Annotated in this window: 99 protein-coding genes, 6 pseudogenes and 1 riboswitch (2 of these 106 only partly in view); of the genes and pseudogenes, 49 read left to right on the forward strand and 56 right to left on the reverse strand. The window is 72.0% G+C overall.

The window, feature by feature from the left end; translation table 11 throughout:
- The 3 genes in view from ACH4TG_RS20865 to dmpG are tightly spaced (each overlapping or abutting the next) and all read left to right on the forward strand, a layout consistent with a single transcriptional unit that may run on beyond the window.
- Positions 1-660: the 3' portion of a 2-keto-4-pentenoate hydratase gene (locus ACH4TG_RS20865; protein ID WP_398243881.1), read on the forward strand. The gene continues 162 nt to the left of window position 1, outside the view; 660 of the gene's 822 nt are visible here — the last part of the coding sequence; its start codon lies beyond the left edge, outside the window; the stop codon is at positions 658-660.
- Positions 657-1,613, forward strand: a complete 957-nt coding sequence (locus ACH4TG_RS20870) for an acetaldehyde dehydrogenase (acetylating) (protein WP_398243882.1) — start codon at positions 657-659, stop codon at positions 1,611-1,613. The genes ACH4TG_RS20865 and ACH4TG_RS20870 overlap by 4 nt, the downstream gene beginning before the upstream one ends.
- Entirely contained in the window at positions 1,610-2,629 is a 1,020-nt protein-coding gene (dmpG, locus tag ACH4TG_RS20875; RefSeq protein WP_398243883.1) for a 4-hydroxy-2-oxovalerate aldolase, read from the forward strand. The genes ACH4TG_RS20870 and dmpG overlap by 4 nt, the downstream gene beginning before the upstream one ends.
- Positions 2,630-2,671: 42 nt before the next feature.
- Here dmpG and ACH4TG_RS20880 read toward each other — a convergent pair whose 3' ends face one another.
- Complete coding sequence (locus ACH4TG_RS20880; RefSeq protein WP_398243884.1) at positions 2,672-3,211, reverse strand: TetR/AcrR family transcriptional regulator; 540 nt, start codon at positions 3,209-3,211, stop codon at positions 2,672-2,674.
- 158 nt (positions 3,212-3,369) lie between these two features.
- Positions 3,370-4,131 (reverse strand): 3-hydroxybutyrate dehydrogenase, encoded by a 762-nt coding sequence (locus ACH4TG_RS20885; protein ID WP_398243885.1) that lies wholly within the window; start codon positions 4,129-4,131, stop codon positions 3,370-3,372.
- 231 nt (positions 4,132-4,362) lie between these two features.
- Between ACH4TG_RS20885 and ACH4TG_RS20890 the strand changes: the two genes are divergently transcribed.
- On the forward strand, positions 4,363-4,761 hold the full coding sequence (locus ACH4TG_RS20890; RefSeq protein ID WP_398243886.1) for a nuclear transport factor 2 family protein: 399 nt from the start codon (positions 4,363-4,365) through the stop codon (positions 4,759-4,761).
- 117 nt (positions 4,762-4,878) lie between these two features.
- On the opposite strand, the gene ACH4TG_RS20895 is transcribed toward ACH4TG_RS20890, so the two are convergent.
- Together ACH4TG_RS20895 and ACH4TG_RS20900 are read right to left on the reverse strand one after the other, a co-directional pair.
- Positions 4,879-5,307: an organic hydroperoxide resistance protein gene (locus tag ACH4TG_RS20895; RefSeq protein ID WP_398243887.1), complete on the reverse strand. Its 429-nt coding sequence runs from the start codon at positions 5,305-5,307 to the stop codon at positions 4,879-4,881.
- Positions 5,308-5,372: 65 nt separating this feature from the next.
- Positions 5,373-6,173 (reverse strand): alpha/beta fold hydrolase, encoded by an 801-nt coding sequence (locus ACH4TG_RS20900; protein WP_398243888.1) that lies wholly within the window; start codon positions 6,171-6,173, stop codon positions 5,373-5,375.
- A gap of 113 nt (positions 6,174-6,286) precedes the next feature.
- Between ACH4TG_RS20900 and ACH4TG_RS20905 the strand changes: the two genes are divergently transcribed.
- Together ACH4TG_RS20905 and ACH4TG_RS20910 are read left to right on the forward strand one after the other, a co-directional pair.
- The gene (locus ACH4TG_RS20905) at positions 6,287-6,850 is read left to right on the forward strand and encodes a TetR/AcrR family transcriptional regulator (RefSeq protein WP_398243889.1); all 564 of its coding nucleotides are present in this window, start codon (positions 6,287-6,289) and stop codon (positions 6,848-6,850) included.
- Positions 6,851-7,141: 291 nt separating this feature from the next.
- The gene (locus tag ACH4TG_RS20910; RefSeq protein ID WP_398243890.1) at positions 7,142-8,398 is read left to right on the forward strand and encodes a ricin-type beta-trefoil lectin domain protein; all 1,257 of its coding nucleotides are present in this window, start codon (positions 7,142-7,144) and stop codon (positions 8,396-8,398) included.
- 70 nt (positions 8,399-8,468) lie between these two features.
- Here the strand turns inward: ACH4TG_RS20910 and ACH4TG_RS20915 are convergent, their stop codons facing one another.
- Positions 8,469-9,539: an aldo/keto reductase gene (locus ACH4TG_RS20915; protein WP_398243891.1), complete on the reverse strand. Its 1,071-nt coding sequence runs from the start codon at positions 9,537-9,539 to the stop codon at positions 8,469-8,471.
- Positions 9,540-9,655: 116 nt separating this feature from the next.
- Between ACH4TG_RS20915 and ACH4TG_RS20920 the strand changes: the two genes are divergently transcribed.
- Positions 9,656-10,489: a helix-turn-helix domain-containing protein gene (locus ACH4TG_RS20920; RefSeq protein WP_398243892.1), complete on the forward strand. Its 834-nt coding sequence runs from the start codon at positions 9,656-9,658 to the stop codon at positions 10,487-10,489.
- A gap of 25 nt (positions 10,490-10,514) precedes the next feature.
- On the opposite strand, the gene ACH4TG_RS20925 is transcribed toward ACH4TG_RS20920, so the two are convergent.
- Together ACH4TG_RS20925 and ACH4TG_RS20930 are read right to left on the reverse strand one after the other, a co-directional pair.
- Positions 10,515-12,059 carry an SMI1/KNR4 family protein gene (locus tag ACH4TG_RS20925; RefSeq protein WP_398243893.1) on the reverse strand — a complete coding sequence of 515 codons (1,545 nt, stop codon included), beginning with the start codon at positions 12,057-12,059 and terminating at the stop codon, positions 10,515-10,517.
- A gap of 106 nt (positions 12,060-12,165) precedes the next feature.
- Entirely contained in the window at positions 12,166-13,128 is a 963-nt protein-coding gene (locus tag ACH4TG_RS20930; RefSeq protein ID WP_398243894.1) for an NADP-dependent oxidoreductase, read from the reverse strand.
- A 125-nt stretch (positions 13,129-13,253) separates the two neighbouring features.
- Between ACH4TG_RS20930 and ACH4TG_RS20935 the strand changes: the two genes are divergently transcribed.
- Complete coding sequence (locus ACH4TG_RS20935) at positions 13,254-14,234, forward strand: GlxA family transcriptional regulator (RefSeq protein ID WP_398243895.1); 981 nt, start codon at positions 13,254-13,256, stop codon at positions 14,232-14,234.
- Between the two features lie 74 nt (positions 14,235-14,308).
- Here ACH4TG_RS20935 and ACH4TG_RS20940 read toward each other — a convergent pair whose 3' ends face one another.
- Genes ACH4TG_RS20940 through ACH4TG_RS20950 form a run of 3 tightly spaced genes read right to left on the reverse strand, consistent with a single transcriptional unit; the run spans position 14,309 to position 16,145 of the window.
- Positions 14,309-14,443 (reverse strand): hypothetical protein, encoded by a 135-nt coding sequence (locus ACH4TG_RS20940; protein WP_398243896.1) that lies wholly within the window; start codon positions 14,441-14,443, stop codon positions 14,309-14,311.
- Positions 14,444-14,488: 45 nt separating this feature from the next.
- Positions 14,489-15,103, reverse strand: a complete 615-nt coding sequence (locus tag ACH4TG_RS20945; RefSeq protein WP_398243897.1) for an isochorismatase family cysteine hydrolase — start codon at positions 15,101-15,103, stop codon at positions 14,489-14,491.
- 28 nt (positions 15,104-15,131) lie between these two features.
- A complete protein-coding gene (locus ACH4TG_RS20950; protein WP_398243898.1) occupies positions 15,132-16,145 on the reverse strand; it encodes an NAD-dependent epimerase/dehydratase family protein in 1,014 nt (337 codons plus the stop codon).
- Between the two features lie 232 nt (positions 16,146-16,377).
- On the opposite strand from ACH4TG_RS20950, the gene ACH4TG_RS20955 reads away from it, so the two are divergent.
- Entirely contained in the window at positions 16,378-17,058 is a 681-nt protein-coding gene (locus ACH4TG_RS20955) for a nitroreductase family protein (protein ID WP_398243900.1), read from the forward strand.
- A 113-nt stretch (positions 17,059-17,171) separates the two neighbouring features.
- Here ACH4TG_RS20955 and ACH4TG_RS20960 read toward each other — a convergent pair whose 3' ends face one another.
- Positions 17,172-17,306, reverse strand: coding sequence for a hypothetical protein (locus ACH4TG_RS20960; RefSeq protein ID WP_398243901.1), 135 nt, complete (start codon positions 17,304-17,306; stop codon positions 17,172-17,174).
- Here ACH4TG_RS20960 and ACH4TG_RS20965 point away from each other — a divergent pair.
- A complete protein-coding gene (locus ACH4TG_RS20965) occupies positions 17,289-18,101 on the forward strand; it encodes a transcriptional regulator (RefSeq protein WP_398243902.1) in 813 nt (270 codons plus the stop codon). The two genes, ACH4TG_RS20960 and ACH4TG_RS20965, sit on opposite strands and share 18 nt — an antisense overlap.
- 624 nt (positions 18,102-18,725) lie before the next feature.
- Here ACH4TG_RS20965 and ACH4TG_RS20970 read toward each other — a convergent pair.
- A pseudogene (locus tag ACH4TG_RS20970) lies at positions 18,726-18,917 on the reverse strand (helix-turn-helix domain-containing protein); the annotation flags it as partial.
- Positions 18,918-19,201: 284 nt separating this feature from the next.
- Between ACH4TG_RS20970 and ACH4TG_RS20975 the strand changes: the two are divergent.
- The gene (locus ACH4TG_RS20975) at positions 19,202-23,416 is read left to right on the forward strand and encodes a carboxypeptidase regulatory-like domain-containing protein (protein ID WP_398243903.1); all 4,215 of its coding nucleotides are present in this window, start codon (positions 19,202-19,204) and stop codon (positions 23,414-23,416) included.
- A gap of 188 nt (positions 23,417-23,604) precedes the next feature.
- Here the strand turns inward: ACH4TG_RS20975 and ACH4TG_RS20980 are convergent, their stop codons facing one another.
- A complete protein-coding gene (locus ACH4TG_RS20980; protein WP_398243904.1) occupies positions 23,605-24,768 on the reverse strand; it encodes an epoxide hydrolase family protein in 1,164 nt (387 codons plus the stop codon).
- Between the two features lie 101 nt (positions 24,769-24,869).
- On the opposite strand from ACH4TG_RS20980, the gene ACH4TG_RS20985 reads away from it, so the two are divergent.
- Entirely contained in the window at positions 24,870-25,469 is a 600-nt protein-coding gene (locus ACH4TG_RS20985; RefSeq protein ID WP_398243905.1) for a TetR/AcrR family transcriptional regulator, read from the forward strand.
- A 44-nt stretch (positions 25,470-25,513) separates the two neighbouring features.
- On the opposite strand, the gene ACH4TG_RS20990 is transcribed toward ACH4TG_RS20985, so the two are convergent.
- The 6 genes and pseudogenes from ACH4TG_RS20990 to ACH4TG_RS21015 form a co-directional block, all read right to left on the reverse strand.
- Positions 25,514-25,873 carry a hypothetical protein gene (locus ACH4TG_RS20990; protein WP_398243906.1) on the reverse strand — a complete coding sequence of 120 codons (360 nt, stop codon included), beginning with the start codon at positions 25,871-25,873 and terminating at the stop codon, positions 25,514-25,516.
- A 295-nt stretch (positions 25,874-26,168) separates the two neighbouring features.
- The gene (locus ACH4TG_RS20995) at positions 26,169-27,824 is read right to left on the reverse strand and encodes a molybdopterin-dependent oxidoreductase (protein WP_398243907.1); all 1,656 of its coding nucleotides are present in this window, start codon (positions 27,822-27,824) and stop codon (positions 26,169-26,171) included.
- A 498-nt stretch (positions 27,825-28,322) separates the two neighbouring features.
- Positions 28,323-28,544 (reverse strand): annotated as a pseudogene (locus ACH4TG_RS21000) (transposase); the annotation flags it as partial.
- Positions 28,545-28,559: 15 nt separating this feature from the next.
- On the reverse strand, positions 28,560-29,024 hold the full coding sequence (locus tag ACH4TG_RS21005) for a hypothetical protein (protein WP_398243908.1): 465 nt from the start codon (positions 29,022-29,024) through the stop codon (positions 28,560-28,562).
- A gap of 587 nt (positions 29,025-29,611) precedes the next feature.
- Complete coding sequence (locus ACH4TG_RS21010; protein WP_398243909.1) at positions 29,612-30,064, reverse strand: SRPBCC family protein; 453 nt, start codon at positions 30,062-30,064, stop codon at positions 29,612-29,614.
- A gap of 78 nt (positions 30,065-30,142) precedes the next feature.
- The gene (locus ACH4TG_RS21015) at positions 30,143-30,511 is read right to left on the reverse strand and encodes a VOC family protein (protein ID WP_398243910.1); all 369 of its coding nucleotides are present in this window, start codon (positions 30,509-30,511) and stop codon (positions 30,143-30,145) included.
- A gap of 268 nt (positions 30,512-30,779) precedes the next feature.
- On the opposite strand from ACH4TG_RS21015, the gene ACH4TG_RS21020 reads away from it, so the two are divergent.
- Positions 30,780-31,358: a TetR/AcrR family transcriptional regulator gene (locus tag ACH4TG_RS21020; protein WP_398243911.1), complete on the forward strand. Its 579-nt coding sequence runs from the start codon at positions 30,780-30,782 to the stop codon at positions 31,356-31,358.
- Between the two features lie 136 nt (positions 31,359-31,494).
- The gene (locus ACH4TG_RS21025; protein WP_398243912.1) at positions 31,495-32,562 is read left to right on the forward strand and encodes an acyl-CoA dehydrogenase; all 1,068 of its coding nucleotides are present in this window, start codon (positions 31,495-31,497) and stop codon (positions 32,560-32,562) included.
- Between the two features lie 25 nt (positions 32,563-32,587).
- Here the strand turns inward: ACH4TG_RS21025 and ACH4TG_RS21030 are convergent, their stop codons facing one another.
- A complete protein-coding gene (locus ACH4TG_RS21030) occupies positions 32,588-33,628 on the reverse strand; it encodes a LacI family DNA-binding transcriptional regulator (RefSeq protein WP_398244058.1) in 1,041 nt (346 codons plus the stop codon).
- Between the two features lie 510 nt (positions 33,629-34,138).
- On the opposite strand from ACH4TG_RS21030, the gene ACH4TG_RS21035 reads away from it, so the two are divergent.
- The 3 genes from ACH4TG_RS21035 to ACH4TG_RS21045 all read left to right on the forward strand — a co-directional run bounded on the left by ACH4TG_RS21035 (position 34,139) and on the right by ACH4TG_RS21045 (position 39,647).
- A complete protein-coding gene (locus ACH4TG_RS21035; protein WP_398243913.1) occupies positions 34,139-35,137 on the forward strand; it encodes a hypothetical protein in 999 nt (332 codons plus the stop codon).
- Positions 35,138-35,193: 56 nt separating this feature from the next.
- Positions 35,194-37,938: a sugar-binding protein gene (locus ACH4TG_RS21040; RefSeq protein WP_398243914.1), complete on the forward strand. Its 2,745-nt coding sequence runs from the start codon at positions 35,194-35,196 to the stop codon at positions 37,936-37,938.
- 254 nt (positions 37,939-38,192) lie between these two features.
- Positions 38,193-39,647 carry a WGR domain-containing protein gene (locus ACH4TG_RS21045; RefSeq protein WP_398243915.1) on the forward strand — a complete coding sequence of 485 codons (1,455 nt, stop codon included), beginning with the start codon at positions 38,193-38,195 and terminating at the stop codon, positions 39,645-39,647.
- A 63-nt stretch (positions 39,648-39,710) separates the two neighbouring features.
- Here ACH4TG_RS21045 and ACH4TG_RS21050 read toward each other — a convergent pair whose 3' ends face one another.
- Complete coding sequence (locus tag ACH4TG_RS21050; RefSeq protein ID WP_398243916.1) at positions 39,711-40,538, reverse strand: phytanoyl-CoA dioxygenase family protein; 828 nt, start codon at positions 40,536-40,538, stop codon at positions 39,711-39,713.
- Between the two features lie 73 nt (positions 40,539-40,611).
- Between ACH4TG_RS21050 and ACH4TG_RS21055 the strand changes: the two genes are divergently transcribed.
- Entirely contained in the window at positions 40,612-41,457 is an 846-nt protein-coding gene (locus tag ACH4TG_RS21055; protein ID WP_398243917.1) for a helix-turn-helix domain-containing protein, read from the forward strand.
- 183 nt (positions 41,458-41,640) lie between these two features.
- On the opposite strand, the gene ACH4TG_RS21060 is transcribed toward ACH4TG_RS21055, so the two are convergent.
- The 3 genes from ACH4TG_RS21060 to ACH4TG_RS21070 form a co-directional block, all read right to left on the reverse strand.
- Positions 41,641-42,357 carry a G1 family glutamic endopeptidase gene (locus ACH4TG_RS21060; RefSeq protein WP_398243918.1) on the reverse strand — a complete coding sequence of 239 codons (717 nt, stop codon included), beginning with the start codon at positions 42,355-42,357 and terminating at the stop codon, positions 41,641-41,643.
- 153 nt (positions 42,358-42,510) lie between these two features.
- Entirely contained in the window at positions 42,511-42,948 is a 438-nt protein-coding gene (locus ACH4TG_RS21065) for a tetratricopeptide repeat protein (protein WP_398243919.1), read from the reverse strand.
- A gap of 83 nt (positions 42,949-43,031) precedes the next feature.
- Positions 43,032-43,541: a carboxymuconolactone decarboxylase family protein gene (locus ACH4TG_RS21070; protein ID WP_398243920.1), complete on the reverse strand. Its 510-nt coding sequence runs from the start codon at positions 43,539-43,541 to the stop codon at positions 43,032-43,034.
- 118 nt (positions 43,542-43,659) lie between these two features.
- Between ACH4TG_RS21070 and ACH4TG_RS21075 the strand changes: the two are divergent.
- Positions 43,660-44,640 (forward strand): annotated as a pseudogene (locus tag ACH4TG_RS21075) (pirin family protein); the annotation flags it as partial.
- Between the two features lie 27 nt (positions 44,641-44,667).
- Complete coding sequence (locus ACH4TG_RS21080) at positions 44,668-45,003, forward strand: GNAT family N-acetyltransferase (protein ID WP_398244059.1); 336 nt, start codon at positions 44,668-44,670, stop codon at positions 45,001-45,003.
- Between the two features lie 60 nt (positions 45,004-45,063).
- Here ACH4TG_RS21080 and ACH4TG_RS21085 read toward each other — a convergent pair whose 3' ends face one another.
- Entirely contained in the window at positions 45,064-46,677 is a 1,614-nt protein-coding gene (locus ACH4TG_RS21085; RefSeq protein ID WP_398243921.1) for an amidohydrolase, read from the reverse strand.
- Positions 46,674-48,101, reverse strand: a complete 1,428-nt coding sequence (locus ACH4TG_RS21090; RefSeq protein ID WP_398243922.1) for a purine-cytosine permease family protein — start codon at positions 48,099-48,101, stop codon at positions 46,674-46,676. The genes ACH4TG_RS21085 and ACH4TG_RS21090 overlap by 4 nt, the downstream gene beginning before the upstream one ends.
- 157 nt (positions 48,102-48,258) lie before the next feature.
- On the opposite strand from ACH4TG_RS21090, the gene ACH4TG_RS21095 reads away from it, so the two are divergent.
- Complete coding sequence (locus tag ACH4TG_RS21095) at positions 48,259-49,164, forward strand: Lrp/AsnC family transcriptional regulator (protein ID WP_398243923.1); 906 nt, start codon at positions 48,259-48,261, stop codon at positions 49,162-49,164.
- Positions 49,165-49,221: 57 nt separating this feature from the next.
- On the opposite strand, the gene ACH4TG_RS21100 is transcribed toward ACH4TG_RS21095, so the two are convergent.
- From ACH4TG_RS21100 to ACH4TG_RS21115, 4 genes are all read right to left on the reverse strand, one after another.
- A complete protein-coding gene (locus tag ACH4TG_RS21100; RefSeq protein ID WP_398243924.1) occupies positions 49,222-50,037 on the reverse strand; it encodes an ABC transporter permease in 816 nt (271 codons plus the stop codon).
- Positions 50,038-50,141: 104 nt separating this feature from the next.
- Positions 50,142-50,987, reverse strand: a complete 846-nt coding sequence (locus ACH4TG_RS21105) for an ABC transporter permease (RefSeq protein WP_398244060.1) — start codon at positions 50,985-50,987, stop codon at positions 50,142-50,144.
- Between the two features lie 92 nt (positions 50,988-51,079).
- A complete protein-coding gene (locus ACH4TG_RS21110) occupies positions 51,080-52,288 on the reverse strand; it encodes an ABC transporter substrate-binding protein (protein ID WP_398243925.1) in 1,209 nt (402 codons plus the stop codon).
- 23 nt (positions 52,289-52,311) lie between these two features.
- Positions 52,312-53,475 (reverse strand): ABC transporter ATP-binding protein, encoded by a 1,164-nt coding sequence (locus tag ACH4TG_RS21115; protein WP_398243926.1) that lies wholly within the window; start codon positions 53,473-53,475, stop codon positions 52,312-52,314.
- Between the two features lie 231 nt (positions 53,476-53,706).
- On the opposite strand from ACH4TG_RS21115, the gene ACH4TG_RS21120 reads away from it, so the two are divergent.
- Complete coding sequence (locus ACH4TG_RS21120; protein WP_398243927.1) at positions 53,707-54,096, forward strand: peptidoglycan-binding protein; 390 nt, start codon at positions 53,707-53,709, stop codon at positions 54,094-54,096.
- A gap of 100 nt (positions 54,097-54,196) precedes the next feature.
- On the opposite strand, the gene ACH4TG_RS21125 is transcribed toward ACH4TG_RS21120, so the two are convergent.
- On the reverse strand, positions 54,197-54,685 hold the full coding sequence (locus ACH4TG_RS21125) for a MarR family winged helix-turn-helix transcriptional regulator (protein WP_398243928.1): 489 nt from the start codon (positions 54,683-54,685) through the stop codon (positions 54,197-54,199).
- Positions 54,686-54,761: 76 nt separating this feature from the next.
- Between ACH4TG_RS21125 and ACH4TG_RS21130 the strand changes: the two genes are divergently transcribed.
- Entirely contained in the window at positions 54,762-55,142 is a 381-nt protein-coding gene (locus tag ACH4TG_RS21130) for a tautomerase family protein (RefSeq protein ID WP_398243929.1), read from the forward strand.
- Here ACH4TG_RS21130 and ACH4TG_RS21135 read toward each other — a convergent pair.
- The 4 genes from ACH4TG_RS21135 to ACH4TG_RS21150 all read right to left on the reverse strand — a co-directional run bounded on the left by ACH4TG_RS21135 (position 55,098) and on the right by ACH4TG_RS21150 (position 58,577).
- Positions 55,098-55,667, reverse strand: a complete 570-nt coding sequence (locus ACH4TG_RS21135) for an NUDIX hydrolase (protein ID WP_398243930.1) — start codon at positions 55,665-55,667, stop codon at positions 55,098-55,100. The genes ACH4TG_RS21130 and ACH4TG_RS21135 overlap by 45 nt on opposite strands.
- Positions 55,657-56,508 (reverse strand): endonuclease/exonuclease/phosphatase family protein, encoded by an 852-nt coding sequence (locus ACH4TG_RS21140; RefSeq protein ID WP_398243931.1) that lies wholly within the window; start codon positions 56,506-56,508, stop codon positions 55,657-55,659. Before ACH4TG_RS21140 ends, ACH4TG_RS21135 begins: the two co-directional genes overlap by 11 nt.
- A 128-nt stretch (positions 56,509-56,636) precedes the next feature.
- On the reverse strand, positions 56,637-57,656 hold the full coding sequence (locus tag ACH4TG_RS21145) for an aldo/keto reductase (protein WP_398243932.1): 1,020 nt from the start codon (positions 57,654-57,656) through the stop codon (positions 56,637-56,639).
- Positions 57,657-57,680: 24 nt separating this feature from the next.
- Entirely contained in the window at positions 57,681-58,577 is an 897-nt protein-coding gene (locus ACH4TG_RS21150) for a helix-turn-helix transcriptional regulator (protein ID WP_398243933.1), read from the reverse strand.
- A gap of 638 nt (positions 58,578-59,215) precedes the next feature.
- On the opposite strand from ACH4TG_RS21150, the gene ACH4TG_RS21155 reads away from it, so the two are divergent.
- Positions 59,216-60,100: an aldo/keto reductase gene (locus ACH4TG_RS21155; RefSeq protein ID WP_398243934.1), complete on the forward strand. Its 885-nt coding sequence runs from the start codon at positions 59,216-59,218 to the stop codon at positions 60,098-60,100.
- A 65-nt stretch (positions 60,101-60,165) separates the two neighbouring features.
- On the opposite strand, the gene ACH4TG_RS21160 is transcribed toward ACH4TG_RS21155, so the two are convergent.
- Positions 60,166-61,557 carry a glycoside hydrolase family 43 protein gene (locus ACH4TG_RS21160; RefSeq protein WP_398244061.1) on the reverse strand — a complete coding sequence of 464 codons (1,392 nt, stop codon included), beginning with the start codon at positions 61,555-61,557 and terminating at the stop codon, positions 60,166-60,168.
- Positions 61,558-61,944: 387 nt separating this feature from the next.
- On the opposite strand from ACH4TG_RS21160, the gene ACH4TG_RS21165 reads away from it, so the two are divergent.
- From ACH4TG_RS21165 to ACH4TG_RS21195, 7 genes and pseudogenes are all read left to right on the forward strand, one after another.
- A complete protein-coding gene (locus ACH4TG_RS21165; RefSeq protein ID WP_398243935.1) occupies positions 61,945-62,067 on the forward strand; it encodes a hypothetical protein in 123 nt (40 codons plus the stop codon).
- Positions 62,068-62,717: 650 nt separating this feature from the next.
- Positions 62,718-63,986 carry an MFS transporter gene (locus tag ACH4TG_RS21170; protein WP_398243936.1) on the forward strand — a complete coding sequence of 423 codons (1,269 nt, stop codon included), beginning with the start codon at positions 62,718-62,720 and terminating at the stop codon, positions 63,984-63,986.
- 141 nt (positions 63,987-64,127) lie between these two features.
- A pseudogene (gene sigK, locus ACH4TG_RS21175) lies at positions 64,128-64,718 on the forward strand (ECF RNA polymerase sigma factor SigK).
- Positions 64,715-64,891, forward strand: a pseudogene (locus tag ACH4TG_RS21180) (zf-HC2 domain-containing protein); the annotation flags it as partial. The pseudogenes sigK and ACH4TG_RS21180, both read left to right, overlap by 4 nt.
- A 428-nt stretch (positions 64,892-65,319) precedes the next feature.
- Positions 65,320-65,835, forward strand: a complete 516-nt coding sequence (locus ACH4TG_RS21185; protein WP_398243937.1) for a putative immunity protein — start codon at positions 65,320-65,322, stop codon at positions 65,833-65,835.
- Positions 65,836-65,953: 118 nt separating this feature from the next.
- Positions 65,954-66,271: a deoxyxylulose-5-phosphate synthase gene (locus tag ACH4TG_RS21190; protein ID WP_398243938.1), complete on the forward strand. Its 318-nt coding sequence runs from the start codon at positions 65,954-65,956 to the stop codon at positions 66,269-66,271.
- Between the two features lie 344 nt (positions 66,272-66,615).
- On the forward strand, positions 66,616-67,773 hold the full coding sequence (locus tag ACH4TG_RS21195) for a PP2C family protein-serine/threonine phosphatase (protein ID WP_398243939.1): 1,158 nt from the start codon (positions 66,616-66,618) through the stop codon (positions 67,771-67,773).
- A gap of 24 nt (positions 67,774-67,797) precedes the next feature.
- Here the strand turns inward: ACH4TG_RS21195 and ACH4TG_RS21200 are convergent.
- A pseudogene (locus ACH4TG_RS21200) lies at positions 67,798-68,036 on the reverse strand (SUMF1/EgtB/PvdO family nonheme iron enzyme); the annotation flags it as partial.
- A 53-nt stretch (positions 68,037-68,089) separates the two neighbouring features.
- Here ACH4TG_RS21200 and ACH4TG_RS21205 point away from each other — a divergent pair.
- The 5 genes from ACH4TG_RS21205 to ACH4TG_RS21225 all read left to right on the forward strand — a co-directional run bounded on the left by ACH4TG_RS21205 (position 68,090) and on the right by ACH4TG_RS21225 (position 74,205).
- The gene (locus ACH4TG_RS21205; protein WP_398243940.1) at positions 68,090-68,263 is read left to right on the forward strand and encodes a hypothetical protein; all 174 of its coding nucleotides are present in this window, start codon (positions 68,090-68,092) and stop codon (positions 68,261-68,263) included.
- Between the two features lie 412 nt (positions 68,264-68,675).
- Positions 68,676-69,518 carry a heparin lyase I family protein gene (locus ACH4TG_RS21210; RefSeq protein ID WP_398243941.1) on the forward strand — a complete coding sequence of 281 codons (843 nt, stop codon included), beginning with the start codon at positions 68,676-68,678 and terminating at the stop codon, positions 69,516-69,518.
- Positions 69,519-69,555: 37 nt separating this feature from the next.
- The gene (locus ACH4TG_RS21215; protein ID WP_398243943.1) at positions 69,556-71,577 is read left to right on the forward strand and encodes a PQQ-binding-like beta-propeller repeat protein; all 2,022 of its coding nucleotides are present in this window, start codon (positions 69,556-69,558) and stop codon (positions 71,575-71,577) included.
- A 110-nt stretch (positions 71,578-71,687) separates the two neighbouring features.
- Positions 71,688-72,785 carry a substrate-binding domain-containing protein gene (locus ACH4TG_RS21220; protein WP_398243945.1) on the forward strand — a complete coding sequence of 366 codons (1,098 nt, stop codon included), beginning with the start codon at positions 71,688-71,690 and terminating at the stop codon, positions 72,783-72,785.
- Positions 72,786-72,936: 151 nt separating this feature from the next.
- On the forward strand, positions 72,937-74,205 hold the full coding sequence (locus ACH4TG_RS21225) for an ABC transporter substrate-binding protein (RefSeq protein ID WP_398243946.1): 1,269 nt from the start codon (positions 72,937-72,939) through the stop codon (positions 74,203-74,205).
- Between the two features lie 135 nt (positions 74,206-74,340).
- Here the strand turns inward: ACH4TG_RS21225 and ACH4TG_RS21230 are convergent, their stop codons facing one another.
- The 5 genes from ACH4TG_RS21230 to ACH4TG_RS21250 form a co-directional block, all read right to left on the reverse strand.
- Entirely contained in the window at positions 74,341-74,754 is a 414-nt protein-coding gene (locus tag ACH4TG_RS21230) for an SH3 domain-containing protein (protein WP_398243947.1), read from the reverse strand.
- Between the two features lie 191 nt (positions 74,755-74,945).
- Positions 74,946-75,596 (reverse strand): thymidine kinase, encoded by a 651-nt coding sequence (locus ACH4TG_RS21235; protein ID WP_398243948.1) that lies wholly within the window; start codon positions 75,594-75,596, stop codon positions 74,946-74,948.
- Positions 75,597-75,690: 94 nt separating this feature from the next.
- Entirely contained in the window at positions 75,691-76,884 is a 1,194-nt protein-coding gene (locus ACH4TG_RS21240; RefSeq protein WP_398243949.1) for an alkaline phosphatase family protein, read from the reverse strand.
- 10 nt (positions 76,885-76,894) lie between these two features.
- A complete protein-coding gene (locus ACH4TG_RS21245) occupies positions 76,895-77,479 on the reverse strand; it encodes a DUF5998 family protein (RefSeq protein ID WP_398243950.1) in 585 nt (194 codons plus the stop codon).
- 129 nt (positions 77,480-77,608) lie between these two features.
- Positions 77,609-80,386: a GNAT family N-acetyltransferase gene (locus ACH4TG_RS21250; protein ID WP_398243951.1), complete on the reverse strand. Its 2,778-nt coding sequence runs from the start codon at positions 80,384-80,386 to the stop codon at positions 77,609-77,611.
- 153 nt (positions 80,387-80,539) lie between these two features.
- Here ACH4TG_RS21250 and ACH4TG_RS21255 point away from each other — a divergent pair, with 153 nt between their 5' ends.
- Positions 80,540-80,824 (forward strand): HPr family phosphocarrier protein, encoded by a 285-nt coding sequence (locus tag ACH4TG_RS21255; RefSeq protein ID WP_398243952.1) that lies wholly within the window; start codon positions 80,540-80,542, stop codon positions 80,822-80,824.
- 211 nt (positions 80,825-81,035) lie between these two features.
- On the opposite strand, the gene ACH4TG_RS21260 is transcribed toward ACH4TG_RS21255, so the two are convergent.
- From ACH4TG_RS21260 to ACH4TG_RS21275, 4 genes are all read right to left on the reverse strand, one after another.
- Complete coding sequence (locus ACH4TG_RS21260) at positions 81,036-81,710, reverse strand: GntR family transcriptional regulator (protein ID WP_398243953.1); 675 nt, start codon at positions 81,708-81,710, stop codon at positions 81,036-81,038.
- Between the two features lie 282 nt (positions 81,711-81,992).
- Positions 81,993-82,946, reverse strand: coding sequence for a M23 family metallopeptidase (locus ACH4TG_RS21265; protein ID WP_398243954.1), 954 nt, complete (start codon positions 82,944-82,946; stop codon positions 81,993-81,995).
- A 13-nt stretch (positions 82,947-82,959) separates the two neighbouring features.
- Positions 82,960-83,149, reverse strand: a riboswitch (cyclic di-AMP (ydaO/yuaA leader).
- Between the two features lie 274 nt (positions 83,150-83,423).
- Positions 83,424-84,788: a M16 family metallopeptidase gene (locus ACH4TG_RS21270; RefSeq protein WP_398244062.1), complete on the reverse strand. Its 1,365-nt coding sequence runs from the start codon at positions 84,786-84,788 to the stop codon at positions 83,424-83,426.
- Positions 84,789-84,808: 20 nt separating this feature from the next.
- The gene (locus tag ACH4TG_RS21275; protein ID WP_398243955.1) at positions 84,809-86,212 is read right to left on the reverse strand and encodes a M16 family metallopeptidase; all 1,404 of its coding nucleotides are present in this window, start codon (positions 86,210-86,212) and stop codon (positions 84,809-84,811) included.
- 259 nt (positions 86,213-86,471) lie between these two features.
- Here ACH4TG_RS21275 and ACH4TG_RS21280 point away from each other — a divergent pair, with 259 nt between their 5' ends.
- Entirely contained in the window at positions 86,472-88,916 is a 2,445-nt protein-coding gene (locus ACH4TG_RS21280) for a DNA topoisomerase (ATP-hydrolyzing) subunit A (protein WP_398243956.1), read from the forward strand.
- Between the two features lie 417 nt (positions 88,917-89,333).
- Positions 89,334-90,254, forward strand: coding sequence for a sucrase ferredoxin (locus tag ACH4TG_RS21285; RefSeq protein ID WP_398244063.1), 921 nt, complete (start codon positions 89,334-89,336; stop codon positions 90,252-90,254).
- Positions 90,255-90,274: 20 nt separating this feature from the next.
- Here ACH4TG_RS21285 and ACH4TG_RS21290 read toward each other — a convergent pair whose 3' ends face one another.
- The 3 genes from ACH4TG_RS21290 to ACH4TG_RS21300 form a co-directional block, all read right to left on the reverse strand.
- Positions 90,275-91,351, reverse strand: coding sequence for an ABC transporter substrate-binding protein (locus ACH4TG_RS21290; RefSeq protein WP_398243957.1), 1,077 nt, complete (start codon positions 91,349-91,351; stop codon positions 90,275-90,277).
- An 82-nt stretch (positions 91,352-91,433) separates the two neighbouring features.
- Positions 91,434-92,312, reverse strand: a complete 879-nt coding sequence (locus tag ACH4TG_RS21295) for an ABC transporter permease (protein ID WP_398243958.1) — start codon at positions 92,310-92,312, stop codon at positions 91,434-91,436.
- A complete protein-coding gene (locus tag ACH4TG_RS21300) occupies positions 92,302-93,117 on the reverse strand; it encodes an ABC transporter ATP-binding protein (RefSeq protein ID WP_398243959.1) in 816 nt (271 codons plus the stop codon). Before ACH4TG_RS21300 ends, ACH4TG_RS21295 begins: the two co-directional genes overlap by 11 nt.
- 403 nt (positions 93,118-93,520) lie before the next feature.
- Between ACH4TG_RS21300 and ACH4TG_RS21305 the strand changes: the two genes are divergently transcribed.
- Together ACH4TG_RS21305 and ACH4TG_RS21310 are read left to right on the forward strand one after the other, a co-directional pair.
- Positions 93,521-95,140: an ATP-binding protein gene (locus tag ACH4TG_RS21305; protein WP_398243960.1), complete on the forward strand. Its 1,620-nt coding sequence runs from the start codon at positions 93,521-93,523 to the stop codon at positions 95,138-95,140.
- Positions 95,137-95,835 (forward strand): response regulator, encoded by a 699-nt coding sequence (locus tag ACH4TG_RS21310; RefSeq protein ID WP_398243961.1) that lies wholly within the window; start codon positions 95,137-95,139, stop codon positions 95,833-95,835. Before ACH4TG_RS21305 ends, ACH4TG_RS21310 begins: the two co-directional genes overlap by 4 nt.
- 8 nt (positions 95,836-95,843) lie before the next feature.
- Here ACH4TG_RS21310 and ACH4TG_RS21315 read toward each other — a convergent pair whose 3' ends face one another.
- The 5 genes from ACH4TG_RS21315 to ACH4TG_RS21335 all read right to left on the reverse strand — a co-directional run bounded on the left by ACH4TG_RS21315 (position 95,844) and on the right by ACH4TG_RS21335 (position 100,357).
- Positions 95,844-97,502 (reverse strand): cation acetate symporter, encoded by a 1,659-nt coding sequence (locus tag ACH4TG_RS21315; RefSeq protein ID WP_398243962.1) that lies wholly within the window; start codon positions 97,500-97,502, stop codon positions 95,844-95,846.
- Positions 97,499-97,930 (reverse strand): DUF485 domain-containing protein, encoded by a 432-nt coding sequence (locus ACH4TG_RS21320; protein WP_398244064.1) that lies wholly within the window; start codon positions 97,928-97,930, stop codon positions 97,499-97,501. Before ACH4TG_RS21320 ends, ACH4TG_RS21315 begins: the two co-directional genes overlap by 4 nt.
- A 140-nt stretch (positions 97,931-98,070) precedes the next feature.
- Positions 98,071-98,730: a response regulator gene (locus ACH4TG_RS21325; protein ID WP_398243963.1), complete on the reverse strand. Its 660-nt coding sequence runs from the start codon at positions 98,728-98,730 to the stop codon at positions 98,071-98,073.
- Positions 98,727-99,881 carry a sensor histidine kinase gene (locus ACH4TG_RS21330; protein WP_398243964.1) on the reverse strand — a complete coding sequence of 385 codons (1,155 nt, stop codon included), beginning with the start codon at positions 99,879-99,881 and terminating at the stop codon, positions 98,727-98,729. The genes ACH4TG_RS21325 and ACH4TG_RS21330 overlap by 4 nt, the downstream gene beginning before the upstream one ends.
- A complete protein-coding gene (locus ACH4TG_RS21335) occupies positions 99,878-100,357 on the reverse strand; it encodes a DUF1453 domain-containing protein (protein ID WP_398243965.1) in 480 nt (159 codons plus the stop codon). Before ACH4TG_RS21335 ends, ACH4TG_RS21330 begins: the two co-directional genes overlap by 4 nt.
- Before the next feature lie 526 nt (positions 100,358-100,883).
- Between ACH4TG_RS21335 and ACH4TG_RS21340 the strand changes: the two genes are divergently transcribed.
- From ACH4TG_RS21340 to ACH4TG_RS21355, 4 genes are all read left to right on the forward strand, one after another.
- Positions 100,884-101,357, forward strand: coding sequence for a signal peptidase II (locus ACH4TG_RS21340; RefSeq protein WP_398243966.1), 474 nt, complete (start codon positions 100,884-100,886; stop codon positions 101,355-101,357).
- A 78-nt stretch (positions 101,358-101,435) separates the two neighbouring features.
- Positions 101,436-102,392, forward strand: coding sequence for a GlxA family transcriptional regulator (locus ACH4TG_RS21345; RefSeq protein WP_398243967.1), 957 nt, complete (start codon positions 101,436-101,438; stop codon positions 102,390-102,392).
- Positions 102,393-102,555: 163 nt separating this feature from the next.
- Complete coding sequence (gene gap, locus ACH4TG_RS21350; protein WP_398243968.1) at positions 102,556-103,554, forward strand: type I glyceraldehyde-3-phosphate dehydrogenase; 999 nt, start codon at positions 102,556-102,558, stop codon at positions 103,552-103,554.
- A 150-nt stretch (positions 103,555-103,704) separates the two neighbouring features.
- Entirely contained in the window at positions 103,705-104,361 is a 657-nt protein-coding gene (locus ACH4TG_RS21355) for a maleylpyruvate isomerase N-terminal domain-containing protein (RefSeq protein WP_398243969.1), read from the forward strand.
- A gap of 102 nt (positions 104,362-104,463) precedes the next feature.
- On the opposite strand, the gene ACH4TG_RS21360 is transcribed toward ACH4TG_RS21355, so the two are convergent.
- Positions 104,464-105,576: a hypothetical protein gene (locus tag ACH4TG_RS21360; protein ID WP_398243970.1), complete on the reverse strand. Its 1,113-nt coding sequence runs from the start codon at positions 105,574-105,576 to the stop codon at positions 104,464-104,466.
- Positions 105,577-105,772: 196 nt separating this feature from the next.
- Here ACH4TG_RS21360 and ACH4TG_RS21365 point away from each other — a divergent pair, with 196 nt between their 5' ends.
- The gene (locus ACH4TG_RS21365) at positions 105,773-106,282 is read left to right on the forward strand and encodes a hypothetical protein (protein WP_398243971.1); all 510 of its coding nucleotides are present in this window, start codon (positions 105,773-105,775) and stop codon (positions 106,280-106,282) included.
- Between the two features lie 68 nt (positions 106,283-106,350).
- Here the strand turns inward: ACH4TG_RS21365 and ACH4TG_RS21370 are convergent, their stop codons facing one another.
- Positions 106,351-106,692, reverse strand: coding sequence for a hypothetical protein (locus ACH4TG_RS21370; RefSeq protein ID WP_398243972.1), 342 nt, complete (start codon positions 106,690-106,692; stop codon positions 106,351-106,353).
- Positions 106,693-106,734: 42 nt separating this feature from the next.
- Between ACH4TG_RS21370 and ACH4TG_RS21375 the strand changes: the two genes are divergently transcribed.
- The 3 genes in view from ACH4TG_RS21375 to ACH4TG_RS21385 are tightly spaced (at most 17 nt apart) and all read left to right on the forward strand, a layout consistent with a single transcriptional unit that may run on beyond the window.
- Positions 106,735-110,082 (forward strand): DUF4132 domain-containing protein, encoded by a 3,348-nt coding sequence (locus ACH4TG_RS21375; RefSeq protein WP_398243973.1) that lies wholly within the window; start codon positions 106,735-106,737, stop codon positions 110,080-110,082.
- A 17-nt stretch (positions 110,083-110,099) separates the two neighbouring features.
- On the forward strand, positions 110,100-111,224 hold the full coding sequence (locus ACH4TG_RS21380; protein ID WP_398244065.1) for an AAA family ATPase: 1,125 nt from the start codon (positions 110,100-110,102) through the stop codon (positions 111,222-111,224).
- On the forward strand, positions 111,224-112,810 hold the 5' portion of the coding sequence (locus ACH4TG_RS21385; RefSeq protein WP_398243974.1) for a DUF5682 family protein. The gene runs 735 nt beyond the window's last position; only the first 1,587 of its 2,322 coding nucleotides appear in the window; its start codon is at positions 111,224-111,226; the stop codon falls past the right edge of the window. The genes ACH4TG_RS21380 and ACH4TG_RS21385 overlap by 1 nt, the downstream gene beginning before the upstream one ends.

Here is a 112,810-nt window from a genome sequence, read left to right on the forward strand (position 1 = left end):
GCCGAGGGCCGACGTCCGGTGGGCCGCAAGATCGGTCTGACCTCGCCCGCCGTGCAGCGTCAACTCGGGGTCGGCCAGCCCGACTTCGGCGTCCTGTTCGCCGACATGGCGGTTCCCGAGGGCCGGCCGATCGCCCCCGGACGGCTGCTGCAGCCCAAGGTGGAGGCGGAGGTCGCCCTGGTGCTGGGCGCTGATCTTCCGCACCGGGAACCGACCGCGGCCGATCTGCTGCGGGCCACCGCGTTCGCCCTGCCCGCGCTGGAGATCGTCGACAGCCGCGTCGCCGGCTGGGACATCTCCATCGTCGACACCGTGGCCGACAACGCCTCCAGCGGGCTGTTCGTCCTGGGCGGCACGCCGGTGCCGCTGGACCGGGTGGACCTGCGCGCCGTCCAGATGACCCTGACGAAGAACGGCGAGACGGCCTCGCGGGGAACGGGCGCCGACTGTCTGGGCAGCCCGCTGACCGCCGCCCTCTGGCTGGCCTCCACCCTCAGCGGCCTGGGCGACCCGTTGCGGGCCGGGGACGTCGTCCTGACCGGCGCGCTCGGCCCGATGGCGGTCGCGGCCGAGGGCGACGAGTTCACCGCCCGCATCGACGGCCTCGGCATGGTCACCACCGCGTTCGCGCCCTCCACCACGGAAGGAACCGGAGCATGACCACGAAGGTCGCCGTCATCGGATCCGGCAACATCGGCACCGACCTGATGATCAAGATCCTGCGGCTGTCGGAGTCGCTGGAGATCGCCGCCATGGCCGGCATCGACCCGGAGTCGGACGGCCTGGCCCGCGCCCGCAGGCTGAAGGTCGCCACCACCCACGAGGGCGTCGAAGGGCTGGTGGGAATGGACGAGTTCGCGGACGTGTCCCTCGTCTTCGACGCCACCTCCGCCGGCGCCCACCGGCACCACGACGAGGTCCTGCGCGCGCTGGGACGCACGGTCGTCGACCTGACCCCCGCCGCACTCGGTCCGTACGTGGTGCCGCCGGTCAACGGCGAGGCACACCTGGACGCCGGGAACGTCAACATGGTCACCTGCGGAGGCCAGGCCACCATCCCGGTCGTCGCCGCGGTCGCCGCCGTGACACCGGTGCACTACGGGGAGATCGTCGCCTCGATCTCCTCACGCTCGGCGGGCCCCGGCACGCGGGCCAACATCGACGAGTTCACCGAGACGACGTCGGCGGCGATCGAGAAGGTCGGCGGTGCGGCCCGGGGCAAGGCGATCATCGTCCTCAATCCGGCCGAGCCCCCGCTGATCATGCGGGACACCGTGTACTGCCTGGTCGGCGACTGCGACGACACCGCGGTCGCCGCCTCGGTGGAGGACATGGTCACGCGCGTCCAGACGTACGTGCCGGGCTACCGCCTCAAGCAGAAGGTGCAGTTCGACCGCGTCCCCGCCGACGATCCCCTCAACACGCTCCTCCCGGCCGCCGCCCGCTCCGGCAAGGCCGCCAGGGCCACCAAGGTGTCGGTGTTCCTCGAAGTGGAGGGCGCCGCCCACTACCTGCCCGCCTACGCCGGCAACCTCGACATCATGACCTCGGCCGCACTGCGCACCGCCGAACGCCTGGCCGCGCACCACTCCAGGAAGGTGACCGCCCGATGACGTCCCTCTACGTCCAGGACGTGACGCTGCGGGACGGCATGCACGCCGTTCGGCACCGCTACACCGTCGAGCAGGCCCGCACCATCGCCACCGCCCTGGATGCCGCCGGGGTCGCCGCGATCGAGATCGCCCACGGCGACGGCCTGTCCGGCTCCAGCATCACCTACGGCGTCGGCGCCCACACCGACTGGGAGTGGATCGAGGCCGTCTGCGACTCCCTCACCCGTGCCGTGCCCACCACGCTGCTGCTGCCCGGCATCGGCACCCTGCACGACCTGAAGCAGGCGCAAGCGCTCGGCATCCGGTCGGTCCGGGTGGCCACCCACTGCACCGAGGCCGACATATCGGCCCAGCACATCTCCGCCGCACGCGAGTCGGGCCTGGACGTGGCGGGCTTCCTGATGATGTCGCACATGGCCGAACCGGCCGAACTCGCCCGCCAGGCCAAGCTGATGGAGTCCTACGGCGCCACGTGCATCTACGTCACCGACTCTGGCGGCCGCCTCACCATGGACGGGGTACGCGACCGCTTCCGCGCCTACCGCGACATCCTCGACCCGGAAACCGAACTCGGCATCCACGCCCACCACAACCTCGGGCTGGGCGTGGCCAATTCGGTCGTCGCCGTCGAGAACGGCGCCGTGCGTGTCGACGCCTCCCTCGCGGGGCAGGGCGCCGGGGCCGGCAACTGCCCGCTGGAGGCGTTCGTCGCCGTCGCCGACCTGATGGGCCTGGAGCACGGCTGCGATCTGTTTCCCCTGATGGACGCCGCCGACGACGTCGTGCGCCCCCTCCAGGACAGGGAGGTGCGCGTGGACCGCGAGACGCTCACGCTCGGCTACGCCGGCGTGTACTCCAGCTTCCTGCGGCACGCCGAGGCCGCCGCCCGCCGATACGGCATCGACACCCGGGCGATCCTCGTCGAGGCCGGCCGACGCAAGATGGTCGGCGGGCAGGAGGACATGGTCACCGACATCGCCCTCGACCTCGCCGCGGCCACCGCCACGAACGTCTGACTGGCGCACGGAGTGCACCCACCCCCGCGGCGGGCTCCGGCGTCAGGAGCCGTCGCCCTGACCGCGGTCCCGCTGTTCCGCGAGACCGCGGATCAGGGAGACGAAGCCGGCGACCTGCGAGCTGTACGTCACGCCGTCGAAGCTGTTGGCCACCGACAGTCCGTCGGTCATGGCCCGCCCGAGCACGGCGATCCGGTCGACGACGGCTTCGCCCGCTTCGCCGCCGTCCGGCGCGAGGACGGGGGTGAGGGCGTCCACCCACGAGGCGTGGGCGTAGTCGCGGATACGGCGCACGGTGTTCCGCACCGGCTCGGTGTCCTTGTGCGGGCCGACGCTGATGGCCAGCAGGATGCGGAGGTACTCCGGCCGCTGGTCGAGGGACTTGCACGCCGTGGAGAGCCATGCCTCGAAGCGCTCGAGCGGCTCGTGGTCGTCGAACGACGACGGGTTCGGGAACGAGGCGTGCATCTCCTCGAAGGTGCGGTCGAGCAGCCCCGCCAGGACGCCGAGCTTGTTCCCGAAGTGGTAGTAGATCGAACTGGCCGGCAGCCCTGACTTGGCGGTCAGGTCCGAGATGGCCATGCCGTCATACCCTCGACTGGTGATCAGGGCCCGAGCGGCGTCCAGGATGGCGTCGCGGCTGCTGGGGGCGACACCGGTCGCTGCAGATCTCGTTTCCTTCACCACCCGTCAATGATAGGGCGCGCGGCACGCCCGCCGGTCGGCGGCGGGCCCGGCGGTCAGGAGGCGGACCATCCGCCGTCGAGGACGAGCCGGGTGCCGGTGACGGAGGCGGCCTGGGGCGAGCACAGGTAGGCGACCGCCCCGGCGACCTCGTCGGGCTCGATGAGCCGCTTCACCGCCGACCGCGCCAGCAGGACGTCCGAGACCACCTCGTCCTCGCTGAGGCCGTGGACCGCCGCCTGATCCGCGAGCTGCTTCTCCACCAGAGGGGTGCGGACGTAGCCGGGGCACACGCAGTTGCTGGTGACGCCGTGGGCCGCCCCCTCCAGCGCGATGACCTTCGACAGCCCTTCGAGGCCGTGCTTCGCGCTGACGTAGGCGGACTTGTACGCGCTGGCGCGGATTCCGTGCGCGCTGGACATGTGGATGACGCGGCCCCAGCCGCGCTCGTACATGCCGGGGAGGACGGCGCGCGTGAGCAGGAACGGGGCCTCCAGCATCAGTCTCAGGACGAAGGCGAACCGCTCGGGGCTGAACTGCTCGATCGGAGAGACGTGTTGCACCCCGGCGTTGTTGACGAGGATGTCCGCGTCCAGCCGCAGATCGGCGAGCTCGGCGGTTTGGCTCAGATTCATGACGAGCGCCTCGCCGCCGATCCGCTCGGCGGTGCGCGTGGCACCGGCCTCGTCGACGTCGCACACCACCACGTGGGCGCCCAGGCCCGCGAGCTGTTCCGCCACCGCCGCGCCGATGCCGCTCGCGGCACCGGTCACCACGGCGCGCCGGCCGGAGAGGTCGGGAGTCATCGGCGTCGTCATGACGACGCCTGCGGGGTGAAGGGGCCCATGACGTCGAGGCCGACGCGGCCGAGCTTGCTCATGCCCATGACGAACTCACTCCTCCGGCTGTCCGGCACGCCCGCCACCGGGCGATTGTATGTAGCGCTCACTATACACCAGGGATCCCAGCGGCGAGCAGCTCACCGTGTCCTGCCAGTTGATACCTTCGGCCTTCCCACCAGGTTCGTCGATCTTCGAGGAGGTGGCCCGATGCGCGCGTTCCGGGATGCCGTGGAAGCCCGTGACATCGATGCCGCGACGGCACTGCTGGCTGACGACGTGGTCTTCACCAGCCCGGTCGCCTTCCGGCCCTACGCGGGAAAGCCCGTCACCGCCGCGATCCTGCGCGCGGTGCTCAGGGTCTTCGAGAACTTCAGGTACGAACGGGAGCTCGCCGGCCGTGACGGCCGCGACCACGCCCTCGTCTTCACCGCGACGGTCGACGGCAAGCAGATCCAGGGCTGCGACTTCCTCCACCTCGACGAGGACGGCAGGATCGACGAGTTCACCGTGATGGTCCGTCCGCTGTCGGCCGCCCAGGCGCTCGCCGAGGCGATGGCCGCGCAGTTCGGGCGCATCCAGCAGGAGGCCGCCGCCGACGGCAACTAGGCACTGACTTATGAGGCGGGCCCGTGGCCATGACCGTTCGTCATGGCCACAGGCCCGCTTCGTCAGCGTCTCGGCGCCATCAGGCGACGCCACGGCCGCTCATGCGGACGGGCCGCCTCAGACGACGACCAGCTCGACGGAGATGTTGCCGCGGGTGGCGTTGGAGTAGGGGCACACCTGGTGGGCCTTGTTCACCAGGTCCCTCGCGATGGCGTCGTCCACGGCCGGGATCGACACGAGGAGCTGGACGGCGATGCCGAAACCGCCCTCGGCGGTCTTGCCGAGGCCGACGCGCGCGGTCACCAGGGAGCCGGTGATGTCGGTGCCGGCCTGCCGCGCGACGACGCCCAGCGCGCTCTGGAAGCAGGCGCTGTACCCGGCGGCGAAGAGCTGCTCGGGGTTGGTGCCGGCGCCGCTGCCGCCGAGCTCCTTGGGCGTGTTGACGACGACGTCCAACTTGCCGTCATCGGTGGCGACCCGGCCGTCACGGCCGTTCTCCGCGGTGGCAACGGCGGTGTACAGGACGTCGACGGACTGGATGGTCATGACTGATTCTCCTTGAGAGGTAGGGAACAACGGGTGGAGGCAGGGCCGCTGGTGCGGCCCTGGGCTCAGCGCGCGGCCTGCTCGATGATCTTGGTGACGGCGTCGGGACGGCTGACCATCACCGCGTGGGAGGCGTTCACCTCGGTGACGTGGGCATTGGCCCGCGCGGCCATGAAGCGCTGCGCGTCGGGAGCGATGGCGTGGTCGTCACGGGTGATCAGGTCCCAGGAGGGGATGGTGCGGAAGGCTTCGTCGGCGCTCGGGTCCGTGATCGCCTTGATGTTGGCCGGCCGCTGGGCCGCCGCCATGTTGGCCGCGGTGTCGGCATCGACGTCGCCGGCGAAGGTCTCCCGGAAGTGCGCCGGATCGATGGATGCCTCGGTACCGCCCGGGACCGCGGTGTAGATCAGGGGCAACTGCGGAGACCTGGCGGCGAGATCACCGACCGACTCGCCCTTCACGGGGATGAAGCCGGCGATGTAGACCAGGGACTTGACCTGGGGGTCGGAGGCCGCGGCGTTGGTGATCACGGCGCCACCGTAGGAGTGGCCGACCAGGACCACCGGACCCGTGATGGTGGACAGATAGCTGGAGACGTACGCCGAGTCGCTGGTGAGCCCCTGCAGCGGGTCGGAGATGGCACGCACCGGATAGCCGTCGGCGCGCAGCCGTGTCATCACCGCATCCCAACTGGACGAATCCGCCCACGCGCCGTGGACCAGGACGACGGTCGGCTTCGGCTGCTCGGCCTGCTGGGACGGCTTCGAGTGGCCGTCGGACGCCATCGCCACCCCGGGAACGATGGCGGCGCCGAAGAGGGCGAAGGCGGCGGCGCCGGTGAGCGCGGCGCGGCGGGAGAGACGCATGGCAGAACCCTTCGAGATCGATGTAGACTAACTAGTAACTCTACCTGGGAGGAACGGTGCCACACGAAGGCGACTCGACGCAAGTGGAAGTGGGGACCCGTACTATGACCACCGTGAACGTGCCGGTGAGAGAGCGCCTGATCGAGGCAGCCACTGATCTCTTCTATGCGCACGGCGTGCGGGCCGTGAGTGCGGACAAGATCATCGAGCGGGTCGGCACCACGAAGGTGACCTTCTACCGGCACTTCAGGACCAAGGACGATCTGGTCGTGACCTACCTGGAGGGGCGCGCCGCCCTCGAGCGCGAGGGGGTCACCAGCGCGATCGCCCAGGCCGGCGGCGACGTCGACACGACGCTGCGGCTGATCTCGGAGGCGCTCGACACCGTGGCGTGCAGTCCGGGCTTCCGCGGCTGCCCCTTCATCAACGCCGCTGCCGAATACCCCGATCCCACCAGCCCCGTGCGCCAGGTCATCGACGCGCACCGGAGCTGGTGGACGAAGACGTTCGAGCAGCTCATCGCACCGCTCGGGCTGCCGGCGCCGGCAGCCGTCGCCGACGATCTGATGGTGCTGCGGGACGGCGCCATGGTCGCCGGCTACCTCGGCGACCCCGCAGCCGCGGCCGGCTCGTTCCTGCGCGGCTGCCAGGCGATCATTCGCCAGTCCCGCCCGTGACGGCGACGGCCGGCGACGCGACGCCCGGCGACGCGGCCGCCGGCTGAGAACGCCCGGCCGGCCACGCCGTTCGGCGTCAAGAACGCGCGAGCGGTGCCGGCTTCGCCACCTGGCGGATGGCGCGTACGCACCCTTGGCCTGGGCCGCATCGCCGGTTAGGGTCCGCTCCGACAGCGTTGTCAGGCCGCCCGGTACGGTCCCACGCTCACACCGTGCCCCCACCCTTGTGAGAGGTACCCGATGCCAGGTCCGCACTCGAAGAACCGTTTACCCGCCCGGCGGGCGGCGCGCGTGGTCGTGGCCGCCGCCGCGGCGTTGGCCGCAGCCACGGCCGCGCCCGCCTGGGCACGGACAGCAGCACCCGCACCATCCGAGCCCCGTGCCGCGGCCGTCGCCGCCTCGGGGCTCGACTACGTCGCGATGGGCAGCTCGTTCGCGGCCGGGCCGGGCATCCCGCCGGCGCAGACGGGCAGCGGAGCCGCGGCGTGCGCCAGGTCGGCCGGCAACTACGCCAGCATCGTGGCCCGCGAGACCGGGGCGAACCTGACGGACGCCTCGTGCAGCGGCGCGACCACCGCGAACGTGCTGACGGACAGCCAGTCCGGCCAGCCGCCCCAGGTGCAGGCCGTGACCTCCACGACCCGCGTGGTCACGGTCACCATCGGCGGCAACGACGTCGACTACCTGGGCAGTATCAACGCCTACTCCTGCCAGACCGGCGGCGGTACCAACTGCGGCAGTGTGGACCAGAACTCCATCGACCAGACCTTCCCCGCGCTGGCCGGCCGGATCGAGAACATCGTCAACGCGGTCCACGGCACGGCGCCGCAGGCGCACGTCTACCTGGTCGACTACTTCACCATCCTGCCGGATTCGGGGGTGTGCACCAACGTCCCGCTGACCGGTGACCAGGCGGCGTTCGAGCGCAGCATCGCCTCCCGCCTGGCGGACGCGACCGCCACCGCGGCAGCCGCCACCGGGGCGACCCTGGTCGACCTGGCCGCGGCCAGCCGCGGCCACGACGCGTGCGCCGCGAACCCGTGGGTGGAGACGTACCGTCCGGCCGCGGGACGTTCCGCCTACCATCCCGACGAGGCCGGGATGAGGGCGGCGGCCTCGCTCGTGGAGTCCGCTCTCGCGTCCTCCGGCCAGGTGCAGAACGTGGCGCTCCGTTCGGGGATCGCCGGCAAGTGCGCCGACGTGCGGAGCTCCGGCACCGCCGACGGCACGCCCGTGCAGCTGTACGGCTGCAACGGCACGGACGCGCAGCGGTGGACGTACGCTCCCGGCGCGGGCGGCACGCTGCGGGCGCTGGGCGGCTGCCTCGACGTGAGCGGCAGCGGGACCGCGAACGGGACCAAGGTCCAGCTCTGGCAGTGCAACGGCACCGGCGCGCAGCGCTGGGTGACCGGCCCCAACTCCTCGCTGGTCAACCCGCAGTCGGGGCGGTGCCTGGACGACCCGGGGAGCTCCACCGCCGACTGGACGCAGCTGCAGATCTACGACTGCAACGGCACGGCCGCGCAGCAGTGGACCCCGTCCGCCTGACCCTGAATTGTGGCGTCCGGCCGGCCTCGCCCGGCCGGACGCCGCGCGTCAGCCCCGACCCGCCGGCGGATCAGCGGCGGGCTTTGATCTTCATGCCGCCCGTGGTGACCGCGCGGATGTGGTCGCCGGCGAGCAGGCCGTGCGGGTTGCCGAGGTCGATGGCGCTGACCTCGTCGAGGCGGGCCAGCTGGGAGGGGGTGAGGTCGACCTCAAGGGCGCCCAGGTTGTCGTCCAGTTGCGCAACGGTGCGGGCGCCGATGATGGGTGCCGTCACGCCCGGGGCGTTCACCGTCCAGGCCAGTGCGACCTGGGCGGGCGTGCGGCCCAGTTCGGCGGCCACCTCCTTCACCGCGTCGGCGACGGCGAGGGTGCGTTCGGTGACCATTCCCAGCGCGGCGTTGAGGCTCCTGCGGCTGCCGGCGGTCTCGCCGGCGACGGGGCCCGCCGGGTTCAGGTCCTCCCGGCCGTACTTGCCGGTGAGCACCCCGCCGCCCAGCGGGGAGAAGGGGACCACGCCCAGTCCCATCGCGCGTGCCATGGGGATCAGGTCACGTTCCCCGGTCCGCTCGATCAGGCTGTACTCGATCTCCAGGGCGACCAGCGGTGACCAGCCGCGCAGGTCGGCGATCGCCTGCATGCGCGACACCTGCCAGGCCGGGGCGCTGGAGACCGCGACGTACAGCACCTTGCCCTGCCTCACCAGGTCGTCCAGTCCGCGCAGGATCTCCTCCACCGGCGTCCTGAAGTCCCAGATGTTCAGATAGAGCAGATCGATGTGGTCGGTGTCCAGCTGCCGCAGGCTGGCCTCCACCGACGCCAGCATGCTCTTGCGGTGCGCGCCCCCGGAGTTGGGGTCACCGGGCCGGCGCAGCGTCGAGTACTTCGTCGCCAGCACGAGTCGGTCGCGGTTGCCGCGGGCGAACTCGCCGAGCATCCGCTCCGAGCTGCCGTTGGTGTAGGTGCTGGCGGTGTCGAAGAAGTTGCCGCCGAGCTCGGTGTAGCGGTCGAACAGCCTGCGCGCCTCCTCGCGCTCGGCGCCCCAGCCCCACTCGGTGCCGAAGGTCGCCGCGCCCAGCGCCAGCGGTGAGACCAGCAGCCCCGAGCGGCCCAGCGGCCGGTAGGTGTCGAGGGTCAGCGCCATGGTGTTCTCCTGTGCTCGTGATCCGGTTCGGCGCTCAGCCTGCGGCCGCCTGCGGACCCGGGGAAGGGAGGACTCTTCCTGGGAACACCACTCCTACCCGGCCTGTTGGACGGAAGGTGACGACCCCCACCGTGGACCCGACCCGGGAGCTGGCCGCGTTCCTGCGCACCCGACGCGAGCGCCTCGACCCGGGTGACGTCGGCCTGCCCGCGCGCCGGCAGGCCCGGCGCACCCCGGGACTGCGCCGCGAAGAGGTCGCGGAACTGGCCGGGATCAGCATCGACTACCTCGTCCGGCTGGAGCAGGCCCGCCCGCTGCGGCCCTCGGCCGACGTGGTCGAAGCCCTGGCCCAGGCCCTGCGCCTGACGTCCGGCGAGCGCATGTACCTCTACGACCTCGCCCAGCAGCGTCCCCGCACCCCCGCCGAGCCCGCCACCACGGCGGCACCGCCGCTGGCCGGGCTGGTCGCCGCCCTGTCACCGCTGCCGGCCATGCTGATGAACCACCGCTACGACATCCTGGCCTGGAATCCCGACATGGCGAGGCTGCTCGTCGACTTCGGCACCCTGCCTCCCCGGCAGCGCAACGCGATGTGGCTGTGCCTGATCCACCCGGAGATCCGCGAGTACTACGCCGACCGCGAGCGCGTCGTGCGGGAGGGGATCGCCCACCTGCGCGCCGCGTGGGCCGCACATCCGGAAGACCCGGTGCTGAACGACCTCATCGCCCAGTGCATCGCCCACAACGAGCAGTTCGCCCGCCTGTGGGCCGAGCGCGACGTCAGGACCAACGGGCGTGGGCACAAGGTGATACGGCATCCCGACGCCGGGGAGATCGCCGTGCACGTCGAAGTGCTCATGCCCCTTCAGGACTCCGACCAGCGGCTGATGATCTGCCGCGCCGCGGACGGCGACAGCCAGGCGGCATTGGACCGGCTGCGCACACGGTGATCGTGCGGACACGCTCGGCCCGGCGTCAGGCGGCGTCCTCGACGGTGCCGGAGAGGTGGTAGGCGGTGGAGGTGTCGACGCCGAGGGCGGCCAGCAGTTCGAGGGCGTCGGTGAGGGACGGGGCTCCGGCCAGGCGGGCGGCGGCAAGGCGGACGGGGAGGCGGCCGGCGGCGATCAGGGCTTTCCACTGGGCGGCGGACAGGGCGAGGTAGCGCAGGCCGGGGAGATCGGCCAGGAGCGCCAGGTCCGGCGTGGGGCAACGGGACAGGTCGAGGGAGCGCAGCGCGGGAAGGGCGCGCAACGGGGCGAGGTCGATCGGGGTCGGGGAGCCGACGGTGAGCGCGGCGAGGTGCGGGTGGCCGGCGAGCGGGACGAGGTCGGCCCCGCCTGCGAGGTCGACGGCCAGGTCCTCCACGGGGAGCGCTGCCACCGGGGACAGGTCGGTGGTGGCACAGCGGTTGAGGTGCAGGCGCCGCAGGCGCGGGGTGGCGGAGAGCGGAGCGAGGTCGACAGGTGACGGGGCGTCATTGAGATGGATCGCCTGGACGGCCGCCGTGAGCGGCTCGTCCAGGGCTGAGATCACCAACTGGCGCGGGCGGTCCCCGGACGGCTGCGCGGCGTGCGGATCGGGCCGGCCGAGGGCCTGGCCGAGCCATGCCGTGACGGAGGAAGCGACGTAGCGCGGGCCGTCGTTGAAGTCGCGGCCCACCTCGATCACCTGCCCGGGGCGGCCGTCCGCAGCCGGCGCGAGGTCCACGGCGAAATAGTTGCCGTCGGACCAGGTGGCGAAGGGAAGCCAGCCGGGATGCCCCGAGCAGCGGCGCACCGTGTTCGGCGGTTCGGCGTCGAAGATCACCTGGTTCCAGCCGAGGTTCCAGCCGAACCAGGTCGGGACGCCGATGTAGTCGTCGCGCTCGGCCAGGGCCTCGTCGAGCGGGAGCCAGCCGTACCCGGCCAGCGCCTCGCTGTGGCCGTCCCCGTCCGCCTCCAGGTAGAGCGCCGCAAGGTCCGCGGGCAGCGGCCGGCCGAGGCGGCGCTCGGCGGCGGCGAGCTGGGCCTCGGTGGCGGGCGCCGCCATCTCCGGTTCCGCGCCGTAGCGTTCGGCGTGCTGCCGGAGTACGGCCCGCAGATGCTCGACCGCCTCCGCCGCGTCCCCGGCCTGGCCCAGCCCGGACGGTTCCGCGACGCCGGCCGCTCCCGGTTCGGGCGGCTGAACGCCGGGATCGACGGTCAGCGTCCACCCGTCCTCGGGGCCGGCGCCGGGCTCCAGCGTGCCCCGGAACACCACCAGGTCGAAGGCGCCCGAGGGGCGGCAGGTCACCTGCAGGACGATGGACTCCCAGCCGTGGACGTCCCGGAACCAGGACGCCAGTGAGGCAAGGGCCTGGCCCGGGAACGGCAGCCCGAAGAAGTGGCCCGGACGGCTCGGCACCACATACCCGCCGCCGAACAGGCCGACGCTCCCCCGGCTGCCACTCCCCCGCAGCACGCACTCCGTCCAGCCCTCCGGCGCCCGGGCGACGACCTCCGCTGTGATCTGCCGCGCCGCCTGTTCCACCGTCACGTCCATACCCGCCCCCCTCGTTCCCACTACGAGGACGATCATGTCAGCAGGCTGTGACAGCGCGGCCGGCAGCAGGCACCGGCGCACCACTCCCCTGCCCCGCCGTGGGCAGTCAGCCGGTGACGCTGAGGACGAGCTTGCCGCGGGTGCGGTTGGTCTCGCCCAACTGGTGTGCCTCCGCGGCCTCTTCCAGGGCGAAGGTGCGCTCCACCTCGACGCGGACCGCGCCCGAGTCGACCAGCCCGGCGATCGTCGTCAGGGCGGCGGAGTCCGGCTCCACCAGGAACGGGCTGGTACGCACCCCGGCTTGCGCGGCGACGGTGGCAAGACGCTCCGGAACTCCGGCGGGAACCGCGACGACCAGGCCGCCGCGACGGGTCACCGACACCGACCGTATGTCGGTGTCGTCCTGGGCACCGATCAAGTCGAGGACGACGTCGACGTCACCGGTGACGTCCTCGAATCGCTGCCGGGTGTAGTCGATCACCTCGTCCGCACCCAGCTCCTTCAGCCAGGCGTGCCGGGGTGCGCTGGCCGTCGCCACCACCTCGGCGCCGAGATGCCTGGCGAACTGCACGGCGAGATGGCCGACTCCGCCGGCCGCCGCGTGCACGAGCACGCGCTGCCCCGCCTGCACCCCCGCGGTGTCGACGAGGGCCTGCCACGCGGTGAGCGCCGCGAGCGGCAGGGCCGCGGCCTCGGCGTGGCCGATCGTGGCCGGCTTGCGGGCGAAGTGGCGGGAGGGCGCCGTGACGAATTCGGCGTAGCCACCGGCGGCCCTGGGGAACCAGGGCATGGCGTAGACCTCGTCGCCGGGCGCCAGCGTGGTCACGCCGAAACCGACCTCCTCCACCACGCCGGAGACGTCCCAGCCCAGGATCAACGGCAGTGTCTGGACCCCGGCCATCCCCTGGCCCGCGCGGGTCTTCCAGTCCACGGGGTTGATCCCGGCGGCGTGCACGCGCACCAGCACCTCGGTCGGCAGCGGCTCCGGCCGGGCGACCCGCTCGGCGGTCAGCACCTCCGGCCCGCCGAACTCCCTGACGGTGACCGCACGCATGGTGTGCTCGCTCATGCTTCCTCGCTCATATCCGTTTCGTGTTCTGTCTCGCCGGGCCGCGACCCGGCGAGATCCACTCTGCGGCGGGCCGGCTGGAGCCAGTGAGTGGCCTGAGGGACACCTGTCGTACCATTCCGGCCATGCCGCACCACGTTGCCGTTCTCGCCCTCGACGGAGTCCTGCCACTGGACCTGGGCATCCCGGCCCGGGTGTTCAACGAGGCGTGCACCCCGGACGGGACCCGCCTGTACTCCGTGAGCACCTTCTCGCCCGGGGGCCGCACGGTCCGCACGCACGAGGACTTCCGGATCCTCGTCGACCACGACGAGTCCGTGCTGGAGACCGCGGACACCGTGGTCATCGCCACCCAGGAGCCCAGCGAGCACCTGCTCGCGACGGGGACGCTGCCGGCCGAAGTCGCCGCCGCGCTGGACCGGATCCGGCCGCAGACCCGCATCGTGAGCCTGTGCACGTCGGCCTTCCTGCTCGCCGCGGCCGGCCTGCTCGACGGCCGCCGGGCCACCACCCACTGGGCGCTGTGCGACACGTTCGCGCGGTTGTTCCCGGCCGTCGAGGTCGATCCGGATGTGCTGTTCGTCGACAACGGCCGCATCCTGACGTCCGCCGGCGGCGCGGCCGGCATCGACACGTGCCTGCACCTGGTGCGCCGGGACCACGGAGCGGCGGTCGCGGCGGCCGCGGCCCGCCGGTGCGTCTCAGCGCCGTGGCGCGAAGGCGGTCAGGCCCAGTTCATCGAGCACCTGGTCCCCCAGGACACCGACCGCTCGACCTCGGCGACCCGCCAGTGGGCGCTGGAACAGCTCGCCGAACCGATCACGCTGGAGGACATGGCACGGCATGCGCACATGAGCGTGCGTACCTTCACGCGCCGGTTCCGCAGCGAAGCGGGCAGCAGCCCGCTGAAGTGGCTGGCCCAGCGCCGGCTGGCACACGCGCGCCTGCTGCTGGAGTCCACCGACCTCACCGTCGCACGGATCGCCACCACCTGCGGCTTCGGCGACCCGGTCGCGCTGCGCAAGCACTTCCACGCCCACCTGGGCCTGTCTCCGGTGGCCTACCGCCGGGCCCACCACGCACCGGAGCCGACGGAAGTGCACTGACCTCCGCCGGAACCTCCCGTCACTCCAGGACGTCGACGCTGCGAGGGACCGCTCGTAGTCGTCGAAGAGCTCGGTCAGGAGTCGACCTGCCGTCCTTCTGCTGTCTTCGAGCGCTTCTCCATGGCGGAGATCACCGGTCTGCCCGCGGTGGCACGGACCAACTCGCAGTTCACCATGAAGACGGTCAAGAGCACCCCTGGGATGCCCATCCCCTCACCGTGAACGAGGGTGCCCGTGACCTGCCACGCTCCGCGTTACTCCATGTCCGCCAAGGCGCTGACGACTTCGTCGGTGGTCGAGATCCGCTGGGCGTAACGCGGCCAGTTCAGTTCGATGGTCGCGCGCTGCATCTCCCTGCTGAAAGTGGCCACCGCGTCGGAGACGAAGGTCACGCCGTAGCCCTTCTCGACGGCGTCGCGGCCGGTCGAATCCACGCAGGTGTTGGTGGTGAGGCCGCACAGGATCAGGTGGTCGATGTCGCGCTGGCGCAGCTGGATGTCCATGTCCGTCCCGTGGAACGCGTCGAAGGTCTTGTGCACGGTGACGACCACTTCGCCCTCGGCGGGTGCGAAGTCGGGGTGGAACGCGGCTCCCCGCGTGCCGGCCTGGAACAACTGGGCCTGGAACATGCCGTCATGGCTGGGCGTGCGGTGCTTCCACGGCCCGTAGTCCCACGGCTGGGTCTCCATCGGCGCGTGCAGCACCTGGATCCCGGCCGCGCGAGCCGCCTCGAGGACCCGCTTCATGTTCGGTACCGTGCCGACTTCCTCGCAGACCTCGCGCAGCCCCGGCCAGGCCTTGCCGTCCTCGGCGATGAAGTCGTTGGTGGCGTCGATCACGACGAGGGCGGTTCGCTGCCGCGCGTACATGGTGTTCCTCTTTCAGCGGTTCGGTGGGTCAGTGGCTCGCACGAAGGGGGCGGGCAAGGGTTGCCATCTCCCGCAGGCCGGCGTCGAGGCCGATGCGCGGCCGGTAGCCCAGGACGTTGCGGGCGGCGGTGATGTCGTAGATGCGGTCGCGGCCCAGGAAGGCGACCAGCCAGTTGGTGACCGGCGGTGGAGTACTCCTGCGCAGGAGGCGGGCGCCGAGGTCCATGAGGGCGGCGATCGGTGCCACGACGCGCAGCGGGACACTGCGGCCGGCGGAGACGTCCACGCCCTGGGTCGCCAGCAGCGCGGTGAAGAAGTCGCGGACCGCCGTGGGGGTCCCGTCGGTGACGTAGTAGGGGGCGCCGTGGCGGCCGCGGGTAAGGGCGAGCAGGACGGCGTCAGCGAGGTTTCCGACATGGACGAAGTCCACGGTGTGGCGGCCGCCGTCGATCCACAGGAAACGTCCCCTGGCCGCGTCGGCGGCCGTTCCTGCGATGTTCATGCCCGCGCCCCAGACCATCGGCGGCCGCAGGATCACCAGGGTCGTCCCGGGCGACGCGACAGCGCGCAGCGCGTCCTCGGTGGCCAGTTTGACGCGGCAGTACGCGCTGACGGGGGTGCCGTTGTCGGTGTCCTCGTCGACCACGGTCATGCGTGGAGTGCCGGTGGACACGCCGGCGGCGCTGATGAGCACGAACCGCGGTACTCCCGCCGCGACCGCGGCTGCGTGCAGGGCGAGGGTCGGGTCGTGGTTGTCGGCACGGAAACCCGCGTCGTCGCCCCAGAACTCCATGCGGGCCGCGGCATGTACGACGGCGTCGACGTCGTACAGGTGGTCCAGCCAGGCCGGGGGTGGGGCTGAACCGCCCTGCTCGGTGAGCTCGGCCAGGTCGCCCCGCACCGGCTCGGCCCCCGCGCCGGCCGCCTTCTGCGCGCTTGAGGTGGAGCGGGCCAGGGCGACGACGGTGTGGCCCTCGGAGCACAGTCGGCGTATCAGGTGCTGGCCGACGAAGCCGCTTCCGCCGGTGAGGAAGACACGCATGAAGGGCTCCTCATGTCATCTACAAGAAAGAACGTTCTGCTCCCTCAGCTGACAACGGCCGGCGCGACTTGTCAAGGCCGAACGTTCCGCCGACCTCGCCAGTAGGAGTGTAGCGAGCATTACATACACTCTTCTTGGACAGACCGGTCTGTCTGAAGGGGGACCGTTGGCATTGCGCAGCCTCCGGATCCGCCGGAACCCTCATCCCTTGATACGGACCAGGAGTGACACAGTGAACAGCAGCAGTTCGGCCCACCAGGCCCTCGGGCTCACGGCCGATGAGGTCCTGACCACCACGCGCGCGGTTCGCCGGCGCCTCGACCTGACCCGGCCCGTTCCGCGGGAGCTGATCCAGGAGGCCGTGAAGGTCGCCACCCAGGCACCGACCGGCCGCAACCAGCAGCAGTGGGACTTCGTCTTCATCGACGATCCGGCGACGAAGGCGAAGGCGGCCGACATCTGGCGCGCCGGACTCATGGCCGGCGCTCCCGACGAGCACAACTCCGCTCCGCTACCCACCCGGATGAGCTTCGCCTCGTCGGAGTGGGGACGGATTCGGGGCAGCCTCGGCCACCTGGTCCGGCATCTGCACGAGGTGCCGGTGCTGATGATCCCCGTGGTGCGGGTCGCCCGCCGCGAGGAACTCGACTCGGTCCGCGGACAGGCCCACAACTGGGGCTCCGTGGTTCCGGCGACCTGGAGCTTCATGCTCGCCGCGCGGGAACGCGGCCTGGGCACGGCATGGACCGTCGCCCATCTCACTTTCGAGCGCGAGATGGCCGACCTGCTCGGCCTCCCGTTCGAGCACACCGTCCAAGTCGCGCTGACACCCATCGCCTACACGATCGGCACTGACTTCAAGCCGGCCCCGCGGGCCGACGACAGGAACTTCAGCCACTGGAACCGCTGGTAGCCGTCCGCGACGCCGAGAGTGCCGGCTTTCCCGGAGCAACACGTGCGGTGTGCCTGATCGGTGTGAGCCCCGAGGTCCGCTCACACCGAGCAGGCACACCGCCTGTCCGTGCGCTACACGGCCTGGGCCGTGGGCAGGATGGTCAGTTCGCTGATGTTGACGTGCCGGGGAACGGCGGCGATGAAGGCAACGGTCTCCGCGATGTCGGCACCGCGCAGGCACTCGATGTCGTGGAGCAGGCCGGCCATCAGGGGGACGCCGAGCGCAGCCACCTGCACACGCTCGCCCGGCCCCAGCCAGCCCGGCGCCGCCGGCCCCGCCCCCAGCGGGTCCACCCCGCCACCTGGGACCTGCTGGACGCCCTCCAGCAGAGCGGCCGCCCCGCCTTCGTCCTCGGGCGGCGCCTCGACGTGCTGGCCCACAACCCGCTCGCCGGGCGCCTGATCACCGACTTCCGCGCGCTCCCCGCGGCGGAGCGGAACCAGGCCCGCTTCGTCTTCCTCGATCCGCACGCGCGCGAGCTGTACCGGGACTGGGCCCGGGTCGCCGCGGACACCGCCGCCATGCTCCGCCTCGACGCGGGCCGCCACCCGGACGACCCGGCCCTGAGCGCGCTGGTCGGTGAACTGTCCATCCGCAGCGAGGAGTTCCGCCGCTTCTGGTCGGACAACAAGGTCCGCCGCCGCACGACCGGCACCAAGGACTACCACCACCCGCTCGTCGGCGACCTCACCGTCACCTACCAGGCCCTCACCCCCGGAGACGACCCGGACCAGATCCTCTTCGTCTACGGCACCGAACCCGGCAGCCCCTCCGAGATCTCCTTGCGCCTGCTGGCCCAGTGGAGCAGCACGGCAGCCGGCACCGGCAGTTCCACGTCACAGCCAGTTGCGACGGACTGCTTCCATGCCGATCTGGAAGCGCGTCCGGGCGCCCACCTGCTGCATGAGTTCGTGGATGTGCCGTTGCACGGTGCGGATACTCCATCCGAAGGTGCGGGCGATGACCGAGTCGGTGGCACCGCTGGCGAGCAGGCCGAGTAACTGCCGTTGGAGCGGGTCCATCGATTCCTGGCTCCCGGCGGTTCCCGACCTGCTGAGCGGGACCGCGCGGTCCCAGACGGCCTCGAAGAGCGCGGCGGTCATGTCCAGCAGCGACGACGGCCGGATGAGGTAGGCGACGCCGGCGTGGTAGTCGGCGGGCGAGCTGACGATCGCCAGCGTGTCGTCGCTCAGTACGAGCTTCGTCGGCAGGGACGTGCCCACCCTGGCGCGCTCGCCGCTGCGGATCCCGTCCCAGATGTTCTCCAGCCGGCCCGGGATGGCCACCGATTCCTGGTCGTAGACGACGCGGTAGCGGACGGAGCCCGCGGCGAGAAACCGCCGCTCCTCAAGGTTGGGGCCCTCGTCGCCGTGCTCTCCCACGCCGACGAAGTACGGCGGTTTGTCGAACGCCCTGACCTCGCGCTGGGCGCAGCGCTGCACCCGGACGAAAGTGCGCCAGATCTTCGCTGCGCCTTTGATCGTTTCGATGTGTTCCGAGGCGTGGCCAGCGGACGTCTCCGCCTGGAACGCTTCGTCCAGCTTGTTCAAGTGCTGTTGGAGCTGCCTGAGTTCGTGCTCGCGCTTGGCGATCAGCACGGAGCCGGCCAGTGAGGGTTCAACGGCGGAGTACTGTACCGGCCGGCCGGGGATCCGGGTCACCAGACCGCGCTGGATCAGGCTTGCGAGCGCCCGAGTGGTCCTGGAAACAGTGAAGTTGACCCGGCTCGACAGGACGTCGGCGCCGGCGTGTCCCAGCGGTATGAGCGCCTCGTACACACGTGCCTCGTTCTCCGGTATTCCGACGGTTTCCCACACGAAAACTCCCTGGCATGTTTACGACACGTGTCATGTATCCGAAGTCAAAGGCCACTTGTGAGTACTGGCACTAATACGACAGCGTCTTATCACAGGCCGGGGCGGGCCACCCGACCCCGGTATGCCCTGTATCGGAGATCTCGATGAAGCAGACGTTGGCACCAAGACTTATCAGCCTGCTGGTCACCGGAGTTGTTCTCTCGGTCCTGTCCTTATTCGTCGCGGGTACCGCCGGGGCCGCACCGTCGCAGCCCACGTCCCCCCGCACATCGGGGCAGACGACCATGTCGTCCCCGTCGTCCACCCGGAAAGCCGAATCCCCGGCCGCGAAGGCCGAGTCGACCACCACGCAGGGCTCTCAGGCCGGGCACGACACGCCCGCTTGCGCTCCTTCCAGTGCGGCCAGGTACACCTGCTTCGCGCTGAAGCGCACCGACGTCGTCGGGGCCAAGACGATGGCGGCGGGTGCCACACCGCAGGGCTACGGGCCCGGTGACATCCAGTCCGCCTACAACCTGCCGTCGGCCGAGTCGGCTCCGACCGTCGCCATCATCGACGCCTACGACGACCCCAACGCCGAGTCCGACCTGGCCGTCTACCGCGCCCAGTACGGGCTGCCTGCGTGCACCACGGACAACGGCTGCTTCACCAAGGTGGCCCAGGACGGCAGCAAGAACTATCCCCAGCCGCCTCCGGCCGGCGACGACTGGGTGGGCGAGACCTCGCTCGACCTCGACGCCGTGTCAGCGGCCTGCCCCGCCTGCCACATCCTGCTCGTCGAGGCGGACAACGACCTCATCGCACCCCGCAGCCTGCCCCTGGCGGCCGAGACCGCCCGCACGATGGGCGCGAAGTTCATCTCGATGAGCTGGGGCTCCGCCGAGGACGGCACCGAGGGCCAGGCCGAGCAGGACTTCAACCACCCGGGCATCCTGTACGCCGCGTCCAGCGGCGACAACGGCTACGGGGTGATCTTCCCGTCCACGTCGCAGTACGTGGTGTCCGTCGGCGGTACGACGCTGGGCAAGGCGTCGGGCACCAGCCGCGGTTGGACGGAGTCGGCGTGGAACGGCGCCGGCAGCGGCTGCTCGCAGGACGTGACCAAGCCCGGCTGGCAGAGCGACATCACGGCGTGCACGACCCGCGCCGCCACGGACATCTCCGCCGACGCCGACCCGAACACGGGCCTCGCGGTCTACGACACCTTCGGTGAGCACGGCAGCGGTTGGGGTGTCGTCGGCGGCACCAGCCTCGCGGCGCCGCTGGTCGCCTCGATGTACGCGCTGGCCGGCGATCCGGTCCCGGGCACCGACCCGGCCTCGTACCCCTACGACGACCCGGCCCGGGCGAGCGACCTCAACGACGTCACCTCGGGCGCCAACGGCTCGTGCACGCCGAGCCAGCTGTGCCACGCCGGCCCCGGCTGGGACGGCCCGACCGGTCTCGGCACCCCGAACGGCGTGGGAGCGCTGACCACCGGCCCGCACGGCGACATCAAGGGCGAGGTGACCGACGCCGGTACCGGCAAGCCGGTCGCCGGTGTCCGCGTGACCACCCAGGACGGCGGGCGCACCACGACCACGGGCACCGACGGCACCTACGACCTGGTGCTCACACCGGGCACGTACGGCCTGACGGCGAGCAAGTACGGCTACACCGACAAGAGCGTCACCGGTGTCGCGGTGGTCGCGGACACCTCGGTGACCGCGGACTTCGCGCTGACCGCCGAGCCGATGCACACCGTGTCGGGCACCGTCGCCGACGGTTCGGGCCACGGCTGGCCGATGCGGGCGAAGATCACCATCGACGGCTACCCCGACGGTCCCGTCTACTCCGACCCCTACACCGGCCACTACTCGGTGAGCCTGCCCGCGGGCAGCAGCTACAAGCTGCATGTGTCCTCCGCCGACCTGACCGGCTACACCGGCACCGACGCCACGGTGAACCTGGCCGACACCGACGTGTCGCAGGACATCGCGCTCAAGGTCGACACGAGCACCTGCACCGCCACCGGCTACGCCTACCAGGAGGACGGCACCACCGAGGCGTTCACCGGCTGGTCCGGCGAGACCCCGCAGGACGGCTGGACCATCACCGACGACGCCGGAACCGGCCAGACCTGGACCTTCGACAACCCCCTCAGCTATCTGATGCCCCCCGGCGGCGACCAGTACTGGGCCGGCGTCAACTCCAACGGCTACGGGGAGGGCGGCCGGCAGGACACCTCGCTGGTCTCCCCGGTGATCGATCTGACCGGCAAGGACCAGCCGGAGATCGGCCTCGACACCAGGTACATCACCTTCCCCGACGGTTCGTACGGCGAGATCGACCTCAGCCTGGACGGCGGTACGACCTGGTCCAGCGTCTGGAAGCCCTCGAGCGGCGTCATCGACCACGTCGACGTCCCGATCCCGCAGGCGGCCGGACAGTCCGACGTGCGCGTGCGCTTCCACTACGTCGGCCACTGGAGTCGGAGCTGGAACATCGACAACGTGCTCGTCGGCAGCCGTGCCTGCGCCCCGCAGCCCGGCGGGCTGGTGGCCGGCACCGTGACCGACGCCAACACCGGTGCTCCGCTGGTGGGGGCGAAGGTCTCCAGTGACGCCGACGCCTCGCAGGCCGGCGTGACGACCGCGACCCCGGACGACACCGGTCTGGACGACGGCTACTACTGGCTGTTCAGCTCGCACACCGGCAGCACCGGCTTCACCGCCGCGGACGGCAAGTACACGCAGGCCAAGGCGACCGTCGACGTGCCGGCCGACTCCGTCGTGCACAAGGACTTCTCGCTCGACGCGGGCCACCTCACCGTCACGCCGCAGAGCCTGTCGACGAGCCAGGTGCTCGGCTCGGCCGCGTCGAAGTCCGTGACCTTCGGCAATGACGGCACCGCACCGGTGCACGTGAGCCTCGGTGAGGAGGACGCAGGGTTCACCGCGATGGGCACAACACCTGGGGCCGCCATCCCCTCGGGCGCACCGGCCATGGTGACCAGGACCAGGACCAGCCTCGGCGCGGCGCCGGACAAGACCGCGGCGCCCACCGCCGGACCGGTACTGCGCTCCTCCGCGACCCCCGCGGCGGGACCGTGGACCACCGTCGCCGACTACCCGGAGCCGCTGCAGGACGCCGTCGTCGCCAGCCACAGCGGCAAGGTCTACGTGGCCGGTGGCTACAACGGCGACTACGCCACCCAGGACGCCTACGTCTACGACCCGGCCGCGCAGTCGTGGAGCCCGATCGCCTACCTGCCCGAGCGGCTGGAGGCGTCCTCCGCGGGATTCATCGGCGACACGCTCTACGTCGCCGGCGGGTTCGGCGACGGCAGCAGCGCCAGCACCCACACGTACGCCTACCACTCCGACACCAACACCTGGGCGCGGCTTGCCGATCTGCCCCTCGGTGTCGCCGGGGCCGGCAGCGCGGTGGTCGACGGCAAGCTCTACGTCATCGGCGGCTGCACGTCCGGCTCCTCCTGCAGCCCCACGTCCACCGTTTCCGCCTATGACCCGGGCAGCGACTCCTGGACCAAGGCTCCTGACTATCCGACCGCAGTCGCCTGGGCGGCCTGCGGAGGTGTCAGCGCCGAGGTGGTGTGCGCGGGCGGTTACGCCAGCAGCTCCCTGACCAGCACCTACGCCTACGCACCCGGAGGGAGCGGCTGGACCGCGAAGGCCGACATGCCCGTCGACGCCTGGGGAGCGGCGTCCGCCTCGGCGAACGGCAGGCTCGAAGTGATGGGCGGCGCGATCAACGGCGGGTCCGCCGTGACCAACGAGGGCTTCGCCTACGACCCCGACACCGACAGCTGGACGCAACTGCCCAACTCCAACAACGCCGGCTACCGCGGCGGCGCGGCCTGCGGCATCTACAAGGTCGGCGGGTCCGGTCCCGGCGGTCCGACCTCGGTGGTCGAGCACCTTCCCGGATACGACCAGTGCGGCGGTGACGTGGGCTGGATGTCGGAGGAGACCACCGGGGTCGACGTGGCACCCGGCCAGACCGTGACCGTGAAGGTCACCACGGACTCCGCCACCCTCTCCCAGCCCGGCACGTACAGAGGGGAGTTGGTCGTCGGCACCGATTCGCCGTACGGCAGCGCCCAGCCGGTGGCCGTGACGATGGACGTCACCCCGCCCAAGACCTGGGGCAAGATCACCGGAACTGTCTCCGACAGCAACGGTGCCCCGGTCGGCGGTGCCACCGTGGCGGTCTGCACCATGTACGCCGCCGGCACCGGGAAGTGCGGACCTACGACGTACACCCTGAAGACCGACGGCCACGGCCGGTACCAGCTCTGGTTGGACAAGGGCTTCGACCCGCTGCAGGTCATCGCCGCAGAGGACGGCTACACCCCGCAGATGAAGATCGCCAAGGTCAAGCAGGGGACGACCACCACGGTCGACTTCGCCCTGGTCAAGAACAGCGCGTTCACCCAGCAGAAGGAGCAGGACTTCCTGACCGCGCACATGCACAGCAGTACGGGCGCCACCACGTGACATGACGTGACGTGACGTCGGCGGGTGCCGCGTCGGGTGCCATCCACCCGGCGCGGCACCCGTGTGTCGTCCGCCCGCTTCCGCTCGGCAACCGCCGGCCCCTACCCGTGGCGGTGCACGCCCTCGACCCGAACCCGGGGGCAGCGTGCCATTCGGCGCCGTACAGCGTCATGGCCGGGTTGTCGGCGTCAGGAGCGAAGGGTGCGCAGGCCGGTGCGGATTTCGCTGACCAGGATCTCGGGCTGCTCCAAGGCCGCGAAGTGCCCGCCCTTTTCGGCTTCGCCGTAGTGGATCAGATTGCAGTAGGTGTCTTCGATCCAGCTGCGCGGCAGGCGTGGGATGTCCCTCGGGAAGACCGTCACCGCGACCGGAAGCGTCAGCTTCGGGCCGGCGAAGGTGGCCGACCTGTTCTCCCAGTAGATGCGGGCGGACGACGCCGCGCTGTTGGTGAACCAGTAGAGGGATATCGCGTCGAGCATGGTGTCCATGCTGAGGACGTCCTCGGCGAGACCCTCGTTGTCGGTCTTGGACTGGAACTTCTCGTAGATCCAGGCTGCCTGGCCGGCGGGAGAGTCCGCCAGCGCGAATCCGACGGTCTCCGGCTTCGTGCCCTGAAGGTGGTTCGACCCACCGAGTTCGCCGGTGTAGAGGGCGAGGGTCTCCACGGCGTGGCGCTGTTCGGGCGTCAACGTGTCGGGTATCTGGGCGGGGAAGGCGTACTGGGTGTTGAGATGAACGCCGAGAAGCCCCTCAGGTTGCATGGCCCCGAGGGCGGTGGTGACGACGGCACCCCAATCGCCGCCCTGCGCGGCCCATTTCGTGTAGCCGAGACGCTTCATCAGCTCCACCCACGCGCTTGCGATGCGCGATACGGTCCACCCGGTCTCCACGGGCTTCTGGGAGAACCCGAACCCGGGGAGCGACGGGACGACGACGTCGAAGGAATCGGCGGCGTCCCCTCCGAACGACACCGGATCGGTCAGCGGGCCGATCAGCTTCAGGAATTCGACGATCGAGCCCGGCCACCCGTGCGTGAGTATCAGCGGCATGGCGTGGGAGTTCTTGGACCTGACGTGGATGAAGTGGATGTCCAACCCATCGATCTCGGTCAGGAATTGGGGGAAGCGATTGAGCTCGGACTCGAAGCGCCGCCAGTCGTAGCCGCGTTCCCAGTAGTCGACCAGAGTTCTGGCGTTCTCCACGCGAACTCCTTGCGACCAGTCGCCCACCGTTTCCGGGTCCGGCCATCGCGTTCTGGCCAGTCGCTGCTTCACGTCGTCGATCTCCGTATCCGGGATCGCGACGGTGAACGGGCGGATGAGGGTCGAGGTCGTCGGTGTCGGTGCGGTCATTGTCTTCTTCTCCCTCCGGAGCTTCGAAGCACAGCACAACATTTCATTGCACACCGGTGTGCAGCCTACGTCGTTGCACACCGGTGTGCAACAATGGCGCCATGCCCACCGAGTCCTCCCGTGCGCGCTCGATGAACGAGACACGCGATCGCATCCTCGACGTCGCCCTCGACTTGCTGGGAGAGAACCCCGACGCGGGAATGGGCGACATCGCCGCCGCCGCAGGCGTCGTCCGTCGCACCGTCTACGGCCATTTCCCCTCGCGCCTCGACCTGGTGCGGACACTCACGGAACGGGCCGTCACCGAGATGACGGCCGTCCTCACCGAAGTCAACGCCTCCGACGCAGAAGCGGACGCGGCGTGGGCCGCATTCATCGCCCGCCTCTGGCCGGTGGCACACAGGTACCGAGTGCTGCTGGCGCTGCGCCGCGGCGAGTACGGCGAGGCGATCCACGGCCTGCTCGGGCCCCTCGACGAGCTCCTCGCCGACCTCGTGAAACGGGGCCAGGACAGCGCCGCGTTCGCACAGCACCTGCCGGCGAGCCTCCTGAGTCAGGTTGCCTACGGCGTGGTGTTCACCATCGCGGACAGCGCCCTGTCAAACGGGACCCTCGGCGCCCGAGCAGCGACGATCACAAGCCTGCTGATGCTGGGAGTCCCCGAGGCGCGCGCAGTCACCCTCGCCGGCGACCAGCCCTGACCCGCAGCCGTCAAGGCGCCGCGGCACCAAATGCCGTGCGCTGATCAGGGCTTGGTGCCGTTCATGATGTTGGCGATCGGTCCGATGAGGAACCATGTGCCGTCGACGCCTTGACCCTTGATCTGGTGGGGTGCGGTGTCGCCCGTGAAGTAGTACAGCGGGTGGCCTCCGTAGGTGACCTGCTTCTTGCCGTCGGTCCGGGTGATGGTGCCCACGTCACTCGGCACGGTGTACTTGCCGGTCACCGTCACCGCTTCGGTCGTGGTGAGTGGAGGCCACTTCGTGGCGCAGGCGTCGTAGCAGTTGGACGTCGTTCCCTTGTCCTTGGTGTTCAGGTACAGCGTGCGACCGGCCGAGTCGGTGAGCCAGATGCCCGCGCTGCCCTTCGCGGTCTTCAGGACCAACGTCGAACCCGAGCCGGCCGAACCCGGCGCCGCCGAGGTCGCCGTCGAGGCCGCGACTGAGGCCGTCGTCGAAGAATCGGCCGACGGGTCATCGGACGAGCTACTGCATGCCGCAGCGAACGTCGCCATGGCGGCGAGGCAGAGGCCGAAGCCGGCCGTTCGCAGTGAGGTCCTACGGAGCATGATTTCACCGATCTGTGTATGTAATGCTCGATACAGAAAACCTAGTAGGCGTCCGTCGCAGGAGTCAAGACTGAACGTTCTACCTAGGGATGAGGGGGCCTCTGCGCGCCCGTCAGGAGACCTGGACGGTAATGGCGTGGTGGCCGGTGGCGCCGTTCGGCACCACGCCCTGGACGGCCGAGGTCTGCACCGTGCCGGTGCCGTCGGTCGCGCGCACCGTCACCTTGTGCGAGCCCTTGGGCGCGTTCGCCCACTGGTACGACCATTGCCGCCAGGTGTCCGGGGTGTCCGCCGCGGCCAAAGTTGCTTCCCGCCAGGCCCCGTTGTCGATCTGCACTTCCACCGCGGCGATGCCGCGGTGGGTGGCCCAGTCGGTGCCGGCGAGCACCACGTTCCCGGCCGCTACCCTCGCCCCGTTCGCCGGCACGTCGATCCGGGACGCGGTCTTGACCGGGGCCTGCGGCGAATAGCCACGCGGCGTCCAGTAGGCGTCGGAGGAGGCGAAGGTGGTGAGGTTGAGATCGGTCACCCACTTGGTGGCCGACACGTATCCGTACAGGCCGGGGATCAGCATCCGGCACGGGAAGCCGTGCTCGATGGGCAGCGCCTCCCCGTTCATGGCGATCGCCAGCATCGCCTGCCGGCCGTCGAGCACCGCTTCGACCGGCGAGCCGATCGTCATCCCGTCGGTCGAGGTGGACAGGATCATGTCCGCCCCGGAGTGGACGCCGGCGCGGCGCAGCAGGGGCGCCAACGGCGTGCCGAGCCAGCGCGCGTTGCCGACGTACGGTCCGCCCACCGGGTTCGACACGCAGGTCAAGGTGATGTCGTGTTCCTCGAACCGGTAGGAGAGCAGCTCGTCGAAGGTGATCTCCAACGGGCGGTCCACCATGCCGTGGATCTTCAACTTCCACGATTTCGGGTCCACCTGTGGGACCGTGAGTGCCGTGTCCACCCGGTAGAAGTCGGAGTTCGGGGTGAAGAAGGGCCCGAGCCCGCGCACGTTCGGGTGCACCGAGGCGGGCGGTTCGGGCAACACGTTCACCGGTGCCGGCAGTACCTCCTTCGCGCGCGCATCCGAGACGTCGTAGCGCTTCTTGATCCATACGCTGCCGCCGTACCCGGCCACCAGCGCGCCCGCTGCCGCACCCAGCGTGCCGAGCACGAAGCGGCGCCGCTCGCTCGACGCGGCGGAATGCACCGATTCCCTCACCGACAAGGCCGTCAGCCAGCGCAGCACCGCCGCCGCGGCAAGTCCCGCGAGCAGCGAGGGAAGCAGCCACGTCGTGTTCGCGGCCGGACGCGTCACCGCGGCGATCGCGCCGACGATGCCGAAGGCCGCGGTGAGGAAGCTCGCGATGGTCAGCCGGGAGCGGGCGAGCACGCCGTCGGCGGCCGCTCCCAGCGCCAGCGTCACATAGACGCCGGTCAGCAACACCCTCTTGTCGTTGCTGCCGAAGTGGCGAATCGCGAACTGCTCAAGCCACGTGGGCGTGATGCTGATCGCCCAGTTCCCGGCGGCCACCGCAGGCGATGACGCCTCCCCCGTGGCCACCGCGACCAGTTCACCCACCGCCAGCCCCGCGCCGCCGGCCACCAGGCCGACCAGGGCGCCGCGTACGATCCACCCGCCGACGACGGCCAAGCGCGTCCTGGCCGCGGTGGAATCCGGCTCCTGCCGGTCGTCCCCTCCTCCCGGTCCTCCCGGATCGGCCGCCGCCCCCTCCGCGGCCCTCCCCTGCGCGCCGCTGGGTTGCTCCTCGCTCATGCGTCCTCCGTCGTGGTTGTCGCCCTGCCCGGGAGAACCGGGCCTGGCCGATGCGGAATTGTCGCCAGCGGCTCACCAGGAACAGCCGCCCGGCCCATCAGGGCACCCCGGCGCTGATCGAGATCGCGTCATGGATGGGTCGAGGGGCGGCACTCTCGGCCCCCGCGTAGACGTACTAGTCACTCTACATGCCGTGCAGATCGGCTGGACTCATCGACTGAGCCGTCGAGCGAACGCTGGTGAGGGGCTGCCGCAGACTCAACCACTGCTGCGCGCGCGAGAGAGTCTCAGGCAATGGCCGTCATGACCTCGTAATAAGTCGGCCCCTCAGGATCCGTACCGCAAGGCGCGCACCGTGAACAGCCTTCGCCCCGCCGGCACGGGTGCGCGAACCGGGCCCAGTGACAGCCTGATTGGTGCCGTCCGTTGGACGGCGCTTGCCTGCAGGCCCTCCACGCCGTCAGGAGTTGGGCAGGCGGCGGAAGCTGGAGTGATCGGGACCTGGACGTGCTCCGGCAGGCGGGCCCAAGTCCCGTCCGCCTCCCACCGGGCGAACCGTTCATACACGCCCTGCCAGGAGCCATATCGTTCGGACAGGTCCCGCCATGGGGCCGCGGTCCGCAGCCGCCACAACACGCCATTGAACGCCCGACGGTAGTCCCGACATGGTCGCCTGCGGCCGTCCACCTGCGGCAACAGGGCAGCCCACCACAAGATCAAGTATCTACTGCCAGGTCAGTGCCGTGGGAACGGAGCGTAGACGGTGGCCGGTTCAGCCGGCAGGGACCGATCGGATCGAAACTGCGGAAGATCGTAGTCAGGGATCAGGAAGCTGCTGTGTCCGATGGGCACGGAACTCTCCGCCCAGTACATCGCGCCGGCCACCACGTGACCTTTGCTGCCCGACTCGGTCTCCAAGATGAATGCACGCCAGTCGTGCCAGGGACGAGGGTCCACTGCCCGAAGCTGTTCTTCTTCCGTTCGGAAGGCGAGTCGGATGGTCAGCCCTCGGTAGTGATCGCGTACCGAGAGCGTGCCAACGTCCTTGAAGAGGATCTCTATCGTGGTGGGCAACCCGGCATCGAGGTCCTGCTCGCCGCGAAACAGGACCTGACTGTGGCCGATGATGTAGGCAAACAGGCGCAGGGGCCGGTCGAACGAGACTGGCAAGTCCACGAACTCTATGCGTTGCCCAGCCACGAGCACCCCTTGCTTCTGTACCAGCTGGTGCTTCGCTGCCTGAGCCGTCGACGGTCACAAGGCGCGCGAAACGGCGCCACTCTACATCCCACCCTGCGGCCGTGGGTGACCTTCCAGTCACCGTTCTGGGCGTGACGCAGGACCTCGGCCCGAGGGGGGGGCGCCGCTGGGGATGCCATGACGGTGCGTCCGTCCAGCTCATAGTTGGCCGTTGACAGGACGGCGTGCTGCGCTGCGGCGTGTCTGTCGCGGAACAGCACGCCGAGTCGGCTCGATTCGCACAGGGTGATCGAGCTGCCGAGTTCGTACATCGAGGTGAGCACGTCGCGTGCGGTCGCGCCCGTACCGCTCCGCTGCGGCATGAGGTGATCTGGTTGCTCAGCGGCACGCGGTAGAGCTGGCGGTCGATGCGCGCCCTCATGTCGGGCGCCACCGTCATGTCGGCGGCAACCAGCCCGTCCCCGCGCGGCCACCGATGCACGGGGAACCGGGCGAAAGCGCCAGTCCGTGGCGGCTCGGTCATGTGTGGCTGTCCGTCCTCCACAACGAGGTGAGCGAGACCTCGGAAGCGCCGTCGCCAACCGGCGTCAGGCGGACGGCGAGGTGTCCTCCGCGGTCGCCTTCAGGTTGTCCAACCACCCCTGCAGGAAGGCCTGGAGTGTGGCGACAGCGTGCGGGCCCGGGTCGCTGTCCCAGCTCTCGGCGGTCTCGACCTCCGTGACGTCACCGCGCTGCGTGAAGGTGAACGCGTGAATGCCGTAGATCCCGGCGTCGGCCCCGCTCCACACGGTCCGCCGCTGGTGTTCGATCAGTCCGATGTGGGCCGGGAACAGGCGGTCGTAGCCCCATGCTCCCCAGGTGATGTGGGATCCGGGGGCAAGTTCTCCGTCGATCTCGGCGACGCGGATGCCCTTCTGCCACTGCGGCCATGCAGGCACGTCCGAATGGATCTCCCACACCCGGTCTATGGGGGCGTTGATCTCGCAGCCGGCCCTGACGATGACGGGGGCGCTGTGGTCGACGTCGATTTCGCGTTTCATCTGCTTCCTCTTTCCGTGCGGCGGTCCGCAGTTGTGCGGGCCGCGCTGGTGGGGCGCATCCGACACAGCGGTCCGGTTTCATGCGGCTCGCAGGCAGAAGGGGTGTCCGGCCGGGCTGGCGTAGACCCGGCTGCCGGTCCGGGTGTCCTCGGTGGCCTCGCTGGTGGGACGCAGCCGGGTGGCGCCGGCGTCGATGGCCGCGTGATCGGCGCTCATGAGGTCGTCGACGGCGAAGTCGAGGTGCATCTGCTGGGAGGTGCCCTCCGGCCAGCCTGGGGCGATGTGGCCCGGTGCCGATTGGATGACGACGACCGGCAGGCCGGGGGCCTGGATGAAGCGGTGGGTCGGTGTGCGCTGGATCGAGCCGCCGAGCAACTGGTGCCAGAAGGCGCCCTCCGGCTCGATGTCGGCCGCGTCGATGATCACGGAACGCAGGGTCAGGGGCATGGCAAAGTCCTGTTCTTCGGCGGGTTGCCGGTTCGATGCTCGGACGGTCGGGAGGATGCGGCCGTCGGCGCGGAGCCGCGCTCCGGTGAGCCACGTCGCGCGGCCGGAGGCGAGAGGGGCGACCACCTCGGCGACGTTCTCGGGGTCGCCGGGGTGGCCCCGGGAGACGTCAGGCTGATCTTCGGGCTATTACGTGAGTTCGATAAGGTGAACCCGACTCGACTTAAGCATACACAAACGGAACCGGACTCACCTTACGGAGCTCGTCTTGTCGGCATCACGCCCCCTGCGCGCCGATGCGCGCCGTAACCGCGATGCGCTCCTGGCAGCGGCCCGAACGGCGTTCCTCGACGGAGACGCCGACATCCACGTCGAGGACATCGCCCGCAGCGCCGGCGTCGCAGTGGGCACGCTCTACCGGCACTTCGAAACTCGGGAGGCGCTCATCGAGGAGGTCTACCGCAAGGAGGTCGACGACCTGTGCTCCGCTCCCGCCGACCTCCTCAACCAGTACGCCCCGGACGAAGCACTGCGCCGTTTCCTGCTGCTGCTCGTGGACCACGCCGCCGTGGGCAAGGGCATGTCCTTCGTCCTGGAGAGCATCATGGCGACGGAGTCACCCGTCTTCGGTGACGCCCGCGACAGGATGGTCGAGGCCCTGAGCCAGCTCCTCGCCGCGGGCAACGCAGCCGGAACCCTCCGCGGCGACATCAGCGGCTCCACGCTGCTGCGCGCCCTGGGCGGCATCTGCGCCATGCACGCCACCGGGGGCTGGATCGACGAGGCCCGCCAGATCGCCGGCCTCCTTTTCGACGGCCTGCGGCACACCACCGCACAGGTGGCCTGAACGGCATCACGCTGCCCACACGCGGCGAACCTGCGGCGGAGATCCGAGACTGAACGTTCCGTCTTGCGAGGCTCACACGACACGGCTACGCTGTTCGTTCTGTAATGAGCGATACATATACAGCTAGGACCGAATCATGATCGACTACTCCCCCGCGCGCAGGACGAGCGAGATTCTCCGGACCCAGGCGGAGAAGGCGGAAGCCGCCGACCGACCCGCCATGGAGAGCCTGGACGCGCTGCGCGGAGACGGGGTCTTCGCCCTGCGGACACCGCAGGAGGACGGGGGAGCCTGGGCAGGCGCGGAGAGCGTGGCCCGGTGCCTGAGCGACCTGGGCCGCTCCTGCCCGTCCACGGCCTGGATCGCCGGTACGTGCGTGACCTCCAAGAACCTTGCGGCCAGGAACTTCCCGGACGCGTCGGTGCGCGAGTCCCTCTTCACCGACCCGGACATGCTCTTCTGCGGATCAGGCGTCCCCGGCGGCCAGGGCGAGCGCTTGCCCTCAGGCGTGCGCGTCAGCGGACGCTGGTCGAATGTCTCGGGGTGCGAAGACGCGGACTGGGCGGGACTCGCGCTGATGGTGGAGGGCACGTTCTCGTTCGCCGTCATACCGGTGGCCGATCTGGCGGTCGAGCGGACCTGGCACATGGCCGGCATGCGCGCCACCGGCAGTCACACCCTGGTGGCCGAGAACCTGGTGCTGCCGGCCGCGTACGTCGTGCCCGCCGCCCCCTTCCGCGTGGAGGACATGCTGCTCTACGCAACGACCGCGCTGGGCCCCGCGGTCGGGGCCGCCAAGGGCGCACTGGACGCGATCGACGCGATGTTCGCGTCGGACCGGAAGCCGTTCATGAGCGCGTACTCCCGCATGGGCGAATCCGCCGGAGCCCGGCAGTGGTTGGCGGAGGCCACCCATCTGGTGAACCGTGCCGAACGGACCATGGTGGCGATCGCTCGGACCGCCGACACTTCCGAGGTGTCCCAAGCCGACCTGCCCCGCATCACGATGGACCTCGCGGACGCCGGCCGTGACTGCCGCGCCGCGGTGGAGCGCATGCTCGACCTGCACGGCGCGAGTGGGTTCAGCACGTCCAACGTGCTTCAGCGGCACTGGCGGGACCTTGCCGTCGCCAGCCGCCACCCCCACCTCAACCCGTACCTTGCCGTCGAGTCCTTCGGCACGACGCTGGCCGAGCGCTCCTGAACCCCGCGAGCCGGCGCGGGCGCCGTCACGGGCGGGGTGCGGCCGTGGAACCGCGGACCACCAGCGAGGTGGGCACCAGGATCGGCTCCGGGGCCGGCTCACCGTCGAGGATGCGCCGCAGCGCCTCGATGACCGCGGCCCCCATCGCGTCGGTGTCCTGGCGCACCGTGGTCAGCGTCGGCCGGATCATGGTGCCCAGCTGAAGGTCGTCGAAGCCGACCACGGAGACGTCCTCGGGCACCCGCAGGCCGTGGTCGGCGAGCGCGGCGATGACGTTGATGGCCATGACGTCGCTGCCGGCGAGGATCGCGGTGAACGGCGCACCGGACCGCAGCAGTTGCACGGTCGCCTGGTAGGCGGCGTCGGGCGTCCACTCGGCTTCGAGGACCAGCCGGGGATCCTCCAGCACACCGGCCGCTGAAAGGGCGGCGCGGGCACCGGTGTTGCGGCCCTGGCCGGCCATCGGGTCGGCGGCCTTGGAGATCCGTGCGATGCGCTGGTGGCCCAGGGTGAGCAGGTGCTCGGTGGCCTGCCGGGCGCCGTCGGCGTTGTCGGAGGTGACCGAGGTGGCCTTCGGGCCGCGGCCGTACATGTCCACGAACACGGTGGGGAACTGGGCCTCCAGCAGCGCCCGGGTGCGCGGGTCGTCGAAGTTCCGGGCCATCACCACCACGCCGGCGGCCCGGCGGGAGCGCAGCCGGCGCAGGTAGCCGCCGTTGCCGTCCTGCGGGCGCGAGGGCATCAGCAGGTCGTACCCGGCGGCGGTGGCGTGCGCCTCGATGGCCCGCAGCAGTCCGATGTAGAAGTAGGACTCCGGCTCCACCAGTTGGGACAGCGCCCAGGAGGTACCGCCGAAGGCGTCCAGGGCTATCGTCGTGGACCGAGCGCCGGCCAGGCCGGCGGCCGCGGAGTCCGGTTCGTAGCCGAGTTCGTCGATGATCTCCAGGACCCGTTGCCGGGTGCCCGGGGCGACGTGCCGCCGCGCCGACAGGACATGCGAGACGGTGGTCAGGCTCACCCCCGCGCGCTCGGCGACCTCGGCAATCGTGACGCGTCCGCGGCGCATTGCCACCGTGGCTCCCCTCTCCCCGATGTGTCCCCCACCGCTACAAAGCGTATTGCATCCCCGGCGGTCCGCAGGGTTGACAATCGCGTCACGCGGCGGAAAGCTGCCAGCAACGTTCATGCAAAGCGCTTTGTATCACGGGTTCCCAGGAGGGGCTGTGAGAGCACGACCAGGAACGTGGCGCACCACGGCATGCACACGAAGGGCCGCCCTGGTGATCGCGGACAGCCCCGGCAGCGCGCAGGCCCCCGGGCCCGCTCCCCGGCGCCGGCCTCCCCGCTAGCACGGAAGCCGCCTCCCTGGGCGCGCACCACCCTCTCGTCCGCACATTCCGTCCGTACCATCACGCCGACGCCGGCCCGCACGCCGACCGCGTCGCACCGGCCGGGCTCGCCCACCTCCTTCCCCGCGCCGCCGAACTCGGCCTGGACGGCCTCGGGTTCGGCGGCCTCCCCCCTCGCACCGCCCCCGCTTCCGGTGGGCGATGACGTCCGAAAGGAGCTCCACGCCATGGTCCAGCGCCGAACGGTTCTCAAGGCCATGGGAGGTGTCGCCGCCGCCTCCGCGTTGTCCCTCGGGGGCCTCGCCCCGCAGCGTGCCGCGGCGAGCACCACCCTCACCGCCTGGGGTGTCTGCGGACACCCGCCGATGATCGACGACACCTCCTACCCGGCCGGCGGGATCGACGACCAGATCGCCCTGGCAGCCGAACTGGGCGTCTCCTACTACCGGGTGGACTTCTTACTCCCCACCTCCGACAGCGCGTCGACCGACTGGAGCTGGTACGACGCGGCGGTCGCCGCGTCCCACGCCCACGGGGTGGGCCTGATAGCCATCCTCACCGTCCCCGACTCCGTCGCGAACGCCGACAACGGGTGGCTGCAGGACCAGGTGTCGATGCTGGTCACCCGGTACGCCGGACAGATCCCGCTGTACCAGATCCAGAACGAGATGGACGGCGTCTGCATCAACTCCTCAGGCGTCGACGGCTCCTCCATCAACGACTACAACCCCGATGTCTACGGCCCGGTCCGCGACCGGATGGCCGCTCTCGGGGCAGGGGTGCGCGCCTCCGACTCGCAGGCCGGCCGGCTCGTCAACATCACCTGGAAGCACACCGGTTTCCTCCAGCTGCTCAACAACGACGGCCTGGAGTACGAGGTGAACGGCCTCGACTGGTACTGGGGCACGGACGACATGCTCGCCGTCCTCGAAGTGATCAACCGCTTCCCGCAGAACGAGATCCTGCTCACCGAACTGGACATCGACGGTGGCACCTCCTCCGCCACCGAACAGGAGCAGGCCGACTACATCAGCACGGCGATCCAGACGCTGACGGCCTCGGCGCCCGACAAGGTGCACGGGGTCTGCGTCTACGAGCTGTTCGACCAGCCGGCCTGGGACGGCTCCCAGGCGCACTACGGCCTGGTGAACGTCAACGCCGACGGCACCTGGGGCGCTCGCAAGCAGGCCTTCGCCCGCTACCAGCAGGCCATCGCGGGCGGCTGATTCCGCATGGCCGGAATCCGTCCGGCCGTGCCCGACCCACAGCATCGGAGAACAGTGTGAAGCGCAGATCCTTCCTCGCCGCTTCTGCGGCGATGGCGAGCACCGTCGCCGTCCCGGGCTTCGGTCTCGGCGCTCAACCGGCCGCCGCGGCGGGCGGAACGGGACCGGGTGCCGCCCCGGCCGCGTCGAACGTCTTCGTCGAACCGGCCAAGCCGCGGCTGACCGTTCCGGACGCCCGGCCCGGCGACAGGATCGAGGTGACGGTCTCGGTGCCGGGCGGCGACCCGGTCTGGTCGGGCTCCCTGACCGCCGCCGCGTCCGGCCCCACCCGGATCACCGTGCCGGTCGGCCGCGGCTACTACACGGCCACCTACCAACTGACCGGCGCTTCCGGCACGGTGACCGCCACCGACACCTTCTGCGTCCTCGGCGCGATCGCCGCGACCATCCCCGGGCTCGGCGTCAACACCCACTTCGGGTTCGGCCCCGACCCGTGGGACCCGACGGTCCTCAGCCCCCTGATCGCCGCAGCGGGCATCGCCACCGTGCGCGACACCGAGGAGTGGTGGGGCGCCGAACCGGCCAAGGGGAGTTATGACTTCTCGCTCTACCGGCAGTACCGCGCCTCGCTCGTCGCCAACGGCCTGACCGACCTCCCGGTCCTCAGCTTCAACAACGCCAACTACGACGGGGGTGCGACGCCGTACACGGACGCGGGCCGGGCGGGCTTCGCCCAGTACGCGGTCGAACTCGTCAGGCAGAACCCGCAGGTGGCCGCGGTCGAGATCTTCAACGAGTTCAACATCCCGACCTTCGGGGCCCGCGGCGGCAGCCCCGCGAACTGCCAACCGGACTACTACTTCCTGCTGTTGAAGGCGACGGTCACCGAACTGCGCAAGCACTACCCCCACTTGCGGTACGTCGCCCCGGCCACCTCCGGCGTCCCGATCGACTGGCTGAAGGCGGTCTTCGACCAGGGCGGACTCGACTACGTCGACGCGGTGTCCGTGCACCCCTACTGCTACCCGGCGGCACCCGAGCAACTGGCCCAGCAGCTCCAGCAGGTCGACGCGCTCATCCGCTCCTACGGGGTGCGGCGCGACCTCTGGATCTCCGAGCTGGGCTGGACCAATGCCACGACCCAGCTGTCGGTGGACGCCCGCACCCAGGCGGCGTACGCGGTCCAGAGCGCGGCAACCGCCTACGCGACGGGGGCGCGGGACTTCTTCTGGTACGACTTCATGGACGACGGCACCGACTCCGGGGAGCAGGAGCAGAACTTCGGCATGGTGCGGATGGTCTCGGGCGGATCGACCCGGCCCAAACCCGTCTACGCCGCGTACGCCAACCTGGCGCGGCAGCTCACGGCCGCGGCGACTCCGTCCGGCCCGGCGGGGCTGAAGAACGACGCGCCTGCGGAGGGGGTCACGCGGACGGTGATCCCGGGCCGTCCCGGGGCGACCTGGATGCTGTGGGCGGCCGACCCGACGCCGTTCGCGGTCACGGTGGAAGGTTCTGCAGTCTTCACCGACACCTACGGCGCCGCGGTCCGCGTCTTCGCCGCGCCTGGCTCCGGCACCTTCTCGCTCACCCTCGGCACGGAGCCGGTGTACCTCACGTCGCCGCGGCCCCTGGCTGTCGCGGGCTCGGTGCGGCACCAACTGACGGCCCATGAGGCCAAGCGGGGCGAGGACCTGGCCGCGACCTGGCTGGTCGACAACACCGGCGGCGACCGTCCGGTCACGGCGAAGCTGCTCAGCGGCGGCAGGATCGTCGCCACGGCCGTGGCGGCACCGGGCGCCACGGCGAGCACCGAGGTCGCCTTCGGCACCGCGGACGCGGTGGGAAGGCGCACCGTGCACGCGTCGGTCACCGAGCAGGACACCGTCGTCGCCCGGCTTGCGGCGGAGTACCTGGTCGCGGAGCCGCTGACGCTGTCGGTGCTGCATGTCCTGAAGGACGGTCAGGACGCGCTGCGCGTCCGGGTGGCGAACTCCGGCAGCACCGATCAGGGCGTGCCGTCACTGACGTGGACCATCGGGTCGGTCCACGCGTCGGCGTCCGACCTCACGATCGCGGCAGGGGCCGTCGACGAACGATTCGTGTCCCTCACCGGGCTGACCACCAAGACGCCGTACCAGGTCGAGGCGACCATGGACGACGGCGCCACGCTGTCCGCGGCGGGCGACGTCGTGGTGGTCGCGGCGTCCGATCTGCGGCACATCCCGCGGCGCACCATCACCGTCGACGGTGTCAACGAACTGGCCGGCAGTCCCCGGACCGGGACGTCGAGCGAGGGCACGGTGGTGATGACGGGGTACCAGGGCGCGCAGGACCTGTCGTTCGACTTCTGGCTCAGCCATGACGCGGACCGGCTCTACCTGACGGTCGCGGCCACTGACGACGTCCACAACGGTTCGGCGATCGGCGACCAGATCTGGCAGAACGACTCGCTGCAGTTCGCCGTCGGCGCCGGCACCCCGGGCGAGGCGCGGACCTGGAACGAGATCGGCGCCTCCCTCGTCGGCGGCGCGGCCTCCACCTGGCGCTGGTCCGGCCCGTCGACCGGAGCGCTGCCCGCCGGCGGCGCGGCCGTCGTGCGCAGCGGCACGACGACCACCTACGAGGTCGGGATCGCCTGGAGCGACCTGGGCATCGACCCGTCCGGGGGCCTGATCAGCTTCTCCATGCTGGTCAACGACAATGACGGGCAGGGCCGCAAGGGGTACATCGAGTGGGCCTCCGGCATCGGCGACTCCAAGGATTCGGCGCTGTTCAAGGGCTTCGTGCTCGACGCCTGAGCGAGCCCCGGCTTCGGCGGTGCCCCTGACCGTCGCACGCGCCTGCCACGGCCGGTGCCGCAGCACGTCGCGGCACCGGCCGCCCCTTGTGCAGTCCGGCAGGAGCACGGAGGCCCGCCGAGGAACCCCGGGCGCCGCACCGGACGGACTGTCAGTGGCCCCGTCTACCGTCATTCATGACGCCAAGGCCGGTACCACGCAGGCTGCTCGGGCCAGGCGGCGCCTCCTCCGTGTTTTCTGTGAAGGGAACAGCCATGTCCGCTCACGCCGCCACCGCATCGTCCACCTACCTGGAGTTGTCCGAGGACGGCGGGGGCTCCCACAAGTTCTACGAGGTGGTGTGCGACGGGACCGAGATGACGATCACCTTCGGCCGCATCGGTGAGCAGGGCCAGACCAGAACGACCTCGTACGCGACAGCGCAGAAGGCGCAGGCCGAGGCTGCCAAGAAGATCGGCGCGAAAGTCCGCAAGGGATACGCCCCCGCCGTGCGGGGTCTCCGCAAGCGGCGGGCGGTGACCCGGCGGGAGATCGTCAGCAGCCGCTCCACCGCCGAGCAGGCTCCGATGCTGTGGCGCTTCCGGTCGGGCGCGCCCGCGTTCGGGATATTCGTGGACGAGGACGGGGTCTGGGTGGGCAACCAGGCCGGGGACGTCTTCACCCTGGCCCACGGCGGCGAGGTGAGGGGCCGATTCGGGCTGCCGGACGGTGTGAAGTGCATCGTCGCCGACGACTTCTGGATCTACGCCGGCTGCGACGACGGCCGGGTGTACGACCTCAGCGGCAAGGTGCCGCACGTGGCGTACGAGATAGCCGAGGACGTCGACATCTTCTGGCTGGACATCCACGACGGTGTGCTGGGCGTGTCGGACGCCCGCGGCGGGGTGACCACCGTGGACCACGAGGACGAGTTCCAGTGGCGACGGGGCGGCAACGGCACCCACGCCTGGATGGTGCGGTGCGACGACAACGGCGTCTACCACGGGGACTCGTACGGCGTGGCGATGTACGGCGCCAGGGACGGCGCACCGCGCTGGACCACGCCCACGCAGGGGCAGGTGCTGTTCGGCTGGCAGGAGCCGGACGAGGTGTTCGCGGGCACCTCCCGGGGCTGGGTGCACCGCCTCGCCAAGGCGGACGGCTCGGAACGGGCCCGCTACCGCTGCGATGCGTCGGTCTTCTCCTGCGCCACCTCGCCGGACGGCAGGTACGTCTTCGCCGGCGACAACCACTCCTCCGTGTACTGCTTCGCCGCCGACGGCACCCGCCTGTGGAAGCTGGCCACCGGATGCGGTTCTGCGTACTCCATGCAATACCGCGACGAGCGGCTGTACTTGGTGACCACCGACGGCTCGCTGGCCTGCATCGACGCCGGCGAGACCGCGATACGCGAGGCGCGGGCCGGACGCCTGCCCGACACCGCGGACATCAAGGCCACCGGCTGGGAGCGGGTGGTGCCGACGCAGGTGGTCGAGGCCGTGGACGTGTCCGTGGGCCTGGCCGCTCCCGGCGGGATCGTCGTGGAGTGCTACCAGGAGGGTGCCCGCACGCGCGTCCGGGTGGTCTCGCCGGGCTTCGATCCGAACTGGCACGTCCAGTTCCCCAAGGGCATCCGCACACCGGGCGCCCGCTACCTGGTCACCGAACTCCATCCCGCCAACAGGGGCGGCTTCTACCGCGCCCGTGGCGAGATCAAGCGCCTGCGCTGAACGCCCGTGCCTCCGGACGCCCTTGCGGGATCAGGCGCCCGCTCCCCCGGGCCGTGCCGCCCATCAGTGCGCCGCGCCCGCCCAGCCGTCGCCGCAGGGGCCTCCGCCGGTGCTCTCGTCGATGTGGACCTCGCTGCCGAGGGGGTCGACGAGGGGCTGGTAGTAGCGGGAGATCTCGACGCTCGCCCGCGGGACGTAGTGGAGGATGAGGGACCGCCGGAAGCGGTCCGAGGTGGTGTTGGGCAGGGACCCGTGCACGGTGCTGCCGTGGAAGAACAGCACGTCGCCGGGCTGGAGTTCGCTCTGCACGACCGGCAGGCCCTCGGGCGGGCGGACCAGGCCGCTGCTGAAGGACTCGGTCCGGTCCGCGGACTCCGGGCACGCGATCTCCATCGTGTGGCTGCCCGGGACCACCTTGAGCGCGCCGTTGGCGGCGTCGCACCGGTCGACGGCGATCCACGCGGCCAGGCATGTCTCCGGGTGCGCGCGAAGGAAGTAGTTGTCCTGGTGCATGGCCTGGCCGCGCGCCGACGGGGGTTTGAAGTAGAACATCGACTGGGCGCCGTACACCGGGCCGATCAGCGCGGTGACCACGTCGAGCAGACGCCGGTCGGTCATCAACCGGCGGGAGATGCGCCCCACGGCGAGGTCGGTGCGGCGGTGCGGCTGCATGAAGCGCGGGTAGCGCGCCAGGACGTCGTCCGCGGCGACCTCGTCGTGCGCCCCGAGGCCGGCGTGGTCGCCTTCGACCTGGGCCATGAAAGCGGTGCGTACGGCGTCGATCTCGTCGCCGGGCAGAAGGCCGTCGATCTGGACGACCCCGTCACGGTCATAGCGGTCACGCAGCACGGCGGCGTCCTCGGCTGCGACCGACAGAGCAGTTGCTGTCATGGCTTCATCCTCGTATCGGGCGGACGATACGGGTATGGACCAACCGGTCGCTCCCATGGAGGATCCTGCCGCGATGCCCCACCCTCATGCTGCGCCCCGGCCACCTACCGTCACGCGCGCGGCGCCGGCCGAGCCGGTGATCCCGGGCAGGCTGGACCGCCAGGGCCTCGCCTACCGGACGGTCCGCCCGGGCGGCACGGCCGACTGGCTGCTGCTGGTCACCGTGGAGGGCCGCGGCCGGCTGCGCCTGCCGGCCGCCCCGGACGTGCTCGTCGGCCACGGCCAGGTCGCCGTCATCGAGCCGCGCACCCCGCACGACTACGGCACCGACCACGAGGCCGGCCAGTGGTCCCTTCGCTGGGCGCACCTGCTCGCACGGCCCGAGTGGCTCCTGCTGCTCGACTGGCCGTCACCGGCGCCTGGCGTCCGGCACATCGACGTCGACGAGACCGTCCACGCCCGCATCGTGCAGGCACTCGACCGCGCGATCTCGGCACGCCGCAGCGGACTGCGGCGCGACCTGCTGTTCGCCATGAACGCCGTCGAGGAAGCGCTGCTCTGGTGCGACACCGCCAACCCCCGCGAGACGGTCCTCGACCCCCGGCTGCGCACCGTGCTCGAGTATGTCGGCAGCCACCTCGAACACCCTCACACCGTCGCGTCGTTGGCCCACGTCGGCGGGATCTCGCCGTCCCGCCTGGCCCACCTCGCCGCGCAGCAGCTCGGCACGAGCCTGATGGCCCACGTCGACGGCAAGCGCATGGAGCTGGCCCGTCTCCTGCTCACCCACACCGATCTGCCGATCGCCCACGTCGCCGGCCAGGTCGGCTTCACCGACCCGCTCTACTTCTCCCGCCGCTTCCGCGCGGCCACCTCGATGTCGCCGTCCCGGTTCCGCGCGGAGAACGGGAACGCGTAGGTGCGGCCGCCACCGCTCTCACGCGCATCAGGCGCACGGCAGTCCGGGAAAGGACGAAGGGCCCACCGACCTGGCCGAATGCCAGCTCATGGGCCCTTCTGCACCACCGGGACGGTGGCAACCGCCGTACGCGCGGGCGGCCTGCGTGCGCTGGGGCGGGTGAGCACCCCAGCGCCGGCGCCGCTACTCCCGCAGGTACGTTTCGCTGAAGCTGGTGCCGCTGGAGCCGAGCGCGCCGGTCCGGGCCTCGTAGGCGCCGTTCGACGGGTCGAGCGCGACCGGGCCGAATGACCCGAGGGAGCTTCCGTTGACCGTGGCCGAGGTGAAGTTGAGGGTGCCGAAGTTCGGGTAGGCCCCGGTCGGCGACTCGATGATGACCTCGGCGCTGGTCCGTTGCGCGGACAGGGACTTGGTCGTGGTGTAGGTCCAACCACGCGTGGAGTCGGCCAGCTTCAGGGTGTACTTGCTGCTTCCGACGTAGGTGACCGAGGCGGTGATGTGGTCGCCGGCTGAGACCGGGTACGAACTGAGGCTCAGGTACACCGGGTTCGCCGGGTACATCTCGTACCAGGCCTGGTGGACGGGCTTGCCGCTGGAGCAGTCGGTCGCCACCCCGGTCTGCTCCACGGTGGACGAGCCGTACCCGTCGATGCCGACCCAGGGGGCGTAGAGGTCGTTGGTGGAATTGCAGGTCGCGTTCGCTTCGGTCCAGGCCGCCGAGACCGAAGTGAAGCCGCTGCCCGTGGCCGCGTATCCGCCCCAGTTGTAGCCGTTGATGTTGTAGTGGTGCAGGGGGCGGAACGACAGTCCCGGTGCGGCGGCCGCGCTGGCCGGCACGGCGGGGGCGGCAAGGGCGGCCGCCGCTAACGCCACGGTGACGACGCGGGTGAATCTGCGCATGCTGGCTCCTTGGTGGGGGGGATCAGAATGCTCAAACGCCAGCCCTGAGCCGCATGGGGAACTTGGGGCGGCAGTACAGAATCAACCGGTAGTCATGCCCCTGTCAATACGCCGATCGACGGCACCCCGACGACCTCCCGTCCCCGACCGGGCTCAGCCCGACGCGAATTCGCCGGAGAGCGCTCCTGCCCTGCGCAGCCACGAGGCGGCCTCGGCGCTGCGGCCCTGCCGCTCCAAGGTACGGCCCAGCATCAGGTGCGCGTAGTGCTCGACCGGATCGCGGTCGATCACCCTTCGCAGTTCCTCCTCGGCGCGCTTCAACTGGGCGGAGTGGTAGTAGGCCCGGGCCAGGAGGAGCCGGGGCGCCACCTGCTCGGGGAACTCGGCGACGATACCGGCAAGGAGCTTGGCCGCTTCCGCGTAGCCCTTCTCCTCGAAGAGCAGTTCGGCCCGCTCCCAGCGGTCCACCGCGGCCCCTTCGCCGATCACGGGCACGCCGCCGCCGGCGTCGTCGAAGAGGTGCAGAGCGCCGGCCCAGCGGTCGGCCGTGGGCTCGCCGTCGGGGCGGTAGCTGTTGAACCTGCTGCTCATGTCGGTCCTTCCGTCGGGGAGTGGGGGCTCACTCGGGTCCGCACCTCCCCCTTGGCGGTGGAGTAACCGATGGGTACTCTCCGCTATTCCGCTCGGGTCCCGCCGGATGGCGCGGGGCGGGGCCGCACCGGGTGCTTGCTCAGGATGGACACCCGGTTGAAGGCGTTGATGGTGATCGCCACCCAGATGACCGCGGAGATCTCGTCGTCGGTCAGCACCGCGCGAGCGGACGCGTAGGCCTCTTCCTGGGCCGTGGCGTCCGCGGGGCTGGTGGTGGTCTCCGCCAGTGCGAGTGCCGCGCGTTCACGCGGGCTGAAGAGTTCGGTGTCGCGCCACGCGGCCAGCACGCCCAGCCGCTGGACGTCCTCACCGGCCTGCAGGGCCGCCCTGGTGTGCGTCGACAGGCAGTACGCGCAGCCGTTGATCTGCGACACGCGCAGATTGACCAGTTCGACGAGTGTCCGCTCCAGCCCGGCGTCCGCCGCGACCGCACGCACCACGGCGGCACTCTCCCGAAAGGAGCGGTAGGCCCGCGGGCTCTGCTTGTCGATGAAGACGCGCCGAACCACCCGTTCCCCTTCCACGTCGCTCACTCGCACTCCCCTCCAACGAGCCGCTGCCGGCCCCTCCTCGGCGTCCCGCACATCCGCTGGTGCGCCCACGATGGCATAATAGTTGAATGTGCAACTGCTCGGAGAGGGGTGCCAGGCCGTGAGCAACACCGAGAGCGATCCCGCGGAACTGCGCTGCGGTGCCGTGGGGGACGAAGGTCCGGCGCGGCAGCAGGGAACCCGGGTGGAGGTGCTGTCGCCGCGCGACGTGCCGTTGGGCGGCCCTCGCGCCATGACGGTGGGGCGCACGCTGCCGCAGCGGGCCCGGACGACGATCGGCGCCTGGTGCTTCGCCGATCACTACGGTCCGGACGACGTCGCGGAGTCGGGCGGGATGGACGTCGCACCGCACCCGCACACGGGGCTGCAGACGGTGAGCTGGCTGTTCAGCGGCGAGATCGAGCACCGGGACAGTCTGGGCACCCACGCGTACGTGCGGCCGGGCGAGCTGAACCTCATGACCGGCGGACGCGGCATCAGCCACTCGGAGGTCTCCACGACCGCGACCACCGTCCTGCACGGCGTGCAGCTGTGGGTCGCGCTCCCGGCGGACCATCGCGACGCCCCCCGGGACTTCCAGCACTACGTCCCGCGCCCGGTCCCGGTCGGCGGAGGGGAAGCCAGGGTGTTCCTGGGAGCCCTGGCCGGCGACGCATCACCGGTCCGCACCTTCTCCCCTCTTCTGGGCGCCGAGCTCACCCTGGACCCGGGCGCGACCGCCACCCTCGCGGTCGACCCCTCCTTCGAACACGGCCTCCTCATCGACAGCGGGACCCTCACCCTGGCGGGAACGCCGCTGCGACCGGCGGAACTCGGGTATCACGCCTCCGGAACCGGCACGCTCACCCTCACCAACACCGGCGACACCCCGGCCCGGGCCGTCCTGCTCGGCGGGACGCCCTTCGAAGAGCCCCTCGTGATGTGGTGGAACTTCATCGGCCGCACCCACGACGAGGTCGCCGAAGCACGGGAAGCGTGGCAGCGGAACTCCGACCGGTTCGGCACCGTCGAGGGCTACGGCGGAGACCGGATCCCGGCACCCGTCCTGCCCAACACCACCCTCACCCCGCGCCGGAACCCGGCGCGCACCGCCTCCGAAGGACACCCGATGACGTCATCCACCGCCCCTGTCGTCGAACTCGCCGATGACCGGCACCGCTACGAGATCCTGGTCGACGGCCGGCTCGCGGGCTTCACCGAGTTCCGTGATCGCGAGGCGCAGCGGGTCTTCTTCCACACCGAGATCGACGAGGCCTTCGCCGGACAGGGCCTGGCCTCCACGCTCGTCCGGCAGGCTCTGGACGACGTGCGGGCATCGGGCAAGCGCATCGTGCCCGTCTGCCCCTACGTGGCGAAGTTCCTGCAGAAGCATGGGGAGTTCGCCGACATCACGGACTTGGTGACGCCCGACATCCGGCACTGGCTTCGTACCGAGCTCGGGTGACCGTGTCCTCCGGACGTGGTCCTGCCGCTCCATCCCCGGTCGGCCCGGAGAACAGAACGGCTAGCCCAGGACGACCTCTTCTCCGTTGATCCACGACTGCGTCACGCCGACTCCGGGAAGCCGTTCGACGGGAACGGTGACGGGGTCCGCGTCGAGGAAGGCGAAGTCGGCTTTGGCACCGGGGCGGATGACGCCGATGTCCTGGCGGCCCAGCATCCGCGCCGGCGTGACGGTGACGCCGCGCAGGGCGCCGGCGCGGCTGGCCTTCTGCGCCTCCTCGCCCGAGACGGCACCGCCGAGGGTCTCGCGGGTGACGGCGGCCCACACCGCCTCGAGCGGGTTGGGCATGGTCACCGGCGCGTCGGAGGAGATGACGACGGGGACACCGGCCCGCTCGAACTCGCCGTACGGGTAGAACCGGCCGCCGAACTCGCCGAACTCGTCCATCAGCGAGTCGCCGTAGAGGCTCACCTGCATCGGCTGCGGCACGGGCACGACGCCCAGGCCGGCCATCCGCCCGATCTGCTCGCCGGTCGGGAAGCCGCAGTGCTCGATGCGGTGCACCAGGCCGGTGCGCGGCCGTTCGGCGCGAGCGCCGGCCACGGCGTCGAGGACCACGCCGATCGGCAGCGGGCCCTGGGCGTGGGTGGCGGTACTCAGGCCGAGGCGGTGGGCCGTGGTGATGAGGGCGGCGAGTTCCTCGGCCTCGTGGTAGAGGTAGCCCTGAGGCGAGGGCTTCCCGCAGCAGGCGTGCCCGTTGAGGTACGCCGTGCGCGCGATGACCGAGCCGTCGGCGTAGAGCTTGACGCCCCACAGCCGGAGTTGGTCGTCGCCCAGGCGGGAGCTCATGCCGAGTCCGGTGAGGTGTTCGAGGTTGCTCGACAGCGCCAGCATCTCGGTCCGCATCCGCAGCCGGCCCTCGTCCCGTGCCCGCAGGTAGCTGTCCATCTCCAGCTGCGTGACCTGGGCGTCGCACATGGTGGTGATGCCGGCCTTGAGCAGCGAGCGCTGGCCGAGGTCGAAGAGGTGGTCGATCTCGGCGTGCGTCATCGGGAGGTGGAAGTTGGGGCCGTGGTTGCGCACCTTGACGCCCTCGGCGCCGGTCAGCAGGTCGCACGCGGAGTCGAAGAGGACACCCGTCGGCTCGCCGTCGGCGTCGCGGTCGATCCGGCCGCCGATCGGCGTCGGGGTCGCGGCGGTGATGTGCGCCTGGCGCAGGGCGAGCGTGTTGACCACGTAGCCGTGACCGCTGGCGTGCTGGATCTGGACCACCCGGTCGCGCGCGACCCGGTCGAGGTCGGCCGCCGACGGGTGCCGGCCCTCGACCAGCTTGGACTGGTCGTAGCCGTAGCCGCGAACGGCCTCACCGGGACGCGCGGCGGCGCGTTCGCCGAGGAGACGCACGACGGCGTCGATGCTGCGGGCGCCGGAGAGGTCCACCCAGTCGATCGCCGACCCGTGCAGGATGGTGTGGGCGTGCGCGTCGACGAAGCCCGGCATCAGCGTGCGGCCGTCGAGGTCGACGATCTCGGGCGTCTCGTACGCCGAGCGGCGCATCTCGGTGAGGGTGCCGACCGCCTGCACCACGCCGCCGTGGATCAGCACCGCCTCGGGGACGTGGCCGTCGTCGGTCATGGTGCGGACGGGGCCGCCGGTCAGGATGGTCGAGCTCATCGGGGGGAAACCTCCGCAGTGCTGACCGCGACGCGCGCGGTCCGGGTCATCAACAGGTAGCAGGCACCGCTGACCACGATGCCGACCAGCCAGGACAGGTCGCCGCCGTCGAGCTTGTGCGCGATGGGCCCGGCCCAGAAGCCGAGGTTGGCGAAGGGGAGCTCGACGACGAAGCCGAGCAGGAAACTGATCGCGCCGGCGGTGTTGACACGGCCGTACTCGCCGCGCGGGTCGAAGATCGCCTCCACGTCGTAATGGCCGTCGCGCACGAAGTAGAAGTCGGCGAGGTTGATCGCCGACCACGGGATCAGCAGGATCAGCACGACTCCGAGGGCATCGGTGAACGCGCTGGTGAAGCTCTTCGAGTAGGCGATGGTCGCGGCCAGGCAGACGAGCGCGAAGGGCACGAGCGACCACAGCCGGGTGCGCAGGCTCGCCTCGACCGGCGCTGCGCTCCGCCGCAGCGAGGTGGCGATGCTGAGCGCGGTGTTCCCGCCGGCGTACATCGACAGCGAGCCCTGCAGCACCTGGATGCCGATCACCACGATCACCAGCAGCGCGGTGAAGCCCTTGCTGAAGGAGTCGCTGACCTGGACCACCGAGCCCAGGGTGTCGGCGCCGAAGCCGGTCACGGTGGTCAGGTAGGCGCCGAGCACGAACAGCCAGATCCCCGAGATCACGATGCCGGCGTAGGTCCACCAGGCGGTCGCGCGGGTCGAGGTCGAGGCCGGCAGGTAGCGGGAGTAGTCGGCGATGTACGGTGCGTAGCCCGCGGCGTAGACGAAGGTCACAGCGATGCCGGTGAGGAACAGGCCGGTGTGGAAGCCGCCGGTGTGCAGGTTGTGCGTGGTCGGGTGGTCGATGCCGGAGTGGTCGAGCACCAGGATCGTCAGGATCCCGAAGACGACGACCGAGGCGACGCTGAGGTACTTCGCCAGGCGATGGCTCAGGTCGTAGCCGAAGAGCGCCACCACGAAGGTGATCACCGTGACGACCACGGCGACGAGGTAGACGTTCCAGCCCCACACCGCGTGGGTCAGAAGGCCGCAGATCGCCGGGGCGGCGGCGAAGAAGACCAGGTAGTTGATCTCCGCGATGATCATCGGGACGACACCGCCGACGTACCCGAACTGGGCGCGGCTCTGGATCATCTGCGGGATGCCGAGCTGAGGGCCCTGGGCGGAGTGGAAGGCCGCGAGGAACCCGCCGAGCGCGAAGCCGATGACGATGGCCACGACCGACCAGGCGAACGACATGCCGCCGCCGACCAGGATCGAGGCGGTGACCACGCTCACGATGACGCTGTTCGCACCGAACCACAGCGTGAACAGGTGCCAGGGCTTGCCGCGGCGCTCGGCCGGGGGGATGAAGTCGATGGTGTGGGTCTCGATCCCGCCTGCGCGGGGTCGCTCGTCTGTCCTCACCGGATCTCCTGCGATTCGTGCCGGAGGTCCCGGCTGCTGGCCCGAATGACTCGCCATGCACGAGCTGCTCGAACGATATGTACCCGACGGCCCGCCGTCAACGCCCGTTTGGTTTGCTGGTCGGCCTCAGTGCATCCGATTCGCTACCCTGAGCCCGGTGAACCTGACCGAAACCGACCTCGACCTCGTCGAGGCCCTGCGCGAGGACGGCCGCGCCTCCTTCGAGTCGCTCGCGGGGCGGGTCGGCCTGTCCCGCAAGGCCGTGCGATCCCGCGTGCTGAGGCTCTTCGAGGAGGGCGTGCTCCGCGTGGTGGCCACCGTCCGACCCGAGTTCGACGGCATCCGCGCCACCGCGCATCTCTCCGTCAGCGTGACCGGGGCGCGCCGCGAGGACGTCGCCCGCATACTCGCCGACCAGGACGAGACGGTGTTCGTCTCCATCGTCTCAGGTCGCGCAGGAGTCGTGGCTGAGATCAGGACCACCGACCTGCACCGGCTCGGGAACGCGGTCGACCGCCTGCGCGGCGTCGAGGGCGTCACGCGCATCGAGACCCTCGTCTACACCGATGTGGTCATGGAGCCGCACCTGCCTCCTCCGGGGGACGCCGTCGACACCGATCCCGCCGTCGACCACCTCGACCGGAGCTTGATCGCTCTTCTCCGCGCCGACGGCCGCACCAGCTACGCCGACCTCGCGGCGCACGTCGGCCTGTCGGCGGCGGCGACCCGGGCACGCGTCCGCGGCCTGCTCGACTCGGGCGTCATCCGGATCGTCACCCTGGTGAACCCGACCAAGCTCGGCCGCTCCTTCATGACCGGCTTCGCCCTCGACCTCGAAGGGGCGGCGCAGGACGTCCTCCACCGGATCGGGAGGATCGGCGCCGTTGACTTCCTGGCCCTGACACTGGGCACCGCGGATGCCGTGGGCACCATCGTGACCACCACGGTCGAGGACACCGTCGCCGTCCTCGACCGGATCGGGTCCTTGGACGGCGTCGCCGGCCTGCGCTCGTGGACGCACCTGCGGCTGGTCCAGGAGCGCTACGGGATCGCCGGCGGCTGATCGGTCGCCGCCCGGGTGGTCTCCCAGCCCCTTCGCGCTCAGATCCCGGGCGCGTGCTCAGATCCGGCCGCCCGTCGCGGTGTCGCCGGACAGCCGCTGGGCCCCGTACACCGGGATCACCGACAGCAGGACCAGGACGGCGGCGACCACGTTGACCACCGGCGCCTGCTGGGGCCGCGCCAGGTTGCCGAAGATCCACACCGGCAGGGTCTGCACCCCGGCGCCCGCGGTGAAGGTGGTGACCACGATCTCGTCGAAGGACAGGGCGAACGCCAGCAGGCCGCCGGCCAGGACCGCGGACCTGACGAGCGGCCAGGTCACGTCGCGGAAGGTCTGGAAGGGGCCGGCTCCCAGGTCCATCGCGGCCTCCTCGTAGGAGCCGGACACCCGGCGCAGCCGGGCGACGACGTTGTTGAAGACGACGACCACGCAGAACGTGGCGTGCGCGATGATCACGGTCAGCAGCCCGAAGCCCAGGCCGAGCGGAGGCAGCACGGAGCGGAAGGCGCTGTTGAGGGCGATGCCGGTGACCACACCGGGCAGGGCGATGGGCAGCACCACCAGGAAGGACAGGGTCTGCCGGCCGAAGAAGGCGTACCGCTGCACGGCGAAGGCGACGAGCGTGCCGAGGACCAGGGCGACGGCGGTGGCGCCGAGGCCGGCGCGGACCGACACCCACAGCGCCGAGCGGGCCCCCGCGCTGTGCCAGGCGTCGTCCCACCACCGGCCGGTGACGCCGCTGGGCGGCCAGCCGAAGGCGCGGTCCGGGTTCACCGAGTTGACGAGTACCAGCAGCAGCGGCAGGTAGATCGCGGCGATGCCGAGCGCTGCGGCCGTGCGCAGCAGGATCCGCGCGGTCCGGGAGAGTCTCATCCGTGGGGTCGCCTCGCCTTCGGGGGGAACGGTCGCCGCTGCCGGCACGGCTGCGGGTCGGGATCGGCGTCGGGGCGGCGGTTGGGGACCGGGGGCGCGGCGTCTCACAGGGAGTCGAGCGCGCCCGATCGCCGTATCGCGAGCAGGTAGAGCACCACGACGGCCACCGGAATGGTGCCCAGCGCGGCGGCCAGCGGCAGGTCGAGGGTCACGTCGGAGTAGATGGCGTTGCCGATGAGCTGGGTCTTGCCGCCGACGATCTGGACGGCGATGTAGTCGCCGAGGCTGAGCGAGAAGGTGAACACCGATCCGGCGGCCACCGACGGCAGGACCAGCGGCAGCACCACCGTGCGGAAGGTGCGCCAGGTGCGGGCGCCGAGATCCGCGGCGGCGTCCAGGACGTCGTCGGGCAGGTTGGCCAGTCCCGCGTGGATCGGCAGGATCATGTACGGCAGCCACAGGTACGCCAGCACGATGATCACCGCGGGCAGTCCGTAGCCGGGTCCGCTCAGCCCGAGCGGTTTCAGGGCCCAGTCCAGCGGGCCGCCCGTGGACAGGAGGGTCCGCCAGGCGTACGCCTTGACCAGGTAGCTGGCCCACAGCGGGGTGAGCACGGCGACCACCAGCAGGTTGCGGTGGCGCGGGGCGGCCACCCGGGCCGTCCAGAAGGCGATCGGGAAGGCCACCACGATGTCCACGGCGGTCACCGCGAGGGCGGTGCCGAGGGTGCGCAGGGCCACGTGCCAGTAGACGGAAGTGGTCAGTACCTCGCGGAAGTTGGCGAGGGTCCAGGTCCGTACGACGTCCGAGGTGAAGGGGTCGGTGGTCCAGAAGGCGGACAGGAACAACGCGGCCAGCGCGCCGAGGTAGGCCACGATCAGCCAGGCCAGCGGGGCCGCCAGCAGCAGGGCCAGCCGCAGCCGCGGCCGCCGGTGCAGCGTGCGCAGCAAGGACTTCGCGGCCCGGCGGCCCGGTGCCGGGCCGCCGGTCGCACCGCCGCCGGACCCGCCGCCTGCCGGGAGCGGGCTCTCGGGCCCCGCGCTCACCCCTTGAGTGATGTCCACGCCTGCACCCACTTCGCGTACGGCACGCAGGTGACGCCCTTGCGCCCGTCGACGCACTGCGGGATGGGTGTGGTCCAGAACCACACCCGCTTGTAGTACGCGCTCTCCCCGGCGTGGTAGTCGGCGCAGAACGTCCGGCTCGTGGTGTGGTCGCAGGCCAGCCGGTTGGCCGGGGCCTCCCCGAAGTACTCGGCGACCTGCGCGTTGACCTGCGGGGAGACGATCCAGTTGAACCATGCGTAGGCGCAGTTAAGGTGTTTGGCCTTGGCCGAGAGCATCCAGGTGTCGGACCAGCCGGTGGTGCCCTCGCTCGGCAGCACCGCCTTGACCGGGACCTTCTCCGACTGCGCGGTGTTGGCGATCACCTGCCAGGTGGTGCCGAGCACCGAGTCACCGCTCTTGAAGGCCGAGACCTCCTTGAGGTAGTCGCTCCAGTACTCGCCGATGTTGGCGTTCTGCTGCCGCAGCAGCGCCACGGCCGCGTCGAACTGCTTCTGGTCCAGCGCATAGGGGTTGCGGATGCCGAGTTCCGGCCGGGTCCTCATCAGGTACAGCGCCGCGTCGGCGATGTAGATCGGCGAGTCGTACGCGGTGATGTGGCCTTTGTACGGTGAGTCCTTGGCGAAGACCGCGCCCCAGGAGGTGGGCGCCGGGGAGACCTTGTCGGTGCGGTACATCAGCAGGTTGGCGCCGTAGCCGTGCGGGATTCCGTACGCGACGCCGTTCACCGAGTTCCACGCCTGGAGCTTCAGGCCGCCGAAGACGTCCTTGTAGTTGGGTACCAGGGCGGTGTTGACCGGGGCCGCGTCCCCGGAGGCGATCAGCCGCAGTGACGCGTCACCGGACGCGGACACGGCGTCGTACTGCCCGGTCTTCATCAGGCTGACCATGTCGTCGGAGGTGCCGGCGATCTTGACGTGGACGGTGCAGCCGGTCTGCTGCTCGAAGGGGTGGACCCAGTCGACCTTCGGGTCGTCGGAGCCGTCCTCGACATATCCGGCCCAGGCGATGAGGTTCACCGCGCCCTCCCTCGTGCCGAGGGTGGGCTGCGCGGTCAGCTTCGGCGGGTGCAGCTTGCCGTCGGATCCGACGGATCCGGACGGGCTGGACGAGCCGCCGCAGGCGGTGGCGAGGACGAGGACGGCGGTGAGTGCGGCGGCGGGGGCGAGACGGCGGGTCACACGCACGGTGTCTCCAATCTCGTGGGGGGCTAGCGCGGTCCGCGCCCGGGTGCGGGGACGGTCGCGGGCGCGCCGGGGTCGGGCGAACCGTGATGCGCGCCGGGATCTTCGTGCGACCCGGGTATGCGATCCGCGGGCAGGGGTACGGCGTGGGCGGCGGGCCAGCGCAGCATCACCCGGGCGCCGGGCGCGGCGTCACGGGCGGGTTCCCCGACGTGCTGAAGCACCGTCAGCCGCCCGCCGACGTCGAGGTCGACCAGGACCCGAATCGCGTGCCCGAGGTACACCACGTCGGTGACGGTGCCGCTCGCCCGGTGCTCGGACGCGCCCGTTCGGCCGGCGGCACCGTGCGCTGCCCCGCCGCTGCCGGTGTCCTCGGCCGGCGCGGACAGCGTGATCCGCTCCGGACGGATGCTGTACGGTCCCGGGCCGCCGGTGACGCGGCGCGCCGGTTCGCCGCTGAGCAGGTTGGAGGCTCCGACGAAGTCCGCGACGAAGGCGGTGGCGGGCCGCTCGTACACCTCGGCCGGCGTGCCGACCTGCTCGATCCGGCCGGCGTGGAACACCGCGACCCGGTCGCTCATGCTCAGCGCCTCGCTCTGGTCGTGGGTGACGAAGACGAAGGTGATTCCCACCTCGCGCTGCAGTTCCTTGAGTTCGGCCTGCATCCGGCCGCGTAACCGCAGGTCCAGGGCGGCCAGCGGTTCGTCCAGCAGCAGTACGGCCGGCCGGTCGATCAAGGCCCTTGCCAGCGCCACCCGTTGCCGCTGGCCACCGGACAACTGCGCGGGGCGGCGCCGGCCATGCCCTTCCAGCCGCACCAAGGCCAGTGCGTCCCGCACCCGTCCGGCGCGTTCGGCCCGGGAAGTCCCCCGTACCTTGAGCGCGTAGCCGACGTTCTGCTCCACCGTCATGTGCGGGAACAGGGCGTAGTCCTGGAAGACGGTGTGCACGTCGCGCTCGTACGGGGCCAGGCCCGTCACGTCCTGGCCGGCCAGTTCGACGCTGCCGCCGGTCGGCTCCTCGAAGCCGGCGATCAGCCGCAGCGTGGTGGTCTTGCCGGAACCGGAGGGACCGAGCAGGGAGAAGAACTCGCCATGACGCACATCGAGGTCGATCCCGGCCAGGGCGTCGGTCGCCCCGTAGGACTTGCGCAGGCCGCTCAGGCGGACGGCAGCTCCGGTATCGGCCACGGGAGACCTCCCCTCCGATGCCACCTCCTGGGGCACCCCAGCGACTTGCCCACTTGGAGGCGCATGTATGCGGGACCCGCGGTGTCGGTACGAGCGTCGCCAGGCGCGCAGGCACCGGAAGTGCGCTGTTCGTCAAGCCGATTGCGCTGACGGCTCATGACGCATCCGGTGCCCGACGGCAAGGTGGGGGAACGGCCCGGAAGTGGCTCACATCGATGAAGGAGAGGCCACATGATCGTTTCACTCTTGGGACTGCGCCGCCGGGTGGTTGCCTCCGCCGCCGCCGGGGTGTGTCTGGGCGGGCTGGCCGTCGGGCTGGCACCTGCGGCGCATGCCGCCGCCTTCGAGGGAGCCCGCGCGTCCGCCCCCGCGACGGCCGCCGCCTTCACGTGCGGCTACTACTCCGGCAACGCGCTGACCGTCCGCGGCGACCTCGGCCCCCGGGTCCGGGAGGTGCAGTGCCTGCTCGGCATCACGGTCGACGGCGACTTCGGTCCGATCACGGAGAGCACCGTCAAGCAGTTCCAGTCCTGGTACGGCCACGGCCTCGCGGTGGACGGCAAGGTCGGTGTGCACACCTGGGCCGCGCTGCGCGAAGTCGCCGGCGGCATCCACGGATAGAAGCGCGGGATCGGCAACGCCCGGCGGAGCCTGGGCAGTTGGTGAGTACCAGGGCCGGAGGGCGACCGGGGAACCCGGCCGGGCGGCTCGTCGAAGAGAGCTAACGCGGCGGCGTGTTCCGGTGCGGGTCGCCCGCCTGCTCCAAGGCGGCTTCGTAGGCGTGCAGGGCGGTGATGACCGTGGCGCGTTCCGCGGGGGCGAGATCGCGCATGACGCGTTCCCAGGCGGAGGCGCTGCCGGACAGCCACTCGCCGATCGGTGCGGCGAAGCCGGGGGCGATGGCGACGATGCGGCGGCGACGGTCGGCGGGATCGGCGGTGCGCTGCAGGACGCCCAGCCGTGACAGCTCGCTCACCATGAGGCTGACCGTCGTCGGGGCCACCTCCAGCCGGGCGGCCAGGTCGTTGACACTGGTGGGGCCGTCGTACTCCAGGTGGGCCAGCAGCGCGAGGTGTCGCGGTGCCAGGTCCAGGCCCTGGAGCGCCGGAGGGATGGGCAGGCGCTTGGCGCGGCCGACGAGCCGCGGCATGAGCAGCAGCAGGGTGCGGACGGCCTCATCGACGGCTGGACCGTCCGCTTCCGTGGACATCGGTGACCTCTTCCAGATACCTTTGAATACAAAGGCTTTGGGTTCAGCTTTGAGTTCAAAGGGAACGAGGTCCACTATGCCGCATCTGACCGTCCACCTTCCAGAAAACAGGCTGGCCGGCAGGGAACCCCTGCTCGTCGCCGCGCTGACCGACGCGATCGTCGAGGTCTACGGCGCATGGGCCCGCGACCTGGTGAGCGTCCGCCTGGCCGGAGTCCCCGAGGGGCGTTTCGCGCAGGGCGGCAAGGCCGTGGACACGAAAGCCTCGGTGGTCCTGGGCGTCCGCGCCGGCGTCTTCGACCGGCCGGACGCCGCCCGGATCACCGCGCGCCTGGGCACCGCGCTCACCGACGCGATCACGCGCGTCGCCGGCGACGACCTCCGCTCGGGCACCATGGTCGAACTCGTGGCGTCACCGCCGGACCGGACCTTCGTCGGCGGAGTCCTCAGCGTGTGACCCCGTCTGGGCCACCTCACCGCCTGCCCCCTTCTGCCCCTGCTCCATGACCTTCGCGATCAGATCGTGGATCAGGTGGTTCCCGGGCGGGCAGTTCTCCTTGAGCCGGTGAAGGTTGTCCGCGCTGAACCAGCCGTACGCGGAGTGCTTGGCCCACTCCAGGACCGGGTGGTCGAGGTCGCCGTCGACGTCGACCAGATAGTCGGCTTCGTGGCGCACTCCGCCTCCGTCGTCGCCGGTCCACGACGAGACGCTCAGCAGGCGGCGCACGCGGCGCAGGCGCCACCCGGTCTCCTCCTCGACCTCGCGGGCCAGAGCGCTCATCAGCGATTCGCCGGGCTCCACGTGTCCGCCCACGATGTCCCAGGTGTCAGGGAACAACCGCCGGTCAGGGCTGCGTTTTTGAGCGAACGCCGCGCCCTGCCGGTTCAGGATCACCGCGCCGACCGTCCACACCTCTCCCTCCCCCGGCACGGGAATCCCAACGCCCGCGTCCACCGCGACGTCCCCGTCCTCACCGTGCATCGGCGTCACCACCGACGACGACGGGCTCCAACGCGAGATCCGCGACGACCGCGGCGTGATCGGACGGCCACACACCCTCCACCGGGTGGTCGCCGGCGCGCCGTACCGCACGGACACGGCCGAGACCGTCCGCACCGGCCGGCCCCACGTGGATGTAGTCGCAGCGCACGTTCGGCTCGAAAGCCCGGCCCGCGAAGGGGTTCGCCGCATCCCACGTCGCTGACGGTGCGGTCGGATCGGCGTACTCCCAGGCATCCATGAGCACCTGTCCGGGCACCGGCGGCGCCGTCTTGTAGCCGCCGAGCAACCGCATCTCGTCCGACTCCGGCCAGGCGTTGTAGTCCCCCGTCACGATCGGCGGAACGGCACCCGTGCCTCGGTGGGCAGCGACGAACGCCGCCAGCGCCTCGACCTGCCGGCACCGCACCGCCGACTCATGGAGCGCGTGGTTGAGGTGCGTGGTGAAGAACGGCACACGGTGCCCGGGCGCGTCCAGCAGCGCGTGCAGGGCGAGCCGGCCGTCGTCCTGGCCACCGGCCGTCGGAAGGCGCAGCACCGCACGGTCCACGAGCGGCCACCGGCTCAACACCGCGTTCCCTATGCCGACGGTGCCGTCCCCGATCCTCTTCTGCCAGCGGTCCGGCGCGTCGGAGGCAGCCCAGGTCCACTGCATGCCGAGCCGCTCGCCCAGCCAGGCAGCCAGGTTCTCCTCACCGCGCGCCCAGACCTCCTGCAGACCCACCGCGTCGGGCCGCACCTCGCGGAGGACCGCCAGAATCGCCTCCCTGCGCCGCTCCCAGGGCCCATAACGCCACCACACGTTCCAGGTCATCACCCGCATACGCACCCCTCCCCTGGTCCCACCCATCCTGCCCGGCACGGCAGTTGCAGGGGAGGAAACGCTGATGCCCACTGGCACGGCCTCTCCCGGGGATGTGCCCGTCGCGGTGCGCCACCCGGAAGGGCGGGTCAGCGGCGCCGCTGGTCGGGGCGGAGTTCGACGTCGCCGTAGCTGTTGTCGGCCGGGTTGACCGTGACGCCGGGAGCCACGATCTCGTCGATGCGGTCGAGCACGTCGGCGGGGAGCGTGATGCCGGCGGCGGGCAGGAACGCGTCCAGCTGCTCCATGGTGCGCGGGCCGATGATCGCGGAGGTGACGCCGGGGTGGTTGATCACGAAGGCGACGGCCAGCTCGATCAGGGTCAGGCCGCTCTTGTCGGCCAGGAGCGCGAGTTGCTCGACGGCGTCGAGCTTGCGCTGGTTGGCCGGAGTGCTCATGTCGAAGCGGGCCTGCGGGCGCGCGGCGGAGGCCGGCCCCGAGGCGGTGTCCTTGCGGTAGCGGCCCGAGAGCCAGCCGCCGGCGAGCGGGCTGTACGTCAGCGTGCCCATGCCGTGGCGGCGCACCGTGGGCAGCACGTCCTCCTCGATGCCGCGGACGAGGATCGAGTACGGCGGCTGCTCGGTCACGAACCGCTCCAGGTGGCGCTCCCTGGAGACCCACTGGGCCTCGACGATCTGGGAGCCGGAGTAGGAGGAGGAACCGATGGAGCGGATCTTGCCCTGGCGCACGAGGTCGGTGAGGGCGCCGAGCGTCTCGGAGACGTCGGTGTCCGGGCTGGGGCGGTGGACCTGGTAGAGGTCGATGTAGTCGGTGTCCAGGCGCCGAAGGGAGTTCTCGACCTCGCGGACGATCCAGCGCCGCGAGCCTCCCCGCTGGTTGGGGTCGTCCTGGCTCATGGGCATGAAGAACTTCGTCGCCAGGACCACGTTCTCGCGTCGGCCCTTCAGCGCCTTCCCGACGATCTCCTCCGAGATCCCGGCCGAGTACACGTCCGCGGTGTCGACGACGTTGATGCCGGCGTCGAGGGCGCGGTGGATGATCCGGCGCGAGTCGGCTTCGTCCTCGTTGCCCCAGGGGCCGAACATCATCGCTCCCAGGCAGAGCGGGCTGACCTGGACGCCTGTGCGGCCGAGCGGTCGGTAGTGCATGAAGGGGTTCTCCTCGTTGCGTGGTCAGTCGTTTCGGGAGGGCACGACCGTGCCGGTGCTCGCCCAGCTGGCGAGCAGACTGAGGGCCTGCTGCGCCGGCGAATCCGGTTCCGGGGTGTAGAAGTTCAGGCGCAGGCCCGGGTCGGACGGCAGGTCCATCGCCTCGTAAGGCAGTGCCAGGTCGCCGACGAGCGGGTGGTGCAGGTTCTTGGTGCCGCTGCGGTGGAACTTCACGTCGTGCCGGGCCCAACGGCGGGCGAACTCGTCACTCTTGGTGGTGAGTTCCCCGATCATGTCGGTGAGCGCCCTGTCGTGGGGCGCCCGGCCCGTCTCGGTGCGCAGGAACGCCACGGAGTCGTCCGCGCCCTTCTCCCAGTCGGTCCAGAAGTCGCGGCCCGCGGGGTCCAGGAACAGGAAGCGCGCGGTGTTGACCGGGCCGCGCTGGGCGAACAGCGGGGAGTCGAAGACCGGCGCGTACAGGGCCCGGCCCAGTGCGTTGGCGGCCAGGATGTCGAACCGTGCGTTGCGTACGTAGGCCGGCACGTCCGTCATCGAGTCGAGCAGCCGCAGGATGGTGGGGCGCACGCGTGAGGCCGTGACCGTGGGGCGCCGCCCTGAAGGGGTGGCCGAGCGGGCCAGGTCGTAGAGGTGGGCGCGTTCGGCCTCGTTGAGCTGGAGGGCGTGGGCCAGGCCCTCCAGCACGGAGTCGGAGACGCCGCTGAGGTTGCCGCGCTCCAGCCGGACGTAGTAGTCGACGCTCATTCCGGCGAGCAGGGCGACTTCCTCGCGGCGCAGTCCCGCGACACGGCGATTGCCGCCGTACACCGGCAGCCCGGCCTGTTCGGGGGTGATCCGCGCGCGCCGGGTGCTGAGGAACTCGCGGACCTCGCCGGCCAGGTTCTTCTTGTCGATGCCGGCCATGGTCAGGCTCCGGAGGCGAACTCGGGCGCGGCCTCGCCGGTGAGCTGCTGGGCTGCCGTGGGGCGGGAATGCTGGGGCACGGGTTGCTCCTCGTGATCGGCGTGAATCCTGTGCCGGCTCCTCCACGGTAGATCCGCTGGTCGCAGAGGTGCGAGGTACTGCCATTACCTGGAAGAGCGGTAACTCTCACCTGCGCGCCTCGGCGCGGTTGTCTGGAGGAGACCGAGGGGCTCGCTCCGCGAGACCAGGTCGGCACGCCGAGACCGCCTTGATCGGCGGACCGAGACCGCGTCGAAAGGAACCCCGTGCGCGCAGCACGCATGGATGCTGAAGGTGCTGGTACGGCCGTGAGCAGCCACTCTGGGATCACCGGGCCGGCGGCTGCGGCGCGCTCTTACGCCGCGTCGTCCACCAGGAGGTCGATCACCAGCACCGAGGCAGGAAACCCGACCATGAGACCGGTGACGCGATGACCACCACCGCGCAGCGCGCCTCGGCGCCTGCCACGCGAGCGCCGACATCGCGGCCCGGGCGGGCGCGGCCCTGACCGGCTCCGCCGTCCTGCTCGCACCGGCCCTGCCGGCCGTCCTCACCCTCATCGTGCCCTCACAGACCACCCGCGACGAAAGGACCGTGTGATGCGGACCCTCACCCTCAACAACGGCATCCAGATGCCGGCCCTCGGACTCGGTGTCTTCCAGACCCCGCCCGAGGAGACCAAGGCCGCCGTCACCTCCGCGCTGGAGCTCGGCTACCGGCACATCGACACCGCGGCCGCCTACGGCAACGAACGCGAGGTCGGCCAGGCCATCCGTGACTCCGGCGTGCCGCGCGAGGAGATCTTCGTCGAGACCAAGATCTGGATCAGCGACTACGGGCACGACGAGACCCTGCACGGCTTCGACAAGAGCGCCGCCAAGCTCGGTGTCGACCGGATCGACCTGCTGATCCTGCACCAGGCCCTGCCGTCGGACTTCGACCGGACCCTGGCGGCGTACCGCGCCCTGGAGAAGCTCCTGGCCGACGGGAGGGTCCGGGCCATCGGCGTCAGCAACTTCATGGTCGGCCACCTGACCGAGCTGCTCGCGGCGACCTCCGTGGTCCCCGCGGTGAACCAGCTGGAGATCCACCCCTACTTCCAGCAGCGCGCCGTACTCGACTTCGACGACCGGCACGGCATCGTCAACCAGGCGTGGTCCCCCATCGGCGGGATCACCTTCTACCCCGGCTACGGCGAGGACCGCACGAGCGTCCTCCAGGACCCGGTGGTCACGCGCATCGCCGAGGAGCACGGCAAGAGCCCGGCCCAGGTGCTGCTGCGCTGGGGGATCCAGCAGGGCCGCTCGGTGATCCCCAAGTCCACCAAGCCGGAGCGGATCGCGGAGAACCTCGACGTGTTCGCCTTCGAACTCACCCCCGGCGAGCTCACCGCCATCGACGGGCTCGAAACCGGAAGGCGCGGCGGTCCCGAGCCCGACGCCGTCACGCTGGCGAGCTACGGCCGCACCATCCCCGAAGTCTGAACCAGTTCCGCCGGTCACCGGGAAGGACCTGGGCCCCCTTCGCAGGGGCCCAGGTCGTGGGACGGTCAGTTGGAGTAGACCTCGGCGCGGTCGACGGAGATGTACGCGGCGCCGGAGGAGGCGTTCTTCGTGCCGGTGACGCGGACTGTCACCGTATGGCGCCCGTAGGGAAGTTCGGGGCTGACATAGGTCAGCTGCTCGCCCATGCGGATCGCGCCGTAGTAGTCGCGGGTCGTCTCGGCGCCGCCGTCCACCGAGATGGCGGCGATGCCGTTGCCGGTGTCGCGCACCGACAGCAGCGCGATCCTCGTGCCGGTGAACGTCCAGGTCGCGGTGGCGCCGGCCTCGGCGCTCCAGTGGTCGTTGCCCCAGAAGCACTGCACGCCGCAGCCCGACCCGGAGTTCCAGTTGCCGGTGTACGCCACCGAGCCGTCCCCGCTGGTGGTGTTGGTGTCGTTGATCCAGTACGGGCCGCCGCCGGGGTCGCCAGAGGGAAGGTCCTGGGTGGCTCCGGCAGCCAGCGGGGTGCCGAAGTCGGGTGTGCCGTCGGCGTTCCAGTGGATCTGCTGGGCCCGCGTGGTGCGGCCGTTGTAGGTGTAGGCCGAGGTGTTCTTGGCGTGGTAGACGATCCAGTCCTGCGTGCCGTCGGGGCTCTTGAAGAAGCCGTTGGAACCCGGGCCCCACACGCCGGCGGAGTCGTTGCGGGAGAAGACCGCGCCCTGGTGCTGGGTCCAGTTGCCCGGCTCCAGCGGGTTCGCGGAACCGCGGAGGGACTGCATCCACAGTTGGTAGTCGGGAAGCCCGGTGTCGCACGCGGAGTACACCAGGAAGGTGGTGCCGTTGTGCTGGAGGATCGAGGGCGCCTCGCGGATGGTGGAGCAGCCGCCGGCGGTGGGCAGGTAGACACGGTTGCCGGAGATCGTCCAGGGGTTGGACATCGGTGCGATGTAGATGAGGTTGTGGCCCTCCGTCCCGGCGCCCGACCACAGGACGTACAGATGCCCGTTGCCTTGCCGCAGCAGCACCGGATCGATCGCCCACACGTCGGGCGCGTTCGGCGGCTGGAGTTCGCCCTTGAAGTGGTACGGGCCGAGGGGATCGGTGCCGGAGGACTCGATCACGTACAGGCGGTGGTGGTCGTCGACGCCGTCGTCGGCGGTGTAGTAGATGTACCAGTGGCCGTCGATCAGGTAGAACGACGGCGCCCACACCTGCTGGTTGCGCGAGGTGTCGGTGTCCTGCCACACGGTGGTGCGGGGCGCGGTCAGCAGATCGCCGAGGGTGGGTGCCTTGGCGATGCGCACGGCGTCGCCCTCGGTGGCGGCGAGATAGTAGTTCCCCTGGTAGTAGGTCATGTACGGGTCGGGGCTGGTGCCCAGCGGATTGCGGAACGTGCCGGTGGCCGCGTGAGCGCGCGCGGGCGTGAGGGCCACGCAACACAGGGCGGCGAGCAGCATCGCGAACAACACTGCTGCCAGTGATCTCACGGGGTGCGGAGACGGGCCGGACGGGCGCACGACTACCTCCATGCGATGGGGCTGACGTCTGGTCACGTGGGCGCAAGCCACGAGATTACAACGTTGTACATGACAAGAACAGGGGGCCTACAGGGTCCCGGAGCGGGGCTCGGGGTCGGACGGCGAGTGCCGTGGTGGTGGACTGCGCGGCCGTGACGATGGCGCGGCCATGACGAAGGCGCGGCGGAGGCGACCGCCGTGGGCGCCGAACAGCGCGCTGCGCGTGCCACGTTCCGGCCCGGAGCCCGGGACGCTGCCATGTGCCAGGGTCGAGAGCTGCATGGCGTTCTTCCGGCCGGTAGCCTGCACGCGACGGAAGGGGCGGACATGGCTGGGGCAAAAAAGGTGACGATCGCCGCGCTGATAGCGGCAGCGGTCGGCGTTGTGGGGTGGCGCCGCCGACTCCAGCTCTTCTACATCTGGGCCACGTGGCGCGAGAGCAGGAAGTGACCGCCCGGGCGGCCTTCGAACGCTCGACGTACCGCCGCTGGACGGCCAGTGCCGCGAACCGCCGCAGGAGCGGGGTCGGTGACGGGTCGTGGTACCTCGTCCACCCTCTACTGGCACTCGCCGAGGCGCTCATGGCCGCCGACGACCACGAGGAAGCCGCGGAGCACCTGACGGTCGCCACGACGCCGGCGAACGCCGTCAAGAACAGCCAGGCCCGGCACGCGGCGACCACCTTGGCGGCGCAACTCCTGCCCGCACGCCCGCAATCGCCGGAGCGGGTGCGGCCGCCGTACCCGCCGCGCCCGACCGGGCGGACAACGAGCCGGCAGCCCCGTCCATGGCGCGGGCTCGCGCTCTGGCCGCCGCCATGTCCCACCACGCCCTCATCGCCCGCACCGGCCCCCTCCCCCGCTGACCGCGCCAACGACAACCGGTCGTCGCGCCGGACACCCGGGGCGCGCCCAGAAGCCGCCCCCGTCCCCGGGCGGACGCCGCCGTGGCCCGCCATCGGACGGCGTGCACCTCTTGCCGGACAGCAGGGCCGGCTGATACTCCCGTGTTAGCACTCTCGCATGGAGAGTGCTAACACGTGCGTTCCCGCGCCGCTCACCGGCGGCGCATGCGGGGCCGCCGGAGGGGGAGGGACCGTCGTGTTCGACGTCCTGCGACTGCGCGACTTCCGACTGGTGGCGGCCGCGGATCTCCTGTCCAGCGCGGGGGATTGGCTGCTGCTGGTCGCCGCGCCCTACTTCGTGCTGCGCCTGACGGGATCGACGCTCGCCACCGGCTTGACGTTGGCCGCCCAGACCCTTCCCGCACTTCTTCTCGGCCCGATCGCCGGGGTGTTCGCCGACCGCTGGGACCGTCGCCGGACGATGCTCACCACCGACCTGTTACGGGCCGGAGCCGTCGGCGTCATGCTCCTCGTCGACCGCCCCGGCCAGGTCTGGCTCATCTACGTCGCGCTGACCGGCGAGGCCGGCTTCGGCCAGTTCTTCGGCCCCGCCCGGCGAGCCCTCGTCCCGGCGCTGGTCGGGCGCGGTCCGGACCTGAGTGCGGCGAACTCCGTGACAGCGCTCGTCGGCGGCATCGTCCGGCTCGTCGGCGGTCCCGCCGGGGGCGCCCTCTACGCGCTGGCCGGCTTCCGCACGGTCGTGGCTCTGGACGCCGCCAGCTACGTCGCCTCCGCCGTCCTGATCACCGCGATCCGTCACCGGACCGCGCCGGCGTCCTCACCACGCCAGGAGGTCGCGGCGGTGCGGCGGTTCACGGACGACCTGCGAGCCGGCGCGACGCATCTGCGCACGACCGCCGGTCTGCCCGCCGTGTTCGCCGCAGCCTCGATCTTCCTCCTCGGCAACGCGGCCCTGACCGCACTGCTCGTGCCTTACACCGGCTCGGTCCTGCATGCCGGCGCCGGCACCCTGGGATGGCTGTTCGCCGCGCTGGGCGTCGGCTACCTTGCGGGAGCCCCGCTCAGCCGGGCCGCCGCCGCACATCTGTCCGACCGGACCGTCATGATCAGCAGCCTGGCCGTGCTGAGTGCGGTCTTCGCCGTCACCTTCAACACCCACGACAGCGCGTGGGCCCTGGCGCTGTTCGTCCTGATCGGGCCGCCGGCCGTGTGCTTCCTGGTCACCGTCGACACCTACCTCACCCGGCGCACCCCCGACGCGCTGCTCGGACGCGTCAGTTCCGCCTACGGCATGCTCCAGGCATCAGCCACCCTCGCGGGCATGCTCGCAGGCGCGGCCCTCGGCCAGCAGGCCGGTATCGGCGTCACCGCGGACCTCGCCGCGCTCTGCGTCGCCGCCTCGGCCGGTGCCGTACTCCTGGTCCCCCGCCACGGCACCGCGCGCGGCCCCGACGCGGAGAAGACCTCGCCGCTGGCTTCTCCTGGACGCTCAGGAGACCGCTGATGCCGTCCCCGGTCCCGCGGTGCGGACCGTCGACACCCGTCCTGCCGCCGCCGACGCGGTTGGCTTTCGCGTCGGACCACTCCGCGGACCATGCGGCACCGAAGTGCGGGTAAGCACCGCCGTGTCAGCCAGGAGGTGTCCATGCGCGCCGCGGCACAACGCGGATCGTCCCCAGAGCGGTCCCCCGGTCCACTGGAGCGGTTGCTCAACAGCGTGGCCCGGGGCGACCAGGAGGCGTTCGAGACGCTCTGCAGCGCCGTGGCCGGATCCGTCCTGGGCCTGGCGCGGCGGGTGGTCAGGGACCCGGCGCGGTCGGAGGAGGTCGCCCAGGAAGTCCTGACCGAGGCGTGGCGGTGCGCGGCCCGGTTCGACGCGCGGCAGGGCAGCGCCATGGCGTGGATCATGACGATGGCCCACCGCCGCGCGGTGGACCGGGTCCGCTCGGCGCTGGCGTCCGCCGACCGCGAGTTCCAAGCGGCACTGCGGGAGGACCACTCCCTGGCGTTCGACGAGGTCACCGAGCAGGTCGAGCGGCGGCTGGAGCGCGAGCAGGTGAGGCGCTTCCTGGAGCAACTGACCCAACTGCAGCACGAGTCGGTCACGCTCGCGTACTACCGCGGCTACCCGTACCAGCAGACCGCCTAGGTCCTCGGTGTGGCGCTGGGCGCGGTCAGGACACGGCTGCGGGACGGTCTCATACGCTCCCACAACTGCCTGGGGGTGGGCTCATGACCGGCGTCGACCTGCACACGCTGACCGGCGCGTACGCCGTCGGCGCGGTGGACGAGCGCGAGGCGGCGGCCTTCTGTCACCACGTGGCCGAGTGTGCCGCATGCGCCGTGGAGGTACGTGAACTCTCCGAGACTGCCGCCCGGTTGGCGCTGGCGGTGGCCGAGGCGCCGCCACTTCCGGAGCGGGGATCCGAGCGCTGACCGAACCACTGGGCATGCTCATCGGAGGCGCGGCGCCGTTGTGGCTGCCCGGCCTGGTGCCGTGGAACATCGTCGTCGTGTGCCGCTGATCGCCGTCGGCCGCTACACGATCCGCGGTTACCGCTCGGGCTCGCTGCCCCGCCGTCCGCAGAAGGCCCTGCGCCAGAACCTGCCGTCACCCGCGGCCGATGGCGGGCGCCCCGGGAGCTCCCGCATCCCCTCCCAACTCCCGCATCCCCTCCCACGATGAGCCCGCGATGCGGCCCGCCCGGTCCGATGGAAAGAAGCACGCGGTGAGCGACGACCTGGCGTGGGCCGAACTGCCAACGAGGAGCGGAAGGCCGCGAGTCCTGCCGGAGCGAAGGTGGTCGCGCGGATGCCGGCGGGAGAGAATGCCGAGCATGATCCTCCCGAAGATCAGGGACCCTCGCTTCGTGACCATCCGCCGCGGCGGGACACTCACGGACGCGGATCACCATCTCCTCGCCCTGTGGGCGGCGGCTTGCGCGGAACACGTCCTTGACCTCTTCGAGTCGGCTCGGCCCGGAGACCCACGGCCACGCCAGGCCATCGAGCATGCCCGCGCCTGGGTGCGTGGCGAGGTCACGATGATGCAGGCCCGAGCGGCGGGCGGCCATGCCATGGGCGCGGCTCGGGACCTGCGAGGCGCGGCACGCCATGCCGCCTACGCCGCCGGCCAGGCCGCAGTCGTCGCACACGTCGCCGCGCACGAGCTGGGCGCGGCCGCTTACGCGATCAAGGCCGCACGCGCCGCCGCGCCGGACGACGAGAGCGAGGCCGCGGGACGACTCGAGTGTCAGTGGCAGCGCGAGCAGCTTCCGGAGGCGATCCGCGACCTCGTCCTCGACGACCAGCGGCTGCGCAACGACATCTGCTGGTCGGTGTTCGACTTCTGATCTCCTGGCCAGGTGGCCGCTGTGACTGCCCGTTCCGACCCACGCGCGGCCGCCGACCAGCACTTCTGTGCGTGTAATCGGTTGGCTGGCGGCTGGCGTGCACCTCTAGGCTGGGTCCATGGGCCATGGGAAGACCTCGTACGTCTGCTTGTCGTGCCGGGTCTCGTTCAAGCAGCCGTACGACCCGACGAGGCAGCGAATCTGTCCGCGCTGTGCAGCGCCGATGATTCACGCCGGTTCAGCGTTCGCGGCGCCGCGGCGGCGGGACATCGCCGCCTGGCGGACCCTCACGGTCCTGTTCAACGCGGGCGTGGGCTTCCACAAGAGCTGCTGTGGCGGACCCGGATACCGCCCTCGAACCCTGCGCGAGGTCCGCGAGCGGATGACGCACGCGCGCCGCAGCGGCCAGCCGTCGGCGACTGCGCTCACGCGATAAGGAGCGGTTCGCCCCGTTCCGGGACGATGGACAGGCCGGGGCCACTGCTCGGTGGCGGCTGCCGCCAGGCTCCGCGTGGGGGTCTGCCCCCAGCCGCCGCAGGTGGGGCGGCGGCGGTACCTCATCGCCGACGATGCTCGGTGCGCGCCGGTCCGCGCGGTTTCGGCCTCGGCCGGTTCCTCGGCTGCCGGTGGGCGACTGATCTGCCCACCTCCGGCGCGGCGGGGCCCGCGAGCGCCTGGCATGGGAGAACGTGGACGCTCGGCCCGCGCGCGGAGCGCCATCCCCGCGCGGCGTGGAGTTCCCGCACAGGGTGGGCGGCTGCGCCCCGAGGAGGACGGCTGGTGCCGACGAGGGACGACGAGGCCGTCGATCGAACGGCCCGGCTCACCCGTGCCGTGGCGCTGGTGAGCGCCGTGTTGCTGTACGGCCTCGTGATCGGGATGGAGCTCGGCACACCGCCCCACGTGCACATCGCCGCCGTGCTGGTCGCCGTGCCCGCTCTCATCGCCATGGACTTCGGTCCACCGATGATCATCGGTGCGGCCGTACTTGCCGTGGCCACGCGGTGGGCGTTCCTGAACCTCGATCCCGGACGGGTCGCCCCAGCGATCGGGACCACGGCGGCGATCGTCGCCGTCACAGGCGTGGGCTGCTTCGTGGTGATCCGCCGGCGACGCGTCATCGCGCGTCTGTCGGACGTCACTTCCGCGGCGGAGGCGACCCAGCGTGCGGTGCTGCGCCCGCCACCGCCGAGCATCGGTCCGTACGAGATCGCCGCCAGTTACCGCGCGGCCGCGCAGTTCGCCCGGATCGGGGGCGACCTCTACGGCGTCGCGGACACTCACTTCGGCGTGCGCGCGCTGATCGGCGACGTCCGCGGCAAGGGGCTCGACGCGGTGGCCACGACCGCCGCGGTGCTCGGCTCCTTCAACGAGGCCGCCTACGACCGCCCCACGCTCCCTGCCCTGGCCACGCAGCTCGAGGTCAGCCTCCGGCGCCACCGCTCCGACGAGGAGGCGTTCGTGACGGCACTGCTGATCGAGTTCGGCCGCGACGGCCTGGCCCGGGCCCTGGTCTGCGGGCATCCGGCGCCGCTCATCCTGCGCGGAGGGGCCGTCCTCGACGTTCCCGCCACGCCGGGACTCCCGCTCGGCCTGCGCGGGCTGCCGACGGCCGATGACGACGCCCTCCCTCCCGCCACCGACCTCCAACTCCGCCACGGCGACACCGTGCTGATGTTCACCGACGGCATTACCGAGGCCCGCGACGCGCTGGGCGACTTCTACCCGCTGAACAGCCGCCTGACCGCACGGCTGCGGGACCGCCCCCGCCCCGACGCGCTCCTGGAGTGGCTGCAGGAAGACGCCCGCGCCTACAGCGACATCGCAGGACGCGACGACGCGGCACTCCTGGCACTCACCTGGCTGCCCCCGCAACCTCGTTGTGCGGTTCAGGGCGCCGAGATCGTGACGCCGCGGGAGACGAAGAACGCCGGCTGAGGCCGGGGCCGGCTTCGGACTCGACTCCCACACGTTGCCGCACATGCCGTGGAGGCCGAACCCGTTGGGTTCGTAGGCGTCGGCGGGCACCGTGCCGAGGTGTCCGTCGGCGCTCGTGTTCCGCGCGGTGAACTCCCCCTGCCAGACGTTCATACGGCGGCGGCCGCCCGGCTCGTGCTCGTCCCCCCACGGACAGCGTGCAGCACCAACCCGCCGCGCGCCGCGTACTCCCCTTCCGCCTCGGTGGGCAGGCGCTTGCCCGCCCGGGGCGGTCAGTCCCCACAGAGTGTTCGCGCCGCCCATGCGGGAGACGAGGATGAACGTCGGGATCAAGGTGGCCCGCACGGGCACCATCAGCGTGGCGACGATGGCCCAGAGCAGCGCGTTGCGTCCCGGGAACCGCTTGCAGACCAGTGCTTCGACCCACAGCCGCGGCGCCGCGTACGCCGTTCTGGCGCGGATGTTCACCGCCGGGTCCACCACCGGCTGAGGTCCGGAACGCCGCGGCGCAGGCCCTCTCCCACTCATCATACGAAATCGTTGTCATCGATCGAAACGACGGCGGGTGGAGCTGAGACCCGGGGTCAGCCACCGCCTGTTCCACAGATCAGCAGATGGCAGGCGTAGCAAGGCAACGCTGCCGTCGATCCGACGAACTCTGGTCATCAGTCTTTCGATATCACTCGGAACGTGCCAGCATGCTCGAAGCGCGCTCGGCATCGATGTACGCCGAGTGGTTTCGCTCTACCGGCTGGCTGCGCATGCATCGCGGGGTGACGTGGACCGTCACTCAACGTGCACAAGTGCCTACCATCCGCGGTCGCTCGGAGCCGACGCGGCCGGGAAGGTGCGGCGGCCGCCCGGACCCGGCCTGCAAGGTTCCCGTGACCTCGAGGAGTGACATGGTCAAGCTTCGCAAGGTGTCTGCGTCCTTGTGTGCGGCAGCGCTACTGATCCCGGTCCTGGCGTCCCAGGCCCACGGAGCCACCGCGACGGAGCCCGCGCGGCCCGGCCCGGTGCACGCCCGGGCCGCCACGGAGCTTCTGGACGTGAACTACGAGAGCGGCACCCTGAACTCGGGGCTCGCCTGCCTGACCACCACGCACGCGACCGCACCGGACGCCTCCTCGGTCGCGCAGCCGGGTCACGCGAGTGCGTACGCCATCGAGCACAAGGTGACGCTCGACGATCCGGGCTACGTGTCGAACGGCGCACCGCGCAGCGAGAGCGCGACGGACCTGTGCAAGAACGGGCAGTTCACCGTGGGTGACACGCAGCGCTACGAGTTCAGCGTGCTGCTGAAGGACTGGCAGCCGTACGCGCCGGGCGACAGCGAGACCGGCGACATCATCTTCCAGGGCAAGTACGCGGGCGGGAATCCCCCGGCGTTCTACCTCATGACCAAGCGCAACGCGATCGCGTTCCGGTCGCCGCACCTCAACCAGCAGACAACGGTCGTGCCGGACTTCCGCCCCTACATCAACGCGTGGATGAACTTCCGCGTCGACGCGCGCTGGACCACCGACTCGACGGGCTACTTCACGGTGTCCGTGCAGCTTCCCGGAGCGTGCGGATACGTTCCGGCCGCCTCGTACCAGAACGTCGTCACCTACCAGCCGGAGAACCCGGCCGACCACGGCTACCTCAAGTGGGGGCTCTACCGGCCCTCCGAGTCGCTGGCCGCAGGTGACGTACCCACGCGGATCGTCGAGCACGACGACATCCGCATCTTCGACCTGCCGTGACGGCAGCCCCTCCCTCCACCCCTCGAAGGAGTACCCCATGACTGACGAAGCTTCCCTGAGCAGACGCCGACTGCTGCAGGCCGGCGGCGCGTTCGGGCTGGCAGCGGCCGCCACTTCCCTCCTCGTCCCGCGGGCGCAGGCCGCGGCCGGCGCGCCGCAAAGAACGACGGTGACCGATCTGGGCCCGGGCCTGGTCCAGTTCTCGCTGATGAGCGGGACTCTGGTCGGCGACACCGTCTACATCGGGTCGCGCAACCTCGACCCCGCCCGGGTGATCGGGTTCCATCTGCCGAGCCGCACGGTGGTCTCGCACACCGAACTCGCCGCCGAGCCCGAGCCGTCCATCCAGGCGCTGGCGGCGGACCCCACCGGCCGGTACCTCTACATCGGCGTGCTGCTCAAGGCCGACCAGGGCGGACCCAACCTCTTCCGGTGGGACCTCACGACACCGGACCAGCCGGCCGTGGCCGTCGGCAGGACCGAGGACCGGGACATCCGTGACCTGGCGGTCGCCCCCGACGGCACCGTCTACGCGGTGGGCGGCCTGCCGGGGAAGGCGCCCGCGCTGTGGGAGTACGACCCGGCGACCGGCGCCGTCACCAACCTGGGGGTGCCCGATCCGAACGCGACCCTCGCCAGGGCGGTCGCGGCCACGCAGTCCACCGTCTTCTTCGGTGCCGGCAGCGTCCTCGCCGGCGGGGGCGGCGCGAGCAGGGCGTCGCTGTTCGCCTACGACCGGGCCAAGCGGACGTTCACCTCGGTCGTGCCCAAGGAGATGGAGCAGGACCCGAGCCTGCGGGAACTGGCCGTCATCGGCGAGCACTTGGTGGTGGGCACCTCCGGCGGCGTCGATCCCGCCAAGTTCGCGGTGCTGGACCTCGCGGACCTCTCCTCCTCCGTGGTGGTGCCCACGCAGGGCACCACCGTCAAGACGTTCACCGCCGACGCGGACCGGATCTACTTCGCCACCGAGGCCGGTGTGCAGACCTACTCGACCGCGGACCGGACGCTCTCCCCGCTGGCCTTCACGGGACCGGATCTCGGTGAGATCTGGGGTCTGGACTGCGTCGACGGGAAGCTGGAGGTCGTGTCGGGCTACGGCTTCGTCGCCGAGATCGATCTGTCCGCCCGCACCTGCGCCGTCACCGACCTCGGCGAGGCGGGCGCGTCCGCCGGCGCGCAAGCGGCCATGGGCATCGCGGCCGGCGGCGGTTACGTCTACGTCGGCGGCAACGGCACCGTCGCCCGGCACGACATGAGGACCGGTCAGGTGCTCAACCTGCAGGCCCCCGGCGAGGCCAAAGACGCCGAGGTGATCCAGGGGGTCCTCTACACGGGCCAGTACGACGCGCAGGGAATCTGGCGGTACGACCCCGCCGGCGGACGGCAGCCGCAGCAGGCCGCGGGGTTCCCCAGGGAGCAGAACCGGCCGCTGGACACCTCGTGGGATCCGGTCAACGCGCTGCTCCTCGTCGGGGTCCAGTCGGACACCGAGGGCGGCGGCGCCCTGTGGACCTACGACCCGGCGACCGGGAGATCGGCCTCCTACGTCAACCCGATCGACGACGTCCAGATGGTGCGGGCGGTGGCCAACCGGGACGGCGTCGCCTTCCTCGGTGGTGACAACGCCACCAGCACGGGACCACGCGGTACCGTCGTCGCCGTCGACCCGGTCACCGGCCGGGAGCAGTGGCGCATCGAGACGCAGCAGCCGGCGGGGGTGGCGGCACTCGCCGTGCAGGGCCCGCACCTCTTCGGACTCACCAGGAACGGCACGCTGTTCGTCATAGACCTGAGGACGCGGAGGATCGCGCACACCGCCGACGTCAGGAGCGTCTGCACCGGCTTCGCCGCAATGGTCACCAACCGCGGCGCGGTCTACGGGGTCTCGGACACCACGCTTTTCCGCATCCATCCGAAGACCTTCGCCGTGAGCACCGTCGTCGCCGGCATCAACGGCGCCTGGTACAGCGGCCCGCACGTCAACGCCCACGACGGCCTGCTCTACACCCTCCGCGACCACAACCTCGTGCAGGTCGACGACAGGGCGGCGTTCTGAAGGTCACCACGCAAAAGGCCGTCGACAAGCCGACACGCGCCCTTGATTGATATCTTTCGGTAATCGAGTGAAGGTGGACGGCTCACTCGTTATCGAGAGGGGAACCGAAGGTGTTGGCTGACGAGCGGCGTGAGGCGATTCTCCGTGCGGTGGAGCGCGAGGGTTCGATCTCGGTGACGGAGCTGGCGGCGGAGATGGGCGTCTCCGCCGTCACCTTGCGCCAGGACGTGCGGGAGCTCGCCGGCCGGGGTCTGCTGACGCGGGTGCACGGAGGGGCGAAAGCGCTGGCCCCGGCCGAGGCGGCCGCCCCGACCGCCAGTGCCACCCCCGCCCGCAGCCCGGCACCGAGCGCGGAGCACTGTGCCGTCGGGCTCGTGGTGCCTCCGGGCGGCTACTACTACGCGGAGGTGATCCGCGGCGTCCAGAACGCGGCCCGCCCCCTCGGAGTCCGCGTCGTTCTGGCCGTCTCGGGCGAATCGCTGCAGGAGAACCAGGAACAGGTCCGCCAGCTCGTGGCCGGGGGCGTCGACAGCTTGCTGCTGATGCTGCATCCGGGCCTACGCCCCTCGGACGAGACCGAGCAGTGGTTGAGCACCCTCGAGGTACCGGCCGTCCTGGTGGAGCGCCGGGCGGGGCTGCGGGCCGGCGGGCTGGAGCAGGTGGCCTCCGATCACGCGTACGGCGCGGCACTGGCGGTACGCCACCTCGCCGGACTCGGCCACGACAAGGTGGCCCTGGTCGCCAGGGCGGAGAGCCCCAATACCCCGCTGCTCAGCGCGGGGTACGCGGACGCCGTGCAGGCGATCGGGCTGACGCCCGGACCGGAGTACCGCATCACCACCACCGGTGACGAGATTCCGGCCGACGAGCGCTTCGAGCGGGTCGTACAGGCGGTGGAGTCCGGCGAGATCCGGGCGGCGCTGGTGCACAACGACATCGACGCCATCGCCCTCGTCGGGCTGCTGCGCGCACGGGGGATGCGCGTACCGGAGGATCTGGCCCTCGTCACCTACGACGACGAGGTCGCCGAGCTGAGCGAGGTCCCGCTCACCGCGGTGGCCCCTCCCAAGCAGGCCGTGGGGGCGTGGGCCCTCGACCTGGCGGTCCGCCGGCTGTCCGACCCCTCGACACCGCTGGCCGAGGTCCTGCTCCGTCCGCAGTTGCGGGTGCGGGCCTCCTGCGGTGCTGATCGCCGAGCCGGCGCATAGCCATGCGATGTCGCATCACTTTCGTTTGCGTTGAACGAAAGTGAAAGTCTTGACGAACTGTCGTACGTAACGAATGATTGCGAGTGACACCCCAGCGAACGATCGGTGGCACCTCGTGTTTCGTAGACGTCTGACAGTGCTGTCCTGTTTCATGGCGATACTCGGCCCGCTCGTCACGGGATGCGGCGGGTCGGACAGCAACGGAAACGCTGCGGGCCAGAAGACCGGAGCGGTCACCTTCTGGTCCTTCGTCAAGGGCTCCGACAAGGTCGCCGAGGCCTTCAACCGGACGCACCCCGGCGTCAAGGTGACGTTCGAGTCGATGCCGTCAGGCCAGGAGTACTACTCCAAGCTCACCAACGCCGTGAAGGCCGGCACCGTCCCGGACGTCGCGGTGGTCGAGTACCCCCAGGTCCCGGAGTTCGCCACCCAGGGCGAGCTGGAGAGCCTGGACAGCGGCCTCAGCTCCCTGGTCAAGGACAAGTTCCCCGCTTCGGTACGGCAGTTGGTCGAGCTGGGGGGCAAGACGTGGGGCGTCCCCCGCGACGTCGCGCCGCTGATGCTGTACTACCGCAAGGACTTCTTCGCGGCCCACGGCATCTCCGTCCCCCGCACCTGGGACGCCTACAAGGGCATGACCTCCCAGGTGAAGCAGGCGGACCCCAACGCCCGCGGCGGGGTCCTGTTCACCGACAACCCCGGGCTGCTGACCGCCCTCGCCTGGCAGGCGGGAGCGCGGTGGTTCGGAACCCAGAAGGACTCCTGGAAGGTGTCGCTCACCGACGCGCCCTCCCGGAAGGTGGCCGCGTACTGGGGCGACCTCGCGCGCCAGGGCCTCGTCGACTCGCTGAGCACACTCGATCCCTTCTGGACGAGCGTCCAGCAGAACAGGACCGTCGCGTACGTCTGCGCCAGCTGGTGCGCGGGCGCCCTGCAGGCCACCGTCGCCGACCAGGCGGGCAAGTGGGCGGTGGCCCCGGTCCCGACCTGGGACGGCAAGCCGGCCTCCGCGATGTACGGCGGCTCGACCTTCGTCATCCCCAAGGGCGCCAGGAACAGCGCGGCCGCCGCCGAGTTCATCAAGTGGATCACCACGGACCCCGAGGGCATGAAGTCGTGGGTCTCCTCCGGCACCAGCAGCATGTTCCCCGCTGACCGCGAGCTCGTGCCGGTCACCAAGGCCGCCTATCCGACTGCCTACTTCGGCGGCCAGGACGTCTACGCGGTGGGCAGTGCCTCCTACGACGCCGTCGTGCCGGGTTGGTCCTGGGGCCCGGTGATGGGAACCACGAACACGGCCATCGTCGACCGGCTGCCGAAGGTCGCCGGTGGCAGCGCGAGCCTCGTCGGCATCCTCACCGCGGCCCAGCAGGCCACCGTCGAGGACATCAAGCACCGCGGTATGCAGCTCGCCCCCTAGCACCCGGACCTCGGCGGGGGGGGGGGGGGGGCCCCCCCCCCCCCCGGGGGGGGGGGGGGGGGGCCCCCCCCCCCCCCCCCCCCCCCCGACTGGTGTCTGCGGCACCGCGGGCACGCCGCAACGGCGTGCCGCGGATCAGCCCTTGGCGTGCGGGTGCTGCTGCGCCACCAGGCTCGCGGCCGAGGTGAGGACGGTGTTGCAGTACGGGACGGTGCCGGTGTTGGCGACGTACCGGGCGCTGAGCCAGCGCTCGTGGCTGCTGCCGCGCATCAGGTACCAGAGGGTGTTCCCGTCGATGTCCTGGGCGCGGACCTTGCAGGTGAGGCCGGTCTGCGCGTGGTACGCGAGGAAGCCGACGACGGAGGAGTCCGTGCTCGGGAACTGGCGCACGTTCAGGCCGGCCGGCGAGGTGACCGTGCCGTAGGGGAGGGCGGGCTGGGCCTGGGCGGGAGCCGCGGCGAACAGGACGCCGCCCATGGCGAGGACGCCGGTCAGGGCACCGACGGTGCGCCTCAGACCGCGGCGGGCGGGGACGGTGAGCAGGGACATGTGCCTCTCCAGTTCTCGACAGCCAGGGACCGCGGAGTGCGGCTGGTACGCGAGCGGCACATTACGACTGATGGCAGGTTGAATATCAGCGAAACGCCACAAAGACCCCGAACGGGTATGTTTCTCTGCTGTGATGGGCGTATGAACGGCTCGGCCGCGCCGGGCGGCAGCGGAAGGAAACGGACGATCCGTCAGTCGGAGGAGACCGGCAGGACGTCGGGGGACAACGCGCCGGCACGGGCCGAGTCGCTGGTTATCCGGCCGAGGTGGTGGCGGCGGCACAGCACCTCGTAACCGACCTCCTCCACCGGGCGGTTGACGTCGCCCACGACCACCTGGGCACCCTCGACCACCATCTGCCCGCCCACCGTGCGGGCGTTGTGCGTCGCCCGCGCGCCGCACCAGCACAGCGCCTCCACCTGGAGGGTCTCGATGCGGTCGGCGAGCTCGATCAGCCGCTGCGAGCCGGGGAAGAGCTTGGTGCGGAAGTCAGTGGTGATCCCGAAGGCGAAGACGTCGAGCCCGAGATCGTCCACGACCCGCGCCAACTGGTCGACCTGCACCGGCGCGAGGAACTGTGCCTCGTCGACGATCGCGTAGTCGACCTTGCCGCCCTTGGACAGCTGCTCGACCACGTACCCGTACACGTCCATCCCCTCGGACGCCTCGACGGCCTCCGTGACCAGGCCCAGCCGCGAGGACAGCTTCCCCTCCCCCGCCCGGTCGTCCCGCGTGAAGATCACACCCCGAAGCCCCCGGGCCGAACGGTTGTGCCCGATCTGGAGCGCCAGCGTCGACTTGCCGCAGTCCATCGTTCCGGAGAAGAAAACCAGCTCGGGCATGGAAGGGCGACGGCCTTTCGGTGGACGGCGGGGAGGGACGCAGGGAGGCAGGCTCGGGGCGGGCGGCGGGACGGGCGTCTCGCCGGGCGGGCGCCTAGCAGCGTACTTCGAGCAGCGGCACGAGTTGCTCGACGGGGGCGAGGGAGCCGTGCAGGCCGACCATCCGGGACTCCCCCGGCTCGCTGCGGTTGGCCACGACCGCCATGTCGTCGCGGGCCACGGCGACCACGTCGCCGATCCTGCCGAGCACCCGCTCCTCCGGCTCCGGCCCGAACCACCCCGCGGCGACGGCCTGTTCGCGTCCGGCCACCCACATCCGGTCCCCGAGCACCTCGCGCCACACGGCCAGGACGTCGGTCGCGGCGCCGGGCACTGCGTACACGTGCCGGGCGCGGCCCTCGCCGCCGAGCACGGCGACGCCGGCGCTCAGTTCCCAGTCCTCGTCGAAGTCGATCCGCGACTCCTCGTCGAACGGGATGTCGATCATGCCGTGGTCGGCGGTGACGTACAGCGCGCTGCGCGGCGGGAGTTGCTCGGCGAGCCGCTGCACCAGCCGGTCGACCATCATCAACTGGCCGCGCCAGGCGTCGGAGTCGACGCCGTGCCGGTGCCCCATGCCGTCCAGCTCGCTGTAGTACGTGTAGACCAGCGCCCGGTCGGCGGCGGCCAGTTGCTCCGCGGCCAGGTCGACCCGCTCCTCGCCGGTGAGCCGGCCGAGGAAGGTGCCGCCGGACAGCGCGATCTTGGTCAGCGGGGTGGTCTCGAACGTCGGTGAGGACACCTGGCTGGTGGCGATCCCGGCGGCGTCGGCGAGCGCGAAGACGGTGGGGTGCGGCTGCCACACGGCCGGCGGCGTCCACGGCTGCCAGCGCAACTGGTTCATCAGCTGCCCGGTCTCCGGGTTGAGCGCGGTGTAGCCGGGCAGGCCGTGGCGGCCGGGCGGCAGCCCGGTGCCGACCGAGGCCAGCGAGGTGGCGGTGGTCGCGGGGAAGCCGGCGGTGATCGGCCGGCCGGTGCCGCCGCAGGAGGTGGCCAGCAGCGAGGTGAGGTACGGCGCCCCGTCGGGGTGGCGCAGGATCAGCTCCCAGCCGAGGCCGTCGACCAGGAACACGCACACCCGGTCGGCAGGGGCGAGGGTGAGGCCGGTGGCGGGCATGCCGGGCACCGCGAAGCCCGCCACCGCGGCAGGGATCACGTCGCACAGTGCGCCGGTGCCGTACTGCGGGGCGGGGGCGGACGCCGGGTCGAGCAGTGCCGCGTCCTCCGCGTCGTGGAACGGGTGGGCCATCAGCGTGCCATCACTCCGTGGCCGCCGTGGCCTCGGAGAGGGCCTGGGCGAAGGCGAGGGTCTGGCGGACCGTGTCCGGCCCGTCGCCGGCCTCACTGACCCGCAGCGACAGGTCGTCGGCGGTGGAGGAGCCGGTGTAGCCGTGGTCGGCCTCGCAGTTGGGGTCGCCGCAGGCGGCGGGTTCCACGTCGAGCCGGGACACCGCGCCCCAGCCGATGGTCAGCACGACCTCGCGCGGCAGGGTGCCCGGCGTGTACGACTCGGGGTTGGCGACGACCCTGCTCACCACGACAGACGAGATCCGGCCCAGCTTGACCGACTCGGTGGAGGTGGTGGCGTACGGGCTCGGCGAGGTGTCGTCGGCGGCCTGCTCGTCGGTGTGGCTGACGATGAACCGGCTGTCGGTCAGGACCAGCACGGTCACATGCCGGCGCACCTCGTTGGCGTCGAAGGTGGTCTCCTGGTGGACCAGGTACGAGGACACCGGCTCGCGGCCCACCGCGGCCTCGACGGCCTCGGCCACCAGGGCGGGGTAGTAGCCGCTGCGCTCGATGGCCGTGCGCAGCCCCTGCGTCGTCGTACCGGTCTTCGCCATGTGCACCATCCTATGCGCGCCGTGTGACGTTCCCATCCGTCCGTGACGCGTCGTTCCGGCCCGCCGCCGCGGCACGCCTCCCGGCCCGGCCCCGAGCCGCCGATGAGCGGGCCCGATGCCCCCGAGCGCTCAGTACGAGGCGAGGGCGCGCGGCCCGAGATCGGTGCGCGCCGGGGGCGTGGCGAGCCGGACGGTCGCACCGAGCACGCTCAGGCCGCGGGCGGCGACCACCACCGGCTCCAGGTCCACGCCCACGACCTCGGGCAGGTCCTCGGCCAGCATCGACACCCGCAGCAGCAGTTCCTCCAGGGCGCCGGTGTCGACCGGCTCGGCGCCGCGCCAGCCGAACAGCAGCGGCGCCGCCCGGATCGAGCGGACGAGTTCGGCCACGTCGCGGTCGGTGGCGGGGACCAGCCGGTGCCCGAGGTCGCCGAGCAGCTCGGAGGGGGCGCCGGCCAGCCCGAAGGACAGCACGGCACCGGCCGCCGGGTGGACGCCGGCCCGCACCACGGTGTCGACGCCGCGCGGGGCCATCGCCTGCACCACCGGCCGCAGTTCGGCCGGCCCGCCGAGCCGCGACGTCAGCTCCTCGTAGGCCCGCCGCAGGTCCTGCTCGTCGGCCAGATCCAGCCGGACGCCGCCCAGGTCGGCGCGGTGCCGCAGGTGCGGGGCGGTGGTCTTGAGGGCGACGGGGTAGCCCAGCGACCGCGCCGCGGCGACCGCCGCGTCCGGGTCCGGCGCGGGCAGCGCCCGGTGGACGTGGATGCCGTAGCGGGCCAGCAGCCCGGCCGCGGCCGCGTCGTCGAGGGTGATCTCGGTCCCGGGGTGCGCCGCGCCCGCGGACCCTGCGGCCGCCGCGGGCGGCGCGGCCGGTGCCGGGGGCAGCAGGCGCCGGACGTCCTCGGCGGCGGCGGCCTCCTGGACGTCCTCGAACTGCGGGATCCGGCCGGGCTCCGCGGCGGCGTCCCGCCAGGCGGCGTAGGCGGTCGCCTCGGCCAGCGCGCGGACGGCGCGGTCGGGCGCGGAGTAGGCGGGGATGCGGGCGCCCGGCTGCCCGGTCGCGGCCAGCCGGTCGGCCATCGTCTCCAGCGTGAGGTGGACCACGACCACGGGCTTGCCGGCGCCCTCGGCGGCGGCGCGCAGCGCCTCGGCGAGCGCCGGGTCGTCGCCGGACTCCGGGTCGCCGGCGTCCTCGGAGCCGACCCGGGGGATGGCGGTGACGACCACCGCGTCGGTGCCGGGGTCGGCGAGGGCCCGCCGCAGCGCCGCCGCGAAGTCGTCGGGCTGGGCGGCCGTCGTCAGGTCGAGCGGCGGGGCCGGGTGCAGCCCCGCGGAGAGCGCGGCGTCGTAGGTCAGCAGGCCGATGGACTCGGAGTTGCCGAGCACGGCCACCCGGTCGCCGGCCGGCAGCGGCTGCAGGGCCAGGAACAGGCCGGCGTCGAGCAGTTCGGTGACGGTGTCGACGCGGATCACGCCGGCCTGCCGGAAGAGGGCGGAGACGGTGGAGTCGGGGATCCGGGTGTTCGGCACGGCGTGGCCGGCCGGGACCGTGCCGGAGTGCAGCGCGCCCTTGACCACCACGACCGGCTTGCTCGCGGCGATGCGGCGGGCGATCCGGGTGAACTTGCGCGGGTTGCCGAAGGACTCCAGGTACATCAGCACCGCCTCGGTCTCCGGGTCGTCCTGCCAGAACTGCAGCAGGTCGTTGCCGGAGACGTCGGCGCGGTTGCCGGCGGAGACGAACGAGGACGGGCCGGCGCCGCGCCGGTGCAGCCCGGACAGCAGGGCGATGCCGATGGACCCGGACTGGGTGAACAGCCCGAGCCGGCCGTGGTGCGGCATCTCCGGCGACAGGGACGCGTTGAGCCGGATGTCGTCGGCGGTGTTGAGCACGCCGAAGGCGTTGGGGCCGATGACCCGCATGCCGTGGCTGCGGGCCTGGCGGACCAGCTCGCGCTGCTTCTCCCGGCCCTCCGCCCCGCTCTCGGAGTAGCCGGCGGCGACCACCACCAGGCCGCGCACCCCCGCCTCGCCGCAGTCGGCGACCGCCTCGGGCACCCGGTCGGCCGGGACCGCGACGACGGCGAGGTCGACCGGCTCGCCGATCGAGGCGACCGACCGGTACCCGGGCACGCCGTCGATGTCGGTGCCGCCCTCAGGGAAGGAGTGGTTGACCGCGTACAGGCGGCCGGTGAAGCCGCCCGCGGTGATGTTGCGCAGCAGGGTGCGGCCGACACCGCCGGGCCGGCGGCCGGTGCCGACCACGGCCACCGACGCCGGGCGCAGCAGCCGCTGCACCGAGCGGGCCTCGGCGCGGTGCTCGCGGGCCCGCATCACCTGCACCGACTCGTCGGTGGGCTCCAGGTCCAGGTCGAGGTGGACCACGCCGTCGGCGAAGCTGCGCTGCTGGGTGTAGCCGGCGTCGGTGAAGACCTTGACCATCTTGCGGTTGGCGGGGAGCACTTCGGCGGTGAAGTGCAGGATGCCGCGCTCGCGGGCGACCGCGGCGATGTGCTCCAGCAGCGCGGACGCCACCCCGCGGCCCTGGTGGGCGTCCTGGACCAGGAACGCGACCTCGGCGCGGGTGCCGCCGCGGCCCGCCCGGCCGTGCTCGTCGATCCGGTCGTAGCGGACGGTGGCGATGAACTCGCCGCCGACGGTGGCGGCCAGGCCCACCCGGTCGACGTAGTCGTGGTGCGTGAAGCGGTGCACGTCGCGGTCGGACAGTCGCGGGTAGGGCGCGAAGAACCGGTAGTACTTCGACTCGTCCGACACCTTCTCGTAGAAGCCGACGAGGCGGCCGGCGTCGTCCGGGCCGATCGGCCGGATGTGGGCGGTGCCGCCGTCGCGCAGCACGACGTCCGCCTCCCAGTGCACGGGGTACGGCTGCGGCTGCTGCTCCGTCATGGCCCCAGCGTAAGCGGGCGTGGCCTGCTCGCGCGGCCGACGCGTTGGAGGCAGGCTGGGGGCAGCGAACCGCCGGTCCCGGCCACCGCCCGGAACATGTTTAACTGGTCTAGACAACTTCGTACCACTGTCACTGATCCGAAGGGCAACACCATGGTTGAGCGCCGCGTCAACGTCGGCTGGGCGGAGGGCCTCCACGCCCGCCCGGCGTCCATCTTCGTCCGCGCGGCGACGGCCGCCGGCGTCCCGGTGACCATCGCCAAGGCGTCGGACGGCAACCCGGTCAACGCGGCGTCCATGCTCGCGGTCCTGGGCCTGGGCGCCCGGGGCGGCGAGGAGATCGTGCTGGCCTCCAACGCCGAGGGCGCGGAGGTCGCCCTGGACCGGCTGGCCAAGCTGGTCGCCGAGGGCCTGGACGAGCTGCCCGAGACCGTCTGACGATTTCGCGCGCTCCGGGTACCGGAACGGCCGGGAATTCCGAGCACCCCCGCCGGCGGCCCCGCGGAAATGGGCAGCGGAATTCAGCGGGACCGGAACATCCCCCACGGATGGTCCGGTCCCGCTCTTTCACGAATACGGGACCTCATACCGGAACTCCGGGCGGACCGCTGTTTTCCGGTATCCCGCGTTCTTGTATACGACGTGCGTGTTAAGCCCGGCGCCGCACCGCGTTGACGGGAGGTTTCAGGATCCTCACCGCCGACGCCCGTTCCACATGGACGGCGGCCAGCCGGCGGGCCCGTTCCGCGTCGCCGCGGGCCACCGCGTCCACGATCGCCGCGTGCTCGTCCCACGCCTCGCGCACCCGCACCACGGAGCCGTCCCCGTAGACCCAGGCGATCTTGTGCCGCAGCTGGGTGAGCAGCGCGGCCAGCGTCGGGCTGCCGGACGCCTGGGCGAGCGTCTCGTGGAACCAGCCGTTCAGCGAGGTCAGATCCGCGGACTGCCCCTGCACCGCGCGCTCCTGGCCCAACCGGACCAGCCCGCGCAGCACCTTGAGGTGGGCCTCGGTGCGGCGCTGGGCGGCGCGGGCGGCGCCCAGCGGCTCCAGCAGGCCGCGCATCTCCAGCAGGTCCGCGGCCTCCTGCTCGGTCGGCTCCGCGACCGACGCGCCCGCGTGCCTGCGGGTGCGGACGAACCCCTCGGACTCCAGGGTGCGCAGCGCCTCGCGCACCGGCACCCGCGAGACGCCGTAGCGCTGCGCGAGCAGTTCCTCGGTCAGTCTGCTGCCGGGCGGGAAGAATCCCGCGACGATGTCGTCGCGGATCGCCGTGCACACCACCTGGGCGGAGATACGCCGCCCGGTGCCGTCCGCCCCGTTCACGTCCGATTCCGCATCGCAGAACTCCGTTCCCTCCCCCGCATTATGCCCGTGACTCTATTCCAGGGCGCACGGAAAAGGGAAAAGAGGTGGCGAATTCTTGATTTTATTGCGGACAGGGCGGCACGTTCCGGGCGGGCGGGGCGGCCGCCCGCGGTGATCAGCTGCGGGGGAAGCACCCGCGGCGGCCCGGGACGCACGAAGGCCCCGGTGGCAGAACCGGGGCCTTCGAGGCGGGCCCGACCGGTGGGCGGCCGGGCCGTACAGGGTGCCTGACGCGGGACGTCAGACGGTCACACCGTGCTCGGCGAGGTACGCGATCGGGTCGACGTCCGAGCCGTAGTCCGGGGTGGTGCGCACCTCGAAGTGCAGGTGCGGTCCGGTGACGTTGCCGGTGGCGCCGGAGATGCCGATCTCCTGGCCCTCGGTGACGGTCTGGCCGGCGGACACCAGCGGCTGCGTCAGGTGGCCGTACAGGGTGTACATGCCGTCGGCGTGCTTGATGATCACGTCGTTGCCGTACGCGCCGTCCGCGCCCGCCGAGACGACCACGCCCGCGGCCACCGCGTGCACCGGGGTGCCGGAGTCCACGAGGAAGTCCACGCCGGTGTGGTAGCCGCTGGACCAGTTGGAGCCGGCCTGGTGGTACGGGGTGCCGATGGACGCGTCGACCGGCTTGGTCCAGCCGGAGTCTGCGGCGGCCGTCGTGGCGGCGGCCACCGGCTGCTTGGCGGCGCTGACCGCCCCGGCCTTCGCCGCCTGGGCCGCGGCAGCCTGGGCCGCGGCAGCCTTGGCAGCGGCAGCCTTGGCAGCGGCAGCCTTGGCAGCGGCGGCCTTGGCAGCGGCCTTCGCCTGCGCGGCGGCCTTCGCCTTGGCCTTGGCCGCCGCGGCCGCCTTGGCCTTCGCTTCCGCCGCCGCCTTGGCCTTGGCCGCGGCTTCGGCCTCGGCGCGGGCCTGCCGGACCTGCTCCTGGGCGGTGTTGGCGACCGTACGCTGCACGTCGGCCTGGGCGGAGAAGCTGTTCGCCAGCGAGCCGGTGACCGACGTGGCCTGGGACAGCACGTTCTTCTTGGCCGCGGCGGCGACCGGGCGCGGATGGTGGTCGGGGGCGGCCAGCGCGGTGGCGCCGAACGCTCCGGCGCCGGCGATCACGGCGACGCCGGCCAGGGTGGCGGCGGCACGGCCGGGCCGCCGACGCCGGTGCTTCCCGCGCAGGGCGGGGCGAACGCGGAACGCCATGGAGGCGTCGCTCCTTTCCTTCCTTCTCGCCTACCGGGTTAGCTGACGGGTTCGGAGCAGGAAGGTCTCCTACGGGCGCCCCTGGGCCGGCGACGGCGAAGGCTCCCGATTCACCCCGGGGGAACTCCCTCAGGACCGCGCGGCGGCGGACACGAGGGGTGGGTCCCCGGCTCCCCTGGACGGGGACTCGGCGATGTGCGGATGTGCGCCCGGCACGGCCGGGCGGTGCCCGACCCTGCAGGGCCGGGGAGCGTTGACGCTATCCGGGCGGTCCGGCGAACACCAAGCAGATCCGTCGATATGTAGCGCACGCCACACACGCCCGCGAGCCGCTCAATTCGGGCACAACAGGACAGAAATCCCAAGGGACTTCGCGCCCCGGACGTGCGGGCCCCGGGCGCGCCGGCTCCTGGCACACGGAACCCCGGCGCCGCGCAGGGCGGCACCGGGGTTCAGGAGAACGACGCGACGAGGGCGTCAGGACACGACGGTCACCGGGCCGATGCCCAGCTCCCGCACCGGCTCGGCGATCTGCCCGGCGTCGCCGACCAGGACCACCACCATGCGGTCCAGCGGGAAGGCGTTGACCACGGCGGCGGTCGCCTCGACGGTGCCGGTCGCGGCCAGCCGCGCGTACAGATGCGCCTGGAAGTCGTCCGGCAGCTGCTGCTCGACCTGGTCGGCCAGGGTGCCGGCGACCGCGGCGGCGGTCTCGTAGCGCAGCGGGGCCACGCCGACCAGGTTCTGCACCGCGACGTCGCGCTCGTCGTCGGTGAGCCCGCCCTCGGCGAGGGTGCGGATCACCTGCCAGGCGTCGGCGAGCGCCGGGCCAGTCACCTCGGTGGCCACCGAGCCGCTGATGGCCAGCAGCGCGGCGCCGGTGCCGTCGGCGGACGACAGCAGCACCTGCCCGAAGGCCCGCACGCCGTAGGTGTAGCCCTTCTCCTCGCGCAGCACCCGGTCCAGCCGGGAGGTCAGCGTGCCGCCCAGGCAGTACGTGCCGAGGACCTGCGCCGCCCACACCGGGTCCTGCTTGTCCGGGCCGGTGCGGCCGATCAGCACCTGCGTCTGCACCGAACCGGGCCGGTCGACGATCACCACCCGCGCGGTGTCGTTCGAGGTGATCGCGGGGCGCGGCCGCGGCTGCCCGGTGCCACCCGTCCACTGGCCGAGGGTGGAGTCGAGCAGCGCGGGCAGGTCGATGCCGGTGAGGTCGCCGACGACCACCGCGGTGGCCGTGGACGGGCGCACGTGCGCGTCGTAGAAGGCGCGCACCGCGGGGGCGTCGATGGCCCGCACCGTCTCCTCGGTGCCCTGCCGCGGCCGCGAGCAGCGCAGCTCGGCCGGGAACAGCTCCTTGGACAGGGCCATGGCCGCGCGGCGGGCCGGGTTGGCCAGCTCGTGCGGGATCTCGTCGAGCCGGTTGGCGACCAGGCGCTTGATCTCGTCCTCCGGGAACGCCGGGCTGCGCAGCGCCTCGGCGAACAGGGTCAGCGCGCGGTCCAGCCGGCGCGCGGGCACCTCCAGGGAGACCCGCACGCCGGGGTGGTCGGCGTGCGCGTCCATGGTGGCGCCGCACCGCTCCAGCTCCGCCGCGAACTCCTCGGCGGTGTGCTGGTCGGTGCCCTCGGACAGGGCCCTGGCCATGATCGTGCCGACCCCGTCGAGGCCGGCGGGCTCGGCGTCCAGCGGCGCGTCCAGCATCACCTCGACCGCGATCACCTGCTGGCCGGGACGGTGGCTGGTGAGCAGGGTCAGGCCGTTCCCGAGCGCCCCGCGCTCGGGCGCCGGGAACGCCCACGGCTTGGGCTCCCCCGCGGCTGGCTGCGGATGGAACATCATGACGGCCTCGCGTGCGTCGCTCACAGCTCACCCTCCTTGTTCTCAGCGCCCGAGTCCCCGGCCTCGACGATGGCCTGCTCCTCGATGTCCGGCTCCTCGCCCTCCTGCTCCTCGGTCTCGGCCGGGCCGCCGGTGGGCTCGTACACCAGCACCGCGCGGTTGTCGGGCCGCAGCCGGGCCGCGGCCACCGCCTTGACCTCCTCGGGGGTGATCGCCAGCACCCGGTCGACCGCGGTCAGGGCCAGCTGCGGGTCACCGAACAGCACCGCGAACCGGCACAGTTCGTCGGCGCGCCCGCCGACCGTCGCCAGCCGGTCCAGCCACTCCCGCTCCAGCTGGGCCTGCGCCCGCTCCATCTCCTCGGTGGTGGGCCCCTGCTCGGCGAACCGGGCCAGCTCCTCGTCCACCGATGCCTCGATGACCGGCAGTTCGACGCCGCTGGACGCCTTGATGTCCAGCCAGCCCAGCGAGGGCGCGCCGGCCAGCCGCAGCAGCCCGAAGCCGGCGGTCACCGCGGTGCGGTCGCGCCGCACCAGGCGGTTGTGCAGCCGGGACGACTCGCCGCCGCCCAGCACCGTCAGCGCCAGGTCCGCGGCGTCACCCTCCCGGGTGCCGTCCGCGGGGAGCCGGTACGCGGCCATCAGCGCGCGCGACGGGACGTCCTCCTCGACGACCTCGCGCAACTGCCCGCCCATGACGTCCGGGAGCGAGCCGTCCCGCGGCTCCGGCTTCCCGTCGTGCGCCGGAATGCTGCCGAAGTACTTCTCGATCCAGCCGAGCGTCTGCGCCGGGTCGATGTCGCCGACGACCGAGAGCACCGCGTTGCCGGGCGCGTAGTACGTGCGGAAGAACGCCTGGGCGTCCTCCAGCGAGGCCGCGTCCAGGTCGGCCATCGAGCCGATCGGGGTGTGGTGGTACGGGTGCGGCTCGGGGTACGCCATCGCGGTCAGCTTCTCGAAGGCGGTGCCGTAGGGGACGTTGTCGTAGCGCTGGCGGCGCTCGTTCTTCACCACGTCCCGCTGGTTGTCCAGGCTCTGCAGGTCCAGGGCGGTCAGCAGGCTGCCCATCCGGTCGGCCTCCAGCCACAGGGCCAGTTCGACCTGGTGGGCGGGCATCGTCTCGAAGTAGTTGGTGCGCTCGAAGCTCGTGGTGCCGTTGAGCGATCCGCCTGCGGCCTGCACCAGTTCGAAGTGGCCGTTGCCCTGGACGCTCGCCGAGCCCTGGAACATCAGGTGCTCGAAGAGGTGGGCGAGACCGGTGCGACCCTTGACCTCGTGGCGTGAACCGACGTCGTACCAGAGGCACACGGCCGCGACCGGGGTGAGGTGGTCCTCGGAGAGCACCACCCGCAGGCCGTTCGCCAGGCGGTGCTCGGTGGCTGTGAGGCCGCTGGAGTGTGCCTCCGGGGAGGCCGTGTGACCCATGGGCAAGCTGTCCTTCCGGTCGCTGCTGCGTGACTGCGTAGAGTGCTGCCACTCTAGGCAAGCGTGCCGACGATCGGCGAAGTTCCCGCACACGACAGGCCCCGGGGTTCGGTGGACGGCGGCACGGCGTGGTCGGGGACGGGTCGTCGTCCGCGCTGTCGGTGCGGCGCGTCACAATGGTCCGCGTCAGCTCACCGGTCCACCCGAAGGATCCGGACACCCGTTCCGGAAGGCAACCAGAAGAAGGAGCGCCGCCGAGATGGCCCGCCGCACCACGAAGACCCCGCCTCCCGACGACGACTTCGAGGAGCGCATCCTCGACATCGACGTCGTGGACGAGATGCAGGGCTCGTATCTCGAATACGCCTACTCGGTGATCTACTCGCGCGCCCTGCCCGACGCCCGCGACGGCATGAAGCCCGTGCACCGGCGCATCGTCTACCAGATGAACGAGATGGGCCTGCGGCCCGAGCGCGGCTTCGTCAAGTGCGCGCGCGTCGTCGGCGAGGTCATGGGCAAGCTGCACCCGCACGGCGACGCGTCGATCTACGACGCGATGGTGCGGATGGCGCAGCCGTTCTCGCAGCGCCTGCCGCTGGTCGACGGGCACGGCAACTTCGGTTCGCTCGACGACATGCCGGCCGCCATGCGGTACACCGAGGCCCGGATGTCCGGCCCGGCGCAGCTGATGGTCGAGTCGATCGACGAGGACACCGTCGACTTCGCGCCCAACTACGACGGCCAGGAGCGCGAGCCCTCCGTGCTGCCGTCGGCCTACCCCAACCTGCTGGTCAACGGCGCGTCCGGGATCGCGGTCGGCATGGCCACGAACATGCCGCCGCACAACCTCGGCGAGGTCATCGCCGCGGCCCGGCACCTCATCCGGTACCCCAACGCCGACCTGGACGCGCTGATGCGGCACGTGCCGGGCCCGGACCTGCCGACCGGCGGCCGGATCATCGGCCTGTCCGGCATCAGGGACGCCTACGAGAGCGGCCGCGGCACCTTCAAGATCCGCGCCACCGTCTCGGTGGAGGACGTCACCGCCCGCCGCAAGGGCCTGGTGGTCACCGAACTGCCGTTCAACGTCGGCCCCGAGAAGGTGATCGCCAAGATCAAGGACATGGTCGGCGCGAAGAAGCTGCAGGGCATCGCCGACGTCAAGGACCTCACCGACCGGGCCCACGGCCTGCGCCTGGTCATCGAGATCAAGAACGGCTTCAACCCCGAGGCCGTGCTGGAGCAGCTCTACAAGCTGACGCCGATGGAGGACTCCTTCGGCATCAACAACGTGGCCCTGGTGGACGGCCAGCCGCTGACCCTGGGCCTGAAGGAGCTGCTGGAGGTCTACGTCGACCACCGGTTCAACGTGGTGCGCCGGCGCAGCGAGTTCCGCCGCACCAAGCGCCGCGACCGGCTGCACCTGGTCGACGGCCTGCTGGTGGCCCTGGTCGACATCGACGAGGTCATCGCGATCATCCGGGCCAGCGAGAACGCGGCGCAGGCCAAGGAGCGCCTGATCGAGCGCTTCAGTCTGTCCGACGTGCAGACCCAGTACATCCTCGACACCCCGCTGCGCCGCCTCACCCGCTTCGACCGCATCGAGCTGGAGTCCGAGCGGGACCGGCTGAACGCCGAGATCGCCGAGCTGACCCGGATCCTGGAGTCCGACGCGGAGCTGCGCAAGCTGGTGTCGGCCGAACTGGCCGCGGTGGCCAAGCAGTACGGCACCGAGCGCCGCACCGTCCTGATGGAGTCGGCCGACACGCCGGTCACCGCGGTGCCGCTGGAGGTCGCCGACGACCCGTGCCGGGTCCTGCTGTCCTCGACCGGCCTGCTGGCCCGCACCGCCACCGGCGACGAACTCGGCGGCGACGGCAAGCGCGTCAAGCACGACGTGATCGTGTCCGCGGTACCGACGACCGCCCGCGCGGACGTCGGCGTGGTGACGTCCTTCGGGCGGCTGCTGCGGCTGACCGTGATCGACCTGCCGATCCTGCCCGAGACCGCGGGCGCGCCGTCGCTGGCCGGGGGCGCGCCGCTGGCGGAGTTCGTGTCGCTGGAGGACGGCGAGCGGGCGCTGTGCCTGACCACCCTCGACGAGTCGTCGCCGGGCCTCGCCCTCGGCACGGAGCAGGGCATCGTCAAGCGCGTGGTGCCGGACTACCCGGCCAACAAGGACGACCTGGAGGTCATCGGCCTCAAGGAAGGCGACACGGTGGTCGGCGCGGTGGAGCTGCGCACCGGCGAGGAGGACCTGGTCTTCATCACCGACGACGCGCAACTGCTGCGTTACCAGGCGTCCCAGGTGCGGCCGCAGGGGCGGCCGGCCGGCGGCATGGCGGGCATCAAGCTGGCCGACGGCGCGAAGGTGATCTCGTTCACCGCGGTCGACCCGGCGGCGGACGCCGTGGTGCTCACCATCGCCCGCGCCGAGGGCACCCTCGACGGCGGCGGCCAGGGCACGGCGAAGCTCACCCCGTTCGACCAGTACCCGCGCAAGGGCCGGGCCACCGGCGGTGTGCGCTGCCAGCGGTTCCTGCGCGGCGAGGACGGCCTGGTCCTCGCCTGGGCCGGCCCGGCGCCCGCCCGCGCGGCCACCTCCACCGGCGCCCCCGCCGACCTCCCCCCGAAGGACACCCGCCGCGACGGCTCCGGCGTCCCCCTCACCAAGCCCATCACCGCGGCCGCCGGCCCCGTCTGACCCCCGCCCCCCACCGCCCCCACCCGGGGGCGGTGGGCCCCCATCCCCCGGGGTGCCGAGCGAAGCCACATCGAGCCCGCAGACGGCAACCGCACCGCACCGGTCACCCCGGGGTGCCGAGGGGCGCGAGGAACGGCGCGCGCAAACCACCCACAAGCCCCCCGGACGGCACCGCGCCCCAAGAGACACCCCCGGACCCCGCAGGGGCGCGAGGAACTGCGCGCGCAACCACCCACATACCGGCCAGCCGGCAACCGCAGCCCCGGGGGCACCCCGGAAGCCGAGGGGGCCGCGGCCGACCCGAGCGCAGGGGACCCGAGCCCCGGGCGACCCGAGGAGGCGGACGGCCTCGCCGATGCAGGCCGTGGAGAGGGACCTCGAAGAGGTCGGACTAGGCTCGGACGGGTGAGCCAGCCCCTGACCCCCTGCTCCCGCGCCTCCGCCGCCCTGGACGAGCCCCTCGCCGCCACCGCGGCGGTCGCCCCCACATGGCTGCTGATCGAGCAGGCGGGCCCGTGGGGCGCCAAGGCCCTGCGCTCCAGCCACCTCGACCCCGAGGCCGGCCGCGCCCTGGAGCGGCTGACCGAAGGCACCGGCGTACGCATCGCGCTGATCCGCCGCCCCGGCCGGCACGCCGACCTGCACCGGCCCACACGCCACCGGGTGATCCTCGCGCACACCGCGCCGCACGCCCCCTGGATCCGCACCGCCTGGCTCGACGACCCGGCGGAGCTGGCCGCCCTGGACTTCCCGGCACTCGGCGCCGGCGCGCACGGCGGCTTCGGCGACCCGTACGAGGGGCCGCCCGTCGCCCTGGTGTGCACCAACGGGCGGCGCGACCGCTGCTGCGCGGTCCAGGGCCGCCCGCTCGCCGACGAGCTGGCCCGCTCCGGCGGCAACGACGTCTGGGAGGTGACCCACCTCGGCGGCCACCGGTTCGCCCCGACGATGCTCGTCCTGCCGCACGGCTACGCCTACGGCAGGGTCGAGGGGCACCACGCCAAGGACGTGCTGGAGGCGATCGGCGCCGGCCGCGTCGTCCTCACCGGCTGCCGCGGCCGCTCGGCATGGGAACGCCCCGGCCAGGCCGCCGACCTGGCGGTACGCGAACTGACCGGGGAGGAGCGGGCGGACGCCCTGGCCGTCGGGCCCGCCGAGCCCCGGGGCGAGGACGGCTGGACCGTGCCGGTCGGCCACCGCGACGGCCGCGCCTGGCGGGTGGCGGTCACCCGGTCCCTGGCGCAGCCGCCGCGCCCCGAGAGCTGCGGCGCGGCCCTCGGCACACCGGCCCGGATGGAGGTCACGGGGATCGAGCCGGTGGCCGGGGCCGCGCGCTGAGCGAAGAACGCCGCCGGGCGCTACTTGACGTTCTTCACGAACTCCGTGGTGTAGGTCTTCTCCAGGTCCACGGTGGCGTTCTTCAGGTTCGGGTTGAACGCCTTGAGGACGCTCTCCACCGTCTGCGGACCGTCGGCCGGCATCACGCCGTCGGTGGTGAACATCGGCAGCGTCGACTTGATCGCCTGCGCGTACAAGTCCTTGCCGCCCTGCGCGTAGTCGGCCGGCATCTTCGCCGCGATCTCCTCCGGGCTGTGGCTGGACATCCACCGCAGAGTCTTGACGAAGGCGTTGGCCAGCTTCTGGACGGTGTCCTTGTGGCCGTTCACCCAGTCCGTGTTCATGTACAGGCTGGACGACGGGTAGAGGCCGCCGAGCGCCTGCCGCGAGCCCTCGGGCGTGCGCATGTCGTAGAGCACCTTGCCGATGCCCTTGTCCAGGATCTGCGCCACCGTCGGGTCGGTGGTCATGCCGGCGTGGATCGAGCCCTGCTGCATCGCCGCGATGAAGGTCTGGCCGGCGCCGGCCGCGATCGGGGTGAAGTCGCTGACCTTGAGCCCGTTGTGGACGGCCAGGTACTTGGTGAGGAAGTCGGTGGAGGAGCCGAGCCCGGTCACGCCGAGTCTCTTGCCCTTGAAGTCCTTGGCGGAGGTGATGTCGCCGGCCGCCTTGTTGGAGACCACCTCGACCTCGCCGGGTGCCTGGGCGAACTGCACCACGGACTCCACGGACTTGTGCTTGGTCTGCAGGTCCAGGGTGTGGTCGTAGAAGCCGACCGCGCCCTGGACGTCGCCGGAGACCAGCGCGGTGGTGGCGTCCACACCCGCGGGCTCGGACATCAGCGTCACGTCCAGGCCCTCGGCGGAGAAGTAGCCGAGCTGCTTCGACAGCATCGCCGGAAGGTAGATGACCTTGTCCAGGCCGCCCACCATGATCTTCACCTTGGTGGCGTCCTTGGCGGCGGTCGTGGCGCCGTCGGTGGCGGCGCCGGCGTCGGAGGACGAACCGGAGCCCGACGAGGCGTCGTTCGCACAGGCGGTCAGGGTGGTCAGGGCGAGCGCGCCGGCGAGGGCGATCATCGTGGTACGGGTGCGCATGGGGTCACGTCCTTGTGAGTGGTGGAGCGGTGGGGATCCGCGCGACGCGGCGCGGCGGCGGTACGGGCCGGCGGGCGGCGGTTCAGCGGGCGCCGGAGTCCGCGGGCTTCCAGCGGAAGAGCCGCTTCTCCAGGAAGGTGAGCAGGCCCTCGGCGATCAGCGCGACGACGGCGAGGATCACCATGGCCGCGTAGACGCCGGCCGAGTTGAAGGTGCCCTGGGCGGTGGAGACCATCAGCCCGAGGCCCTTGGTGGCGCCGATGTACTCGCCGACGATCGCGCCGATCAGCGCGAAGCCGAAGCTGACGTGCAGGCTGGTGAAGATCCACGAGGTGGCCGAGGGGATGACGACCTGGAAGGTGACCTGGCGGTTGCTCGCCCCGAGGATGCGGGCGTTGGCGACCAGGTTGCGGTCGACCTCACGGGCGCCCTGGAAGGCGTTGAAGAACACCGGGAAGAAGACCAGCACGACCGCCGAGGCGACCTTGGACGCCGGGCCGAGGCCGAACCAGATGAGGAAGATCGGCGCCAGCACGATGCGCGGCATGGCGTTGAGGATCTTCACGTAGGGCCCGAAGACGTCGGCGAGGAAGCGCACCCGGCCGAGGGCGATGCCCAGCAGCACGCCGGCGGCGACGCCGATCACCCAGCCGTACAGGGCCTCCTGCAGGGTCGTCCAGATCTGCTCGGCGAGCGAGCCCTGGGCGGTGCCGTGCATCACCCAGGTGCGGATCTGGTCCCAGACCTGCGAGGGCATCGAGAAGTTGAACGCGTCGATGATGCCGGCCCGGGAGAACCACTCCCACAGGCCGAGGAACAGCGCGAGCACCACCAGCCGGGCGGAGTTGACGAGCAGGGCGCGCTTGCGGACGGCGCGGGCCCGCGCCTTGGTGCGCTCGGCGGCGTCCGTCGGCTTGGCCACGGCAGCGGCGGCGGGCAGGGATACGGACTCAGGCGGCATGTCCTGCGCCCCTTTCACGAGTGATGCGGACCTCTTCGCCGAGGGACGACCAGATCTCGCGGTAGATCTCCACGAACCGGGGCTCCAGGCGGACCTCCTCGACCTTGCGGGGGCGCGGCAGGTCGATGGTGAAGACCTCCTTGACGGTGGCCGGCCCTGCGGTCATCACGACGACCTTGTCGGCCAGCGCGATGGACTCCTCCAGGTCGTGGGTGACGAAGACGACCGAGGACCCGGTGCCCGCCCACAGGTCGAGCAGCTGGTCGGACATCAGCGCCCGGGTCTGCACGTCGAGCGCGGAGAACGGCTCGTCCATGAGCAGGATCTTCGGGTCGTTGACGAAGGTGGCCGCCAGGGCCACGCGCTTGCGCTGGCCGCCGGACAGCTGGTGCGGGTAGCGGTCCTCGAAGGCGCTCAGGCCCACCCGGGCCAGCCAGTCGCGGGCCCGGTCCCGGGCCTCGGCCTTGGGGACGCCGCGGAACCGCGGTCCCGCCATCACGTTGGACAGCACCGTGCGCCAGGGGAAGACGGCGTCCTGCTGGAAGACGAAGCCGACGTCGTCGCCGATGCCGCGCACCGGCTCGCCGGCCACCAGGACCTCGCCCTCGGTGGGCTCCTCCAGGCCGCTGACGAGCGTCAGCGTGGTCGACTTGCCGCATCCGGTGGGGCCGACGACCGCGACGAACTCACCGCGGTCGACGGTCAGGTCAAGATCCCGTACGGCGGTGTGCAGCGCGCCGGACGGTGTCCGGAACGCCTTGCCCGCCCCCCGCAGCTCGATGGCGGGGCTCGTGTTGCTGGTCATGGCGGTGGACGTTAGGAGCGTCACACCGGGTGGCGACAGCCTTGTGAGCGCTGGGCCCCTTCTGCTCGCAGAGCGGTGTTCTGCTCGTTTTGCTCGCCGCCAGGACAACGAAAGCGAAACGGACACTGCCCATCCGCGGCTCCAGCGTTTACGTTGCGTTGACGACACGGACGTCGGCGCGTGCGGGGGCTGCGAGCTGCCGTACCGGACGTGGCGGCACATATCGGGCAGGCCCGGGGTCGCCGGCGCGGCCCCTTTGCTGCCGTCTCCGGCGCCCGCCGGGCAGCCGGCCGGGGCGGCGGACCGCGGACGCGGGCTCCCGGAGCGGCCGGCCACGGAACCGGGCCGTCCGCACAGGGAGTGAGCAGGCAGTCGGCAGGAACCGGAGTCGGAGGGCAGCGTCATGCGGATCGGATGGCCGCGCCGTGTCTCGGCGCAGGTCCTGCTGATGCAGGTGGCGATCACCACGGGCGTGACGACGCTGACCGCCGGCCTCTTCCTGGCGCCGCTCGCCCACGAGATCGACCACCAGGCGGAGCAGCGCGCGCTGGCGATCGCGCAGAGCGTCGCGTCCGACCCGCAGATCGCCAGGGACCTGGTGACCACCCGCCCGTCGCCCGACGGCCCGGTGCAGGCGGAGGCCGAGCAGGTCCGCAAGCGGACCAAAGCGCTCTACGTGGTGGTGATGAACACCGCCGGCATCCGCTGGTCGCACACCGACACGTTCCAGATCGGCCAGATCGTCTCGACCGATCCGCGCGACGCCCTCGACGGCCGGGAGGTCATGCAGATCGACAGCGGCACGCTGGGGCGCAGCGCCCGCGGCAAGGTCCCGCTGCGGGACGCCGACAACCAGATCGTCGGCGCCGTCTCGGTCGGCATCCAGTACAGCAGCGTCCGCAGCCGACTGGTGGCCATCGTGCCCAGCGTGCTGATGTACGCGGGCGCGGCGCTCGCGGCCGGCACGCTCGCCGCCTACTGGGCGTCGCGGCGGCTGCAGCGGGCCACGCACGGGCTGGCGTTCGCCGACATCTCCGCGCTCCTGGACGAGCGGGAGGCGATGCTGCACGGCATCCGCGAGGGCGTGCTGGCGCTCGACCCGCAGGGCAGGGTGCGGCTGGTCAACGACGAGGCGCAGCGCCTGCTCGGGCTGGACGGCGATGCCGCCGGGCGCCCGCTGGACGACCTGCTGCCGCCCGGCCGGACCACCGACGTGCTGGCCGGCCGCGCCGAGGGCGCCGACCTGCTGACCGTGAGCGAGGGACGGGTGCTGATCGCCAACCGGATGCCGACCGAGGACGGAGGGGCCGTGGTCACCCTGCGGGACCGCACGGAGCTGGAGACGCTGGGCCGGGAGCTGGACTCCACGCACGGCCTGCTGGACGCGCTGCGCGCCCAGGACCACGAGCACGCGAACCGGCTGCACACCGTGCTCGGGCTGCTCGAACTCGGTCTGACCGACGCGGCCGTGGACTACGTCGCCGAGGTCGCGGACACCCACCGCGCCTCGGCGGAGGAGGTCGCCGACCGGGTGCACGTGCCGCTGCTGTCGGCGCTGCTGGTCGGCAAGGCGGCCATCGCCGCGGAGCGCGGCGTGACCCTGCGGATCTCGCGCGCCACCTGGCTGCCGGACCGGGTGGTCGACCCGCGGGACCTGGTGACGGTCCTCGGCAACCTGATCGACAACGCGCTGGACGCGGCGGCCTCGACGGTCGAGGTCGAGCTGCGGGCCGAACGCACCACGCTGGTGCTGCGGGTGAGCGACGACGGGCCGGGGGTGCAGCCCGAGCTGCGGGAGCGGATCTTCACCGAGGGCTGGACCACCAAGAAGTCGCCGGCCCACCGCGGGCGCGGCCTCGGCCTGGCCCTGGTGCGCCGGCTGGCCGAGCGGTACGGCGGGATGGCCAGGGTGGGCGCCCGCGCGGGCGGCGGCGCGGTGTTCACCGTGGTGCTCCCCGAGGCGCTGGCGTCCGCGGAGTTCACCGCCGAGCTGTCGTCCGCGGTGCCGGGAGGAGCGAGATGATCGACGTCCTGGTCGTGGACGACGACTTCCGGGTGGCCGAGATCAACGCAGCGTACGTCGGCAAGGTCCCCGGCTTCCGGGTGGCCGCCCGCGCCCACACCGCCGCGCACGCCCTGGCCACCCTGGAGCGCACCCGCATCGACCTCGTGCTGCTGGACCACTACCTGCCGGACGAGACCGGCCTGACGCTGGTCCGCCGGATGCGCCAGCTCGGCCACCACGCCGACGTGATCATGGTGACCGCGGCCCGGGACGTGGCGACCGTGCAGGCAGCGATGCGGCTGGGCGCGCTGCAGTACCTGGTCAAGCCGTTCGGCTTCGCGGGCCTGCGGGCCAAGCTCGAGGGGTACGCGGCGCTGCGCCGCACCGTGGACGGCGTGGTCGGCGGGGGCGGCGGCGAGGCCGGGCAGGAGCAGGTGGACCGGATCTTCGGGGCGCTGCGCACCGCGGCCGCCTCGCCCGCCGCCCTGCCCAAGGGCCACTCGGCGCCGACCGCCGAACTGATCCGGCGGGTGCTGCAGGAGGCCGGTGGGGCGCTGTCGGCGCACGAGGTGGCCGAGCGGGCCGGGCTCAGCCGCTCGACCGCGCAGCGGTACCTCAAGCACCTGGAGCAGGCCGGCCGGGTGCGGCTCTCCCTGAAGTACGGCGACACCGGCCGCCCGGAGCACCTGTACGCCTGGGCCGCGCCCGTCTGAGGGACGGGTCAGGCGGCCCCGGCCCCGGTGAGCGAGCGCACTTCGGTCTCCGCGTACGTGGCCTCGTCGGCCGGCTCGCGCGAGGTGACGGTGCCGAGCCAGCCGGCCAGGAAGCCGAGCGGCACCGACACCAGTCCCGGGTTCTCCAGCGGGAAGACGTGGAAGTCGACCCCGGGCAGCAGCGCGTCGGGCCGCCCCGAGACCACCGGCGACAACACCACCAGCAGCAGGGACGGCACCAGCCCGCCGTAGATCGACCAGACCGCGCCGCGGGTGGTGAAGCGGCGCCAGAACAGCGAGTACAGCAGCGCCGGGAGGTTCGCGGAAGCGGCGACGGCGAAGGCCAGGCCGACCAGGAACGCCACGTTCTGGTCCTGCGCGAGCAGGCTCAGCGCGATGGCGACCGCCCCGACGCCGACCGCGGCGAACCGCGCCACCAGCACCTCGCGGCGCTCCGACTCGCCCTCCTCCGGCGGCTGTTCGTCGCGCGCGGCGGCCCGCTTGCGGCGCCATGTGGCGTACAGGTCGTGGGCGACCGACGCCGACGAGGACAGCGTGATGCCCGCGACCACCGCGAGGATCGTCGCGAAGGCCACCGCGCCGACGACCGCGAACAGCACGGTGCCGCCGGTGGTCCCGGGCCCGCCGCCGAGTGCCTCCGCGAGCAGCGGCACCGCGGTGTTCCCGGCCTCGTTGGAGGCGTGCACCTTTCCGGTGCCGACCACCGCGGCGGCGCCGAAGCCGAGCACGATCGTCATCAGGTAGAAGGCGCCGATCAGCCCGATCGCCCACACCACCGAGCGGCGGGCGGACCGCGCGGTGGGCACGGTGTAGAAGCGGGACAGGATGTGCGGCAGGCCCGCGGTGCCCAGGACCAGGGCCAGGCCGAGGCTGATGAAGTCCAGCCGGTTGGTCCAGCTCCCGCCGTACTTCAGCCCGGGCCCCAGGAACGCCTGGCCGTGCCCGCTGTTGGCGGCCGCGGTGTTCAGCAGGCGGCCGAAGTCGCCGTGGAAGCGCGCCAGCACCATCACGGTGAGGGCCACCGTCCCGCCGATCAGCAGCACCGTCTTGACGATCTGGATCCAGGTGGTGGCCCGCATCCCGCCGAACGACACGTAGAACACCATCAGGGCGCCCACCCCCACCACCGTCCAGGTGCGGGCCGCTCCGCTGTCGCTGCCGCCGAGCAGCACCCCCACCAGGCTGCCGGCGCCGACCATCTGCGCCACCAGGTAGAGGATCGACACGGTGACCGAGGCCGTGCCCGCGGCGATCCGCACCGGGCGCCGCCGCATCCGCCCGGCCAGCACGTCGGCGAGCGTGTACCGCCCGCAGTTGCGGACGAGTTCGGCGACGAGCATCAGCACCAGGAGCCAGGCCACCAGGAAGCCCACCGAGTACAGCAGCCCGTCGTAGCCGAACAGCGCGATCAGCCCGGAGATGCCCAGGAAGGACGCCGCGGACATGTAGTCGCCGGCGAGCGCGAAGCCGTTCTCCAGCGGGGTGAACAGCCGCCCCCCGGCGAAGAACTCCACCGTCGAGCTGCGCCGCCGCCCGGCCCACGCCGTGATCGCCAGCGTCCCCGTGACGAACACCGTGAACAGCACGATCGCCAGGCCGTGCCGCTCTCCCGCCGCCTGGGCGAGGAGCGGTCCGCCGCCGTTCAACGCACCCGCTCCTGACCGGTCCTGGTCGCCAGCGACCACCGCAGGTCCAGCGCGATCCGGTCCCGCCGCACCCGGGCGTGCCGGGCGTAGGCCCACGTCAGCAGGAACGTCGACGCGAACTGCGCCAGCCCCGCGACCATCGCCACGTTCAGCTCACCGGCCACCCGGTGCGCCATCAGCCCCGGCGCGGCCGTCGCCGCCACCAGGTACAGCAGGTACCAGACGAGGAACGCGGCGGTCATCGGGAACGCGAACCGGCGGTAGCGGGACCGCACTTCGCGGAACGCCGCGCTGTCCTGCACCTCCAGGTAGGCCGCGGCCCTCCCGTCGGGTGGCCGCTCCCCGGCGGACTCCGGCGGCCGGGCGGCACCCTGCTGCTCGGGCACCCACACCCCGGCACCCGCCGCGTCCCGCCAGGGGTCGTCCATCCGCAGCGGTCCCAGCTCGCCCACGCCCCCGTCGTCGTTCTCCACCGAACTCTCCCGTTCCTACCGACCGGCCGGCCGATGCGCCCAATCATGGACAGAGCGGGAAGTTCCAGCCCCAACAAGCCGATTCCTTCACCCCATCAGGTGATCCCGTGGCGGAAGGCGTACCGGACGGCCTGGGCGCGGTCCCGCACCCCGGTCTTGGCGAACAGGTTGTTGATGTGCGTCTTCACCGTGGCCATGCTCACGTGCAACCGAGACGCGATCTCGGAGTTGGACAGCCCGTCGGCGACCAGGGCCAGCACCTCGGCCTCGCGGGCGGTCAGCCCGTCCGGCAGTTGCGGCTGCGCCCCGCTCTCGCGGCCGGCCCCCACCGGGCCACCGGAGGACAGCGCGTCCAGCACCCGGCTCTGCACCGCCGGCGACAGCCCCGCCCCGCCCGCGGTGACGTCCGCGATGGCCCGGGCGATCTCGTCCCCGCCCGCGTCCTTCGTCAGATACCCCCGCGCGCCCGCCCGCAGCGCGGGGAACAGGTCGTCGTCGTCCGCGTACGTGGTGAGCACCACCACCTGCGTGCCCGGGTGCTCGGTCCGGATCCGCCGGGTCGCCTCCACCCCGTCGCACCGCGGCATCCGCAGGTCCATCAGCACGACCTCCGGCTGCTGTTCCGCCACCAGCCGCACCGCCTCCTCTCCGTCGGCCGCCGCCCCGACCACCTCGATGCCGGGCAGCAGCCCCAGCAGCATCACGATCCCTTCGCGAACCACCGTCTGGTCGTCCGCGACCACCACCCGCGTCATGCGGGCACCCGCAAGCGCACCACGAAACCCTCCTCCGCCGGCCCGGCGTCCAGCGCACCGCCCAGCAGTTCGGCCCGCTCTCGCATCCCTCTCAGACCGTAGCCTGCGCCGGAGGCCCCGAGAGAGTTGTCCACAGGCGTCCTGCCGCCGCCGAAGTCGCGGAACTCCAGCTCCACCTCGCCGGGCCGGTACTCCAGCCGCAGCACGACCCTGGCCCCCGGCGCGTGCTTCCGCACGTTCGTCATCGCCTCCTGCGCCACCCGCCGCACCGCGAGCCCCGCTTCCGGGGACAGCCCGCGCGGCTCCCCCCTCACCTCCAGCCGCGCGCCCTCGGACGCGACCAGCTCCCGCAGGTACTCCTCCACCGGCGCCAGGTCGCCGCGCAGCGCGGACAGCGCCTGGCGGGTCTCGGCCAGCCCCTCGCGGGCCATCCGCCGGGCGGCGGCCACCCGTTCCAGGATCATGTCCTGGTCCGCGCCCCGCTCGATCAGCAGCCGGGTCGCCTCCAGGTGCACGGTCTGCGCGGACAGGCTGTGCGCGAGCACGTCGTGGATCTCCCGCGCGATCCTGGCCCGTTCGGCGAGCGTGGCCGTCTCGGCCTCGGCCAACCGCGCCGCCCGCTCCTGCTCCAGCAGGCGCTGCGTGCTGCCGCGGGCCTCGGCGTCCAGCCGCATGGTGTAGCCGCCCAGCGCCAGGCCGAGGCAGGTGAGCGTCGCCACCAGCCAGTTGTCCCCGCCCATCGCCGCGAAGCCGGCCAGCGCGGCCAAGGCCATCGGCGTCCCCGCCGCCAGCGGCAGCCGCTGGATCGCGACGACGGCGCTCCCGCACCACAGAAGGCTGGCGCCGACGTCGCCGCCCAGCGCGTGGGCGATCCCGCCCCCCGCGACGAGCAGCCCGAGCAGGGCGACGGACGGCCACAGCAGGTGGCGCAGCGTCGTACGGAAGTACCCCCACGTCACGGCGAACGCGGCGAGCACGCCGACGACCGCGCCCGCGGTCTGCCACGCGCCCAGGCCGCCCCGCCCGGTGATGCCCCACACCGCCGCGCCCGCCAGGACCACCCGCACGACGCGGCCGAACTCGCGCCGCGCCGGCGAGCGCCCGGCCCGGGAGAGTGCCTCCCGGGACGGCCACGACGTCCAACTGGTCATGAGACCGCAGGGTACGACGGCTGCCGCTTCTGGGCGCGCAGCATGAGCACGGCCCCGCGGATCAGCAGGGTCCCGGCGACGCCCAGCAGCAGCGAGCCGGTGTGCTGGTGGACGCCCATCCCCGCGGCCCCGGCGGAAAGGCCGACGCGGACCGCGATCCCCGCCACCCACACGGCGACGGTGGCCTTGGTGCCCTGGGCCCAGACCGACCCGTCCGCGTCCTTCCACATCCGGGTGGTGCCGGCCCAGGCCATGCCCATGACGACGGCCACGACCAGTTCCGCCGCGAGCAGGGCCATCGAGGCGTCCCGGTGGGCGCTGTCGAGCAGACCGCCGTCGCGGACGGCGAGCACGACGAGGACGGCGGGCAGCAGCCACCACCGGCCGCCGGCCCCGACCTGCCGCGGCCTGAGCTGGCGCACGATCACCACCGCGACGACCGCCACGATCACCAGGGCATTGACCAGACCGGACATGGGGACGCCTCCACAACGCGGTTCGATGGATCCGGATGGCTCGGGACGAGCCGAGGCGGAGATGAACTCCGACGCCCTCAAATCTAGGGAAACCCCCAGGTCAGAGGATCAAGCCACGGGTTGAACCCGGGGTGGAAAGCCGGTCTCCACCCACGGGTGGAGACCGCCGGCCCGGGACGGCCCGCCGGGGTCCCGGTCCCGGCGCGTACGCTCGACGCCGGGGACGGGGCGAGGACCCGGGAGGTGGGCGGTGCGGACGGTGCGGGCGGTCAGGGCCGGGCTGTCGATACGCGCGATGCGGTCGGCGGCGGCGGCGCGGAAGGCGACGGCGGAGGGACCGGCAGCGGTTCCGGAGGGATCCGCGCGTGCGGAAGGGCCGGCGGGAGCGGTCGCGGCGCGGGCGGCGGCATCGGAGGCGGCCCCGCCCGGAACGGCCACGGCGCAGGCGGCGGCACCGCCTGACGGGACCGCGGAAGCGGCCGCACCGGATGCGGGTCAGGGCACGGGGAGGCGGCGGACGTACCTGTTGTGGGCCGTCGCCGCGGCCGGTCTCGCCGTCGACCAGAGCACCAAGGCCATCGCCGCCGTCACGGTCGAGGGCCACGACCCCACGCACGCGCTCGGCGGCGCCGTGACGTTCACCGCGCTCCGCAACTCCGGGGCGGCCGGCTCCTTCGCCCCGCACGCCACGCTCGTCTTCACCTTCCTCGCCCTCGGCGTCCTCGCCTTCGTCACCCGCGTCGCGCCGGCGGTGCAGCGGCCCGGCTGGGCGGTCGGCCTCGGCCTGATCTTCGCGGGCGCCGGCGGCAACCTCACCGACCGCCTCTTCCGCACGCCCGGCTTCGGCCGCGGCGCGGTCCTCGACTTCATCCAGATCGGGCACTCCGGCGTGTTCAACCTCGCCGACCAGTGCGTGACCGCCGGCTGCGTGGTCGCGCTGGTCCAGGCGATGCGCGGGGTGCCGATGCGCGCGAAGGTCCCGGAGTACGGGCACTCCTGACGGGCAGCACCACCCCGGCACCGGACGTTCATGATCCGCTGACGCCGTCCGCCCCTGCTCCCCGCGTACGCTCGAACCGTGCCAGCCCCCCGCCTGCATCGCGCCGCCGTCCTCGTGCTGGAAGGCGCGAAACCGCTCGACGTCGGGATTCCCGCGCAGGTGTTCACGACCCGCGCGAGCATGCCGTACGAGGTGCGGGTGTGCGGGGCCGAGCCCGGTCTGGTGACCGGCGGCGACGGCCTGTCGTACCACGTTGCCCACGGCCTGGACGCCCTCGCGTGGGCCGACATCGTGTTCCTGCCGGGCTACCGGTTCCCCGACCGCGAGGACCCGCCGCGGGCCGTCGTGGAGGCGCTGGTCGGGGCGCACGCCCGCGGTGCGCGGCTCGCCGCGATCTCCACCGGCGCGTTCGCGCTCGCCGCCACCGGGCTGCTCGACGGCCGGCGCGCCACCACCCACTGGCACTACACACGGGCGCTCGCCGCGAAGCACCCGCGCGTCCGCGTCGACGAGAACGTGCTGTTCGTCGACGAGGGCAGCGTCCTGACGTCGGCGGGCGCCGCCTCGGGCATCGACCTGTGCCTGCACATCCTGCGCGGCGACCTCGGGGTGGCGGCCTCCAACCACGCCGCCCGGCGCCTGGTCGCCGCCCCCTACCGCAGCGGCGGCCAGGCGCAGTACGTGCCGCGCAGCGTGCCGGAGCCGCTGGGCGAGCGGTTCGCCGCCACCCGGGAGTGGGCCCTGCACCGGCTCGGTGAGCCGCTGACGCTCGAAGTGCTGGCCCGCCACGCGGCGGTCTCGCCGCGCACCTTCTCCCGGCGCTTCGCCGAGGACACCGGCTACACGCCGATGCAGTGGGTGATGCGCGCCCGGATCGACGTCGCACGCGAGCTGCTGGAGTGCTCGGAGCGGAGCATCGAGCAGATCGCCGCGGATGTGGGCCTGGGCACCGGGTCGAACCTGCGCCTGCACTTCCAGCGCATCCTGGGCACGACGCCGAGCGAGTACCGGCGCACCTTCACCAGGGGCGAGTAGCCCTGGCCAGGCCGCGGCCGGGGTGGACGGACGCGGCCCGCGTGGGCCTAGGCGCGGACCGTGCCCCGTCCGCTGGCGAGATCCTTGCGAACCATGGCGCTCACGCCCGGGCCACCGCCGCGCGCCGCGCGCGAACCTGGTGGCGATACCGAAGGGACACGACATGACTCGCATCGCCATCAACGGATTCGGCCGCATCGGACGCAACGTGCTGCGCGTCCTGCTGGAACGCGACAGCGACCTGGAGGTCGTGGCCGTCAACGACCTGACCGAGCCCGCCACCCTCGCCCGGCTGCTGAAGTTCGACACGACGGCGGGACGCCTCGGGCGCCCGGTCTCCGTGGACGGGGACACGCTCGTCGTCGACGGCCGCCGGATCAAGGTGCTCGCCGAGCGTGACCCCGCCGAGCTGCCCTGGGCCGACCTCGGCGTCGACATCGCGCTGGAGTCCACCGGCCGCTTCACCTCGGCGAAGGCCGCCGGCGCCCACCTGACCGCCGGCGCGCGCAAGGTGCTGGTGAGCGCGCCGTCCGACGGCGCCGACGTGACGCTGGCGTACGGCGTCAACTCCGACCTGTACGACCCGGCGGCGCACACGATCGTCTCGAACGCCTCCTGCACCACCAACGCCCTCGCGCCGCTCGCCGCGGTGCTGGACGAGCTCGCCGGCATCGAGCACGGCTTCATGACGACGGTGCACGCCTACACGCAGGAGCAGAACCTGCAGGACGGCCCGCACCGCGACGCGCGGCGCGCCCGGGCCGCGGGCGTCAACATCGTGCCGACCACGACCGGCGCCGCCAAGGCGATCGGCCTGGTGCTGCCCAACCTCGAGGGGAAGCTGTCGGGCGACTCGATCCGCGTGCCGGTCCCGGTGGGCTCGATCGTCGAGCTCAACACCACCGTCGCCCGCGACGTGACGCGCGACGAGGTCCTGGCGGCGTACCGGGCCGCCGCGGACGGGCCGCTCGCCGGCGTCCTGGAGTACTCCGACGACGCGCTCGTCTCGTCGGACATCACCGGCAACCCGGCCTCGTCGATCTTCGACTCGGCGCTGACCCGTGTGGACGGCCGCCACGTCAAGGTGGTCGCCTGGTACGACAACGAGTGGGGCTTCTCCAACCGCGTCGTGGACACGCTGGACCTGCTCGCCGCCGGCTGACCGGCCCACGGATCCAGGGGGCCGGCCGCGGACGCCTCCCCGCACCAGCGGCCGGCCCCTTCGCCGTGCTTCCGCGAAGTGGCGCCTGGTGCGGGCGGGTTCACGTCGGCTCACCCGCAGAGCGGGCGACCGCGCTGCTAGCGTGCCGGAGTGGATCTCTTCTCCGACGCCTGGACGGCGTTGCGCGCGGCCGTGGCGGATCTGCGCGACGAGGACTTCGGGCGGGCCTCGGGCTGCCGCGGCTGGCTCGTCCGGGACCTGGTGTGCCACCTGGTCATCGACGCCCAGGACGTCCTGATCACCCTGGCGACCCCGGCGGAGGCGGCGCCGACCCGCGACGCGGTGACGTACTGGGAGGTCGGCGCGACGCCGCCGAACGGTGACGACCCGCTCGACGCGCTCGTCGTCCGGCTGGCCGCCGCGTACCAGGAACCGCGGCTGCTGACGTTCCATCTGGACGACGTCGGCTCCGCGGCGGGACGCGCCGCGCTGCTCGCCGACCCGGCGCTGCGGGTGGGCACCCGCGGCGAGGTGCTCACCGCCGCCGACTACCTCTCCGCGTACGTCCTGGAGTGGACGCTGCACCACCTCGACCTGATCGCCCACCTCCCTGGTGCCGCGGAGCCGCCGGCGCAGTGCCTGGCCCGATCGCGGGGGATGCTGGAGCGGATCGCCGGCGAGCCGTTCCCCGACGCCTGGTCCGACCGGGACGCCCTGCTGGTCGGCACGGGCCGCCGCGCCCCGAGCGACACCGAGCGCGCCGCACTGGGTTCCCTGGCCGGGCGGTTGCCCTTCGTCCTGGGCTGATCCTGTCCCGGGGCCGCGGGATTCCGGAACTCCGGAGTTGCCGCGCGCCCGTCAAGGCCCGCGACGCCCGCGGCCCGGGGCAGGATCACACCTGGAACAGGCTCAGCTCTGGCGGAGCGCCGGCATCGGGACGGGAACGGAGAACGCGGTCGCGCCCGCCCCGACGCCGCCCTCGCAGCTGTTCGGCGGCTGGGTCGTGACGCCGCGGGTCGCGGGGCGTTCCGCGGCCCAGAACATGTAGCCGAGCAGGCCGTTGGTGGTCCCGGCGCCGGCCGGTGCGGCGTTCTGGGTCCAGCTGCCGGTGCCGTTCTGCACCGAGGACGGGAAGTTGGTGCACTCCGGCCTGACCTGTGAGCCCTCGGCGATGTAGAGGCTGCCGGTGAACTTCGCCGGGGCCAGCGGCGGGATCGCCGGGTTGTAGGTGGGCTTGCCCGTCAGATGCTCCTGCCAGTTGGCCTCCGCGTTGCTCGCGGTCGGCTGCTTGTTGGGCACCATCGCGTTGGCGTAGTCCAGCACGGGGGCGGCGGGGGTGAGCCAGTGCGCGGTGGCGTACTGGTCGAGGTCGATGAGCCAGCGGTCGCCGGCCGCGACGTCGATGGTCAGGCGGGCGGCCGGGTCGGCACCCGAGGCGTCATAGGGGTGCGCGGCCCGGTAGGCGTCGATGAACGCCTGCAGCCCGGTGATGTCGGGACCGGAGCTCTGCTCGTAGTCGATCTCGATGCCGACGCCCAGCCGGGAGGCCAGCGCGGCGGCCTTCTGCCCGAGCAGGGTGGGGTTCTGGGCGAGCGCGGTGTTCCAGTCGCCGGTGTACGTGATGCCGCCGATGGAGAGCATCACGCGGACGCCGTGGCTGGTGAAGTAGTCCACCACGGCCTGGTCCATGCCGACGGGCACGCCGTCGGCGTTGCCGCTGTTCGTCGTCCCGTTCAGGAGGGTGAGCGGGTTGACGAAGCTGAGCACCACCAGGTTGACCGAGGGGCGGCCGTCGCCGCGGTCGATCAGCCAGTGGTTCTGCTGGTCGAAGTCGGCCATGTCCCGGACCGTCGCCCACGTACAGGCGTCGTTGCTGCAGTGCCACGCGCCGTACACCTGGGGCGGCGTGCCGGTCGCGGCACTGGCCGATGTGGCGGGAGCGGCCGCGGGCACCACCGCGGCGGCGGCCACCAGCGCGGCTGCCGCCGCGAAGGACTTCACTTTTCCGAACGGCACACGCATGAACGCCTCCTGGCGATCAGGTGGTTCTCCGTGAAGGGGTGGCACAGGGTGACGCCCTGGTCTGGACCTTGTCAAGGAGGCCGCCATAGCGACCCATTCCCGTCCGGCCGGGTGTGACGGTTTCGCGACCGGATGCGCCTTCGATGGCAGGCGCGCGATCGGTGGGGGGCGGTGCGGGAACGGAAGGCGGAGCACGATGGAGCAGGTCGCAGAGACGGGTGAGGCACGGGCCGCCGTACAGGGGCCGAGGCTCGCCGCCGAGGTCGTGGCCATGGCGGCCGGGGCCGGGATCCGGCTCGACTACTCGCCGCGCAGCCTCGCCCTCGTCGACCGGATCATCGACGGCCTCCGCCGCGCGCACCCGCCCGCCGCACCGGCGACACCGTCCGTTCCCGCCCGGCCGTCCGGACCGGCCCCGCATGCCGGGGACGCCCGGCACACCGGCGCCGAGACCCCTCCGTCCGCCCCTTCCACGCTGACCGCGCTCGGCGGGTACGCGGGCGAGGTGCTGCGCCGGCACGCCGGCGCGGTGTGGGTGGACTTCGACGCGGGCCAGCGCGAGGTGTTCGGCCAGCCCTTCGGCATCCGGAGCACCGACGGCCGGGTGTGGAACCCGCTCGGCAAGGCCGTCAAGCGCTACCAGGCCGGCGCCGGCGAGAGCCTGCGGCTGTTCTACCTGGCGGTCGCCGGCCACGCCCGCGCCTGACGGGCCTGAACGCGCCCAGGGCGCGACGTCCTGCGTGGCAGGTGCGGCAACACCCGGCGGTGCCCGGGTCAGCGGCCGAACGCCGGCGTCCGGGGCGTGGTCCGCCCGCCGTCGGCCAGCGTGACCGTGAGCGTCCCGCGGTGCCTGGCGCCGAGCGCGGCGAAGTACGCGACGCCGCCGCCGTGCCGGGTGGTGAGCGGCCCGGTCCGCCGCGCCGTCAGGGACGTGCCTTCGAGGACCGCCGAGGTGACGGCGCCGCGGCCGGCCCGGAAGACCAGGTTGCCCGGGCCCTTGAATCGGTGACACCGCGGAAAAGCGCGGAGAGCCGCGTACGCGTGCCGGGCGGCGGTGGCGGCCCGCCCGCCGGCGCGAGCGGCCCTGTCAGTGGCCGCGATTACTGTGACCGCCACCTGGTCAGGTGATCACCGGCCATGGACGGTTGAGGAGGGGCTGTGGGGAGCACGGAGTTGGCCGCGGACGGCTCGGCGGGCGACGAGGAGGCGTTCGAGATGCCCGCCGCCTGGCGGCGGCAGGTGTATCCCCGGCGGGGCGGGATCCCTCGGAAGGCGGCCGCGCCGCTCGCCGGCGCCGCGGAGCCGCTGGCGCGGCGGCTGCGGGAGGAGGCGGGCTGGATCGAGGAGATGCTCGCCGCGTCCAAGAGCGACCGGGAGGTCGTCGCCGCCACCCGCGCGCACCTGGACGGCGCGCCCGACCCGCTCGGTGCGGCCGTCGTGGCGCACCTGACCGGCCATTACCAGCTCCCCGAGGGCGTGTTCGTGGACGCCTGGATCCACGACCACGGCATCGGCTTCGCCGCGCAGGCGGTGGTGGAGTACTTCTGCATCGAGGTCCACTACCTCCAGTCCGGCGGTCAGCGCAGCGATCCATGGCTCTCCCGGTACCCGGCGCACGGGCCCGTTGACCGCTGGTCGGCGCGGACCGCGTTCGCCGACCGGCTCCGCACCCTGCTCGCCGCGGCCGACGAGGACGCCTACCGGCAGGCCGTGGCCGCGCTCGGCCAGGTCCGTGACACGGTGGCGCGTCGCATCGTGGTCTCCTACCTCGTGCCCAGCGAGCGCGAGTGGGTCGACGAGTGCTGCGCGGACGCCGTTCCGGCGGACCCGACGCTGCGGTCGATGCTGCTGTGCTCGCTGAACACCCCCGCCCAGCTCGCCTGCTTCGGCGGAAAGGCCGAACTCGGCTGGAACGGCTGGACGTTCCCGCTGATCGCCACGCTCGCCGAGGGCACGGGCAAGGACTGCGCGCCGCTGCTCGGCGACGCGCTCGACGACGCGTACGGCAGCGAGCGGCTGCGGGCGTTCGCCGCCATGCTGGTGGAGCTGCCGTCGGACGACGCCTTCCGGATCCTGCTGTCCCGCGCCGACGACAAGCACGTCCGGACGCAGCTGCTGAACGCGATGCGCCGCTACCCGGTCCGGGCCCTGCGGCTGCTGGGCGAGGCGGTCGCGGACGGCACGGCCCGCGCCGCGACGGCCGGGAAGCTGCTGGCCGCGCACGCCCTGGGCCACCCCGAGATCACCGCCGCGGCGCTGCCCGGACTGCCCGAGCCGGTCGCGGCCGTGGTGGAACCGCTGCTCACCCGTGCCGAGCGGCTGCCGGAGGCCCCGGCGGACGCGCTGCCCGCGATGCTGGTCAGCCCGCCGTGGGCGGGGACCCGCACGCCCCGCAAGGCCCGCGTGGCCGCCGAACTGCCCGCCGCACCGCCGGCGCAGGTCGTCTGGCTGCCGGACGAGCAGGAGTCCTGGGCGGCCACCCCGTCCTGGTACAGCTCGTGGCGCGCCTCGTACGACTTCGCCGCGGAGATCAAGACCCTCCAGAGCGGCGGTCAGTTGAGGGACATTCGCGAGGTGCGGCTGTTCGTGGTCGGCGCCGAGGACGTGGTCCGGCCGCTGCTCGCGGTCTGCGCGCCCGACGACTTCTGGGACGGGGAGGCAGGGCTGCGGCCGGTGGCGGCGAGGTTCGGCACCGACGCCCTCCCGCTGGTGCTGCGCGGCTCCGCACGGCATCCCGCCACGCTGGGAGGGCTGCTCCTTCCGTACCTGTCCGTGGACGCCGCCGGCCAGGTGTGCGACTGGCTGGCCCGGCTGAAGTCCGCCGACGCCACGGCCCGTTCGTGGCTCTCCCGGCACGGCCTGGCCGCGGTGCCCTACCTCGTGCCGCACGCGGTCGGGCCGGCCGGCGCGGCGCGGCGCGGCGCCGAACGGGCGCTGCTGCTGGTGGCGGGCGCGCACGGCGCCGACGCGGTGCTGCGGGCGGCCGCGGCATCAGGACCGGAGGCCGCGGCCATCGTCGCGGAGTCGCTGACCGCCGACCCGCTGACGAGCGCGCTGCCGGCCCGCATGCCGGCCGTGGGTGCCTGGGCGGATCCCGCGCTGCTGCCGCAGATCGTGCTGCGGGACGGCGGCGCGCTGCCCGCGGACGCGGTGCGCAACGCCCTGACCGTCCTGGCGCTGTCCAAGCCCGGTGACGTCTACCCGGGCCTGGAGGTGCTCACCTCGTCCTGCACCGCCGACTCCCTGAGCGCCTTCGCCTGGGGCGTGTTCGAGCAGTGGCGGATGGCCGGGATGCCGGCCAAGGAGAGCTGGGCGCTGCACGCCCTGGGCTGGTTCGGTGACGACGGGACCGTCCGCCGGCTGACCCCCGTCCTGCGGGCCTGGCCCGGCGAGGGCGCCCACCACCGGGCCGTCGAGGGCCTTGCCGTGCTGGCGACGATCGGCAGCGACGTGGCGCTGCTGCACCTGCACGGCATAGCCCAGCGGGTGCCGTTCAAGACACTGAAGGTCCGCGCGCAGGAGAAGATCGCCGAGGTCGCCGCGGGACTCGGGCTCACCGGCGAGCAGCTGGGCGACCGGCTGGTGCCCGACTTCGGGCTGGACGCGGACGGCAGCACGGTCATCGACTACGGCCCCCGCCGCTTCACCGTCGGCTTCGACGAGCAGCTGCGCCCGTTCGTCCTGGACGAGGACGGCAAGCGGCGCAAGGCACTGCCGGCCCCGGGGGTGAAGGACGACGCGGAGCTGGCGCCCGCCGCGCGCAAGCGGTTCGCCGCGCTGAAGAAGGACGTCCGTACCGTCGCCACCGACCAGGTACGGCGGCTGGAGGCCGCGATGGTGACCCAACGCGCCTGGACGGCCGGTGAGTTCCAGGAGCTGTTCGTCGCCCACCCGCTGCTGTGGCACCTGGTGCGCCGCCTCGTCTGGCTCGGCGAGGCGGACGGCGTGACGACCGCCTTCCGGGTGGCCGAGGACCGGACGTTCGCCGACGTCGAGGACGACGCGTACCGGCTGCCCGAGGACGCGACCGTGCGCCTCGCGCACCCGCTGCACCTGGGCGACGCCCTGTCCGGGTGGTCGGAGCTGTTCGCGGACTACGAGATCCTCCAGCCCTTCCCGCAGTTGGGGCGGCCGGTGCACGCCCTCACCGAGGAGGAGGCCGCCGGCCACCGGCTGGCCCGGTTCGAGGGCGTCACCGTGCCGGTCGGCCGGCTGCTGGGCCTCACCAAGCGCGGCTGGCAGCGCGGCGTGCCTCAGGACAACGGCGTGGAGCGCTGGTTCCACCGCCCCATCGAGGAGAACCGCCATCTGGTGATCGACCTGGAGGAGGGCATCGCGGTCGGCGCGCTCGACGTCTACCCGGACCAGACGTTCCGCGCGGTCTGGCTCGACACCGCTCCCGGCGACTACTGGCGGAGCCGCGAGCACGCGCTGCGCCTCGGCGACCTCGACGCGGTCACCGCCTCGGAGATCATCGCCGACCTCACCGAGGTGACCGCGAAGTGACCGCGCCCACCACCGCCGTGCCGGAACCGGCCGACGAACCCGGGGGCTCGCGAGGGGACGCGGCGGCAGAGCAGGCGCAGCGCCCGCCCGCCGAGGTCCGCTACGCGGCCGAACTCGCCGCCCTGCGCGCGGCGGACGGCGACCCGCGCCCGCCGGGCTGGCAGCTCAGCCTGCGTGCCGCGCGCCGCTTCGTCGTCGGCGACGAACAGGCCGGGATCAGCCGCAAGTTCGTCGGCAACACCTCGCTGGTGGAGCGGGCCCTGGTGACGCTCGCCACCAGCCGCGGCCTGATGCTCGTCGGGGAGCCCGGCACGGCCAAGTCGCTGCTGTCCGAACTGATCGCGGCGGCGGTCAGCGGCAGCTCCGCGCTGACCGTGCAGGGCGGTGCCGCCACCACCGAGGACCAGATCAAGTACGGCTGGAACTACGCGCTGCTGGTCTCCGAGGGACCCTCGACGCGCTCGCTGGTGCCGGCGCCGATGCTCCGCGGCATGGCCGAGGGGCGGATCGTGCGCTTCGAGGAGATCACCCGCTGCCCCCTGGAGGTGCAGGACTGCCTGCTCTCCCTGCTGTCGGACCGCGTGATGGCCGTCCCGGAACTCCACGGGCCGCAGGGCATGGTCTTCGCCCGCCAGGGCTTCAACGTCATCGCCACCGCCAACACCCGCGACCGCGGCGTCAACGAGATGAGCGCCGCCCTGAAGCGGCGCTTCAACTTCGAGACGGTCTTCCCCATCGCCGACTTCGACACCGAGATGGCCCTGGTGGAGGCCGAGGCGACGGCGCTGCTCCGGCAGTCCGGGGTGGAACCCCCGCCGCGCCGGGACGTCCTGGAGGTCCTGGTCGGCACCTTCCGCGAGCTGCGGACCGGTACGGGGCAGGCCCAGGGCGAGCGGATGTCCACGGTGATGAGCACCGCCGAGGCGGTGTCCGTCGCGCACGCGGTCGGGGTGCGCGGCTGGTTCCTGCGCGGCGAGGCGGGCAGCGCCGCGGACGTGGTGGCGAGCCTCGCGGGCACCGCCGCCAAGGACAGCCCCGAGGACCTCGCCCGGCTGCGGCGCTTCCTGGAGCAGGAGGTGCCGCGCCGGTCCGGACGCCAGTGGCGGGCCCTGCACGAGGCCCGCCACCTGCTGGCCGACTGATGCCTGCGCCGCCCTCCGGCAACGTCGTCCTGCTCGGCGTACGCCACCACTCCCCCGCGTGCGGGCGCCTGGTCGCCCGCACCATCACGGCCCTGCGGCCGGCGTACGTCCTGGTGGAGGGGCCCGCGGACATGAACGGCCGGCTGCCCGAGCTGCTGCTGGGGCACCGGCTGCCCGTCGCGGTCTTCAGCCACTACCGCGACGAGGCGCGCGTGGCGACCTCCTGGGCGCCGCTGTGCGACTACTCCCCGGAGTGGATCGCGCTGCGGGACGGCCACGCCGCCGGCGCCGAGGTCCGGTTCATCGACCTGCCGGCCTGGCACCCGGCGTTCACCGAACGCGCCGACCCGCGGGCCAACCGCTACGCCGACGCCGAGGCCCGGTACGCGGAGGCGACGCGGCGGCTCTGCGCGCGCTTCGCCGTCGACTCCGTCGACGCGCTGTGGGACGGGCTGTTCGAGGTCGCCGAACCGCAGGGTCTCGCGGAACGCCTCGACGCCTACTTCGACCTGGTGCGCGGCGACGCCGCGGCGGACCCGGGCGACCGGGCGCGCGAGGAGTACATGGCGTCCTGGATCCGCGCGGCGCGGGACCGCGCCGGAGGGCGGCCGGTCCTGGTGGTGACCGGCGGCTTCCACCGCCCGGCGCTGCGCGACCTGTCGGCCGGCGAGGGGCCCGGCGGAACGCCCGCCGGCTGGCCGGGGGTTCCCGGGGTCCCCGAGGGCGCGCTGGCCGGCAGTTTCCTGGTCCCTTACTCCTTCCGGCAGTTGGACGCCTTCAGCGGCTACCAGTCGGGCATGCCGTCGCCCGGCTACTACCAGCTGCTGTGGCAGGACGGCCCGCAGGCGGCCGCCGAGGGGCTGCTGCGCTCGGTCGCCGAACGGCTGCGGGCCCGGAAGATCCCGGTGTCCACGGCGGACCTGATCGCCGCCCGCAGCCTGACCGCGGGGCTGGCCCTGCTGCGCGGCCATCCCGGCGCGAGCCGGGTCGACGTCCTGGACGGCCTCGCTGGCGCGCTGATCGGCGACGACCTGGACAGCCCGCTGCCGTGGACGACCCGCGGCACCCTCGGTGCCGGCACCCATCCCGTGGTGGTGGAGATGGTGGCCGCCTGCTCCGGCGACGCCGGCGGCGAGCTGCACCCGGACACGCCGCTGCCGCCGCTGGTGCACGACGTCGACGCCTGCCTGGCCGGCCTGGGCCTGGCCGGCGATCCGGTGACGCTCGACCTCACCTCGGCGGACGGCCTCACCCGCAGCCGGGTGCTGCACCGCCTGCGGGTGCTGGGCATACCCGGCTTCACCCGGGTCTCGGGCCCGGCCGGCAGCGCCGACCCGGTGTTCCGCGAACGCTGGGAGCCGGGCCCGGCGCACGGCCGCGAAGCCGCTCTCATCGAGGCCGGCGCGTACGGCGCCCGGCTGGACGAGGCCGCCTCAGTGGTGCTCGGCGAGCGGTTGCGGGCGGCGGGCACCGACGTCGAGCCGCTGGCCCGGCTGCTGTTCGACACCGTGCTGTGCGGGGTGGGCCCGCTGTGCGCGCAGGTGCTGGGCGCCCTCGAACGGCAGGTGGCCCGCGTGCCCGAACTG

Source organism: Streptomyces sp. NPDC020917 (assembly GCF_044333795.1).
Lineage (GTDB): Bacteria > Actinomycetota > Actinomycetes > Streptomycetales > Streptomycetaceae > Actinacidiphila.

What these genes read in the sequence shown, in the direction of transcription:
- ACH4TG_RS21330 (WP_398243964.1), bottom strand. Translation starts at nt 99,881, where the DNA reads ATGACCAGTTGGACGTCGTGGCCGTCCCGGGAGGCACTCTCCCGGGCC.
- ACH4TG_RS21270 (WP_398244062.1), bottom strand. Translation starts at nt 84,788, where the DNA reads ATGATGTTCCATCCGCAGCCAGCCGCGGGGGAGCCCAAGCCGTGGGCG.
- ACH4TG_RS21240 (WP_398243949.1), bottom strand. Translation starts at nt 76,884, where the DNA reads ATGGCCCACCCGTTCCACGACGCGGAGGACGCGGCACTGCTCGACCCG.
- ACH4TG_RS21235 (WP_398243948.1), bottom strand. Translation starts at nt 75,596, where the DNA reads ATGCCCGAGCTGGTTTTCTTCTCCGGAACGATGGACTGCGGCAAGTCG.
- ACH4TG_RS21255 (WP_398243952.1), top strand. Translation starts at nt 80,540, where the DNA reads ATGGTTGAGCGCCGCGTCAACGTCGGCTGGGCGGAGGGCCTCCACGCC.
- ACH4TG_RS21215 (WP_398243943.1), top strand. Translation starts at nt 69,556, where the DNA reads ATGACTGACGAAGCTTCCCTGAGCAGACGCCGACTGCTGCAGGCCGGC.
- ACH4TG_RS20950 (WP_398243898.1), bottom strand. Translation starts at nt 16,145, where the DNA reads ATGCGTGTCTTCCTCACCGGCGGAAGCGGCTTCGTCGGCCAGCACCTG.
- ACH4TG_RS20890 (WP_398243886.1), top strand. Translation starts at nt 4,363, where the DNA reads ATGCGCGCGTTCCGGGATGCCGTGGAAGCCCGTGACATCGATGCCGCG.
- ACH4TG_RS21185 (WP_398243937.1), top strand. Translation starts at nt 65,320, where the DNA reads ATGATCCTCCCGAAGATCAGGGACCCTCGCTTCGTGACCATCCGCCGC.
- ACH4TG_RS21365 (WP_398243971.1), top strand. Translation starts at nt 105,773, where the DNA reads ATGGAGCAGGTCGCAGAGACGGGTGAGGCACGGGCCGCCGTACAGGGG.
- ACH4TG_RS21065 (WP_398243919.1), bottom strand. Translation starts at nt 42,948, where the DNA reads ATGAGCAGCAGGTTCAACAGCTACCGCCCCGACGGCGAGCCCACGGCC.
- ACH4TG_RS20930 (WP_398243894.1), bottom strand. Translation starts at nt 13,128, where the DNA reads ATGAGCGAGCACACCATGCGTGCGGTCACCGTCAGGGAGTTCGGCGGG.
- ACH4TG_RS21210 (WP_398243941.1), top strand. Translation starts at nt 68,676, where the DNA reads ATGGTCAAGCTTCGCAAGGTGTCTGCGTCCTTGTGTGCGGCAGCGCTA.
- ACH4TG_RS20880 (WP_398243884.1), bottom strand. Translation starts at nt 3,211, where the DNA reads ATGGCCATCTCGGACCTGACCGCCAAGTCAGGGCTGCCGGCCAGTTCG.
- ACH4TG_RS20995 (WP_398243907.1), bottom strand. Translation starts at nt 27,824, where the DNA reads ATGAGCGAGGAGCAACCCAGCGGCGCGCAGGGGAGGGCCGCGGAGGGG.
- ACH4TG_RS21305 (WP_398243960.1), top strand. Translation starts at nt 93,521, where the DNA reads ATGCGGATCGGATGGCCGCGCCGTGTCTCGGCGCAGGTCCTGCTGATG.
- ACH4TG_RS21015 (WP_398243910.1), bottom strand. Translation starts at nt 30,511, where the DNA reads ATGCCCCTGACCCTGCGTTCCGTGATCATCGACGCGGCCGACATCGAG.
- ACH4TG_RS21120 (WP_398243927.1), top strand. Translation starts at nt 53,707, where the DNA reads ATGATCGTTTCACTCTTGGGACTGCGCCGCCGGGTGGTTGCCTCCGCC.
- ACH4TG_RS21010 (WP_398243909.1), bottom strand. Translation starts at nt 30,064, where the DNA reads ATGAAACGCGAAATCGACGTCGACCACAGCGCCCCCGTCATCGTCAGG.
- ACH4TG_RS20975 (WP_398243903.1), top strand. Translation starts at nt 19,202, where the DNA reads ATGTCGTCCCCGTCGTCCACCCGGAAAGCCGAATCCCCGGCCGCGAAG.
- ACH4TG_RS21190 (WP_398243938.1), top strand. Translation starts at nt 65,954, where the DNA reads ATGGGCCATGGGAAGACCTCGTACGTCTGCTTGTCGTGCCGGGTCTCG.
- ACH4TG_RS21325 (WP_398243963.1), bottom strand. Translation starts at nt 98,730, where the DNA reads ATGACGCGGGTGGTGGTCGCGGACGACCAGACGGTGGTTCGCGAAGGG.
- ACH4TG_RS21360 (WP_398243970.1), bottom strand. Translation starts at nt 105,576, where the DNA reads ATGCGTGTGCCGTTCGGAAAAGTGAAGTCCTTCGCGGCGGCAGCCGCG.
- ACH4TG_RS21280 (WP_398243956.1), top strand. Translation starts at nt 86,472, where the DNA reads ATGGCCCGCCGCACCACGAAGACCCCGCCTCCCGACGACGACTTCGAG.
- ACH4TG_RS21335 (WP_398243965.1), bottom strand. Translation starts at nt 100,357, where the DNA reads ATGTCCGGTCTGGTCAATGCCCTGGTGATCGTGGCGGTCGTCGCGGTG.
- ACH4TG_RS21245 (WP_398243950.1), bottom strand. Translation starts at nt 77,479, where the DNA reads ATGGCGAAGACCGGTACGACGACGCAGGGGCTGCGCACGGCCATCGAG.
- ACH4TG_RS21100 (WP_398243924.1), bottom strand. Translation starts at nt 50,037, where the DNA reads ATGAGACTCTCCCGGACCGCGCGGATCCTGCTGCGCACGGCCGCAGCG.
- ACH4TG_RS21125 (WP_398243928.1), bottom strand. Translation starts at nt 54,685, where the DNA reads ATGTCCACGGAAGCGGACGGTCCAGCCGTCGATGAGGCCGTCCGCACC.
- ACH4TG_RS20945 (WP_398243897.1), bottom strand. Translation starts at nt 15,103, where the DNA reads ATGTACGCGCGGCAGCGAACCGCCCTCGTCGTGATCGACGCCACCAAC.
- ACH4TG_RS21140 (WP_398243931.1), bottom strand. Translation starts at nt 56,508, where the DNA reads ATGCGGGTGATGACCTGGAACGTGTGGTGGCGTTATGGGCCCTGGGAG.
- ACH4TG_RS21290 (WP_398243957.1), bottom strand. Translation starts at nt 91,351, where the DNA reads ATGCGCACCCGTACCACGATGATCGCCCTCGCCGGCGCGCTCGCCCTG.
- ACH4TG_RS20900 (WP_398243888.1), bottom strand. Translation starts at nt 6,173, where the DNA reads ATGCGTCTCTCCCGCCGCGCCGCGCTCACCGGCGCCGCCGCCTTCGCC.
- ACH4TG_RS21050 (WP_398243916.1), bottom strand. Translation starts at nt 40,538, where the DNA reads ATGACAGCAACTGCTCTGTCGGTCGCAGCCGAGGACGCCGCCGTGCTG.
- ACH4TG_RS21085 (WP_398243921.1), bottom strand. Translation starts at nt 46,677, where the DNA reads ATGAGCTCGACCATCCTGACCGGCGGCCCCGTCCGCACCATGACCGAC.
- ACH4TG_RS21145 (WP_398243932.1), bottom strand. Translation starts at nt 57,656, where the DNA reads ATGCACTACCGACCGCTCGGCCGCACAGGCGTCCAGGTCAGCCCGCTC.
- ACH4TG_RS21300 (WP_398243959.1), bottom strand. Translation starts at nt 93,117, where the DNA reads ATGACCAGCAACACGAGCCCCGCCATCGAGCTGCGGGGGGCGGGCAAG.
- ACH4TG_RS21160 (WP_398244061.1), bottom strand. Translation starts at nt 61,557, where the DNA reads ATGCTGCTCGCCGCCCTGTGTTGCGTGGCCCTCACGCCCGCGCGCGCT.
- ACH4TG_RS21275 (WP_398243955.1), bottom strand. Translation starts at nt 86,212, where the DNA reads ATGGGTCACACGGCCTCCCCGGAGGCACACTCCAGCGGCCTCACAGCC.
- ACH4TG_RS21205 (WP_398243940.1), top strand. Translation starts at nt 68,090, where the DNA reads ATGAACGTCGGGATCAAGGTGGCCCGCACGGGCACCATCAGCGTGGCG.
- ACH4TG_RS21025 (WP_398243912.1), top strand. Translation starts at nt 31,495, where the DNA reads ATGATCGACTACTCCCCCGCGCGCAGGACGAGCGAGATTCTCCGGACC.
- ACH4TG_RS21135 (WP_398243930.1), bottom strand. Translation starts at nt 55,667, where the DNA reads ATGCACGGTGAGGACGGGGACGTCGCGGTGGACGCGGGCGTTGGGATT.
- ACH4TG_RS21150 (WP_398243933.1), bottom strand. Translation starts at nt 58,577, where the DNA reads ATGGCCGGCATCGACAAGAAGAACCTGGCCGGCGAGGTCCGCGAGTTC.
- ACH4TG_RS20925 (WP_398243893.1), bottom strand. Translation starts at nt 12,059, where the DNA reads ATGGACGTGACGGTGGAACAGGCGGCGCGGCAGATCACAGCGGAGGTC.
- ACH4TG_RS21320 (WP_398244064.1), bottom strand. Translation starts at nt 97,930, where the DNA reads ATGGACGACCCCTGGCGGGACGCGGCGGGTGCCGGGGTGTGGGTGCCC.
- ACH4TG_RS20895 (WP_398243887.1), bottom strand. Translation starts at nt 5,307, where the DNA reads ATGACCATCCAGTCCGTCGACGTCCTGTACACCGCCGTTGCCACCGCG.
- ACH4TG_RS21045 (WP_398243915.1), top strand. Translation starts at nt 38,193, where the DNA reads ATGTCCGCTCACGCCGCCACCGCATCGTCCACCTACCTGGAGTTGTCC.
- ACH4TG_RS21310 (WP_398243961.1), top strand. Translation starts at nt 95,137, where the DNA reads ATGATCGACGTCCTGGTCGTGGACGACGACTTCCGGGTGGCCGAGATC.
- ACH4TG_RS21155 (WP_398243934.1), top strand. Translation starts at nt 59,216, where the DNA reads ATGCGGACCCTCACCCTCAACAACGGCATCCAGATGCCGGCCCTCGGA.
- ACH4TG_RS20935 (WP_398243895.1), top strand. Translation starts at nt 13,254, where the DNA reads ATGCCGCACCACGTTGCCGTTCTCGCCCTCGACGGAGTCCTGCCACTG.
- ACH4TG_RS21080 (WP_398244059.1), top strand. Translation starts at nt 44,668, where the DNA reads ATGACGTCATCCACCGCCCCTGTCGTCGAACTCGCCGATGACCGGCAC.
- ACH4TG_RS20870 (WP_398243882.1), top strand. Translation starts at nt 657, where the DNA reads ATGACCACGAAGGTCGCCGTCATCGGATCCGGCAACATCGGCACCGAC.
- ACH4TG_RS21030 (WP_398244058.1), bottom strand. Translation starts at nt 33,628, where the DNA reads ATGCGCCGCGGACGCGTCACGATTGCCGAGGTCGCCGAGCGCGCGGGG.
- ACH4TG_RS20985 (WP_398243905.1), top strand. Translation starts at nt 24,870, where the DNA reads ATGCCCACCGAGTCCTCCCGTGCGCGCTCGATGAACGAGACACGCGAT.
- ACH4TG_RS20940 (WP_398243896.1), bottom strand. Translation starts at nt 14,443, where the DNA reads ATGGGCATCCCAGGGGTGCTCTTGACCGTCTTCATGGTGAACTGCGAG.
- ACH4TG_RS21130 (WP_398243929.1), top strand. Translation starts at nt 54,762, where the DNA reads ATGCCGCATCTGACCGTCCACCTTCCAGAAAACAGGCTGGCCGGCAGG.
- ACH4TG_RS21035 (WP_398243913.1), top strand. Translation starts at nt 34,139, where the DNA reads ATGGTCCAGCGCCGAACGGTTCTCAAGGCCATGGGAGGTGTCGCCGCC.
- ACH4TG_RS20960 (WP_398243901.1), bottom strand. Translation starts at nt 17,306, where the DNA reads ATGGCCGGCCTGCTCCACGACATCGAGTGCCTGCGCGGTGCCGACATC.
- ACH4TG_RS20885 (WP_398243885.1), bottom strand. Translation starts at nt 4,131, where the DNA reads ATGACGACGCCGATGACTCCCGACCTCTCCGGCCGGCGCGCCGTGGTG.
- dmpG (WP_398243883.1), top strand. Translation starts at nt 1,610, where the DNA reads ATGACGTCCCTCTACGTCCAGGACGTGACGCTGCGGGACGGCATGCAC.
- ACH4TG_RS21230 (WP_398243947.1), bottom strand. Translation starts at nt 74,754, where the DNA reads ATGTCCCTGCTCACCGTCCCCGCCCGCCGCGGTCTGAGGCGCACCGTC.
- ACH4TG_RS21060 (WP_398243918.1), bottom strand. Translation starts at nt 42,357, where the DNA reads ATGCGCAGATTCACCCGCGTCGTCACCGTGGCGTTAGCGGCGGCCGCC.
- ACH4TG_RS21295 (WP_398243958.1), bottom strand. Translation starts at nt 92,312, where the DNA reads ATGCCGCCTGAGTCCGTATCCCTGCCCGCCGCCGCTGCCGTGGCCAAG.
- ACH4TG_RS20980 (WP_398243904.1), bottom strand. Translation starts at nt 24,768, where the DNA reads ATGACCGCACCGACACCGACGACCTCGACCCTCATCCGCCCGTTCACC.
- ACH4TG_RS20915 (WP_398243891.1), bottom strand. Translation starts at nt 9,539, where the DNA reads ATGGCGCTGACCCTCGACACCTACCGGCCGCTGGGCCGCTCGGGGCTG.
- ACH4TG_RS21250 (WP_398243951.1), bottom strand. Translation starts at nt 80,386, where the DNA reads ATGACGGAGCAGCAGCCGCAGCCGTACCCCGTGCACTGGGAGGCGGAC.
- ACH4TG_RS21225 (WP_398243946.1), top strand. Translation starts at nt 72,937, where the DNA reads ATGGCGATACTCGGCCCGCTCGTCACGGGATGCGGCGGGTCGGACAGC.
- ACH4TG_RS21265 (WP_398243954.1), bottom strand. Translation starts at nt 82,946, where the DNA reads ATGGCGTTCCGCGTTCGCCCCGCCCTGCGCGGGAAGCACCGGCGTCGG.
- ACH4TG_RS21055 (WP_398243917.1), top strand. Translation starts at nt 40,612, where the DNA reads ATGCCCCACCCTCATGCTGCGCCCCGGCCACCTACCGTCACGCGCGCG.
- ACH4TG_RS21165 (WP_398243935.1), top strand. Translation starts at nt 61,945, where the DNA reads ATGGCTGGGGCAAAAAAGGTGACGATCGCCGCGCTGATAGCGGCAGCG.
- gap (WP_398243968.1), top strand. Translation starts at nt 102,556, where the DNA reads ATGACTCGCATCGCCATCAACGGATTCGGCCGCATCGGACGCAACGTG.